We start from the raw sequence: 115,343 nt of genomic DNA, 5'->3' as shown, positions 1-115,343 counted from the left end.
ATAAATAAATGGGCTTGATGATGATTCAAATAACTGATTCACAGCAAGCACCATATTGGCACTCGAACGCCAGTTAGTCCCAAGCGTATAGTGAGCACTTACCTGATTCCGCGCTTTGATATAAGTAAAAATATCTGCACCACGAAAACCATAGATCGCTTGCTTAGGATCGCCAATCATAAAGAACCCACACTCAGGATTATTTAAGTAGATACGGCTAAAAATATTGTACTGAAGGGGATCGGTATCTTGGAACTCATCAATCATTGCCACAGGGTATAAACTACGAATGCGCTCAGTGAGAAGAGCTTCGTCATCGACATCTATCGCGGCAGAGAGTTGAGTAAGAAGATCATCAAATGATAGCCACTGTTTCTGCTTTTTCGCACTGGCTAACTTTTCACGACATTGCTCAATAGCATGAGCCATTAATGGTGCTTTTAAGTTTACGGGCGTGGCTAAAAACGCTTCAACCGCATCAAAAACGTCATGTTGTGGTGCGCTGCCTTTGGGTGTTTTTTCTAATAGAACATTTTGTGCAAAGCGTTCTAATTTGTCGGGATAATCGTAGCTTGTTGATGGGTGCTTGGCCCATTCAGATATCGCCTCCAACCAAGTCGGTAGCGATTTTTTGGTGTAGCTACGTTTGTTAATATCAGAGTTTGCAATTAAGTCATGGAAATCATCATGATGCTCAAGCCACAACTGCTTCAGTGCATCAACTTTGGAAAGGTTTACTTGATGTAGAGATTGTAAATCGCCACTCATGGCTTCCACTGACAAAGTTAATGGCGCACCTGTTAAATAACCACCAATGTCAGAAAGCAATTCAGCTGGTGAGCCCCAGATGCGCCTAACTTCCCCGGCAAGATTAATCGCTAACGGATAAAAATTACGACGCCAATAATCAGCAATGACCTGAGCTTTTAAATGACTTTCATCGGTAACGAATTCATTGTTAAATCGGCTACCGGACTCAAAAGCATTTTGCGTAAGCATGCGCTGACAAAATCCGTGAATCGTATAGACCGCCGCTTCGTCCATTTGGCGCTCTGCTTGTAATAGTATTTTAGCGGCTTCTTTATGATTGCTAACCGCTTCAAGTAACGGCTTAATAACTGGCTCATTACTTTTACCACGTGAAAAAGCGATTCGAGCCAAGTGGATTTTCTCTCTAATACGATCTCTCAATTCAGCCGTTGCTGCCTCAGTAAAGGTCACGACTAATATTTGATCAACGGTTAACGGCTGCTGATGACGGGTATTGTCATCGCCATGCCCAAGCAATAAGCGGAGATATAAACCAGCAATGGTAAATGTTTTACCCGTGCCTGCTGATGCCTCAATAAGCCTTGCTCCATGCAGCGGAAACGTCATGGTATCTAGTGCCGTTGTCATTATATCCAAACCCTTTTACTTGCTAACTGCATAAAGCTATCCAATTGAATGCACATTACTTTCATTGCTACTGAGTAAATTACCACTATCACACTCTCGAACTTAAATTTTTAACCCAATAAATTGGCTGTATAACGTGATCTAGCTATGAAAAATCTGACAAACTAATACTTAGTGACTAACCATACTAAGCTAGTGCGATCTCACTCACGGTAGAGGATCAAGTGAGCCTATAGTATGCGCTCACAGGTTAAGTGAGTATCCAATGCGAATACTTACAACCAACAGAATAATGGTCCCTCTGACCTATGGCCGTACAGAAAACGCCCTACACTATAATGATTGACTGGCGGCCATTTTACTTCTTCCCAATTGAACTCGTTTAACGCTCGTTCGATATCCCACAGCAGCAACTCTTAGAATTTCAATAAACGGAATAGTCATGCTTAGGCATCTGCCGCATTAATCACAGCTAATCTTGGCGCTTGAATAACAAGAGCAGAGAGCATTCTTACTTGCGCAGCTAACTCATCATTCCATTGTGGCCAAATACGAGAAATATAAACATTCGCCCCTTCACCAGTCATCATATAACTGTCATTAAATGTCCCGGACATTTTCTTATTCGATTTATCTTCGTCATCGACCCATTTACCACGACTAAAGCCTGCATCAACATTGGCTAACGCTGTTTTAGGGAAATAGCACAATGGCGTTGTCATGCCTTGATAATACAAACGTACTAACTCATTAAGCAGATCTTGCGCATACCCTGCATCTTCTATCGCAGGATAGATCTCATGGACCACCCCTTCTTTACGATCGTAACCAACAATATGAGTCGGTTTAGACATGCCAGAGATCGTTAATAAAAGGTGGTCAATCCAAGCAGAGAGGTAATCTTGAGCACGAATTTTACCACTACGATAACGAACAAGACCTGATTGATAGTGCTGAGTCAGCCAGCCTGTTAGTTGAATATCTTTACCTTCACCAAGTACATCGAAAGTTAGGTTTATATCGATGTCATCAAGTGGGCTACTACAGATAAATGCCAAAGTCTCAACCAACTCTTCAGCTTGAGCTCTGTTGGTTTCAAATTCAATATCACCAAATGCACCAACAGGTAGCTTTCCTTGTGCCCTCTGCTGCGCGACAAAATCATCAATGATTTTCTGGATCCCCTGATTTCCTGATGAGTTAGGCTCACCAGATAAGCGCGCAGAAAGGATTCGTTCAAGCAGTTGATCTCGTATCTGATAGCTTTCTAAACCATTAAGTACAAAAGGCTCATCATCGGCCATGACGGGTAAAGGGGGTTCAAATACGACCTTTAAACGACGGTTGAAAAAGTACTGAACAGGCAAGCGCCAAAAACGTTGTAGCTCAACAACATCGAGCGAGATCGGAAAAGTAGCACCTAATAGATAGTCACTGAGCTGACGTTCAAACTCACCACTTTGCTGACCAAGCCTATTAACGGCTGGCATCCACTCTTTGGCATAGCTACCATATTCACTTGAAAACTCTGATGGGCTAAATGGCACCATCGCATGTTGAGAAATAAGAGATGAAACCAGCTTGTCTCCCGATTCATCACTCGGCAAAGTTTCATCGCCCAGTAGACAGTAGTTTTGCTGGCAGTACTCCATGAGTTCCGTGACTAACACAGAAGGAACTTGCTCGGTATTGTCCTGAATAGAACGCCCAATATAACTGACGTATAGTCGTTGATTGGCCGAAAGTATCGCCTCTAAAAACATGTAGCGGCTATCTTCACGCCTTGAGCGGTCTCCCGGTCTAAAACTATTTTGTAAGTAGTCAAAACCTTCGGTGATGTCATTCGGCGGATAAACACCATCATTCATCCCGAGTAAACAGACAACATTGAATGGGATTGAACGCATTGGCATCAGAGTACAAAAATTTACCTGCCCTGCTAAGAAGCGCTGACTAACCCGCGTACCTGATAGCTTATTATTGAGGTATAAACTCACCACATTTGGTGCAATATCTTCAGAGTAAGCCGCTTCAGCAAGCTGGTCTTTCAATGAGGCTAACGTGTCTCGTATCGATTTCAGCGCCACTTCACCTTCAAGCTCCACCGAAAAGAAATCATCCAACAATCGATTGAGTATTTCGCGCCAAGCTTCAATTGACTGAGTCTGAGCCAGTCTGTTTCGGTAATCGCTTATAAGGTCGATAAAGTGAGCTAGTTTTCCTGCTAACTCAGCTTGCATACCTTGGACTTCGTTATAAGGAGCAAGTGCTTGCTTCTGTTCTGATGAGTCAATGCCCATATCAAACAGCCCTGCAGCTTCGGGCATGGCGTAGCCCAGTAGCATTCTTTGAATGCCAAATTGCCATGTATTTTGCGATGTCTCTGGTAGTTCAAACTCTTTGGCGGTTAGGCCATCAAGACCCCAACGAATACCTGATTCTTCTATCCAACGTTTGGCTTGAGAGAAATCATCATCGTCGAGTCCAAATTTCGCCATCATTGCCGGTGTTTCGAGTAGCTCAAGTAACTCTGACGCTAAACAACGCGTATTGGGTAAGTCCACCAACTGCATAAACGCCGCTAGAATTGGGCTCTCTTGAGTGGCGGTTCTGTCTGATATAGAGAATGGGATGTACCGATCACCCGGTGCATTACCAAAGACGGCTTGAATCGCAGGGCTGTAAGCATTGATGTCAGGGACCATAACGATAATATCACGAGGCTTTAGATCCTCGTTCGCATCAAACATACCAAGTAGTTGATCGTACAATACTTCAACTTCACGCATCGCACTATGACACGCGTGCAACGTTAAAGAGTGATCAGCACTATTAATGGTTTGCTTGTGTCGACTCGAATCAAGCTGTTCGTCGTCTTGATGCTCTTCAAGGTTTAGGATATCCGCTTGCAAGTTATGCAGCAGTGAGTCTCTTGGTATATCGACAAATGCCTCAATCTCATGTGATTCAAGTTGAGAAAGTAGAAACATATTATCGCGGCCAAGCTTACCTAATGAGGCAAGCAGGTTATTACCGACTACATCCGTATGCAGCTCATCGATAACATTGTCTTCCACACTGCCTTTTAATTGCTCCGTTAGACCACCAACTTCAGAATGATCGCTCTGCCACTCTACGTGCTGTCGGCCCTTTGCAGCCAATTTGGATAAGTATTTTTGGTCTCGCACATCGCCCCAGTAATAACGACATGGGTTGGTAAACATTAGGTGGACATCAATATGCTCGCCGATCGCTTTTAAGGCATCCATATAACGAGGAGGAAGCGATGAAATACCAAACACAAAAAGTCGCTTTGGTAAGTTTTCAAACGAACCTTGGTAGTGAGCAAGCGTATCAATGAACTCTTCATAAAGGTTTGCCCTATGAAAAGGGGACTGTTCAAGTTCAAGCGTATAGTCATACAAAGCTTGCCATAATATCGGCTGCCAAGGGTGCAGATCTTCAAGTTCATCAACGCTCTGCCCCGCTTCCCAACGGGCTATCCACTCCGGTCGATACACCAAATAGCCATCAAAAATATCGGCAATTTTCTCTACCAATTGATAGCGTTTAGAGTGGTCATCATCGTCGTCGAGATAACGATCAAGCGGCTGAAATTCGTCCTGGCCTAACATTGAAGGCAGCAGGTGCATCAACTTCCATGTCATCGCTTCTTTGTTAAAAGCACTACGCTTGGGAACATCGGGCAAAATCTGGGTGAACATATCCCAAATAAAAGTCGCAGGAAGGGGAAATTCAAGGTTAGCGGCAATACCAAATTCGTTGGCGAGTTCCATCTTCAACCATTGAGACATACCCGGGCTTTGAACCAGAATTTGCTCTTTTTCAAACGGGTTTTCTAATGGATTTTGACGTACAAGCTCAACTAAAAGAGACTTGAGAATATCGATTTGATTGGAGTGATAGACGGTAAACAAAATACGCTCATACTATTCTTGCCGCAGATAGACTCAGATTAGCATAACTACTTAACCTAGTAGGGTATTTTGAACAAACTACACAGCTAAAAGGCTAACGATTACTCATTATTACTTTGTGAGGTTGATAAAAGTGCAAATAGCGCATTGCCACGTACCCTACAACGGCCGTTGCGACGAATAATTCTAACCCTGCCAAAAATTGAACTTGAGTGACGTACTCTGACTCAATACCGATGCCTTGCATCCAACCAATCAACTTGAACTGAGCCGTCGCACTGATCACAATAGGAAAAGTAAATGCCGCATATCCAGCACTGAACGGTAATCGTAGTAGCTTAAAGAATGCGGTATAGATGAGCATGGTCATTAAAATAGAGATGCCAAACAGCACACTAATCACAACTGGGGAAGGTGACGATTGTACCGTAAGATATCCTGCCAGTGAAAGGCTTGCCGGCGCTGCCATAATGGCGATGGTCGGTTTTGCTGCGTCAGGAATTTCATGGGTAAACATAAACCGATAGAGCATGATTGGTAACATGATTGCGTAAGCCACCATACCAAACAGCAATATTCCATTAGCAATAGGCAGTAGCATCGGGTTACCAGAGAAAGACACATCTGCAACGATTATCCCAATAGGTGGGACAAACCAGCTTGGAACCATATGATGCAGTTTAAACTCGCGTGAGCGATGATAGATAAAACTCACCAGAAACACGACATGCAAAACAATAGCCGAGAGCCATACCAGATCACCAGCAAGTGCGTAGAAATGACCGAGAGAATTAGAGATAACCATCACTCCCATCGCAAATGTCGGCACAACACTACCAACAACAGGATGCGCAAGATCTTCACGTAGCAGATGATTATGGAACAAAAATTTAATGGCAAGTATTGAGAGTAGCCCCGTCGCTATAACTGCACCACTCCACTGCCCATAACCATGTAGATCGATAAGATTCTCCCAACACCAACCAAGGCTAGCAATACCAAGAGCAAGGCCAGCCATTGGAGTTGGTGCGTTCATTACTCTGTATTTCATTTTATTTATCATCGACGCCTCACTTAGAGCATGGTTTACTTTTAAAACTATTCTAAGCTTGAATTTCGTTCTAATATATCTAATTATATAGAACACTCGTTCAAGTTAACTAAACGTAAACTATGTCTTCAAATATCTCGCTCAAACAACTTAAAGTGTTCACAACCGTCACCCAGCATAGAACATTAACCTCAGCTTCGGAGGCTCTTTTTCTCTCTAAAGCGGCCGTCAGTATGGCACTGTCTGAGCTTGAAAAGCAGATTGGTCATGCACTGTTTGATCGCGTTAATAATCGTTTGATTATCAATCAAGAAGGGCTAAAACTGTTGCCTCTTGCTGATGAGTTACTGCATCGTGTCGATGATATCGACGAACTGTTTAATCATGAACAAGCCCTTACCGGTCAGCTACGCATAGGAACAAGTGACACAATAGGCAACCATATTGCACCAAAACTGCTTAGCGGCTTTCGTACAAAAACAAACCACCTATCTCAAAGTTTGTTCATTTCAAACTCAAACTTAATATGTCAAAAGTTACTTGATTACGAATTAGACCTTGCGCTTATTGAAGGGAAAACTCAGCATCCACAATTGCTTTCGACTCAATTTAGTGAAGATGAAATGTGTGTGATCTGCCCTATCGACTTTCCACACACTGATAAAGAAAACACACTGCTGAGTAAATTAGAAAATAGCCAGTGGATACTTAGAGAAGCAGGGTCGGGTTCACGAGAGTTTTTCTTACGAGTCATTGCACCTCGCATAGAACAGTGGCACGAAGCTTTTGAACTCAACACGACAGAAGCATTAATCAATAGCGTCTCATCAGGTTTAGGGCTAGGTTGCCTATCTCGCCTAGCGGCAGAATCTGCACTCAAAGACGGCAGAGTGAAAGAACTCAAACTCCCCCTCGATATGAGAAGACGCTTCTGGCTCTTGGTACATAAAGAAAAATACCAGAGTCCATTACTCAAGAGCTTTATTGATTTTTGTCATTTAGTGGATAAAGACTCACCACATAGCTCCCAGAATTAGCCATCTCGCTAGACTTAAACCAGACTAAACTGTATAAACAGCCAGTGATAGATTCAAATTAATTAGGGGAATAACCATGGCTGTAATCGTTAAGTACGTGGTGGAACGCAACGGAGAAGAGAAAATGACTTTTACCTCTAAAGCCGAAGCTGACGCTTATGACAAAATGCTGGATATGGCAGATGAGCTGTTTGAACTGCTTGGCAAAAGTGACGTATTAGAAGATGAAGGTAAGCAAGAAGAGCTTGCTCTTTACCTAGCTAAGAACAAAGAAGAAGTTCTATTTGCTCTAGGCGCTAAGCGCAAGCCTGCACCGAAAAAAGCAAAGAAGATTGAAGCTGTCGAAGACGCTCCAGAAGAAGACGCCGCTTAGTCTTCTCGTAAACCATTCAAACCCAGAGCATTGACTCTGGGTTTTTTATTACCTAATCCTTAATCAATATCTGTATCCACTTCAATAATACGGAAAGTTAATCCGCTAAAGATTACCCTAATAAAAGCGTATATTTCTCGTTAGGATATCCATTCAACCTTAGTTAGAGCACATCTATGACTTATCACATTGAAGTCTGTATCGATAATTTAGAATCCCTACATAACGCCATAAAGGGTGGAGCAACTCGCATTGAGCTATGTTCATCTCTAGCACTCGGCGGCTTAACCCCAAGCTTTGGTTTTATGAAAAAAGCTTCACAAATTTCAACGATTCCCGTCTATGCTATGATTCGACCTCGCCAAGGGGATTTTCTCTACGATAATGATGATATTGATTCGATGTTGTTAGATATTGAAGCAGCAAGCTTAGCAGGTCTACAAGGTGTGGTTTTTGGCGTACTCACCGCGAGCGGCGATATTGATATGCTCAACGCGAAAAAATTAGCGGATAAAGCCCATTCACTCAATCTAGGCATTACCTTTCATCGTGCCATCGATCAATGCCGAGACTACAAAACGGCCGTTGAACAGATCTGTGAACTAGGTTGTGAACGAATACTCACTTCAGGACTTGCACCAACTGTAGAAGATGGGGTGTCTGTACTCGCAGATATGGTTGATATTGCCAAGGGGCGAGTAAATATCATGGCCGGAGCAGGACTTAATGCCGACAATGTTCAATCGATCATTGAACAATCGAACGTAACTGAGGTTCACTTATCTGGTAAATCCACTCGTAGCAGCAACATGACCTATGTAGCAGAACAAGCTAAGATGGGAAGTAATGATGACTTTATCGTTCCAGTAACCGACTCTGTTAAAGTTTCACTTGTCGCTAAACAATTGCCTTCAAATTAATGATAATGTGGTTACTTCGTTAAGTATTTGCTCTGAATATGGAAATTAAACAAACCTATGGCTAAAGATCTTTTCTATCAGTTAGACCTGAATCTACTTCGAACTTTCTTAGTGCTATCTCAAGAGCTCAATATGAGAAAAGCTTCTGAACGCCTGTTTGTTTCCCAGCCTGCGATTAGCCAGGCACTACAAAAGCTCCGTAATCACTTTGATGACGAACTCTTTGTAAAAGTACACGGTGGACTTCAACCTACCTCATTCTCAGAAAGTCTTGCAGATAGCATCACACCACACTTAGATGCTCTTTCCACATCACTCAACCAAGTACATGAATTTGATCCAATCAAAATAGATCAAAAAATAACGATTGCCGTCCCACCAATCATTTTGGCCAATGTTTCTGGCCCGCTGTTCCTTAAGATCAAAGAGTTTGCACCTAATGCGGATGTTGAGATTTTTTCTTGGTCTCAAACAACGCTTGAAGAGATCCGTAACGGACATATCCTTCTCGGAGTTCATTATGACATTAACGACTCTAAAGAGATCTACTCTCATAAGCTTTCAGCGATAGAAGGGCGAGCCGTTGTAAGAGAAGATCATCCTCTTAATAAGGAAGAGTGTGATGTAAGTGAGTTCGCTGGCTATGAGCACGCCTCAGTTATCAGCCGAGGTTGGAATGATCACTACACCCTCTCAGCTAAGATAATGAATGATTATGGGGTAGAAGCAAAAGTAGGTTTTCGCTCTGAACTTATCTTAGCGGTCATCGATGTCACCCAGAACACTGACATGATAATGCCACAGTCGAACCTGTTTCCAATTGAAAACTACCCGAAACTTCGCTCAATTAAGCCGACCTTCAATGGAAAACCATACGAGATCGATGTTTTTAGCCACTTCCACAAAAGAAACAGAAAGAGTGCGCTAATTCAGTGGCTAAACGACATTATCCAAAGTGCCATCAATGAGAAGCTCAAACACTGATAACCCACGCTTATATTAAATATCAACTTTAATAATTAGATAGAATGCATTCATGAGATTAATATTACTCACATCAGGAATTACTGACTCACGGAAAGAGTTCTCTAACCCTTACTGAGAGTAATATTATGAAAACAACTTTAGCAACCATCATCACCGCAGCACTTCTTTCAACTCCTGCACTTGCTAACACTTTTGAAAGCCAACATCGCGTCGGTCTTGGTTACGCATCTACTGACCTTTATTTCTCTGACACTGACTCATCTTTAGATTGGGGAAACGGTATCAAATTTGAGTATGGTTACGAATTTAATCGCATCGTTGGTATCAATACTTCTTATTCTCAAAATAATGAGACATTTTTCTCTGGCTTTAAAATGGAAGGGTCATCATTTAAGCTCGATACCGATATTGGTTACAAGTTTCTGCTAGATGGTTTCAGCATTAAACCATACGGTGCGATTGGCGTTATACGCTACTCTGAGAAATACACAATTTCCAATGGCGTAGATAGTGCTTCAGAAAGCTGGAACGATACAAACCTGTTTATAGGTACTGGGGTACGCGCTGAAATTGGACAAAACTTCTATACAGATATACGTTTTGACTTCACTTACTTCAACGACGGTATCGACGATGTTGATTACGATCAGTTCTCTTGGACAGTCGGCTATAAGTTCTAATGGATAAAATGCCATGGACGGCATTTTAAGCTTTTAATTCTACACCCTGACTCGCTCCATTAAATCTATTCACATTCATCTAGTGCTTCTTTTTTATAGAACCGATCCAAATACTTCCATTTTAATTACTTATTCTCTCCCTATTCTAAAATAAGCTTAATAAGCAGGGCTTATTACAAGATAGTAATTAAACTATTAGAAAACAGTGTTCAATAAAAATATGATAGCGCCTATAGGATGGAGAGTGCTCATGGAAAGAGTCTTAATTATCATTTGAGAGTAAATCATGAAAATAGCGTTAACCCCCCTTTTAATTGCATCTTTTATTTCAGCGCCTGTTTTAGCAAACACACTTGAGGGCCACCGCGTTGGTCTGGGTTTCAATAAAACAGATGTAGAAGACTCTATCGGCGTATTTTCCGATGAGTATTCTTCGAATGGTCTAAAGCTCGAATACGGTTACGACTTCAACAACATCGTTGGTATGAATGTATCTGTCGGTAAGGGCAGTGGTGACTTCCACGGTACTGACTTTGATGCTAGTACGTTCAAAATGGACGCTGACATTGGTTACGCTTTCGACTTAACAGATTTCACAGTGAAGCCCTACGGTGCTATCGGCTACGCCAGCCATAAAGAAGAGCATCTAGGGGGTGATTGGAAAGATTCAAACATCTTCCTTGGTTTTGGTGCCCGCGCTTATATTGGCAATCACTTCTATTCCGATCTTAGATTTGATTTCATCAATTTGAAGGATGGCAGTGTCAATAGTTATGTCGATCAACTGTCATTTACTGTTGGTTATAAGTTCTAGTCTAGCGCCTTAAGAAATATTACCGAGAATACTCCTATGAAAAAGCTACTTATCACATTGATGCTACTAGTGTCATCGAGCGTTTTGGCTAACAACGTACACATCTCTCCAGACATGAGAATTGGACCTTACACAGGTTCAGGGATATCAGGTGGGGGTATTCAAGTTGGTCTTGCTGACATATATGGTTTAGATGCTATTTATGTTTCTTATAGCCACACATCTGCTGATTTCTTGACGTACAAAGATCGCTTAAAAACCTATCGTGTAGGTGGGCAGTACCAATTAGTTACGGTACCAAAAATGGCTTTACAGCTTGAAGTAGGCGTCGTTGAGTATGAAGGTAGTAAAGACAATATTTGGGGCACGCATACCAGCTATACCGAAGATTCAGGAGCGAGTATTTCGGCATCTTGGGTGATATTTATCAATGATCACATCGGCTTTAGAGCAGGTGCTGACTTTAACTATTTAGACAAAGATAAGACGGATTTTAATCAAAATATTTCCGCAATGCTGTCGACTGGTGTCGTATTCCACTTCTAGCACGGCACACCCTAATTAAGTTACTCACTTAAAAATTCAAATATTTTGCTCTATCCCCTTTCCATTACGTTGAAAGGGGAGGAACTGTTACACCTAATTTATTGGTATCAACTATGAAAAAGCTTTTTCTCTCAATCATATTGCTAGTTTCGACTAATGCATTAGCTAATACTATCCATATATCACCAGATTTTAGAATCGGGCCTCATTTAGGATCTGGTGTCGCTGGTGGTGGTTTTCAATATGGCTTAGCTGATACGCTTGGATTAGAAGCTCTTTACGCCTCTTACAGTCATACATCATCTGAAATACTTAGGTCACATACTCGCCTAGAAACCTACCGTGTAGGCGGGCAATTTCCAGTCATACCTGCCGCTAATATATCACTTCAAATAGAAGCAGGGGTTGTTAAGTACGAAGGAACCCGTAACTCTTATACCAGCGATGAAGTTCGCTATGGCGCTGCAACAGGCGCTAGTATTTCAGCTGCTTGGGTCATATTTGTTAATGACAATCTTGGTTTTAGATTAGGTGGTGATTTCAATTTCATCGATCAAAACAAAAGTACCGATTCACACTCTGTCTACGCAACGATCGCGACCGGTGTCGTCTTTCAGTTCTAATCTGATTTTTCAGTCATTTAACGCAACCAACCAACTTAACAGACCTATATTATGAAAAAACTGCTTCTACCAATAATGCTCCTTACCCCCATCAGCGCTTCTGCAATGGGCATCCATATTTCTCCAGAAGTGAAGGCTGGCATTATGCTAGGTTCCGGCATACAACTCGGTGTTACCGATGTGTGGGGACTAGAGGCCGTATATGGAAGTTACCATTACATGTCTGAAACGAACTCGGTTTATGACCACTCTTCAAAAGCATACCGAATGGGGGTTCAAAAGATGTTTGGTCAAAATAAACGCTTTGGGTTTCAGGCCGAGATTGGTTATGCAGAATACGAAGGAACACGTGATAGTTGGTCAGAAACCAAACATCGCACAGCTGAAAGTGTGAGTATTGGTGGAGCGTATGTGTATCAAGCAACAGATTCGATCGGTTTGCGAGCGGGAATGGATATCAACTTATATGGAATCGGAAATGCGTATTTCGCTTATGGCGCACAACCTTCATTTAGCCTTGGCGCAATATTCCACTTCTAATGTACTTCTGGCTAACTCAAAGGGTACTCATGCCAACAAACCTAGCGTAATGCATCATCAATACTCTGTTCGCCCAAGTGGCGAACATCTTTGCCTTTCACAAAATAGATGATGTACTCACAAATATTCTGGCAGCGATCACCAACTCTCTCAATAGCACGAGCTGACCACATCACTTGCAAAATATTGGGGATATTTTCAGGGTCTTCCATCATATACGCCATCAGCTGACGAATAACAGCGTCATACTCTTCATCTATCTTATCGTCTAATTTATACACCTGTGCAGCAGAGTTAACATCCATCCGCGCAAACGCGTCCAATACTTGATGAAGCATCGCAATCGCTTGGCGACTCAAAGGTTCTAGAGAAACATGAAACGGCTGCTCTTTAGAGGAGGGATTTTCAATTGCCACTTTTGCAATACTTGTTGCAACATCACCAATACGTTCTAAATCAGTAATCGTCTTAATGATCGCCATAATCAAGCGCAGATCTTTAGCCGTCGGTTGGCGCTTAGCAATAATTCGAGTGCACGCTTCATCAATAGATACTTCCATCGAATTCACTTTATGATCGTCTTTCACTACTTTCTTAGCCAGCTCAATATCATCTTTGTGCAAAGCTTGCATCGCAAATGAGAGTTGCTGTTCAACTAACCCACCCATAGTTAACACATGGGTACGAATCGATTCTAACTCGACATTAAATTGACCTGAAATGTGACGACCAAAATTCATTCTTGTTCCGTTCTCCTATTTGATGCTAAGTGCTGATATTTCTAACCGTACCGACCTGTAATGTAATCTTCTGTTTGAGTCTTTCTTGGCGATGTAAATATTGAATCGGTATCTGAGTACTCTATCAGTTTTCCCATATGAATAAATGCGGTGTGATCACTAACCCGAGCGGCTTGTTGCATATTATGTGTAACAATTGCTACCGTATATTTGTCTTTAAGATCATTGATTAACTCTTCAATGGTCAGGGTTGAGATCGGATCAAGTGCTGACGTTGGTTCATCAAGTAGGAGGACTTCCGGTTCTATCGCAATCGCCCTTGCGATAACCAAGCGTTGCTGCTGGCCACCAGATAACCCAAACGCATTTTCATGCAACCTATGCTTCACTTCATCCCATAATGCGGCGGCACGAAGTGAATGTTCAACTGCGTCATCAAGTGAACGACTATTGCTAATCCCTTGTAGGCGTAAGCCATAAACCACATTTTCGTATATCGATTTAGGAAAAGGATTCGGACGTTGAAATACCATGCCGACTCGGCGGCGCAATGTAGCTACGTCCACATTCGGGTGGTAAACGTTCTTACTGTGTAGCTTTACCTTCCCCTCTACACGACAGCCTTCAACCAAGTCATTCATTCGATTTATACAGCGAAGCAGCGTTGATTTTCCACAACCCGACGGACCGATAAAGGCGGTCACTTGCCCCTTAGGGATCCGCATTGAAATATCGCTCAGCGCTTGGGTATCTTTATAAAAAAGATTAAGCCCTTCTATAGAGATGGCTGTTTGATCTTCGGTTAGGTTGCTCACATCTAAAGGAGTTTGATATCCCAACGCTTGATTGACTGAAAACATGATTAATCTTGTCCTAAGGTACGGTATTTTTCCCGTAAGTTATTACGAATACTAATTGCCGTTAAGTTTAAGCTGATAATAACCGTCACCAGTAAGAATGACGTGGCATAAACAAGGGGTCTTGCCGCTTCAATATTGGTTGATTGAAAACCAACATCATAAATATGAAAGCCCAGATGCATGAATTTACGGTCTAAATGTACAAATGGGAACTCACCATCAACGGGTAAGCTGGATGCCAACTTCACAACCCCAACTAACATTAACGGTGCTACCTCACCAGCAGCTCTTGCTACCGCTAAGATTAACCCTGTTATGATAGCAGGACTGGCCATCGGCAATACTATTCGCCACAAGGTTTCAAATTGAGTCGCCCCAAGCGCAAGGGAGCCGTGCCTAACAGAGCTTGGGATTCGAGTTAAGCCCTCTTCTGTAGATACAATCACTACGGGCAAAGTCAAGACAGCCAACGTTAACGCCGACCACAAGAGCCCTGGCGTACCAAAGGTAGGGGCAGGAAGCCGTTCGGCATACAAGAGTGAATCTATTGAGCCCCCAAGTGTATAAACGAAAAATCCTAATCCGAATACACCGTAAACAATAGAAGGTACGCCCGCAAGATTAATAACGGCGACTCGAATAATTCGTGTAAGGGCATTATTTGCTGCATATTCATGAAGATAAATCGCCGCTATAACACCCAATGGCATCACCACAATCGACATAATTATAACCAATAGAACCGTACCAAAAATAGCTGGAAACACCCCACCTTCCGAGTTCGATTCTCTAGGGCTTTCTGATAGAAATTTCCAAACTTGCTTGCACCACTGAGCCACTTTTTCAGCTGTGCTCATTTCATTTGGATACCATACATCAAGAATTTGGCTAACTGGAATTAACGTGCGTTGCCCTGTCATATCCTCAACGATCAACGTGTCTTTATTTAGCTGCTCACGCAGTTTAAATAAGTTTTTATCCGCGACTTCTAGTTGAGCGTCAAGTTTGTGTTTTTTGATTTGATACTCTTTTAAATAGGCTTCATCAAGCGTTCCGTTTAGCTCTCGCTTACGCTTATCTAGCCTCATTTGTTCAAGTATTCGACTGACCGCTTTAAATTCACGTTCAATAACAGAGTTTATCTCAACTCGAAGTAACTCAACTTTAGCGTGCCCTTGCGAAAATACATTAAGTAAGTCTTCCGATAAAACGTCTGCCTCTGTTTGATAGCCGACAGGTTTACCGTAAAAATCACCATTCCGAGTTCTCTCAATCACCGCCCAGCCTTCAGGCTGTGTTTTTTGCTCAATATCTATATCTAATATCGATACAAAATCAGCAGGGTAAAGCTCTCTGTTTGCGACTTTTATACTGTAACGCGTGACCAAATCATCAGCTTCTTTATTGCTAGGAAGCGTCAAGTTCATCGCTTGTAGTCGAGTGATCGGCACATACTCTTGAGCGTACAGTTGACCGACTAGAATCTCACCGTCTTGTGTCTGCCACTGATATAACGGAGCCGGCCAAAAATAAGATAGCCCTTTCCAACCGATAAGCAGCATCAACCCCATCACCGACAGTAAGCTGATACTCACAGCTCCACCTGTTAGCCATATCCAAGGCGCGCCCGACTTCAACCACCTCAACATGGCATCTCTGCTTTAGCTTTTATTGTTAGATACATATAATAATTACAGCGCACGATAACGCTCCCGTAGCCTCTGCCTTACCCATTCGGCAATTGAGTTCACAGCAAAGGTAAACATAAGAAGCAGCAACGCGCCTAAGAAAAGTATTCGATAGTGAGTACTAGCAACTTCGGACTCCGGCATTTCCACCGCTATCGTTGCTGAAAGTGTTCGCATTCCCTCTAAAATATTCCAATCCAAAATTGGTGTATTCCCTGTTGCCATTAATACAATCATGGTTTCACCTACCGCTCGCCCGAGCCCCATCATAATGGCTGAAAAGATCCCTGGGCTAGCCGTTAACAAAACCACGTAGATTAGAGTCTGCCAAGGTGTTGCACCGAGAGCCAAAGAACCATCAGATAGATGCTTAGGAACCGAAAAAATTGCGTCTTCAGATATCGTAAAAATTGTCGGTATGACAGCAAAGCCCATTGCAAAGCCAACCACAAGCGCATTTCGTTGATCAAAATCGACACCAATATCTGCCAAGTAGATACGGACATCACCATCAAATAGCCACAGCTCTAAAGCGGCACTTTGGGATAAAATAGCGATAACGAGACAGACAAGAACTGGCATCAAAATTAATCCGTGCCAACCATTGGGAAACAATGAAACAAATTTACTCGGTAATACGTGCCATATTGCTCCAACTACCACCGTAGAGAGTGGTAAGAATATGAGTAGTGCAATAACGGCAGACAAATGTGTTTCAACAATAGGCGCGAACCAAAGACCGGCTAAAAATCCGATAATAACAGTAGGGAAAGCTTCCATAAGTTCGATAGATGGCTTCACAATTCGTCGCATTTTCTCTGACATGAAATACGCCGTGTATATCGCTCCAAATACCGAGATAGGGACGGCAAACAGCATCGCAAATGCCGCTGCTTTCAATGTGCCAAATGCGATGGGAACTAGGCTGAACTTGGCTTCAAAATCATCATTAGCTGACGTGGTTTGCCAAGTATATTGAGGCTCAGGATAACTTTCATACCAGACTTTGTGCCAAAGCGAAGAGAACGATATTTCCGGGTGCTCATTATTAACAAGCGCAACGGACAATTCATTACCCGTCAATGACAGAAGATATTTCTCATTATTCGACATTGCCGCTAGCGTTGGCGCTTGCTGATAGGGACGCTCAAACATCACCAACTTTTCACTAGTTGTGTAATGACTTTGCAAGCTGCCGTTGGTGTAAAAGCTGTAAAAGCCCTTACGAAACGTATCTGGGAGTAGAAACTCAAGTTGTGAGGCGAGCTCAAATTCTCGGATGTATGTCAGTCTACGCTCTCCATCACTCAATACATCAAACCATTGAGAGACTAAACCGTCTTGATGTGTCACAAGCAATGAATAGGCACCCGAAAGTAAATCAATATTGGATACCGAGTGCTTATTCGTACCTTGACTAAGGTCCACCACTTCACGCACCACAAACTTCTGGTTTTGCTTTTGTGCAACCACCAGATCAGATCCACTGCGCATATAAAGTGTCTCACCACTTGGGGTCAGGATCAGCTGTTCTAAATGGGGAAGAAGCGAGTTGAAACGAAACTCATGAACCTTAGTCCCATCGTTCCATCGAACCAACACCATACCACTTTCATAATATCCAACTAAAGTGAGCAGTTTTTCATTGATAGCAAAATCAAACTGAGATAACGAATCGGTGGAATGGGTTAAATTCATCCCCTCTATCAAATCATAACTTTCAACGTTGGGAGTGAAGTTGCCACCCTTTCGACTTTGATTATTCGAAAACTGGGGTCTAAATAGAAACAGCTGCTCTGAAGAGTCAATCACCGCTTGCCAGCCATTAGGCTTTTTATTTTTTGTATATAGACTAATGTCATCGGCAATAGAAAAAGAGGTATGGGCGGACTTTGAGCCGTCTAAAGACCAGAAATCAAGTTGGCCCATTTTAGAAAGAGCATAGGCGTGCCCACCGTATTCATCGATTCCAATCGAAATAGACTCAGGGGTGTCAATAATATTTGAAGAGTGATTAGATTCGATATTGGCATCAGAAAAGAGTGGCAATACCACCAAAGCTAAATAAACAAATATCAGTACCAACGCAGCTAAGACTCCAACACCACCACAAGAGACCAATAGACGAACAACACGATCTTTGATAAATCGCTTTCTATCTGGCTCTTTTAATGAAAAGTCGGCGCTGGGCATGGAACTCTCTATCTAGGTTTAAGGTAATTAGAATATTTCACTTTGATGACAATTATATTACAAAACAAGCTAAGTCGCTGAAAACAAAAAAGCGTAAGGTGGTAAATAATCAATTATGAGCTGTTAAAGCGTAATTAATCGCCTAGCCATAACTTCTAATACTCTACGCCAATTTTCTTTAACTCTTGTCGTGCTATATCAGAGCTGATTGGGATATAGCCATCCTTTTTCACTAATGCCTGCCCCTGTGAAGAGAAAATAAAGCGTATGAATTCTTGCTCTATTGGTGTCAGTGCATGACTTGGGTGTTTGTTTATATAAATATAGAGGTAGCGTGAAAGTGGGTACTTACCTGACAAAATATTATCATAACTTGGGGCCACAAAATCTTGTCCGGCTTTCGATATTGGAATCAACTTAACGCCGGATATTTGATAGCCAACACCAGAGTAACCAATTGTATTTATAGACGAAGAGACTGATTGAACAACAGAGGCAGAGCCTGGTTGTTCATTAACATTATCTTTGAAGTCGCCACTACACAACGCGTTTTGTTTAAAGTACCCATAGGTGCCAGAAACAGAGTTACGACCAAACAACTGCATTCGTCTTTGAGCCCAATCGTAATCTAGACCCAATTGAGACCAGCTCGATACACGCTCGGTTGCGCCACACCGCAGAGTTACGGAAAAGATACTATCAAGCTGTGAAAAGTTAAGTCCACTGATCGGGTTATCACGGTGAACAAACACACCAATGGCATCTATCGCTACTCTTAGCTCGGTGGGTTTGTACCCATGTTCACGCTCAAATGCTTCCAACTCTCGGTTTCGCATTGGTCGACTCATAGGACCAAATTGCGCCGTACCTTCCGTTAGCGCAGGTGGAGCCGTAGATGAACCTGACGCTTGGACTTGAGCATTAATACTTGGGTATTGTTCCTCGAACTCTTCTACCCATAACGTTGTCATTCCAGCGAGAGTATCAGATCCAACAGATAAGATTGTTCCCGAGATGCTTGGCACTTTTTTATACGGTTTTAGCGTTTTCTTATCGGCAACTAAACGGCTTTCGTCCGTAATTAGTTTCTTATTTTCAAGCACTACCTCTTCAGCTTGAGCAGTGAGTGAACTCATAGAGAGTGCCAATAATAGATAAGCCGCGTATTTCATCATCACTCCACGATTAAACGACTAGGTAAGATAAACGAGAACTTACTGCCCACACCAACAACACTTTGAATCTCTAAATGCGCATCATGGTGGGTCAGTGCATGCTTCACTATCGCAAGCCCTAAACCGCTACCGCCAGTATCTCGTGAACGCGCTTTATCAACACGATAAAAACGCTCTGTTAATCTATGTAAATGCTGAGGTTCAATACCATCACCACTATCTTCTACCTCAAGGCAGGCTCCTTGCGCTGTTTTAAACCAGCGAACCTTAATTTTCGCACCGGCTTCTGTATATTTCACCGCGTTATAAACAAGATTTGAAATCGCACTACGCAATTGATCTTCATCAGCCAATACACGCAGCCCAGTATCAACCTTAAACTCTAATTGGTGAGCATCATCACCACTTAGGCTAACCGCTTCTTTTTCTAGTACTTCAAGCATAGCGGGTACATTAACAACATCTTCAAACTCATCCATCGGTGCGGCTTCAATCTTAGACAACGTCAGCAGTTGGCTCACCAAGCTGTTCATACGATTGAGTTGCTCAGTCATAACCCCATGCGCTTTGCCCCACATAGGGCCCACTAGCATGTCAGGATCTTCCGTCATCTCGAGATAACCGCGAAGAACCGTCATTGGAGTACGTAATTCATGAGAAACGTTAGCGAAGAAGTTACGACGCATTCCTTCAAGCTTCTTGAGTTGCGATACATCACGTACCACCATCAGGTGCTCACCTTCCGTATAAGGCACGATACGTAGCTCAAGCATTCGCTCAACATTAAGTGGCGACGGCATCTCTAGCGGCTCAGAAAAGTCCTGCTTATTGAGATACTTAATAAAATCGGGCGTACGGATAAGGTTCGAAACCGGTTGACCTGAATCATCTGGCCATTTGAAGCCCAGTAAGTGCTGCGCAAGCTTGTTACACCAAACGATGTTCCCCTCGCCACGAAATACCACTACGGCATCGGGTAACGATTCGGCACCATTACGGAAACGACGAATGAGGTTAGTAAGCTCTTTACGTTTTTTACGCTGACGTTGCTGAAGGCGGTAAATACCGTTAAACAGAGATTCCCAGTTGCCACTTCCAGAAGGGGGCGTGAGTCTTTTCTCATCCCATAGCCACGCAGATAATCTCATCTGATTATGTAGGTGCCACAACAACTGCAAAACCGTGGCAGCTAATAGCAACCACGGCATATATCCAAATATCCACCCTACAATAACCCAAGGGGTGTAAAAAAAAGCCAGCTCCCAAGCTAGCTTTTTCCAGGTTAACTTTTCAACCAATGTAATTCCTCGGACACCTGTCCTTTTTCTTCCTCAAAACGGCCTATCAACAATCTAATAGAATTAAGCTTTTACTGAGAAACGGTAGCCTGCTCCACGAACCGTTTGAATTAACTTGTCATGGCCTGCGTTCTCGAGTGCTTTACGCAATCGACGAATATGTACGTCAACCGTACGGTCTTCAACATAGACGTTGGTGCCCCAAACATTATTGAGTAACTGCTCACGACTGTACACTCGCTCTTGGTGCGTCATAAAGAAATGCAGCATCTTAAACTCAGTTGGTCCCATATCGAGTGGCGTCTCATTGGCCATCACTCGGTGAGAAACAGGGTCAAGTCTAAGTCCTTGAACATCAATCACATCTTCAAGTGCGGTAGGAGTAACACGACGAATCACTGCTTTTAATCGGGCAACAAGCTCTTTTGGTGAGAAAGGCTTAGTGATGTAATCATCTGCGCCTACTTCAAGACCACGAACCTTGTCTTCTTCTTCGCCACGTGCTGTTAGCATCACAACAGGGATATTGCGCGTTAGTTCTTCACGCTTCATGTGCTTAATAAAGTTAATGCCACTACCGCCTGGAAGCATCCAATCAAGTAGTACAAGGTCTGGAAAGGGTTCAGCTAGCTTATCTACTGCGGTGTTATAATCTTCCGCTTCTACTGCTTGGTAACCTTTCTGTTCAAGAACAAAACACAACATCTCACGGATTGGTGCTTCATCTTCAACCACTAGAATCCTTCTGGACATAATTCAATAACCTTATGTATAAAATTAACGCTAGGGTGATTTTCTCAATCATTAGCGACTTTGGCTTACCCTTTGCAACTATAGGCATTATTACCAGTTAGTATGACACTTTTGTGACCATTGCAAACAAAGTTTAATATAACTTTCGCGGCAGCTTCATAACAAACGACGCCAAACTGAGCTTATTAAGTCAATTTACGGTTAATCGTTTGCCCGATGTTAATTGTGCGAAGATTTTTACACACGGATAAGACAACCCGCTAAAAATTGCCTATCATGATCGACTTAATTCCAGCCTAGAGAAAAAATATGTGGTTTAAAAACTGTCTGGTTTATCGCTTCAATCGCGATATTGAATTCAATGCTGACCAGCTAGAAACGCAACTTGAAGAATTCCGTTTTACACCTTGTGGTAGTCAAGACAAACAAAAGTTTGGCTGGGTAACAGCTATGGGTCGTCAGGGTGACATGATGACGCACGTTTCTGAAAACCGTATTCTGATCTGCGCGAAAAGAGAAGAGAAGATGATTCCGGCTTCAGTGATCAAAGACTCACTGAACAACAAGATTGAAACGATGGAAGCCGCTGAAGGCCGTCCTCTTAAAAAGACAGAAAAAGAGACGCTAAAAGATGAGATCATCATCGATCTTCTTCCAAGAGCCTTTAGCCGTAGCAGCAACACCTTTGTTCTTATCTTGCCAAAAGAAGGTCTTATCCTTGTTGATGCAAGCAGCTACAAAAAAGCGGAAGACGTTCTGGCACTACTGCGTAAAACCATGGGCAGCTTACCGGTTGTTCCTGCTATTCCAGAGCAAGCGATCGATACAACAATGACTGAATGGGTTAAGACAGGTGCGACTCCACAAGGTATCACTTTACTTGATGAAGCCGAGCTAGAATCTATTCAAGAAGATGGCGGTATCATTCGTTGTAAGAAGCAAGAGCTAAGCGCAGAAGAGATTCAAAATCACATTGAAGCAAACAAAGTGGTCACCAAACTTGCACTAGATTGGCAAGAGCGTATCGAATTTTTACTCGCTGAAGATGGCAGTATTAAACGCCTGAAATTCTGTGATGATTTAAAAGATCAAAACGAAGACATTCCACGTGAAGACCAAGCGGCTCGTTTTGACGCTGACTTCTCTTTGATGTGTGGTGAGCTAAGCGCTTTCTTACCGAACCTTTATGAAGCATTGGGCGGTCTACCGCACCCAGACGCGTAATAAATATCTAAACCGTAGATACCACCTTTTAAAACAAACGCTCTTCACTGGTTATTTAGTTTAGCCTGAAGGGCGTTTTTGTTTTCTCTTCCTATCACTTCTCTCACTATTTTTAATGCATAAATTCTCTATTCCCTTATGAAAACTGTGCATTTGTTTTAAGTCACATTTTAACGTAAAATACGCGCCCCTTTACTTCCACTAGGTGGGAGTAACCTGACTTGAGATCAGACTGAGAAAGAAGCAATGACAACTAATACACCATTCGTACCCGAACTACTGTCACCAGCAGGCAGCCTAAAGAACATGCGTTACGCTTTCGCTTATGGCGCAGATGCGGTTTACGCAGGCCAGCCACGCTACAGCCTTCGTGTACGTAACAACGAATTCAATCATGAAAACCTAGAGATCGGCATCAACGAAGCGCACGCTCAAGGTAAAAAGCTTTACGTGGTATGTAACATCCAACCACATAACTCAAAGCTTAAGACTTTCATTCGCGATCTAAAACCAATCGTTGAAATGGGGCCAGACGCTCTAATCATGTCGGATCCTGGTCTTATCATGATGGTTCGTGAAGCGTTCCCTGATATGGCGATTCACCTTTCAGTTCAAGCGAATGCGGTTAACTGGGCGACAGTGAAATTCTGGTCTACTCAAGGTGTTGAGCGTGTCATTCTTTCTCGTGAACTTTCTCTAGAAGAAATTGAAGAAATTCGTGAGCACTGCCCAGAGACTGAACTAGAAATCTTCGTTCATGGCGCTCTTTGCATGGCTTACTCAGGTCGCTGCTTACTGTCTGGCTACATCAACAAGCGCGATCCAAACCAAGGTACTTGCACCAATGCTTGTCGTTGGGAGTACAAAGTAGAAGAAGCAAAAGAAGATTCTACTGGTCAAATTGTTGAGAAATTTGACCCTGCTGCTGACGTTCAAGCCGTTGAAGTTCAAGACGAGCGCCCTGATAACACGCTAGGTCTTGGCAAGCCAATCGATGATGTTGTGCTACTTTCAGAAGCGCACCGCCCTGAAGAGAAAATGGCGGCATTTGAAGATGAGCATGGTACTTACATCATGAACTCTAAAGATCTTCGTGCGATTCAACACGTTGAGCGCCTAACTAAAATGGGTGTTCACTCATTGAAGATTGAAGGCCGTACTAAATCGTTCTACTACTGTGCTCGTACTGCTCAGGTTTACCGTAAAGCGATTGATGATGCTGTTGCAGGTAAGCCGTTCGATGAGAGCCTAATGGGCACGTTAGAGAGCCTAGCTCACCGCGGTTACACGGAAGGCTTCCTACGCCGTCACACACACGATACTTACCAGAACTACGATTACGGCTACTCAGTATCTGACGCTCAACAGTTTGTTGGTGAATTCACAGGTCAACGCCGTGGTGATTTAGCGGAAGTTGAAGTGAAAAATAAATTCCTTGTTGGTGATAGCCTTGAGCTTATGACGCCAAACGGAAACATTGTGTTCACCCTTGAAGCAATGGAAAACCGTAAGTCACAAGTTATTGATGATGCAAAAGGCAACGGTCACTTTGTCTTCATCCCAGTTCCTGTAGAGTTGGATCTCTCATACGGACTGCTGATGCGTAACCTTAATGCCGGTCAGGATACCCGTAACCCAACAGGTAAATAAGATGGCGCTACTGATCACCGACAAATGCATCAACTGTGATATGTGTGACCCTGAATGCCCAAATGGCGCAATCACTATGGGTGACTCTATCTTCGAGATTGATCCTTTGCTGTGTACAGAGTGTAAGGGCCACTACGACAAGCCAACGTGCCAGTCAGTGTGCCCTATCACTAAGTGTATTATTACGGATCCAAAAAACATTGAGACCGATGAAGAGCTTTTAGAGAAGTTCGTTATTATTCAAGGTTTGGCTTAGACTTCAAATCGTCTTAGCTAAAAATAGAAGATAAGAGAAGGAGCACGGACATGTGCTCCTTTTTTGTATCTATTGGTTTTTCTTCATTAAGCCTTATTCGTTCGACCTTATTCATTCAGCATAGCCAAACATTGGTTCGGCGGAATCTTGGGCTTTTTCTTCTTAGTTGGTTTAGCGGCTGTTTCAGTCTTGTCTTCTGGTTTTGGCCACCAACTTTCTAGTTCATAACCGCAACCGTCCCCTTCTGGTGGCGCGGCTTGTGCCTGACAAGAGCTATCCCCTTTAGGGCAGTTTAAACGCACATGGATATGAGAATGATGCCCCCACCACGGTCTTACTTTGCGAAGCCATTCTCGGTTATCAACCTGCTCAGACTGACACAGTTTATCTTTAATTACCGGATGAACAAAAATTCGCGCCACTTGGGCATTCTGCGCTGCGAATTTCACCAACTGAAAGTGTTCGTCACTCCAACGCTTTCTGTTTAATTCAAATTGCTTAACGTGGACGACGCTCATCGCTTTGGGTTTAGCAAGCTCTTGTGCACTTAATGGCTCTTTGGCTAAGCGAAGCCAGACATCAATATCAAGCCCAGTTTGATGACTTGAGTGTCCAGAAGAAAAACGTCCGCCTTGAGGAAGAGAAAGATCGCCAATCAACAAGATAGACTCTAAGCCTTGGTAGGTTTGCTTTGCGAGAGTTTGAATAAAGCTGACAGTGTCAGGATGCGCATAATAGCGTTCACGTTGGCTTCTAATGACTTGATAGCCCTCGCCTTCTAATGGCAACGCTTTCGCCCCTGCCAGGCAGCCATTGGCGTAACTGCCGATGGATTCCGTTGGGTGAGCAGATGGGAGTTGCTTTGCTTCCCATTCAGTTGCATTAGCTAATCGCGGTATGACACCTAACAAAATTCCAGTTAACAGAGCTACCCTATATTTCATTATCTCCTCCATGAAATAACGCTTATCCATAATTAGTCTCACCACCAAATTAGCATAATATAGCTATAACTAGCGACTTGTAGCAGAGTTATATCCGCTCATTACCCCTATTCACACTAGTACAGCTTTGCTTCAAATATAAAAAAAGCTGCTAGATTCCTAGCAGCTTTTTGTAGCGGGTTAACAAAACGCCTTATGGCATTTCATCAAACTCTTCGCCTTCTTTCTCAATTTGAGGTGGCATTAGGTGTTCTTTCTGGATACCCAGTTTCAATGCTAGTGCTGATGCAACGTAGATTGAAGAGTAAGTACCGACAGTGATACCTAATAGCAACGCCAGTGCGAAGCCGTGAATCATTGCGCCGCCTTGCGTGAAGAGGGCAATAACCACGAATAACGTAGTACCAGAGGTAATCAACGTACGACTCAATGTTTGAGTGATCGAGTTATTCATAACCTCAGGTGGCTCGCCTTTACGCATCTTACGGAAGTTTTCACGGATACGGTCAAATACAACGATGGTATCGTTGAGTGAGTACCCGACCACCGTCAGCAAGGCTGCGACAATGGTTAAATCCACTTCAATTTGCAGTAGCGAGAATATACCAAGCGTGATGATGACATCGTGCGCCAATGCCATAACGGCACCTGCAGCTAGACGCCATTCAAAACGAATCGATACATAGATCAAGATACAGATCAGAGAAGCAATGATCGCAAGACCACCCGCTTCTGTTAGTTCGTCACCCACGTTAGGGCCAACGAACTCGATACGACGCATCTCAACACTATCACCCGTACCATCTTTAATCGCATTTAGAATTTGGTTGCCTAGGGTTTCATTTGCAACACCATCACGTGGACGCAGACGAACCATAACTTCACGTGCTGAACCGAAGTTCTGCACCGTTGCATCGCCAAAGCCTTCCGCTTCAAGTGCACTACGAATGTCTTCTAGATTAGCAGGCTGTTCAAAGCCCACTTCAATCAGAGTACCACCCGTGAAGTCTAGACCCCAGTTTAACCATTTAGTTGATAGCGTAAAAATCGCCGCACCAATCATAAATAGAGAAAAGGCGAATGCGACTTTTGACCAACGCATAAAGTCGATCGTTTTCTCTGCTTTTAGAATTTGAAACATATTAATTCCTAGCCTTAGATCGACAGTTTATCGACACGCTTACCACCGTATAGCAGGTTAACCACACAACGTGTGCCTACAATAGCGGTAAACATGGAAGTCAAAATACCAATGGATAACGTAACAGCGAAACCTTTAATCGCACCTGTACCGACAGCAAACAGAATGATTGCTGTAATTAAGGTGGTGATGTTCGCATCGGCAATGGTACTGAACGCGTTTGAGTAACCTTGGTGAATCGCTTGTTGTGGGTTTTTCCCATCACGAAGTTCTTCACGGATACGCTCAAAAATCAGTACGTTTGCATCAACCGCCATACCAACGGTTAAAACAATACCGGCGATACCTGGCAGCGTCATTGTCGCCCCTGGGATCATCGACATTACACCAATGATTAGAACCAAGTTCGCCATTAGAGCCATGTTTGCGATAAAGCCAAATTTACGGTAATAAAACAGCGTAAATAGCATTACTGCAACCATACCCCAGATCATCGCTTGGATACCCATATCAATGTTTTGTTGTCCCATCGATGGACCGATAGTACGTTCTTCAACAATTGAGATTGGAGCAATCAAAGCACCCGCACGAAGTAGTAGTGCTAGGTTATGAGCTTCAGCAACAGAATCGATACCTGTGATTCGGAAGTTACGGCCAAGCGCAGTTTGAATTGTCGCTTGGTTAATCACTTCTTCATGCTTGGTTAGAATCACGCTGCCTTCAGGCGTCTTACGACCACTGTCTTTGTACTCTGCAAATACGGTCGCCATAAGCTTACCGACATTTTGACGAGAGAACGTCGACATCTTGCTACCACCTTCACTGTCCAGTGAGATGTTAACTTGTGGACGGCCATATTCATCAACGCTTGAGCTTGCATCAGTGATGTGAGCACCACCAAGAATAACGCGCTTTTTAACCACAACAGGGCGGCCATCACGGTTGGTCTTGATTTCGCTACCTGCTGGAGCACGACCGCTCGCAGCCGCTGAAAGGTCAGCTTTATCATCAACTTCACGGAACTCTAGAGTTGCAGTAGCACCAAGAATTTCTTTAGCACGCGCTGTATCTTGAACGCCTGGAAGCTCAACAACGATTCTGCTTGAACCTTGACGCTGAACCAACGGCTCAGCAACACCTAGTTCGTTCACACGGTTACGCAAAATAGTGATATTTTGTTCAACAGCGTAGTTACGAATTTCAGTTAGGCGAGCTTCATTGAACGTTGCAACAAGAGCAAAACGACCGTTACTGTCTGAATCAACAAACGTCATATCACGGTGTTTATCAGCAAGAAGTTTTTTAGCACTTGCGAGTTGTTCTGCATCACGCAGAAGAACTTCAACGGCATCACTACCAGAAGGGCGAATTGAGCGGTAACGAATACGCTCTTCACGCAGCTCACTACGGAACGCTTCTTCTTGTTGGCCAACGAGTGTCTTCATTGCCGCGTCCATATCCACTTCCATTAAGAAGTGAACACCACCACGCAAATCAAGACCAAGTTTCATTGGCGCTGCGCCAATAGACTCAAGCCAATTAGGCGTAGCCGCTGCTAAGTTAAGGGCAACAATTTTGTCTTTTCCAAGCGCTTCGCTGACAATATCACGAGCTGTTAGCTGAGTATCAGTGTCGTTGAAACGAACAAGAACTTGTCCATTCTCTAGAGCAATAGACTTATGGGAGAGACCCTGTTTTTCAAGGGCATTGGTGATGGAATCCAGCGTTGACAGATCAACAGAGGCGCCGCGCGCCCCTGTAACTTGAATAGCTGGATCTTCACCGTAGAGGTTTGGAAGTGCATACAGCGCAGCTGTCGCGATGGCGAAAATCACCATCAAATACTTCCATAACGGATAACGGTTTAGCACAGCAAGATTCCTTTAGCTGTTTTATAGAGACTTCAGTGTACCCTTAGGTAGCACAGCAGTAACAAAATCTTTCTTGATTACAACTTCATTGTTCGCGTTAAGCTCAATTGAGATGTAGTCGTTATCTTCAGCGATTTTAGTGATTTTACCCACTAGGCCACCGCTAGTAATAACTTCATCACCTTTGCCCATTGCAGCCATAAGATTCTTATGCTCTTTTACACGCTTAGCTTGTGGGCGGTAAATCATGAAGTAAAAGATTACTGCGAACATACCTAGCATGATAATCATTTCGAAACCACCACCTGCTGGTCCACCTTCTGCTGCTGCGTGAGCTTGAGAAATAAACATTAAGACGTCCTCTATATATATTTTGTGTTAATTCAATGTAATTGGGGATCACCCCTTCATTTTCAAGTCTTATACCAAGTGTATTCAGGCTGAAAACAAAAGGGTTTTGTAATTATTCGTTACCGAGTGGCGGCGCAGAGCGATCACGACGTGCGTAAAACTCTTCTACAAAGCTATCAAATCGATCTTCATCAATCGCCAAGCGAATGCTTTCCATTAAACGTTGGTAATAACGCAAGTTATGAATCGTATTTAATCGCGCACCTAGAATTTCGTTACAACGGTCTAGGTGATGTAAATATGACTTTGAATAATTCTGGCAAGTGTAACAGTCACAGTGCGGATCTAGTGGTGTTGTATCGGTTTTATGTTTCGCATTACGGATCTTGATCACACCTCCAGTCACAAATAGGTGGCCGTTACGTGCATTTCGCGTAGGCATTACACAATCGAACATGTCAATTCCGCGACGAACGCCTTCAACTAGGTCTTCTGGTTTGCCCACGCCCATTAGGTAACGAGGCTTATCTTCAGGAAGTTGAGGACAGGTATGCTCAAGAACGCGGTGCATATCTTCTTTTGGTTCGCCTACTGCTAAGCCACCAACAGCGTAGCCGTCAAAACCGATGTCAGTCAGTGCTTTTACCGATACGTCACGAAGGTCTTCGTAAACGCCACCTTGAACAATACCAAACAGAGAGTTTGGATTCTCTTGGCGATCAAATTCATTGCGGCTACGGTCTGCCCATCGAACTGAACGCTCCATTGAGATACGCGCTTCATCGTGCGTTGCAGGGTATGGCGTACATTCGTCAAAAATCATCACAACGTCAGAGCCAAGATCGTATTGGATTTGCATTGATTTCTCTGCATCCATAAAGACCTTGTCGCCGTTTACTGGGCTACGGAAGTGAACACCTTCTTCAGTGATTTTACGTGTCTTACCAAGGCTAAATACTTGGAAGCCGCCTGAATCAGTCAGGATAGGACCTTTCCAGTTCATGAAGTCATGCAAATCACCGTGTAATTTCATGATTTCTTGACCCGGACGTAGCCAAAGGTGGAACGTGTTACCAAGAAGAATTTCAGCACCCGTGTCTTTTACTTCTTCCGGTGTCATACCTTTAACCGTACCGTAGGTACCAACAGGCATGAATGCAGGTGTTTCAACCGTGCCACGTTCGAATTGCAGTTGGCCACGACGCGCGTTACCGTTAGTTTTTTTCAGTTCGTACTTTAATCTCACGAGAACTCCAATTTGCCAGAAAAACAGTCTGACTATTATTGATGGGCTTTCACCCTACGAGAGCGGTCGCGATTCCTTGCGAAGTAAGAGCTAAGCTCTTTCTCTAGCCTACTGCTAGCACTCGTTAATCTAAATTTTAAAACTTGGTTTAAGCTGTCTTTTTGTTGATGAACATGGCATCGCCATAGCTAAAGAAGCGGTACTCACCTTCTACAGCGCGCTTATACGCAGCCATGGTGTTGTCATAACCTGCAAAAGCACTCACTAACATAATCAGCGTGGACTCTGGCAGGTGAAAATTAGTCACGAGGCAATCCACGAGTTGATACTCGTAGCCTGGGAAGATAAATATTTCAGTATCGCCAAAGAAAGGAACAAGGTCAGTGCCTTTTTTCACAGCGTCTTGCGCAGCGCTTTCTAATGAACGAACCGAAGTAGTACCGACGGCAATAATACGTCCACCGCGTGCTTTCGTTTCAGCAATAGCATCAACCACTTCTTGCGGTACTTCTACGTACTCTGCATGCATGTGGTGATCATTGATGTTGTCGACTTTTACTGGCTGGAACGTACCCGCTCCAACGTGTAATGTAACGTAAGCAAACTCAACGCCTTTCTCTTTAATCTGCGCTAAAATCCCATCATCAAAGTGCAGGCCCGCTGTTGGCGCAGCTACCGCACCCGGCTTCTCATTATATACCGTTTGGTAACGTTCTTTATCGGCATCTTCATCTGGGCGGTCGATATAAGGCGGCAATGGCATGTGGCCAACATCGTTTAATATATCGAGTACCGATTTTTCATCGTTAAACTGGATTTCAAATAGCGCATCATGACGAGCGACCATTTCCGCTTGATACTCATCATTCTCACCAAGGAACAGTTTTGTCCCTGGCTTAGGTGATTTTGAGCAGCGAACATGCGCAAGAATGCTTTTTTCATCCAGCATACGCTCAACAAGTACTTCTAACTTACCACCCGATTCTTTACGGCCGAAAAGGCGCGCTGGGATCACTCGGGTATTATTAAATACCATCAAATCCCCTGGCTTAACCAGATCGAGTACATCTTTAAATGAACGGTCATTAAGTTCACCATTCATGCCATCTAAATGCAGAAGGCGGCTTGCTGTACGCTCAGCTGTTGGGTAGCGAGCAATCAGTTCATCAGGGAGTTCAAAGTGAAAATCAGAAACTTGCATGTTAATCGTCTTATCTAGTGAAAATCCGCGCTCATAAATAGAGCCGTCAGCGAAAACATTTACCATCATTGAGAAGCTAAGCTATCAATAAAAAACAAAGCTATCAGCGATGGTTTTTTCGCAGCCGAACAGTATAGATTCCTTAGATTTAATAGCAAGTTTTGTCGCGTCTATAGCAAATTTTTTAGGCTATATGCATCAAAAATAACATAGGTCAAAGTTAGCGCCGATTCTTAGAAAAATACGCGGCAAAACGAACTAGCTCCCAACTAAATTCTAGAAAAAAAACTATAGTCATAAGGTACAGCTAATAAGCAGGAGGCGAATATGATTAAAGTCGAAGACATGATGACCCGTAACCCTCATACACTGTTACGCTCTCATACGCTGGCTGATGCAAAAAACATGATGGAGGCGCTTGATATTCGCCATATTCCAGTTGTCGATGCAGAAAGAAAACTACTGGGTATTATCACTCAGCGTGATGTACTTGCAGCGCAAGAATCGAGCTTACAAAAAGTACCGAGCGATCAGTCTTACACCCTAACAACACCACTGGATGACGTAATGCACACCAGTATCATGACGGTGTCACCGTGTGCAGGATTAAAGGAAAGTGCTAAGTATATGCAAAAGCATAAAGTTGGTTGCTTACCTATCGTAGAAAACAGCGAACTTGTCGGGATCATCACCGACAGTGATTTCGTTTCTATCGCAATTAACTTGCTTGAACTTCAAGAAGAGATTGAGCCTGAAGAGGTCGAGTAGCCCCCCGACTTATTGCTGCCATATTATCGCAAGATGAATGGCGGCAAAGTTCCTTAATTAAGTATTCACTATAGAAGCAGCCATAAGCAATTGTTGCCTAAACCATCGGTGGGCAGCTTCATTGCTACGTGAACCATGCCATAACATATACAAATCAATTTTATTCGGAATGAAATCTATTGTAAGCACCTTTACATCAAACGTGTCTACATAACGATGAGCAATAGAGCGAGTTGTAATTGAGATCAAGTCTGTTTTTGCAACAATCGGCATTGAATCCAAAATACCCGCTACTTTCCAAGCCACTTGGCGCTTATTTAAAACGGCTTGATTTAATGTTTCCAGAAAGCCTGACTGGTTAGCTGTTTGAGAGTGCGTGACGTGCTTTTCCACTAAAAACTGCTGCTCAGAAATAGAGTGATGAATCCTCGGGTGATCGCTTCTTACCACCACAACCAACTCCTCTTCAAACAATTGAGTGCTTTTTAATGATGGATATAAATGAGGGTAAGACGTTAACAGCAAGTCATAATTCTGAAACCGTAAATCTGTAATAAGGTCTTTACCAGACAGAGGGTGCACCTCAACACTACTGTTAGGCGCCTGTTTAGCCATAATAGTTGAGAGTTCTGGCAAAATATTCGACCCTGCGACACTGATACTGCATATAGAGAATATTCGCTCACTCTCTTTCGCTCGAAACTCTCGTTTGCCAGGTAAGGTTACCTCCGCCCTATTCACCGCCTCTGCCAGATTTGGATATATTTCAACCGCCAATGCGCTCGGTTTTACTCCACTAGCAGAGCGAATAAACAGTGAGTCTTCATAAAGGTCTCGTAATTTGTTTAATGATTGACTGACCGCAGACTGTGTAATATCGAGCCGTTTCGCAGCAGACGATAAACTTCCCTCTTCAAATACAGCGACAAAGACAGGAAATAACGAAAAATATGAGTGTTTCAAGTTTTCAAAACCTTCGTTGATATAAGTCTAATAGTGAGAGCCATAAGCCCAACCTTTCAAATATAAGTATATCTAATAGTCATTATAAACACACTTATAGTTATATCATTTATCTTTGCCTACGTTAATCAAACTAATCCAATTTGAAGGCATATTATGAAAAAGACTTTACTCGCAACAGCATTGTTAGCCACCACGTTAAGTCCAATAAGTTTAGCAATGAGCTCTCCTGATGCTGTACAACAGTTACAGTCACAAGACCGTTTTTCTAATGTAGAAGTAACAATCCCAACGCTTTCTCATGATTACTACCTAGGTGAAGGGTCAAACGCAACTCATTACTGGCACGGTGAAAACCGCGATACAAAGTGGATTCCAACCAATAAGCAATTTACTGTCACTGAAAGTGCCGATAATACTGTAAATCCTAACCTTCTTGCTCACTCGAAAAAGATGGATGCTGGAATATTTGTTATCAAAGACAAATTCTTTAAGCTCTATGGCTACGGCTTAACCTCAGCAACCATAGTTGAAGGGGATGATTCTCTTATCGTCTTAGATCCGATGGAATCAGCAGACAAAATGCGTGAAGCGATTGCCGATTTCCGTGACGTTACTGGAATCACAAAGCCTGTCTCGGCAGTACTTTACTCGCACTGGCACGTTGATCACTACGGCGGCGTACGCGGTATCGATAAATTTACTGACGACGTGAAAATCATTGCTCACGACAGTTTCATGAAAACACTTGCAGCAGGTTCTGCTGGTGGTCTCGGTCCTGCTATTGGTACCCGAGTCGATTACTCGTTAGGTACCCTACTTGAAGTTGAAGAAGCAGGAAGAGTTAACGGTGGTTTAGGTACTGATTTTTATATCAAAGAGCTGACCCTAATCCGCCCTAACACTCTTGTTGAAGGCCATTGGGGAGAGCTAGAGATAAACATAGCTGGAGTGGACATGGTGATTAAGCACATCCCATCAGAAGCATCAGATGAGATTGTTGTTCACTTTAAAGAACAAGATGTGTTGTGGGCTGCAGAAGTCATTCAAGGTGAGTCTTTCCCTAACCTACACACTATTCGTGGCACTCGTTACCGCGACCCACAAAACTGGTTCCCTGGTATTGATGTATTACGCGAGCTAGATGCTGACATTATGATGACGTCACATGGCCGCCCTGTTATTGGTGCTGAGCACGTAGCTGATACTTTAACGGCTTACCGTGATGCTATTCAGTTCACCTATGACCAATCCATCAAAGCAATTAATAACGGTGCGACACAAGAAGATCTTATTCGTGATATTAAACTTCCAGAACACTTAAAAAATCACCCATGGCTTGGGGACTACTACGGTTCAATCCGTCACTCTGCTAAGCAAATCTTTGTTGGTGAGTTAGGTTGGTTTGATGGTGACCCTACAACACTAAACCCACTGCATTCAACTGACTCTTCAGTACGTTATGTCGACCTTATGGGTGGAAAAGATAACGTGATGAAGTTTGCTACCGACGCGTGTAATAGCGGCGAATTCCAATGGTGTGCAGAACTTGCTACTCATGCTATCCGAGTCGATTTCGATGATATGGAGCCACGTAACCTAAAAGCATTTGCTTTACGTGAATTAGGCTATCGTGAATCAAACATCAACTGGCGTAATTGGTACATAACTTCTGCACAAGAGCTTGATGGAACGCTTGACCGTAGTAAGAAAATTGACCTTGGTTCTCCAGACTTACTGGCTGCTTTTTCTCCTGAAATTCTAGTCAATGGTCTACGCTTCTCAGTTAACGCAGAGCGTACCATAAATGATCATTATACGATTTCATTTGATTTTGGTGAAGAAACTCATGCTCTTGAAGTACGTAATGGTCTAGCACAATTTCATGCAAACTATGAAGGCGAAGCGACAACGGTTAACTTAAGCAAGAATGTATTTGTTGGCGTACTTATGGGGAAAGTTGATTTCGTAGATGCTGTTGCGAAAGGACTGATCACAATTGAAGGTGAGCCGAGTCTAGTGCCTAAATTCTTTGGCTCGCTAGACAAACCAGCACAAGGTTATAACACCACACTACGTTAATACTAAGTGTCTATATTGGCTGCCTTTTGGGGTAGCCAATTATTGAGGTATACAATGATTAAGCGTACTCTATTTACCATCCTTACCATGCTCTCTTTTCAAGTGGTGGGTTGTGATGCTGATGGTGTTTTCCATATACCCGTCGTCAATGAAGATGCATTTCTGCTGGCTTTAGAGCAAGGAAATAAAGCTACTAAGGCCACCAATAATCAACCAATACCGTTCCAACTTGAAGAGTTGAAGACCTTGGTCAAAACAAGCAATGAAAAAGAGCTTTTCTCTCAAGCGGCAAGAGAGGGGAAAAAACAATTTTGCCACTACCATGATATTGAATGGGTATGCCATCGAGTTTCACTTTACTAGTGCCCTCGGTAGACTCAAAAAAAAGAGCAGCCTAGGCTGCTCAAATAGTGTTGCTTCTTTATTATAATGACGTTTTATAGTGGATTAGGGTTTGGTCTATAGACCAACTTTATTCGTTATTTAAACTGCTCTTCTTCCGTTGAACCAGTTAGCGCTGTCACCGACGAGTTACCGCCTTGAATCGTATTGGTCATACGGTCAAAGTAACCAGTACCTACTTCTTGTTGGTGAGCCACGAAGGTATAGCCTTTATCTGCCGCTTCAAACTCAGGGCGCTGTACTTTCTCAACATAGTGACGCATACCTTCACCTTGTGCGTAAGCATGAGCCAAATCGAACATGTTGTACCACATGTTATGAATGCCTGCTAACGTGATGAATTGGTACTTGTAACCCATATCCGCAAGCTCTTGTTGGAACTTAGCAATCGTTTCTGAATCTAGGTTTTTCTCCCAGTTGAACGAAGGTGAACAGTTATAGGCTAGCAGTTGATCTGGGTATTCTGCATGAATCGCTTCAGCAAACTTACGCGCTTCTTCCAAGCATGGTTTTGCTGTTTCACACCAGATTAAATCGGCATACGGTGCGTAAGCTAGACCGCGAGAGATCGCTTGATTGATACCTGCATCTACTTTGTAGAAACCTTCAGCTGTGCGCTCACCTTGGATGAAGTCGCTATCATACGGGTCACAATCCGACGTCAGTAGGTCAGCAGCGTTCGCATCGGTACGCGCAATAACCAGTGTTGTTGTTCCCGCTACATCAGCAGCCAGACGAGCAGCCGTTAGTTTTTGTACCGCTTCTTGTGTCGGAACCAGTACTTTTCCGCCCATGTGGCCACATTTTTTCACTGACGCCAGTTGGTCTTCAAAGTGAACACCCGCCGCACCAGATTCAATCATGTTTTTCATCAGCTCATAAGCGTTCAATACACCGCCAAAACCGGCTTCAGCATCAGCAACGATTGGTAGGAAGTAATCAAGACCAGCTTCATCTTGTGGTGTTATTCCCGCTGCCCATTGAATTTGATCCGCACGACGGAACGAGTTGTTTATACGCTTAACGACTGAAGGCACTGAATCTACTGGATAAAGAGATTGGTCTGGGTACATAGTCGATGCAGTGTTGTTGTCTGCCGCTACCTGCCAACCTGATAGGTAAATCGCTTCAATACCCGCCTTAGCTTGTTGAACCGCTTGTCCACCAGTCAATGCACCTAAACAGTTCACATAACCTTTTTTGGAATCACCATTGACCAATGACCACAGTTTATCCGCACCGCGTTGTGCAAGCGTATTAGCAGGGACTACTGAACCACGAAGATCAACCACCTCTTCCGCAGTGTAAGTACGCTTAACATTGTTCCAGCGTGGATTAGTTGCCCAGTCTTTTTCTAGAGCTTCGATTTGTTGGCGTCGAGTTAATGTCATGGTGTTTCCCTCTTAGGTAGTGCGCTGTGTGTTTACTCTCTGGTGAACGACATGCGCATTGGTCTTCCATTTCATAGCAGTGCTTAATCTTTACGGTAAGCTACTCTGCGTCTGAAGGTTGATTTCACGTTATTGGTTTTTCTAGTTAATCTTGTTCAAGTTTTACTTAGTCCAAGTAGTCATAACCTGGAACTGTTAAGAAATCGGTCAGCTCATCACTGGTGGTCAGTTTGGCCATCAATTTAGCGGCTTCATCAAAACGTCCACTGCTGAATCTGTCTTCTCCCAACTCTTGCTTCACTACTTCAATTTCTTCAGTCAGGTATTGTTCAAACAAAGCTTTGGTGACCGTTTGTCCGTTATCTAAATCTTTACCGTGTTTGATCCATTGCCATATTGAAGCACGAGATATTTCAGCGGTTGCTGCATCTTCCATCATTCCGTAGATAGGGACACAGCCATTGCCTGAGATCCAAGCTTCAATGTATTGCAAAGCAACACGGATGTTATGACGCATCCCTTGCTCTGTTCGCTCTCCGGAACACGGCTCTAATAATTCTTTAGCGGTAATTGGTACATCGTCGCTTCGAGAAATATCGAGCTGATTGATACGCTCACCAAACGTGGCATCGAATACAGCAAGTGCTGTGTCAGCAAGGCCCGGATGCGCCACCCAAGTACCGTCGTGTCCATTGTTCGCTTCAAGCGACTTATCGTGTTGGATCTTATCGAGTACTTGTTGGTTCGCGACCGGATCTTTTGCAGGGATGAAGGCGGCCATACCTCCCATTGCAAAAGCACCTCGCTGATGACAGGTTCTAACTAGCAGTCTTGAATAAGCGTTTAAGAAAGACTTCTCCATTGTCACAACTTGTCTATCTGGCAAGATGCGATCTGGGTAATTTTTGAGTGTTTTGATGTAGCTGAAGATGTAATCCCAGCGGCCACAGTTAAGACCCACGATATGCTCTTTCATCGCGAAAAGAATTTCATTCATCTCAAACACAGCCGGTAATGTTTCAATCAATACTGTTGCTTTGATGGTTCCCGTATCGAGACCAAAATACTCTTCCGTAAAGTGGAATACGTCGCTCCACCACTTCGCTTCAAAGTGAGACTGAAGCTTTGGAATATAGAAATAAGGGCCACTGCCTTTTGCTAATAACGTTTTGTAGTTATTAAAGAAATACAGTGCAAAATCGAACAAGGCTCCAGGGATAACCTCTTGATTATAAGTAACGTGTTTCTCTTTCAAGTGCAGACCACGTACTCGGCAGATCAGTGTTGCGGGATCCTCCGTCAATTGGTAATGCTTGCCATTGTTTGGATTGGTATAGCTAATCGTGCCGTTAATCGCATCACGTAGGTTAACCTGTCCATCAAGCACTTTCCCCCACGCGGGTGACATCGAATCTTCAAAGTCGGCCATAAATACTTTTACGTTAGCATTCAGAGCGTTGATCACCATCTTACGGTCGGTTGGGCCCGTAATCTCCACTCGACGATCTTGCAAGTCGTTGGGAATACCAAGTATTTTCCAGCTACCTTCTCGGATATCTTGCGTATCCTCTTGAAAGTCGGGCAGTTCACCTTGGTCGATTTTTTGCTGACGCTGTTGGCGAGCAACAAGCAAATTATCAACTCTCTTGGCGAACTTCCCACACAACTCAGATAAAAGGGCTTGGGCTCCAACAGGGAATATAGCTTGATGTTCTGGTGAAATTTCACCAACAACCTCAAGTTGCTCTTTAGCTTTACCTGTTGTTTTACTATCTATCGTATTATCTGAAATTGGTGCAAACATAACTCTCTTCCTTAGAACTATCTTCATTCAGCATAAAGCTATCTAGGTAACCAAACGCAACTTTTGTAACTATAAAACCACAAAATGACATCCTAACTATTTTTGGGTTTTCTTATGTTTTGTTGTTTCTTGTCTATACCTTCACCTACTAAGAAACGATTTTCAAGACCCTACAAACTAGACATAAGTCTTAACTTCCCTTGTAGATTCCATACTTAACTTACATCAAACAACCATATAGCAACAGCTCCAAAGTTAACAAAAAGTTAAATTCAAAGTTTTATTCCGTTTGAAACAAGTGATTGATTTACACCCTAAACACGTAAGTTATTACGTAATTTAATTACGTAAAATTTTGTACCAAAACTAATTTCAAACAAGCGTATGAAAATCATTAGTGGGGGCATAAGCCTTGATATATAAGCTTACCGAGAGCGAAGTGAGTGATAATTAAACACTGAGCAGTGTTTGATATGTAAAATTTACATTGTGAAGTTTTACAATGTTATGAAAGGTTCAGAAAGAAAAGCCTGTGAAATTTTACAAGTTAAAGTTAACTAACAGCATAAAATGCTAAAAAGCACACTAAAATCAGTGTGCTTTTATGTGATACAGATGAAAAAAGAAGCTACGACCAAACTCTATAGTAGGTCAGAAACTACATCCGCTAACTGATTAAATGTCGTCGTTCGAGATGAACTTGGTCGCCAAACTAAACCGATATTTCGATACGCTTGCTGACCAGGGGGATCAATAACGACTAAATTCTGGTTTTCAAGTAACCCATGATCAATCGCCATTTGTGGAATAAAGGTGGTTCCAAGACCGTTGGCCACCATTTGAACGAGGGTATGTAAGCTTGTCGCGCTAAATGGGTTTATCTTCTCTTTATCAGTCAGCTTACATGCAGAAACGGCGTGCTCTGTTAAACAGTGCTCTTTCTCTAGTAGGAAGACCGATTCATCCGGTAAATCATCGTAGCGAATAGGAACTCGAATAGCATCAGCTTGATTGCGACTTATAACCATTCTAAATGGATCTTGCCCTACTATTTTACTGTGCATTCCATCAATATCGACGGGCAATGCAAGAATAAGTACATCTAACTCACCATGACGAAGAGCAGCCAAAAGGTTCGTTGTAGTGTCTTCTCTTAATAGTAAATTAAGATGAGGAAAGCTTCTATTCGCCTCTTGTACCAAATCACATAATAAGAAAGGCGCAATGGTAGGAATACAGCCTACTTTTAGTTGCCCTTGCATTTTATCACCATGACATACATGACCAAGCTCAACTAAGTCCTGCCCTTTGGCGAGTAACTCTCGCCCATGCGTTACCACCAGCTCTCCAGCTTGGGTAAAGACTAAAGGACTTTTCTTGTCTTTCTTTTCATATAAAGGACAACCGATAAGCTCTTCTAGATTTTGAATTCCTTTACTCAGTGTCGATTGGCTAACAAAACACTTGTCCGCCGCATCACTAAAGTGACGAGTTTCGTGCAAAGTAACAAGGTAGTGTAACTGCTTTAAGCTAGGCCATTTATTCATAATGTAATCAATAAGTTTTTGGGTTTCATTGAGGGAGGCAATCGATCAAGTTCCATCGCTTTTTTCGATTAACTTAATCTATTTAATTCGCTTTTTTCTATAGTAACTTTTGTACTATAGTTTGTCGCGTAGAAACGACAGCCCAAACAAAGATGTTTGGACATCAACTTTTTAGGAGATTCAAAATGGTACTAGTAGGACGTCAAGCCCCTGACTTTACAGCTGCAGCAGTTCTTGGTAACGGTGAAATCGTAGATAACTTCAACTTTGCTGAATTTACTAAAGGTAAAAAAGCAGTTGTATTCTTCTACCCACTAGACTTCACATTCGTTTGTCCTTCAGAGCTAATCGCTTTTGATAACCGTCTAGCTGATTTCCAAGCTAAAGGCGTTGAAGTAATCGGCGTTTCAATCGATTCTCAATTCTCTCACAACGCATGGCGTAACACTGCTATCGAAGATGGCGGTATCGGTCAAGTTAAGTACCCACTAGTTGCTGACGTTAAGCACGAAATCTGTAAAGCATACGATGTTGAGCACCCAGAAGCAGGCGTTGCTTTCCGTGGTTCTTTCCTAATCGATACAGACGGCCTTGTACGTCACCAAGTAGTTAACGATCTTCCACTAGGTCGTAACATCGACGAAATGCTACGCATGGTAGACGCACTAAACTTCCACGAGAAGAATGGTGAAGTTTGTCCTGCACAATGGGAAGAAGGCAAAGCAGGTATGGACGCTTCACCAACAGGTGTTGCTGCGTTCCTATCTGAGCACGCTGACGACCTAAGCAAGTAATATTGCTAGGTTCCTTAATTATTAAGAGTGTAGCTAGCTACAAGATCAATAATTAGGGAAAACACCCGCGCTCAAACGGGTGATATGGTTGGACTCTCTATAAAGAGAACATATAAAGCTAAAAGCTATAGCGCAAAGCGCACGCCAATCAGTTATAAGTAAAGTCTTAATTAAAACCCGAAGTCCTGCTTCGGGTTTTCTTTTATCTGAAAACAAACTCAACTCACACCTATACCCAAAATAATTGGAGTTGCAGTTAACAAAGCTGCACCTTCAAGTACGACGGGTATATTTCTTATTGGACGAACATATCTCCAATAAGACAAGACATATCGGTTTACAGACTTTCTCTGCTTTAGGGCTTTCAACTCAGTAAACCTCTCACTATGATGGACTACATCAAATTTAGAGCTAAGGCTGATTCTTGGTTCAAACAATTAAACGCATGGAGATAACTATGGCTAACTTTGCAATTGCCTTTGGTACAGCAACAAAAAATCGTGATGGAAAAATCATTGAAGCATTCTTCCCAAGCCCTGTACTAAACCCAAGTGACGCACTAATCAATGCTGTTACAGCTGTCTCTGATTACGAGCAAGGTAATGAAGCTGTTGAAGTTTCTTCTGAGCAGTGCGTTGAACTTGCAACGGCATTCGCAGCAAGTGGCGATATCGCTAATGCGTCATTTGCTGAAAAAGCTGTTTCTTCAGAGCAGCCACTGGTTCTTGTTGTTCTAGCAACGGATGAAAAACCTCAGTCAGTTGCTGAAGGCTTCCTAAAGCTACAGCTTATTTCTAATCGCCTAGTTCAGCCACACGGCACAGTACTAGACGGTATTTTTGGTCTACTGCACAACATCGCATGGACTAACGAAGGCCCTATTGATCTTCCTGAATTGGCTGAGCGTCAAATCGAAGCTCGCCTAGCAGGTCTCGCTCTAAGTGTTGATTGCGTAGATAAGTTCCCGAAAATGGTTGATTACGTTGTACCAACAGGTATTCGTATTGCAGACACTTCACGCGTACGCCTTGGCGCTCACGTGGGTGAAGGAACAACGGTTATGCACGAAGGTTTCATCAACTTCAATGCAGGTACTAAAGGTGTCAGCATGGTTGAAGGCCGTGTATCTGCAGGTGTTGTAGTCGGTAACGGTTCTGATATTGGTGGTGGTGCTTCTATCATGGGTACGCTATCTGGCGGCGGTACTATGGTTATCTCTATCGGCGAAAACTGCCTACTTGGCGCAAACGCTGGTCTTGGTTTCCCGATGGGCGATCGTTGTACGGTTGAGTCTGGTCTTTACGTTACGGCAGGCACAAAAGTTCGCATGCTAGATAAAGAAGGCAATGAAGTCGAGATCATTAAAGCTCGCGACCTTGCTGGCGTATCTGACCTACTGTTCCGTCGCAACTCTGTAACGGGTCAGATTGAATGTCTTGCAAACAAATCAGCGGTTGAGCTTAACTCTGAGCTTCACAGCAACAACTAATTAGCCATAGCCTAATTAGAACTCACAGAATAACTATGACAAGCAGCCTCTTTTGAGGCTGTTTTTGTTTATATGTCTCACTACTTTCAACTGCTCCCCACCATTTATATCGAACAAGCTTTCCTCACTTGCGTATCTTCTTCACAAATTGACACCTCATCTCGTCATACCAGTTGGCTAATTTCACTTTCAGCGTTAACTTATCGCCCTATCATCACAGCCCAAAACTAATCAACAAACAGCAAAATGTACAAATCATTACGCTCATTGTTACTAAATCTAATCTCATTCGATCTGTTTTTTAATAAAACCTGCGTCATTTAACATACCAGTTGCGAAAAATTAACAAAAGCACGCGCAAACACTCACTTTTAACGCTCGTTTATGTTCGTAAAGATTTAAATATGCAAAATACGATTCTGATAACGAACATAAAACGCAAACGAACAAAAACAAAGATAAACATCGCTCAAGAACGAGCATAGATAATAAAGGAGTCTTTAAATGGCCAATAACAAACACCCTTCCCTTTTTGGCGAGTGCATCGCTGAATTCATTGGTACAGGTCTACTGATCTTTTTTGGTGTAGGCTGTGTCGCCGCTTTGGTCCTCACTGGTGCCGAGTTTGGTCAGTGGGAAATAAGTATCATGTGGGGTCTTGGCGTTGCTATTGCAATTTATTGCACAGCGGGCGTTTCAGGGGCACACATAAACCCAGCAGTAACCATTGCTCTGGCTGCATTTCATGGCTTTGATAAGGCGAAGGTGATTCCTTACATCATTGCTCAGATGCTAGGTGCATTTTGTTCTGCTGCTCTGGTTTACGGCCTATATAGCAACCTATTTACAGACTACGAAATCGCTCATAACTTTGTACGTAGTAGCCAAGACGCATTGGCAACTGCCGGAATATTCTCAACTTACCCACACGCTTCACTCTCTTTTCTTGGTGCATTTTCTGTGGAGTTTGTCATTACAGCCGTATTGATGTTTGCTATTTTGGCGCTTGGCGATGAAAACAATGGAGCACCACGCGGAGCTATGAACCCACTGCTCATCGGAATTCTCATTGCAGTCATTGGTGGTTCACTAGGGCCACTTACCGGTTTTGCTATGAACCCTGCTCGTGATTTTGCTCCCAAGCTGTTTGCTTACTTCGCTGGTTGGGATTACGCGCTAACAGGTGCGAAAGACATTCCTTACTTCATCGTTCCAATCTTAGGGCCTATCGCTGGCGCCTGCTTTGGCGGTTGGTTGTACCCGAAAGTGATTTCAGCTTACTTACCAGTACAAGGTCAAGGCTGCACTATCCCAAATCAGTGCGACAACGAAGGTGTAGCAGAAAAAGCTAACGCATAATTTATTGATACCCGAACATCAACTAAAATATAAATAACACTAAAAGGATTCTTACCATGACTGAGCAAAAGTACATTGTGGCTCTAGACCAAGGAACAACCAGCTCTCGCGCCGTAATTCTCGATCATGATGCGAACATTGTCAGCGTATCACAACGTGAATTTACTCAAATCTACCCACAAGCAGGATGGGTAGAACATGATCCGCTAGAAATTTGGGCAACTCAGAGCTCTACACTAGTTGAGGTGTTGGGAAAATCAGGTATTAGCAGCGATCAGATCGCAGGCATTGGTATTACTAACCAGCGTGAAACCACCATTGTTTGGAATAAAGAGACAGGGAAACCTGTCTATAATGCGATTGTGTGGCAGTGTCGTCGTACCGCCGATATTTGTGAAGATTTAAAAAAGCGTGGCCTTGAAGATTACGTTCGTGACAACACCGGTTTGGTTCTAGATCCATACTTCTCAGGCACCAAAGTGAAATGGATTTTAGATAACGTTGAAGGGGCTCGTGAAGATGCAGAAGCGGGCAAGCTGCTCTTTGGCACTGTCGATACATGGCTAGTTTGGAAGATGACACAAGGGCGTGTTCACGTCACCGATTACACCAATGCATCTCGCACAATGCTATTTAATATCAACACATTAGAGTGGGATCAGAAAATGCTCAATGAGCTGACTATTCCTGCATCCATGATGCCAGAAGTAAGACGCTCATCAGAGATATACGGCAAAACTAATATTGGTGGTAAGGGCGGAACACGTATCCCTATTGCCGGTATTGCAGGCGACCAGCAAGCTGCACTTTATGGGCAGATGTGTGTTGAAGCGGGCCAGGCGAAAAACACTTACGGGACAGGCTGTTTCTTACTGATGAATACTGGCCAAGAGAAGGTGACTTCGAAGAACGGTCTACTGACAACCTTAGCATGTGGGCCAAAAGGTGAACCAGCTTATGCTCTAGAAGGTGCTGTATTCATGGGTGGCGCGTCTATTCAATGGCTTCGTGATGAAATGAAGCTTCTTGCCGATGCTAAAGACTCTGAATACTTTGCCACTAAGGTTGATTCATCTAACGGTGTTTATGTTGTTCCAGCCTTTACCGGTCTAGGCGCGCCATACTGGGATGCTTACGCTCGCGGTACAATTGTTGGCCTGACACGTGGTGTAAATTCAAATCATATTATTCGTGCGACGTTAGAAGGTATTGCTTACCAAACGCGTGATGTGCTCGATGCAATGCAAGCAGATTCAGGTATCAAATTATCAGCATTACGTGTTGATGGTGGTGCAGTAGCGAATAACTTCCTAATGCAGTTCCAGTCTGACGTATTAGATACCGACGTTCACCGCCCAGAAGTTACCGAAGTAACAGCACTTGGCGCTGCTTACCTAGCCGGTCTAGCTGTTGGTTTTTGGAACAGCGTTGATGAGCTAAAAGATAAAGCGGTATTGGATCGCAGCTTCACCGCTCACCATGATGAAGAGAAGCGTGAACGACGCTATAAAGGTTGGAAGCGTGCAGTAAAATGTGCTCAAACCTGGGCAGAGTTGCGCGATAACGAAGATTAATCATTCGTTTGGATCAAAAAGAGTGCGTTCTTCGCGCTCTTTTTTGTGTCTTGAGCCCTACTACCATTAATACATCCTTCTCAGCACCCTCTCTTTAACGCACAATAGCCCTAATTAGATTCTCGATTGCGTTTCCGAACGCGTATTCAGGGTATTAGGGAGTAATAGGTGAAACAAATACCAAGACATCAACAAATTATTGAGCTGGTCTTAAAACAGGGATATGTGAGTACAGACGAGCTAGTAGAACAATTTAATGTCAGTCCTCAAACCATCAGACGCGATCTTAATGAACTTGCTGATGAAAATAAGATTCGACGCTACCATGGTGGGGCGACCGTACCACTAAGCTCAGAAAACACCTCATATAACACACGTAAAGAGACCAACTTTAACGAAAAAGATGTGATTGCCGAAGAACTCGTCAAACATATACCCGATGGTGCAACGCTGTTTATCGATATTGGTACGACACCAGAGTCCGTTGCTCGCGCTCTGAATAAAAACCACAAACAGCTGCGTGTTGTCACCAATAACATTAACGTGGCGAGTATCTTATTACCAAACCCCGAATTTAAAGTAATTCTCGCCGGTGGTGAAGTTCGTAACCGAGATGGTGGTATTGTTGGTGAAGCAACCTTAGATTTTGTAAAACAGTTTCGTTTGGATTTTGGTATTTTGGGGATCAGCGGCATTGATTACGATGGCTCACTGCTTGATTTTGACTACCACGAAGTGCGTGTTAAGCAAGCAATCATTGATAACAGTCGCAGTGTATTTTTAGCGGTCGACCACACCAAGTTTGGTCGAAATGCGATGGTTAAACTGGGTAATATTGCTCAGCTTGATATGCTATTTACCGATAAACAGCCACCTAAAGAGATCACTGCAATCCTTAAAGAGCACTCCATTCCTGTCCAAGTCATCAATCAAGAGCTTATCGCTAGCTAATTTCGAACGCACTCACCAATACCCTTTCAAAACCTCTAGCTATTCGACTAGAGGTTTTTTTATGTTCAAATCACAAAAAACGCTCATAAACGAAAATATTTAATGACCAATAACGAAAGCTAGGCTACGATTGTTTCACGTTCATAAATGCTCGTTCGCTCACGAAGAGGTCCAATACATGAGTATCCAACAAACAACCACAGCTGCTAACACGTCCACAACATTAGACTTACTCGTTATTGGTGGCGGAATTAATGGCGCAGGAATCGCCGCAGATGCAGCAGGGCGTGGATTGTCAGTCGGTCTATATGAAGCTAATGATTTTGCATCAGCCACTTCCTCAGCCAGTTCTAAATTAATCCATGGTGGCTTACGTTACCTTGAGCATTATGAGTTTCGTCTAGTATCAGAAGCGTTAGCTGAGCGAGAGGTCATATTAAGAAAAGCGCCACATGTTGCGCTACCAATGCGCTTTCGACTGCCACACAGACCATTTTTGCGCCCTGCATGGATGATTCGTTGTGGCCTCTTTCTTTACGACAATCTAGGTCGTCGAACTACCCTACCTGGAAGTAAAACGGTTAATTTAGCAGAATCTGGTTTACTCAAGCCTGAAATGAAAAAGGGTTTTGAGTATTCAGACTGCTGGGTCGACGATGCGCGGTTAGTGCTCTTAAATGTGTTGGCAGCAAAGGAGAACGATGCTGAAGTTCGTAATTACTGCAAAGTTGAATCCGCTAAAAGAATAGATGGAATCTGGCATGTCACTATTCATGACGTAACAACAGACCAACGCTTTGAGCGCAAAGCCAAGGCACTTGTGAACGCAGCTGGGCCATGGGTAAAACAATTCTTTGATGATGGCTTAGAGCAAACATCGCCGCGCAACATTCGTTTGATCAAAGGCTCACATATTGTTGTTCCACGCATTCACAACGAACCACAAGCGTATATTCTACAAAACAAAGATAACCGTATTGTGTTTGCTATTCCTTATCTTGATAAGTTCTCGATCATTGGCACTACCGATATGGAATACAAAGGTGATCCGCGCGATGTTTCAATTTCCGAGCAAGAAGTCGATTACTTAATCGATATTGTTAACCAACACTTTGTCGATCAACTATCACGTGAAGACGTCGTCTGGACATACAGCGGTGTAAGACCTCTTTGTGATGATGAGTCAGACTCACCACAAGCGATCACCCGAGACTACACGCTTGAACTTGAAGCGAAAAACAGCCAAGCCCCACTGCTTTCTGTATTCGGTGGCAAGCTGACGACTTATCGAAAACTTGGCGAAGCAGCGCTTAAAAAATTGAGCCCTTATTTACCGAATATGGGCAAAGAGTGGACAGCAACGAATACGCTTCCGGGCGGAAACTTCAGTTGCAGCAGAGAGCAATTAGCTAATACGATTCATACTAAGTATCCATTACTATCAGAAGCTTTAATTCTTCGTTATGTGACTCAATTTGGCACAGATACATGGAATCTATTAGAAAACATCGTTAATGAAGCTGATCTGGGAATCCAGTTCGCTTTAGGTAAAGAAGGTGCACATGGTGTCTATCAACGTGAACTCGATTACTTAATTGAACACGAGCTTGCTGTCACAGCAGAAGACATTTTATGGCGTCGAACCAAGTTAGGTTTATACCTCAACGAGCAACAACAACAAGCGATCGCTGATTATGTGAAAGAAAAGCTTGAGAAAAAAGTCGTTAACTTATCGCAAGTTGGTTAACGAAATCAAAGTAAGATAGCTCAGCTATTCGCAAGTTTGATTCTTTAACGACAGAAACAATAAAGGCTTGGTAAGCTCTAATCGATAGAGTTATCCAAGCCTTTGCTTTTCTGAATCACTTCCTATACAGCAGGCTTGTTATCCAGGATGACCATCAACTCTTGGGCTAATCAGCATCTTACCAAAGAAGCTGATATACATAACAAACGCCAATATCCAGAGCCCACCACTGATATTCACTATCATCATTAAATGAGCGGGGAAGAAGGTCACACCTAAGCTTCGTATTAATGCTGCCAAAACCAATGCAATGAACGCAATGCTCATATTTGGTCCTTGATAAATCGCGCGCCCTGTATGTCCCATGGTGACACGAGCGATCATCGCTAGAATCACTCCAGCTAACGCACCAATTGCAAACAAATGGATGAGATTATGATTCGCAAATGGGTTTTGTAAAACACCGCGTAAAATCAAGCTTAAAGGTAAGCACAAGTACGCGACATGCAGTGACCATACAAGTGGTTCGCTTAATGTTAACCATGGCTTCCAGCGAATGAATCGGGCAAGTTGGCCAAGTCCACCAATAAGCATTAACGGCTGACCTAATTGAGCGAAAGTGACTGGGAAAAAACTAAGAATGAATAGACCAACCAACGGAAGGTTTGCCACCCAGTCTAGCCAAACAAGTGGCTGCGCTTTTTCAAAATTAAAGCGCCTTGCGGTAAAGAATGGGATAACACGGCCACCCATTACAGAAAGTAAAATAGCAAACCACCATAGCATAGCCTGCCACACCGCAGACGAAGGGAATGGAGGAAGGCCTTTGATCGTGGCGTAACTCGCAAAGTTAGCGACAATGGCCAAGATAAACAGCGGTATAAAGAAAAGGTTTTTCCACCCTTTGGCTTTGACTACGCGAGTCGCTATCTCATAGGCTGTAAACGCTAAAAATAGCCCTTCAATACTCGACACTAACCAAAGCGGCGCAGGCGTCCAAAATAGAATTCTAGGCAGTAACCAAAGCAAGACTAATATCGCTAATCGATGATGTTTTGTGCCATTTATACCAGTCCAATTTTGAACTGCGGTTAATACGAACCCCACGACAATCGCCATTGCAAACCCAAACAACATTTCATGTACGTGCCACCATAACGCAGGAACACTGAGAGCTTCCGGTTGGCCTGTTTGAAACATCCATACCCACAATGCAATGGCAAGCACTGCGTAAATGCTCCCTAGTAAAAAGAAAGGACGGAAACCTAAACGTAAATAAGCGGGGATCGCTTCTTCAACTTTTTTATCGGTAATATTAAGCAAATCAACTCCTAAACCACTTTCTAATCCAACGAGGAAACAAAGTGCGAATAATGATAACTAGTCTTAGATTGCATTTTTCGAGCCAAAACAAAAACAACCAAATATCAAATAGATAACACCATAAAGAAGTCATAATGACACAATAAATACATGTCAATAAGACACAAAAGCGTCACACTATGCGTATGATATTTGACCTTATTAGAAAAGAAATGTTAGTTTTAGTGTACCGCTAGGATCAATGTATAACGAAGGGAAATGTATGTATATATTTGGCTATGGCAGCTTAATGAATTCAGCCTCAAGGAAGTTAACAGGGCAAACTGGCGCGACTATCCCCGTCAATGTACGCGGATTAGTTAGATATTGGGGCAAGATTGATGACAGCTACACGCTTTCACCTCTGGTTGTTAACGAAGGTGAAGGGCAAGTAAATGGTGTACTGCTCAAGATTGATGAGCACACATTAGCTGATTTTGATCGTCGCGAGCGCGGCTATCACCGAATTAAGATCAGTGCCCTACAAGTAGACGTAGACTATTCACGTGCCAATGGAACCATACTCAAAGATGACGCCGTCATTTGGGTTTACGTGAAAAATGAGCCAGAGCCACCCTGTACATTAAGCCCAATCATGCAGTCTTACGTAGACACCGTATTAGCAGGTTGCCTCGAAGTCTCCGAAAGCTTTGCCGAGCACTTCATTGAAAATACCGTTGGTTGGAACTTCCCATTCGAAAACGATCGTGATTCACCTAAGTATGGCAACGTGGCCGGAGTTGAGCCCTCTCACCATCAAACGATTGATTCGTTGTTAGAGACGGTTCGCTAATTCGTAGTCACCAATGAATGTCCGCAGGCTTACGGCGGACATTTTTACTCTGATTTCTTTTGAGCAATTGATCTCAATGTCGTTAAACGATACGAACCCCTGCAGACATTGCGCGCTCAGGCGTCAGTAATACACTCTCTGACTCGTCATCCGTTTCCGCGCAAAGCAGCATGCATTCTGATGTTTCACCACGCATTTTTGCTTTCGCAAGATTACACAAAACCACTACCTGCTTACCAAGTAGCTCTTCTTCAGTGTAATAAGGCACCAGACTTGTGACTGTCTGTAAGCTTTTCTCACCCACGTCTATTTGTACAATATAAAGCTTGTCTGCATTTTGGTGGCGGGTCACTTCCGTTATTTTTCCAACTCGAATCTCAAGTTTAGCGAAGTCACCGTAAGCGATCGTTTCCATCATTAATACCTTTAGTAAATTTTAGTAAAAACACAACGTTTACACTATCAGTAATCTTCGTGTTTTCAAGTGGTAAAGATCGCATTTATACAAGTCAATTTAATCGATGATTGCCTTATTTACACTCAAGGTGTTAAATGTGCGAAGGATAAAAATGAGGTAGACCATGGCCACTATTAAGGATGTTGCAAAAGAAGCGGGCGTTTCAATAGCCACCGTTTCACGTGTAATCAATAAATCACCGAAAGCGAGTAAAAAGTCTGTTGAGTCTGTCAGCGCTGCAATGAAAAAGCTCGGCTATAGACCAAATGCAGCAGCTAAAGCATTGGTGAGCCAAAGCACAAATACCGTTGGTGTATTGGTCGGTGATGTCTCTGACCCATTCTTTGGCACGTTAGTAAAAGCCGTGGATACAGAAGCCCACAAAGACAACAAGCACATCCTAATTGGCAATGGTTACCATAATGCTGATGACGAACGTCGGGCTATTGAATTGTTAATAAATAATCGCTGCGATGCATTAGTTGTGCACTCGAAAGCGTTGTCTGACCAAGAGCTCATCGACTACGCGAATGAAGTTAATGGCTTCGTTATTATCAACCGCCATATACCTGAATTAGCTACACAGTGTATTTCACTCGATAACGAGAAAGGGGCATACCTCGCCACTGAGTATTTGATTCGCCACGGTCATACCAAGATCGCTTGTATTGCCTCAAGCCATAACATTGAAGATGCAGATCAGCGAGTTAAAGGCTACTTAGCGGCATTAAGAGATCATGATATTAGCTTACCAACAAGCTATATCGAACACGGTGATCCAAACAGTGATGGCGGTGAAACCGCAATGACAAACCTGCTGACCAAGTCTCTAGATATATCGGCAGTCGTAGCCTACAACGATTACATGGCTGCAGGTGCACTTTCTATCGCAATGGAAAATGGCATTCAAGTACCGGAAAAGATGTCGATTATTGGTTTCGATGATGGATTAATTGCTCGCTACACTCATCCAAGCCTGACAACAGTACGCTACCCTATTCAAATGATGGCCGAAAAAGCGACTCGTCTAGCGCTTTCACTGGCAAAAAAAGAGCCTGTTGAAAACGAACCGATGGTGTTCTCTCCAACGTTAGTGCGCCGTGACTCTGTGGGAAAATAAGCACCTACGCGCTAAACCAATAGTGAATCATTTACCCGATAAAAAAGCCTTGTTAATACTTCATTTATTCACAGTACTTTCTATGAATAAAAATAGGTATCAACAAGGCTTTTCACTTAAACCACCTTTAAGCTAACAATACGTCCCCCGACGCATTACTAGCCTAGAGATGTAAACTGATAGCACGTTGTAGACTTGTACTCACTATTTGGTCGCAAGATGCAGCTTGGCTGCTCCCACTCAGAATGGTTTGGTGTGTCTGGCAAAAATTGGGTTTCTAGCGCTAAGCCAGCGTAATCCTCATATTCACCACCACTTCGATTTGGCGTTCCCGCTAAATAATTACCGCTGTAAAGCTGCATAGCTGGCTTATCGGTAAAGACATCCAATTGCACTTTTTCATCAGGTGAGATAACACGAGCAACCGCTGCTACGCCCTGCAAACTGCAATCAAATAGATAGCTGTGATCGTATCCCTTAGCTCTGATTTGCTCATCATCTTTAAATAGATCGCGTGCAATAGTTTTCGGCAGGCGGAAATCGAAATTGGTATTCATAACTGAAATAGGCTGATCGACCGGAATGCCGTACATATCAGTAGGCAGATATTGATCGGCATGAATTTGCACGACGTGCTGCTTACAATCTTCACCCGACTCTGCGCCTAGCAAGTTAAAGTAACCGTGATTAGTTAAGTTCACTGGCGTCGCTTTATCTGTCGTTGCGTGGTAATGGATGGTCACTAGGTTTTCTTCCGTCACTTGATAAGAGACTAAAACCGCTAAGTTACCAGGAAACCCTTGGTCACCGTCAGGAGACTTAAGCCCCATTACCACACAATTTTCACTCTGCTCAAGGATATCCCAGCGTCGTTTATCAAAACCGTTCTCACCACCATGTAAGCAGTGTCCAGCTTGATTGGTGTCAACTTGATACCACTGACCATCAATTTCAAACTGACCATTGGCGATTCGATTAGCGTATCTCCCAACCGTTGCACCTAAGTAGCTTCCTTGACGTTGAAAGTCTTCCATCGTCTTCACACCGAGTAACACTTCTCGGTTCGGCTCATCGGTGATTGGAACCATGCAACTAAGCCAAGTAGCACCGATATCCATCACTACGATAGAGAAGCCATTTGAATTGGTGAGTTCTACAACTTTCGCAGGGTGACCGTCGAAGGCCACCGTTTGCGTCATTGTGCTTGATAACGTCTGGGTCATAGTAAGCCTATTTCGCCTCAACCAAGCCAGCACCATCTTTCGCTTGGCATACATAAACAGACTCTTTTAGGCCCGTTTCAGCTTGATATTTCGCTTCTATTGCAGCTTTAACTTCATCCACTTTTGCAGGCGGAACAAGAGCAACTAAGCAGCCTCCGAAACCGCCGCCGGTCATACGCACGCCGCCTTCTTCACCGATAACTTCTTTAACAATTTCAACCAATAGATCAATTTCTTTTACTGTGATTTCAAAGTCATCACGCATAGAAGAGTGTGATTCAGCCATCAGCACACCCATACGCTTCATATCACCCGCAGCGAGTACTTTTGCCGCTTCTACTGTGCGATCATTTTCGGTAATGATGTGGCGAGCACGTTTTGCTACCGTTTCATCTAGTTCATTTACTTTTGCATTGAATTGCTCGATGGTGACATCACGCAACGCTTTAACGCCAAAGTTTCTAGCCGCTTCTTCACACTGTTCACGACGTGTGTTGTATTCACTATCAACCAAACCACGTTTCTTGTTTGAATTAATGATGACAACAGACATATCCTTTGGCATAGCAACCGCTTGGGTTTCTAGGCTACGACAATCCAATAGCATGGCATGATGTTCGCGCCCTTCAGCTGAAACCATTTGGTCCATGATGCCGCAGTTACAACCAACGAATTCATTTTCAGCTTGCTGACCATTCAACGCAATTTCTGCTTGGCTGATCTCTAAGTTGTAAAGCACTTTGAACGTTTGGCCAATCACAACCTCAAGCGCAGCCGATGAACTTAAACCCGCGCCTTGAGGAACATTACCGCTTACTGAAATATCAGCGCCGCTAAACTCAAAACCGCGATCACGCAAACATTTCACGACACCACGAATGTAGTTCGCCCACATTTTTTCTTGCTGAAATTCTATTGTTTCCGTTAAATCAAACTCATCAAGTGCATCGCCATAATCAACAGAAATAACACGAACAATATTGTCTTCACGTTTGGCTGCAGCCACAACTGTTTGATAGTTAATGGCACACGGCAGAACGAATCCATCATTGTAATCCGTATGCTCCCCTATCAAATTGACACGCCCTGGCGCTTGGATGATATGAGTCGGAGCGTAATTCAATACGTTTTGAAACGAGTTTTTTACTTCTTTGATTAGGCAAGGCATAGACAGTCTCTCTAAATTTATAATTCATGTTGTGAAAGCGCCAACTCTTCAGGCGATTACAAAAAATTCTTTATGTTTTAACTATTCAGCTCGGTAGTGAACATCGCTTAAATCACGTAGACGCTGCGCCGCTTGCTCCGCGGTTAAATCACGCTGACTTTCGGCAAGCATTTCAAAGCCAACCATAAACTTGCGTACCGATGCGCTACGAAGAAGCGGTGGATAGAAAAGAGCATGCAGCTGCCAGTGATCGATGTCTGTACCCTCTTCGAAAAATGGCGCGTAGTGCCAACCCATTGAATATGGAAACGAACACTGGAATAGATTGTCGTAGCGACTGGTGAGCTTTTTAATCGCTAATGCTAGGTCATCACGCTGAGCATCTGTTAATTCACTCATACGGCGAATGTGTGTTTTTGGCAGTAGCATGGTTTCAAATGGCCACGCTGCCCAATAAGGAACCACCGCAATCCAGTGCTCAGTTTCAACCACGGTTCGTGAACCGTCTTTCATCTCTGACTCAACATAGTCAACAAGCAGATTTGTTCCTTGCTGCTCGGAGTATTCTTTTAACAATTTTTCTTTGCGTTCAATTTCATTGGGTAAAAAGCTATTGGCCCACACTTGTCCATGTGGGTGAGGCTGTGAACAGCCCATCGCTTCGCCCTTGTTCTCGAAAGCTTGAACCCAAAGATAGTCTTTGCCTAGCTCTTCAATTTGTTCATTCCAGGTATCAACGACATTGCGGATTTCAGGAACACTAAGCTCTGGCAGAGTTTTACTGTGATCAGGAGAGAAGCAGATAACACGGCTTAGACCTCGTACGCCTTGAGTTTTAAATAACGGGTTTTCCGATTCAGGAGCATCAGGCGAGTCAGGCATTAACGCCGCAAAGTCATTGCTAAATACATACGTCCCTTTGTAGTCAGGGTTTTTATCACCAGAAATACGTTCATTTGTCGGGCACAAGAAACAGTTATCTACGTAGTTCGGTAATTGAGCGGTTGAAGGCTGCTCGTCTTGCCCACTCCACGGGCGCTTAGCGCGATGAGGGGAAACCAAAACCCACTGCCCTGTTAATGGGTTATAACGGCGGTGTGGGTGATCAACTGGGTTAAATTCTATTTTTGACATCTTAAATACTCACAAAATTTTTGGTTAATAATTCAATCTAAATTTAAAAACAGCCTGTTCCTTGAAAGAATCAGTACCCTTGTGGGTTATTCGACTGCCAATTCCAAGTATCCTTGGTCATGTCCATGACACTGCGCGTGGTTTTCCAGCCCAAATCTCGCTCAGCTTTTCTAGTACTTGCCCAACATTCGGCAATATCACCAGGACGGCGAGGACATATTTCATAAGGCACAGGCTTTTCACTCGCGCTGGCAAAAGCTTCAACCATTTCAAGAACACTCGAGCCTTGACCCGATCCTAAGTTGTAAATGTGTAAGCCAGATTTCTCACCCACTGATTTTAATGCTGCAATATGACCGTCAGCCAAGTCCATCACATGAATGTAATCACGAACCCCCGTCCCATCTGGCGTTGAATAGTCGTCACCAAAAATAGCGAGCATCTCTCTACGACCAACCGCAACTTGAGCAATAAAAGGCATCAGGTTATTTGGAATACCTTGTGGGTCTTCACCCATGGTTCCCGATGGGTGAGCGCCGACAGGGTTGAAATAACGAAGCAACGTTATGCTCCAATCATTTTCAGCGTCAAACAGGTCGCTCAAACACTGTTCAACCATGTATTTACTGCGTCCGTACGGGTTCGTTGTTGCACCCGTTGGGGAACATTCAGTAATCGGAACAATCTCAGGGTCACCGTATACGGTGGCCGATGAACTAAAGACAATACTTTTCACACCTGCTTTGCGCATGCTACGGGCAAGAACTAAAGAGCCATTCACATTGTTATCGTAATATTCGAGAGGATTAGCGACTGACTCACCAACGGCTTTTAAGCCTGCAAAATGGATAACCGATTTAATGTCATGATCTCTAAACACCGTATCAAGAAAGGCTTCATCACGAATATCACCTAAATAGAAGGTTGGCTTAACACCTGTTAATGCTTTGATTCTATTTAAAACTTCTACTTTAGCATTGCATAGGTTATCGACAATGATGGGTTCCATACCCGCTTCAATCATTTGCACACAGGTGTGGCTACCTATGTAGCCCATACCGCCAGTGATGAGTACTTTCACTTATGCCTCTCCTAATGCTTTCGTCCATGCTGCTTTTGAGCAGCAACTTTGTATGACCAAAAGTTTATCAATCAAACCGGATCATAGTCTGTGATCAAATTCGCATTGTGTAAACGTTTCCACAAAAAGACTTTTTCCATCATATCCTGATACCTTGCCAGTTAATTTTACTTAACAACAATAAATACCCGTTAATTCATACAGTTAACACAGGAATGAGCATGGAGGACCGGCTGTATCACATTAAATAATTTTTACTAAAAAAATCAGTACATATCTTTTAGCTTCAATTACAATGGGAACAGGAAATTTTATTCTCACTAGGATGTGAGTTACGCCGACTGGAAGTGAATAATGGCAACACTAAAAGATATAGCAACCGAAGCTAGCGTTTCATTGGCTACTGTTTCTCGAGTATTAAACGATGATCCAACGCTAAGCGTTAAAGAAGAAACCAAACGTCGTATTTTTGAAATTGCGGAAAAGCTTGAGTACAAAACCAGTAGTTCAAAGAAATCAACATTAAACAAAAAACAAAACCACCACTTTCTTGCTTTGTATAACTACAAGCAAGAAGCGGAAGTGAACGACCCGTACTATTTATCGATTCGTCATGGTATTGAGACCCAGTGTGACAAACTAGGCATTGACCTAACCAACTGCTACGACAGTAATATCGAAGTCGAAAGTAAAAAGATCACCGGTGTCCTTTTAGTTGGCCACTGCAAGCCTAGTACCTTGAAAAAACTGCAAAAATTAACAGATAACATCTGCCATGTTGATTTCAATGACCTTGATTCACCTTATGATTCGGTTGATATTGATCTCGCTAAAATCAGTAAAGAGATCACCGACTTTTTTGTTAATCAAGGCTATCAACGAATTGGGTTTATTGGCGGGGAAGATCAACCTAACACGCCTGATATTCGCGAATTAGCGTTCTCAGAGTACGGGCAATTGAAAGGTGTAGTGTCGACAGACGATATTTATCGCGGTGATTTCTCTAGCTCTTCTGGCTATAAGCTCGCTAAACAAATGCTCGATAAAACAGACTACCCTAAGGCCTTGTTCATCGCTTCCGATTCAATTGCTATCGGTGTTTTACGTGCTATTCATGAGCATGGTTTGTCTATTCCCAAAGATATCTCTCTTATTAGTGTCAATGACATCCCAACGGCTAAATTTACCTTTCCATCTCTATCTACGGTGAGAATTCACTCTGAAATGATGGGAATTCAAGGCGTTAACCTTTTAGTAGAAAGGGTTCGCGATGGGCGTGCACTGCCCCTGCAAGTCTATGTACCAAGTAAATTGAAGCTTCGTGATACCACAAACTAAGATTAATCTATCAAAGCGCTGATTTATCAGCGCTTTACATTCCATACTGTATTTTTCCCTTTGCCATATCTCATCATTCAACGATGCGTCATTAGTTAATAACCTTCCTTATCGCTACTCCCTCTATTGCATATATTGCTTTAAATAACGCCGATTCTATTTAATAAACACCGCTTTTAAGTCGATCACATCTCTCTCGTCAATCACTCAATAAAACGTGATCTAGTTAAAGTAAAACGTTCTCACCAATTTATTTTAGTAAAAGTTTTACTAATATATTTCCCCAGATGCTTATTTTTACAATTAGAACGTCGGCACGACCATAGTGATCGCCATAGCCGAGGGGAGAATCAACGTGAACAACTGGGAAAACTTTCTTCACCTGCATGAGAATAGATTAGCGCCCCGCGCTTACTTCTTCTCATACGACTCAGTTCAAAACGCAACAACATTTCAACGTGAGCTAAGTAGTCATTTTCAATTGCTCAGCGGTCAATGGAATTTCAATTACTTCACTAACCCTCTGTTGGTTCCTGAAGAGTTTTACAGCGAAAAAATGACCGATTGGGGCAACATCACGGTTCCAAATATGTGGCAAATGGAAGGCCACGGCGATCTTCAATACACAGACGAAGGTTTCCCATTCCCAATTGATGTGCCGTTCGTACCTTCAGATAACCCGACTGGCGCATACCAACGTACATTTACTCTTGGTGATAGCTGGGCAGACAAGCAGACCATCATTAAGTTTGATGGCGTAGAGACCTACTTTGAAGTTTACCTAAACGGCGAATACGTGGGTTTCAGTAAAGGTAGCCGCTTAACGGCTGAATTTGATATTTCGGCGCATGCTAAGTCAGGTGAAAACCTACTATCAATTCGCGTCATGCAGTGGGCTGACTCTACCTACATTGAAGACCAAGACATGTGGTGGACAGGCGGTATCTTCCGTGACGTTTACCTTGTCGGCAAAGAACAGCTTCACGTTCAAGACTTAACGGTTCGCACTGATTTTGACGACGCATACCAAAGCGCAACACTGTCATGCCAAGTTGAGCTTGAGAACCTAGCATCAGCAAGTACAGCCGCAACATTAGAATATGCACTGTATGACAACAACCAAGTTATCTCGCAAGGCTCACTGGATAACTTAACCGTTCCTAATAAACAGACTAGCGACACTGCATCTGCTCAGTTTGCCGTTGATGTTGTTAACCCAATCCAATGGAACGCTGAGAACCCATACCTATACCAACTTCTTCTGACGCTAAAAGACGCAGCTGGAAATGTGTTAGAAGTTATTCCTCAACGAGTTGGTTTCCGTGACATCAAAGTTCGCGACGGTCTTTTCTACATCAACAACAAGTACGTCATGCTGCATGGTGTAAACCGACACGATAACGATCACTTAAAAGGTCGCGCTGTGGGCATGGACAGAGTTGAAAAAGACTTAGTCTTAATGAAACAGCACAATATCAACTCAGTACGTACTGCTCACTACCCAAATGACCCACGATTCTACGAACTGTGTGATATTTATGGTCTATTCGTCATGGGGGAAACCGATGTTGAAACACACGGGTTTGCAAACGTTGATGACTTAAGCCGAATCACCAATGACTCAGCTTGGGAAGCGGTCTTTGTTGAGCGTATTGAACGCCATATTCATGCTCAGAAAAACCACCCTTCTATCATCATGTGGTCTTTGGGTAACGAGTCTGGTTATGGCTGCAATATTCGCTCTATGTACGATGCTGCAAAAGCGATTGATGATACACGCTTGGTGCATTACGAAGAAGATCGTGACGGTGAAGTGGTTGATATCATCTCAACTATGTACTCACGTGCCCAGCTAATGAACGCGTTTGGTGAATACCCACACGAAAAACCACGCATCATTTGCGAATACGCTCACGCAATGGGTAACGGCCCAGGTGGCCTGACTGAATACCAAAACGTGTTCTACAAACATGACTCAATTCAAGGGCACTATGTTTGGGAATGGTGTGACCACGGCATTCTAGCGCGTGACGAAAACGGCACTGAATTCTACAAATATGGTGGTGACTACGGTGATTACCCTAACAACTACAACTTTTGTATGGATGGCCTAATCTACTCAGACCAAACTCCTGGGCCTGGCTTAAAAGAGTACAAGCAAGTTATCGCTCCAGTGAAAATACGTGATTTCAACGCTGAAGACGGCACGTTCACGGTTGATAACAAACTTTGGTTCTCAAATATTGATGACTACACCATCACGGCAGAAATACGCGCTGAAGGTGAAACTCTAGCAGTTCAAAATATTAAGATTTCTGGTTTAGCTGAAAATTCTAGCCGTGAAATTACACTTGAAATACCTGCATCATTACAAGGTGAGAGCGCAGATCCTCGCGAAGTATTCGTTAACTTTACTGTTCGTAAAGACTCTCGCACCTCGTACAGTGAAGCAAACCACGACATCGCGATTTATCAATTCCAAGTAAAAGAGAACACCGCAGTTCTACCGGCCTTCACCACCAACAATGCAACAGCACTGGACGTGATTGAGTCTCGCCTAGACTACGTAGTAAAAGGTCACAACTTTGCGCTTAACTTCTCGAAAGTAAACGGCAAGCTAACGTCGTGGCAGGTTAACGGTGAAGAGCTAATTAAATCAGAGCCTAAGCTGAATTTCTTCAAACCGATGATAGATAACCACAAGCAAGAGCACGATGGTTACTGGGAGCCTGCACACTTACAAATCATGCAAGAGCACTTCCGTAGCATTAACCTTGAGTGCGTGAATGTAGAAACGGTTGATGGAAAAGTAGAGATCACCACCACCAGCATCGTTGCACCACCGGTATTTGATTTTGGTATGCGCTGTGAGTATCGCTACCAAATCAATGCACAAGGTCAGTTGAACGTGGAACTAAGTGGCGAACGCTACGGCAATTACCCTCACGTTATCCCTGTAATTGGCTTTGATCTTGGCATCAACAGCAACTTCGACCAAGTTCAATACTACGGTCGCGGCCCTGAAGAGAACTACCAAGACAGCAAGCAAGCCAACATGATTGACGTATACCAATCAACCGTTGACGACATGTTCGAAAACTACCCATTCCCACAAAACAATGGCAACCGACAACATGTTCGTTGGGCAGCACTTTCAAGCCGCGCGGGTAATGGCATTGCAGTGAAACCTCAGCAAGAGATTAACTTCAGCGCATGGTTCTACACCAACCAAAACATGCACCAAGCTCAACACACGATTGAACTAGAGAAGAGCGGTTACATCACGTTAAACCTTGATCATCAAGTGATGGGACTTGGCTCTAACTCCTGGGGAAGTGAAGTGCTTGATTCTTACCGCGTCTACATGGATGAGTTCCGCTACGGCCTAACTCTGATTCCATTCCAAGCGGGTGATTGCAGCGCTCAAGCTCTGATGAACCACTCATTTGAACAAGATTTTTTCACCAAAACTAACGCAGCTTGCACTAAGCCTGCGACTAACGAGGCGTAACCGATGATCGTTTTAGAAAACTTAGAACAATTCAAGGTCGTCTATCGTGACGGTCGCAAATGGAACCGCTGTGTGGAAGCAATAGACAACATCGGTAACCTCAAAGATGGCGTTATGTATTCCATTGGCGATTCACTGGTCTACATGATTGAAGATGGCACAGCGCGTAACACAGAAACCTTTACCGGAAATCGCCGTTACTTCGATGTCCACTACTACCTTGAAGGACGTGAAAGTGTCGAGTTTGCAGATAAAGATCAACTTAACGTTGTAGAAGCTTACAGCGATGAAACTGACCGTGAACATTTAACAGGGAGCGGAGAAGTTCGTCAGTTATCACAAGGCCAAGTAGCTATTTTTGATAACAACAAAGCTTACCGCTTCCATGGTGACAACCTAGTACGAAAAGTCGTACTAAAAGTCACGATTGAAGATGGCTACTTTTTGAATAAGTAGGTTTCTAAACAAATACGTTTCTAAATAAGTTCCTAAATAAATAGAACCTTTCTCTGGATATGACTGAGCCTTGCCGTTCAAGGCTCAAACCAGTATCACGCGAACTAGGTTCATTATAAATGTACTCTTAGCATCCACCCTACTTTGGAAACTAAGAGAAATAACGACAAAACATTACGTGATTCAATGGAGGACATTATGTCTGAATCTATGCGTGGCACGATAGGCAAGTTTGCTTTGCTATCGATGACGCTTGCAGCGGTATTTAACGTTCGCAACATCGTAAATAACAATATCGAATTGGGCTTAAGCTCGGCACCTATCTTTTTATTGGCCACTATCGTCTACTTCATCCCATTCGTATTCATCATTGCTGAGTTTGTTTCTGCAAACAAAGACTCTGAATCGGGTATGTATGACTGGCTTAAAAAGCCACTAGGGACTAAATCGGCGTATTTAGGCTCATTTCTATATTGGTTTGTAAATTTGTTCTGGTTTGTATCACTACTGCCAAACGTAATTTCATACGCATCTTACGCAATGCTAGGTTATGAGTATGCATTCTCGCCGCTGGTGACATCTGCCATATCGATTGTTCTGTTTGCACTAGCAACGCACATCTCAACCAAAGGTGCATCTTGGTTAGGTAAGATCTCTGAGTTTGTTGCTTACGGTGTCTTTGCTTTGTTCGGTATTTACGTTCTGGGCGCAATCATGGCGCTAAGTGGCGATCACGTTCCTGTTGAACCAATTACACTAGAGGCAATGACTCCAACCATAAACTGGGCAACGCTAGGAATCATGTGCTGGATCTTCCAAGCAGCAGGTGGTGCGGAAACAGCGGCAGCTTACCTAAAGGATGTGAAAGGCGGCCAAAAGACCTTCATTAAAGTGATTATCGCAGCCGGTGTTCTCATTGGTGCAATGTACGCAGTTGGTTCATTACTGGTTAACGTATTCGTAGCTCGTGAAAGCTTAACTTACGCTGGTGGCATGGTTGAAATATTCACAGGTATGGCACAGTACTTCAGCGTTTCAGAATCACTGGTTGGTCGTTTCGTTGGTATCGTATTGTTCATCGCAATGTTCGGTTCAATGATGATGTGGACAGCTGCACCAGTAAAAATCCACTTCTCTGAAATCCCTAAAGGCATTTACGGTGAGAAAACAACAGAACTAAACGAACACGGTGTTCCAGTTCGCGCAGCTTGGTGGCAGTTTGCTTTTGTAGTATTCATGCTACTAGTTAGTGGATTTGGCTCAGAGTCAGTACAAGATATGATGAATGTCGCGATCAACTTAACTGCAGGTACCGCGATGCTACCACCTATCTTTATCATGGCTGCTTACTTTGTATTCCGTTGGAAATACGATGATACGCCACGTGATTTCCGCATGGGTTCACGTAAAGTCGGTATGGGCGTAGTACTTGTTCTGATCACCATCTTCATTGTAAGTATGACAGCGTCAGCCTTCCCTACCGGTGTGAACTTCATGAGAGCATTCTTCATTAACGTCTTCATGACCGCTGTATTCTCTGCGATTGCATGGTGGTGGATATCTCGCTTTGAAAAAAAGCAGGCCGAAGGTGAAAAACTAGAAACAGCTAAGCAATCTTAATCTTTGCTCTAGCAATTAAGTAATCATTACCCCCCTAATAACCGAAGCGTCAGAGATGGCGTTTCGGTTATTTTCTACCTAGCAAAAACACTTCAGAAAACCCCAACAAAAAATTAAGTAAAAAATTTACTTAACCTCACAAAAATGATCAGCTTCATTTAACTTTATCCCGCCAAATCTTTAATATCTTTCATGAAGAAACCACTCATTTATATCGATGTAAAAATCACAAACCTAAAAATATAGGTCATAGATGAGAATTTAAATTTTGCTCTCTTTCACGTACCTCTTATTTAAAAGTAACAGTTTGAAATTAGAATATTTTTACTAAAAGTAGATTTCAAATACGGTTCGAGTACGTGCAGTCAATCAGTTATGTAAATACGTAATAGAGTGACTACTTAGCAAAATCAAATCCATCCTAACTCGATGGATGTTTGCCAAACCAACATAACAATAAAGCACGGCCTATTAACCCCCATAGGACCATGCACCTACTATAATTAACGTGAAACACCGGAGAACATCATGTCCGAAACTGCACGTGGCACGATAGGCAAGTTTGCCTTACTGTCTATGACCTTTGCTGCTGTCTATAGCTTTAACAATATAATTAACAATAACATCGAAATCGGTCTCTCTTCCGCGCCGATGTTTTTCCTTGCAACCATTTTTTACTTCATTCCATTTTGTTTAATTGTGGCGGAATTTGTCTCGCTCAATAAGAATTCAGAAGCCGGAGTTTACGCTTGGGTAAAAAGCTCGCTTGGAGGTCGCTGGGCCTTCATCTCGGCCTATACCTACTGGTTTGTAAATCTATTCTTTTTTACCTCACTACTACCAAGAATCATTGCCTATGCGTCTTACGCATTCTTAGGCTTTGAATACATATTTACACCACTGACGACCGCTGTATTGAGTATGATTCTGTTTGCCATCGCCACTCATATTTCTAATAACGGTGCGAAGCTTCTAGGGCCAATTACCTCAATCACCTCATCACTGATGCTACTCCTTACAATGTCCTACATCGTACTCTCTGGTGGTGCGTTAATTGGTGGTATTGAACCTGCGGACCCAATCACTATTGAAGCGATGACCCCTACCTTTAACTGGGCATTCTTGGGCGTTCTCACTTGGATCTTTATGGCTGCAGGTGGCGCTGAATCGGTTGCGGTTTACGTGAATGACATTAAAGGTGGCCATAAGTCCTTTGTTAGAGTCATCATCATTGCAGGCGTATTTATAGGTGCTTTGTACTGTGTCGGCTCAGTTCTCGCCAATGTCTTTGTTTCACGCGAAGAGTTGAAATTTACCGGAGGATCCGTTCAGGTATTTGAAGGAATGGCACGACACTTTGGTCTATCGGAAATACTAATGAACCGATTCGTAGGCGTGGTCTCATTTACTGCCATGCTTGGTTCGCTACTTATGTGGACAGCGACACCGGTTAAAATATTCTTCTCTGAAATCCCCAAAGGTATTTTTGGCGAGAAGACAGTCGCGCTTAATAAACAAGGGGTGCCAGTACGTGCAGCGTGGATTCAGTTTTTAATTGTTATCCCACTGATGTTCATTCCGACATTGGCGTCAGACACAGTGCAAGATCTCATGAGTACCATCATCAACATGACAGCCGCAGCGTCTATGTTGCCACCACTGTTTATTATGATTGCCTATTTAAACTTGCGCATGAAACTGGATCACCTACCGCGTGATTTCAGAATGGGCTCACGCTTTACGGGTATCGCTGTAGTTTCCGTACTGATTGCGATTTTCACTGTCGGTTTCTTTGCTTCGACCTTCCCTACTGGGGGCGATATTATGACGATCATCTTCTACAACGTAGGCGGTATTGTTATCTTCCTTGGCTACGCGTGGTGGAAGTATGGAAAATATGAGAAAGGATTAACGGCTGAAGAAAAAAAGGCTGAAGCAACTCCCATCAGCGCATAATTCTCTGCGCTAAAGCAAAAATGTAAGCACTGACCTTTGGTCGGTGCTTTTATCTATCTGTTTTTAAATATGCGCTTTATTTAGCATGCAAATCATATAGGTTATTGATAATTACTTTGATAGTTTTGCTGCGACAAAAATTAAGTAAAGTTTTACTAAAATAGATCACACTTTTAAACCAAAGTTATTTTTCGAGCCCTAAAATAACGCTACTATCTTTCCTGAAATATAAGTTGATTGGTCAATACGCCGAATAGAGCATTCTTTACTAGAACCAAAGAGACTTATGGACATTCATTGATTAAACCTAATATAGAAGATCATTAAATGAAAAGTAGTTTTACTAAAATAACCTTTATCGCTAGCTGCATTTTCGCTGCTTTATCTGTCAATGCTGCCGAGACTGAAGCTAACCACAGCACCACTCAGGCGCCACAGTCTGAATCCAATACTTCGTACAACTTTTACGGTGAGCTTGGTCTGGGTGGACACACTGCACTGGAAGGTGACAAAAAAGGCCGTTACAGCGATGGTACTTACATTGAAGCTGGCCTAGCAATCGAGCACGGTAACTGGTTCGGCTTAGCGTACATGGAAGGCTGGACAGTTCAAGCTGACGATAATGGAGAAGCGTGGGCTACTGGTCACGGCTGGGGTGGCTTTGAAGGCGGCTTTAACCGTTTCTACGCAGGCTACCGCACAGATGGTAAAACGGAATTTATTATTGGTCGAAACGACTCTTCACTTGATGATATTCAGTGGTGGGGTGATGCAACCGTTGAGTACGGCTACGCGATTTCAAACACACGCGACGTAAACATCGGTCTGAAAATTCAAAACCTTGAAGGCAAATTTCGCTACAGCGTGACTGCAGCACCAAAGTCAGATTTCTCAGAAGATGACGCATGGGTCAACTTCGGTAAATACGACGAATTTGCCGATCAGTGGAAAGACAAGAACGCTATGGTCAACGGTTACGTTCAATACGATGTGATTGATGACCTAACTTTACTAGCGGGTGCTGAAGTACGTGACAATGACGGTGGTGAATTAGTTCTTCTTGGTGCTGAATACAAAAATGTTGCAGCTCGTGTATGGCACGACACCGACAAAGGCAACCAAAAATCTTTTGGTAGCGAGTCTGGTTTCCAAACCAGCACTTGGTATGAAGCAGCGCAAGGCGTTTACCTATCAGCAGCCTACAACTACGCTAAATTCGACAGCGATGTCGAGGATAACGTAACCAACTCATACATCAATGCGGGTGTTTGGTATGAATACGGCAACGGCACTTACGCGACCGCATTTGATACTAAGTGGCACATGAGCAACGACAATACTGATGGCAACGATAACAAAGTATTCGTAATGCAATACTTCTACTGGTAAGCCGAGGATAACTTAATGATTTTACGTAAAACCCTTACAGCTCTAGCAATCGGTTCAGTGATTACGCTTGCTGGTTGTTCAAACTCTAGCGATGAAACTGCATCAACAGAACAGCTACACGCCGCTAGCTTTAAAAATGTCATTGACCGTACAGGCTCTCCAGAATACATGCGTGACTATGATTTTGATGACCACCAACGCTTCAACCCATTTTTCGATTTGGGCGCATGGCACGGCCACCTGCTTCCAGACTCAGATGAAGGCATGGGCGGCTTCCCAGGTACTGCGCTACTAACGGAAGAGTACATCAACTTCATGGCGAATAACTTTGACCGTTTAAGCGTTTACAAAGACGGCAATAAAGTTGATTTCACGATGAACGCTTACAGCTTGCCGGGTGCGCTTGTTCAGACGTTAACATCAGATGACGTGACGATTGAGCTGACACTTCGATTCGCTTCTGACCGTACATCGCTGCTGGAGACTAAAATCACAACTGACGCGCCAGTAGAGCTTGTTTGGGATGGTGAGCTACTAGAGAAGACGCACGCGAAAGAAGGTGAAGCTCAGACAGATAAAACAATCGCTGAAACTTACCCAAACTATAACCGCCAAATCGTCGCTACTGATGACGGTCTAAAGGTTACCTTTGGGGAAGTCCGTTCAACATGGGATCTATTGACTTCGGGTGAGTCTGAGTACCAAGTTCACAAGTCGATTGAAACTCAAACCAATGTAGAAGGCCTAAGCTTCACATCAACGGCAAGCATTGCAGAATCGACAACTATCTACACCACTTATTCTCACGTTCTTACGGCAGAAGAAAGCCAAGCTGAACAGGCTGAGATCAAAAAGATCATGGCAACCCCTACCGACTATTTAGATGCTTCAGAAGCACGTTGGGAAGGTTACCTTGAGATGGGTTTAACTAACCCTAACGCAACGCCTGAACAAGAGCGTGTTGCCGTTAAAGCGATGGAAACCCTAAACGGTAACTGGCGTGGCGCAGCAGGTGCAATGGAATTTGATTCTGTTACTCCTTCTGTTACTGCTCGTTGGTTCTCTGGTAACCAAACATGGCCGTGGGATACATGGAAACAAGCTTATGCAATGGCGCACTTCAACCCAGAAGTAGCAAAAGACAACATTCGTGCGATGTTCGCTTACCAAATCCAAGCCGATGATTCGGTTCGTCCATGGGATGAAGGCTACGTGCCAGACTTGCTTGCTTACAACCTTAGCCCTGAGCGCGGCGGTGACGGTGGCAACTGGAACGAACGTAACACTAAGCCAAGCCTTGCTGCATGGGCTGTAATGGAAGTGTACAAAACTACTGGCGACAAAGAATGGATCGAAGAGATGTATCCAAAGCTAGTTGCTTATCATGATTGGTGGCTACGTAACCGTGACAACAACGGTAACGGCATCCCAGAATACGGTGCTGCACTAGACAAAGCGCACAACACACCTGAAGGCGATATGTTCTTCACAGTAGTACGTGGCGACGAACATGAAACTATCGTAGGCCAAGAAGCGCTAGATAAAGTGGTAGCAGAAGGCGGTTACGACTTCATCGAAAGCCCTGCACAAATCGCAGCGTCTTGGGAATCAGGTCGTGATGATGCTGCAGCATTTGGCTTTATCGATATCGATCAGCTAAACGAATATGTAGCAAATGGCGGCAAGCGTTCTGATTGGGACGTAGAGTTTGCTCAAAACCGCGCGGAAGACGGCACGCTATTAGGTTACTCACTACTCCAAGAATCTGTTGATCAAGCAAGCTACATGTACAGCGACAACAAGTACCTAGCTGAAATGGCAGACATTCTTGGTAAAGATACTGACGCGAAGGAATTCCGTGAAAAAGCCGAGCATTTATCAAACTACATCAATACTTGTATGTTCGATGAAAGCACTAACTTCTTCTACGACATTCGTATCGAAGATAAACCGCTAGCAAATGGCTGTGCGGGTAAACCAATCGTAGAACGTGGTAAAGGTCCTGAGGGTTGGTCTCCACTGTTCAACGGTGCAGCAACACAAGATCACGCTGATGCGGTTGTTTCAGTCATGAAAGACACTGAAGAATTCAACACTCACGTTCCACTTGGTACCGCTGCACTATCAAGCCCAGCGTTTGGTCCTGATATCTACTGGCGTGGACGTGTTTGGGTGGATCAGTTCTACTTCGGCTTAAAAGGCATGGAAAGCTACGGCTACCGTGATGATGCTATCGAGATGGCTGGTGCTTTCTTTGATAACGCTGATGGCCTGATTCAAGATGGTCCAATCCGTGAGAACTACAACCCACTGACTGGCGATCAACAAGGTGCACCGAACTTCTCTTGGAGTGCAGCTCACCTTTACATGCTATACAACGACTTCTTTACTGACGCAGAGTAATTTAGTCTTGAAAGACAGCCAGTCTATCAATCTGCCTATTGATAAGCTGGTTACTTACAAAGTATGAATAAAAAGCGTTAGAGTTGGGGCTCTAGCGCTTTTTCTTTTAATGAATCAGAAATAGGTAGTTAGAGGACCTGTTAGTTAATAACTGGTCGCTGATCTCTATAATAACAGCCAACATTTGATCTACGTTTTCATTATTTTTATTCATATAAAATCAACAAGTAACAATTTAATAAAAACCACAACTGCATATTCATTGATATACGTTACCAATCAGTGTCTAATGGGCGGATACGATATTACGAGGTAAACCATGGCAACGATCAAGGATGTAGCTAAAGAAGCAGGTGTTTCCGTTGCTACCGTTTCACGCGTCTTAAATAAATCACCAAAAGCCAGCAAAGCATCCACTGACTTAGTGAATAAAGCGATGAAGCAACTCGGTTACAGACCCAATGCTGCTGCTCGTGCACTCGTAAATCAAAGCAATCAAACCATTGGTATATTAGTTTGTGACGTTTCTGAACCCTTCTTTGGCTGCATGGTTAAAGCCATTGATAAGGTTGCTCATGAGCACAATAAGCACATCCTCATTGGCAATGGCTACCATAACGCCGAAGACGAAAAGAAAGCGATTGAACTGCTGATCAATAACGGATGTGAAGCATTAGTCGTTCATTCCAAAGCGCTTTCTGATGCAGATCTCATCGCATACGCCAATGAAATTAAAGGATTGGTGATCATCAACCGCCATATTCCAGAGCTGGCTGAGCGCTGCATTTCACTAGATAACTTTAGAGGCTCATACCTCGCCACTGAGCTACTGATTCGAAATGGGCACCATAAAATTGCCTGTATCGCTTCAAATCATCAAATTGATGATGCAAAAGACCGAGTGGAAGGTTATTTGGCAGCCCTAAAAGCACACGATATTGAACTGACAAGCAGCTACATTGAATACGCAGAGCCTTACAGTGAAGGAGGTGAAAGCGCAATGACAAACATGCTGACCAAGTCTATCGATATGACAGCCGTGGTTTGTTACAACGATTATATGGCTGCAGGCGCGCTTTCCGTTGCAAAAGAAAATGGCATTCAATCACCGAATAAGCTCTCTATCGTTGGCTTTGATGACGGCATTATCGCCAAATATGTCTCCCCTCGCCTAACAACGGTTCGCTACCCTGTAGAACTTATGGCACAAAAGGCAGCGGAACTCGCGTTAACCTTAGCCAAAGGCATCGATAGCTCAGAGCAAGCTTTCTGCTTCTCGCCAACGTTAGTGCAAAGAGACTCTGTTATGCAAAACAAAGCGGCATTAGTCGCCTGAAGTCGAAAGAGTTTGAGCTTCGTTTAAAAAGAACATAAAAAAATCCCCGGCCATTAAGCCGGGGATTTTTATTTAACGGTTCGCAGATTTAAGTCCAATTACGAAAAAAGCGAGAATGTATATTGGTATTGCTCAGCTTCAAGTAAGTACTCACTATGAACACTAGGGCTCCAAGAGTCATCACCACCAATTCCCATGTGGAAACCATCAACGCGTACATAAATAAAATCGTCTTTCACAAGCTCATTGGTGTGCTTCGCTTGAGCCAGTGAATCAATTGAATAACGACTTACCGAGAAGTGGAAATCACCTTCAATATTAACGTCACCCACTTGCGCCTGCTTCACATCGCAACGTAGACCATTTTCACTTGGGAAGATGTAATCCACATGCATCTCATCAACGCTTGATTGATAGTGACCAACACGCGCCGCCATGATGCGATCTGGGTAGTTCTCGTAAGGGCCACGGCCAAACCAATCTACTTGAACATCTTCACTTTGAGTATGAGTACTTCCCTTACTCAACGGAATGGCAAACTCAGCACCAACACGTGGTAGCGATGGCAAGCCTTGCGCCGCTTGAACGTTCACTAGACACTCAACCTTGCCAGAAGATTGCACCTTGTATTGCCAATCTGAAATAAACACAGTGCGTCCGTCGACTTCGTGCTTATGACGAGAAGAGACGATTACGAATTGCCCAACCGTATTCACTGCAAAATTAACACAGCTTGACTCGATTCGGTTAAGACCTGCTTTCGCCCAACGTGCAGCCCAGGTATTTGGGTCGACTCGGTCAACTTCACTAGTGCCAATGTCGTTATCGATAGGAGCACGATAGAAGTTATCTTTGATTGCACGAGCTAACAGTGCTTTACCGTCTTGCAAAGCGTTCTCTAAGTGACCGGTTTGCTTGTTAAACGTCAGAGTTAACGCTGATGTAACCACTTCAACACTAAGTTCAGACTCATTGATGGTCATGTTCGACGCAGCGGAAGTCTCTTCCGTCAATAACAGCTCATTACTGCCGGGCAGAGTAAACTGCGCAATAGCAGTTAGGTGACCAGCATCTGCCCACGCAGTATCAGACTGAAGTGATACATCAATATTCAAGTGATACGTTTTGCCCACTTTTGGCGTTGGAAGCTCAACGGCTAATTCAAATTCTTGCTTTGATTCAGGCAGCATCGCAAGTTCAAACTCACCTTGTTTGATAGTGATGCCATCTTCAACCAGTTGCCATGTTAGCGTTTCATTCAAACCTTTGGTAAATAAGTACTCACTAACTACAGTTAATTTCAACGCATTGCTTAAACCGAGGTTTAGCTCTTTTTCATTGATCTTGAATTGGTAGAACTGCTGCGCTTTTTTCACTTCCCAAAGGTGTGGATGTGGCGTGCGATCAGGAAATACTAAACCGTTGATACAGAACTGGCGATCATTGATCGTGTCACCAAAATCACCACCATATGCCCAGTACTCTGTTCCTTGGTCATCAGTTTTAGTGATGCCTTGGTCAACCCAGTCCCAGATAAAGCCACCTTGCAGACGTGGGAACTTACGGAAAGCATCCCAGTACTGATCAAAGCTACCTAAACTGTTGCCCATTGCATGAGCATATTCACACAAGATAAACGGGCGATCTTCACCCGGTTGGCTAATTTCGTTTTTAATGGACCAACGCTTAATGCCTTCACCGTCGTTCTCTTCATCAACACGTGCGTACATTGGGCACAAAATATCTGTTGCGGCGGTTCGTGAGCCGCCACCTTCGTATTGAACCACACGTGTGTTATCGCGCTGTTTTGTCCACTGGTACATAGCATGGTGATTCAGACCAATGCCTGATTCATTACCCAAAGACCAAATAATCACCGATGGATGATTTTTATCACGCTCAACCATACCGATCATGCGGCGCATGTACGCGGATAACCAGCTTGGATCTTCAGAAAGGTTACGCATTGGAAATTGACCATGCGTTTCAATGTTCGCTTCATCAACCACGTATAAGCCATACTCATCACACAGTTGATACCAACGTGGATCGTTCGGGTAATGCGCAGTACGTACGGCGTTGAAATTGAATTTCTTCATCATTCTGACATCTTCAACCATGCTCTCATAGCTAACGGCATGACCAAGCTCAGGGTGATGTTCGTGACGGTTCGCACCACGGATCAATACCGCTTTTCCGTTCACTTTTAGCAAACCATCGGTGATTTCTACGCTGCGGAAACCAATCGAATACGCTTCGCACTCAATGAGTTGTTGCTCTTCATTTTCGAGGCTACTATCAACAAGGCTCACCACAACGCGGTACAGATACGGTGACTCTGCACTCCATTTGTTCGGGTTCGCAACATCAATGGCATGAATGACTTTGTTATTCCAGCCACCTTTCTCATCGATATCGACATTATTCGTTGATTCTGCTTTATGGCTCGCGACTAACTCACCTTCTGCATCAAATAGTTTTATGCTAACCGCGTGTTTGTCGCTGTTTTGGTTTAGCGTCGTTGTGACGTTCAATACTGCGTCTTGATAGACATCATCGAGAGTTGTAACCACATCAACATCGGCAATGTGTACTTCAGGTTTGCTGATCAGAGAAACCTCACGGAATATTCCGCTTAACCACCACATATCTTGATCTTCAAGGTATGAGCCGTCAGACCAACGGATAACCATCACCGCCAGTTGGTTCTCACCTTCATTAACGAAATCACTCAAATCAAATTCGGCAGGCAAGCGGCTGTCTTGTGAGTAACCAACCCATTTACCATTACACCAGATATGGAATGCTGAATTCACACCTGCAAATTGAATGCGTAGCTGACGCTGGCACCAATCACTGTCTAGGTTGAACGAAGTGCGGTAGCAACCCGTTGGATTATCATTTGGTACGTATGGAGGGGTGTCGTCAAACGGGTACTTAACGTTGGTGTAAATAGGTTTATCATGGCCTTCCATCTGCCAGTTACTTGGAACGGTAATTTCGCTCCACTGAGCAACATCAAACTCTTCATCCATGAAGTTATTAGGCACTGATTCTGGCTGTTCAAACAGCTCAAACTTCCATTGACCATTCAGTGATACATTATTCTCTGAAGGCTCAGCATTACGAGCGCTTAGCTCTGTTGTGTAAGCATTCAATGTAGTGTGCGGATTAAGAGTATTAGCATGAGTCACATGTTGGTTTTCCCAATCACGCGCTCGTAGGATTTCTTCAAAACTTTTCATTATTATTCATGCCTAGTGATGTTAAACAGCGAAGACCTATGTAAACGTTTCCACTCTATCTAAGGAAAACTAACCTTGTCAAAAAAAGTGCGACTGGCTGTGATTTAGATCGCTTCATTTTTTAAAATTAGCACTTACATAATCTTGGTGAATTGATCGTACTGGGTTGAAAAAAGGCAGTAGATCGTTAGATTCACTGCCTTTCTAAGGTTTACTCTTTAAGCTATTTAACGGCAGATACGATAGTAACCGTCGTCATAGGTTCAATAACGTAGCCCTGTTCAAACTGACCTACATTTTCAAGATTGTGATTTTTATTGGTGACATAGACCTCTGAATCAGCAAGCTCAATCTTCGCCGTATTTAGCTCTAAAGGCATTGCTTGTGTGGATGATGCATTAACCACAACAGTCACTAGCTGACCTTCTTCTTCACTGTAATAAGAAGAAGCCATTAGGCCATTAAGATCATCATGACCATCTAAAGAGACACGCTCGAAGCCCGGTCGGATAAAGCGGCTGTAGTTACCAACTGTCCAAAACAGTTTTGTTTCTTCCAACGTATCTGCATCTAATGATGAATCGATTTTCAGTAGGCCATCTTTGTAGTTATATGGCGTTACCGCTAACCACCAGTGCCATGCCGAGGCATTAAGACGCGTTAAATCACGGTGCATAACTTTGGCTACATGAATAGCTAAATCCATGTCATCCGCCTCATAACCATGACCGCCAAAGCTGCGTACATCACCTTCACCGCCTAAGATACAAATTTCACTCATCCAGATTTCAGCACCCGGAGAGACTGAATCTACGTTCTGGCGCAGTAAATCACGCAAATCACCCATACGCTCTGGAACGTGATCTGACCAATAACCGTGTACCGAGATCTTATTGTGTAGAACGTCTCTCATTTGCTCGTCACCAAGCAGCTCATCAATGTAGTTCTTATATAAGCCTTGATTACGGCTATTCATTGCGCCGGTATAGGCACCATGATCAAATTGTATTTTGTATTCATCACTCAGTGCAGCGGTGTATTCCACCACTTCAGCGCCATCAACCGCGACGGGTGTAGAAAGGTTTGCTTGTTTTAGTGCGTCGTCTAATTTGAAGTAAAGAGACTTTAGTTCATCCATGTTGTAGCGGTTCGCTTCCTGTGGCGTACCACCTTCCCAGTCCCATGTAGGCTCATTAATTGGGCTGATGTGATTAACCGGAACACCCGCTTCTTTTTGCAGGTAATCCAAAACTGAAACCATGAAGTTTACAAAGTTCTCTTCTTGTTCAGGGTCTAAGTTGGTTGAACCTACCCCACCAAAGTCGGTGAAGTTTGCAGGATAAGTTAGACCATTTTTGGTTGCCCAGTGTGGAGGGCTGTTAATAAATGCAACGAACTCATCGACACCTAACGCTTGTGCTTCTTGCATCATGCGGATCTGACCAAGCTGTTTACTCGTATCAATCTCACCATTAGGTTCAGCCATTAATAACTCAGCACGACGAAAGGTATCCGAGATTTGGCTAGAACGACCTTGCTCAGCACTGCCTGCACCAATATTCACTCTCCATGCAGATAACCCAATACCATTTTCAGTCGAGAACAGAAGCTCCGCTAGCTGCTCAACGTGCTCTTCTTGGCCATTCTCAATCCAGTGATTGATCAGCGGATTGATTGTCCAAGCATCAGAAGCACCAAAGCTATGCATAGTTTGATAAGTCGTTGAGGTATCAACAGCAAGTTGTGATGCATTATCACTGACTACGCGATTCGCAGCCGAGTCATTTGATGCACCACTACAGCCAGCTAGCAGCAAAGATCCAACAAGGGCAGCAGTAATAGGTTTCAATTTAAAGTTCGTTAACATAGTTGTACTTCTTATCGTTATCTGTAGGGAAATGGATATAACACCCAATCAATGTAAACGATTCCATTTTAATTTATTAAAGTGAATATATACGTGATCCAAAACTCATTTTTAGGGAACCTGAAGAAGTTCAGTTTCATAATGATAATTTAAATGACAATAAATCCCCTTATAATCAATATGTTATGTGGCACATGAAATACTTACTTACACATCTCCTATTTTGGATGTGTGAGCAGCATCATTTTTCATCAAAATCACGATTGCAAACGTTTACACTCTTTTCTAATCTCTGCTTCGAACATCTATCCCTCTTACAAAAATAGTCGGAAATAATAATGAAAAAAACTCTTACCTCTATCGCCGTTGCTTGCTCATTAGCTACTGCAGTGCCAGCTACAGTAAGCGCTCACGAAGTTTATCGTGATGGCGCACGTTCTCTACATCTAGGCGGACGCCTATTCACTCTTTACCAAAGCTACGATGAAAAGCACTTTACTCAAGATGGCGATCAATATGCAGATCCTCAAGGTAATTGGAGCAACATGAATGCACGTATCAACGTATACGGAGAGCGCCAATTAAGTGCAGACCTTAAGTTTGCTGGTTTCTTTGAGCGTGAATTTGCTGCAAATGAAAATGATGAGCAGCGTGCCCTTTGGATTGGTGTCGAGAGCCAAGAGTACGGCCGTCTAACCTTTGGACGTGAAGAGAACGTACTGTGGAACGTCCGCCCGATGGCGGATATTGTTTCAGAGTCTATATTTGACGGTCGCCGAATCGTGGGTGCGCAAGATGGTGAGAACTGGTGGAATGACAACACCATTGCCTACAAAGTATGGAAAGAAAAATTCGATTTCTCAGCAGCTTATGTTCTAAACAGTGGTGATACCCATGACGGAGCTACTAGTTTTAACATGTCTGGTAAATACAAAACTGATTTTGGTTTAGATATTGGTCTGGGCTATGTTTACGGCAAAGAAAAAGAAATGGACTGGGGTAATGGCATATACAAAGAAAATGAAACTCAGCACCAATACTGGGCGGGTTTACAGTACCGTATTGCTAGTTGGACCTTTGGTGGCGTAGCCTCTTTTGCAGACATCCAAGACACGGCTACAAATAAGAAAGATGAATGGTTCGATTTTGAAGTGGCCGCTACTTACGACATTAATCAGTGGACACTTGGGGCGGTATACGCACAACGTAACACTGAAGTGAAAGGGTCGTATACTCCAAGCGGTGACGAAGGTATGCGCTCGGGTAAGTACTCTGAAACTGACGCCATCAACTACGGCGCAACCTACCATGTAACTGATCACTTTAAAGTATTTGGTGTATTAGCATTTAATGATTCAGATAAGAGTGAAGAAACTAAATGGCACTTAGGTATTGAGTACTACTTGTAATCAGCAATATTAATAAAATTTTACTGTCCTTAATTAAAGCGATGCATTAGCATCGCTTTCTTTTTTGAACCACGTCACACTTTTTAAGGGTTTCTTACATGCCAAACACAGCCAAACGCATGAGTATTGTTGCGCTAACATGGCCTATATTTATAGAGGTTTTGTTACGAACAGCGCTAAATACCAGCGATGTGTTTATGCTAAGTAGTTACTCAGATAAAGCCGTCTCCGCTATTGGCGTTGTCACGCAAATCTCTTTCTTTCTTCTTATCGTTTCAAGCATGGTAAGTAGCGGAAGCAGCATTTTAATTGCTCAATACCTTGGCGCAGGAAATAAAGAAAAAACACACCAAGTAAACGTCGCTAGTTTTGTATTGGCACTTGGCGTCGGTGTAATACTAAGTTTGTTTGCTTGTTTTTCAGCGTTCTACCTACTGCCTTTTCTCAGCCTAGAAGCTGAAGTTCTTAGCTACGCAAAAGAGTATCTGGTGATTAGTGGCAGTTTTACTTTTGTCGTCACGTTTGGCGTGGTGATCTCAACGATCATGCGATGCCATGGCTACTCAAAGTCACCGATGATCATTAATTTGATCGCAGGGGTGATCAACCTAATTGGTAACTACATTGCGCTTTATCAACCGTTCGGACTCCCTGTTTACGGAGTATCAGGCGTCGCCATAGCAACCGTCGTTAGCCAAATTGTCAGCACACTATTGCTCTTTGCAATGCTTAGATACTGCTCAATACCGCTAAAACTGGCTCAATACCGTGTGATTCCAAAAGCGGTTTACAAAAAAATAGTGAAAATCGGTGCGCTTAATGCAGGTGAAGTACTCTCTTATAATATGGCTCAGATAACCATTATGTATTTCGTCATATCAATGGGAACCGCTTCAGTAGCCGCTTACACCTATGCACAAAACATTGCTCGAATCGCTTTTGCTTTCTCTTTAGCCCTTGGTCAAGCCACACAAATCCAAACAGGCTATTACATTGGAAAACAATACATCGACGAAATTTGGCAACGAGTGCAGTGGTACTTTGTTGCAGGGTTTATTGTCTCAGTATTGATGATGGGCTTGTTCTACCTATGTCGCTTCTCAATACTCAGCATTTTCACCCAAGATCCAGAAATCATACAGCTCACTGCGGCTCTGATTGGCGCTTCTATTTTTCTAGAAGCAGGCCGTGCGTTTAATTTGGTGTTTATCTCGGCTCTCAAAGCCAGTGGTGATATCAAATTCCCCGTAAAAATGGGCATCATTAGCATGTGGGGGATTGGGGTCGTGATGAGCTATATACTCGGCATTCACTGGAGTATGGGCGTTCTTGGTGCATGGATAGCCATCGCCATGGATGAATGGTTTAGAGGCCTTATTATGGTTAGACGCTGGCGCAGTAAAATATGGTTGCAGTTTAAGCTGTAGAACAATTCAATATAATAAAACCTGTCTCTATTTTCATCTCCCAATTATGCGAATGAGATGGGTTTTACATACGAATAAAAAACGATTTTCAATTGAAAATGTTTCCAATTTTAAACGTAATTTAAAAATTGTAACAAGAGAATAACCCCTACCCGAAAATCATTTTTCCAACCCTGTTAATCGATATAATTCAGTCTTTAAAATCTTAAAAAATAGAGGATTAACATGGACCTTAATGTAGCTTCAGTTCTAATCATGGGATCAGCTAGCGTAGTCGCAATTGTCGTAGGTTTATACTTAGGACTCTCACGAGCAGCCAGCTAATCACTCAAAAGAGTCGCTCTACTATTTACGCTATACACCCAAATAGGAGCGACTTTCTTCTTGTCGACACTCTAACCGTTTTTCCCAAACTCTCTGGCAACCCTACAAGCCTCTAGGACATCAACTCGAACTCTGATATCGCTATCATTACTTCATTCTCAAAAGCTAATTAGTCACACCTTTGAATGTGGATCAATATTGCAGCTTCAGGGTCTAAGATCGGTAAACTCAAACCTACCTTTTGTAGCAAACTCCCCTTCACCATGAGTGGACTTTCTTCGGTCCAAGCTGGCTGACACTTCATTAGGCCCGAACTTGATTGTGGGAAGCTAACTAGTGTGACTAGATAGTGACTCTCCCCCTCTAGCATCGCAAGCTTTAGCGGCTCCATGAGCATGTATTCAGGCATTGCCAGTTGCGCGACTGTGATGAGCATTTGCTTCTCATCAAACACTCCGTACGCCTGTCGGCCCTTGTCTTGGCTATCTAGATAAAAGCTTTGCCCTGAATGAAGCAATGGTCTAAAACGTTTATGTAGATTGATATAGTGCTTAAACTCCAGCTTCTCTTGTTCAGTTTCAGCAACAGGATCCAGCTCTACCCCCATATGGCCAAACAACGCGGTTAAACCTCGAAAGTGAATGTCATGGATTCGACGCGTGGTGTGGCTTTTTTTAGGGCCTATGTGCGCGCCCATAAGCTCTGGTGGGAAAAATATACTCATGTTGCGCTGAATTGTTTGTCTCTCTAACGCATCGTTGCAGTCTGACGTCCAAAAACGGCAGGTATAGCGCAAAATCTCATAATCCATCCGCCCGCCCCCAGAGGAGCATGATTCAATCTCTACATCTGGGTGAGCTTGATTTAACTTCTCCAGTAGGCGATACAAGGCACGAGTTTGACCATGGACTGCCGCTCGTCCAAGGTGGCTAGCCTGTACGATTTCTCGGTTCATATCCCACTTCAAATAGCCGATATTATGATCAGCTAGCAAAGTGTTTAGTGCGCCATATAGGTAATCAAAACAGTCTGGATTTTGTAGGTTAAGCAGATATTGGTTACGCCCAGTGATAGAGCAGTATCCGTCAGTAGCTAATAACCAATCAGGGTGAGAACGAAACAGATCGGAATCGGGATTAAACATCTCGGGCTCAACCCATAGACCAAACTCCATTCCCAGATCATTAACCTGTTCGATCAGCGGAGATAACCCTTGAGGATACTTAGTTTTATCCACCAACCAGTCACCTAACGCCGCTTTATCATTGTTACGTCCTTTGAACCAACCATCGTCGATAATGAATCTTTCAACACCAATTTTAGCGGCTTCAGAAATCATCTCACTCAGGTAACTAGGTTTGTGATCAAAATAGATTCCTTCCCAAGTGTTGAGATGGACAGGTCGAACTTTCGCGTCATCAAATCGAATCAAGTTCTCGCGAATAAAACGGTGGAAATGTTTTCTCAACCCATTGATGCCCCTTGAACTGTAACTGGCGTAAAGCGTAGGGGTTTGATAACGCTCGTTTTGATTTAATTGCACCTCGCCCGGCAGCAATAACTCTCCGGCTTGCATCAAACGACGACCATCACTTTTCACCTCAGCTTTCCAGCGATGATTACCACTCCATGCTAAGTGAAAGCCCCAAACCTGCCCCTGTTGTTCTGAGAAACTCTCTTCGCCAATCAAACATCCTGGAAAGTATTCGTGTGAAGTTCTTCCTCGGCGGTTCTCTTGGGTAAATTGACCATGATGCAATGCCGTTCGTTGCGACTGTAACTCCCTACTCCATCGCCCATGAAATGAGAGAACTTCATTCGCTTGATAGGGAAGAGGAAGCGTTAGAGTAAACTGATTAAGAGATAGAAAATCTTGATGGATATTAGTGACGCTCATTCGCTTTGAAAGCACGTTTGATACTTCATCTAAAGTCATCTCAATAGATACGTTTAACGATGCCAGTTCATCTCGGCACTCTATCACTAGAGTCTGCCCTGTCTGTTGATGAGAGTGGTAATCTAGCTGAGGCGACCAAGCTTGCCCATCTCGATGCGCTTCAATGCCCAGAGAGCCGAAGTTCGCTCGGCCAAGTTCAGGACACAGAGTAATCGGAATATCTTCATCGATTCGAGCTTGCATCAATCCTCTATCAGTCAACGATAAAAAGCTCTCAATCTGCTGATGACTTAATAACTCTAACTTCTCTCCCCAATAGATGATCGCAGGGCTAGGCAACAAATTAATAAGAATGGTGGAATCTTGGCTATTGAGTTGGATTGTTTTATTCATCAGCGTCGCTCTGGCATAGTCTTAAACGAACATACTCTAAAGGCATGTTATGAAAAAAAAAGCAGTGCTCATGCACTGCTTTTTGTTTATCTAATACGTTATCAGGTTCAAATACGGTAGCTAGGGGGAAAATCTACAGACTTGGTATACGCAAACCATCTTTAAATAAGTGCGTATTTTCGAGTGCGAAGCTAAACGTCATTACATCACCACGCTGCGCTTCCATATCACCAGAAACATGAATCTTATAGTTATGATGTCCGCCCACTTCACCAAACAAATAAGTACTGTTACCTAGTCGCTCAATATCGCTCATGGTGAATTTTAATTGGTTTGGTAACTCAACACCTGCGGCATGATGCTCTGGGCGAAGTCCAAACGTGACCTTATCGCCAATCGACAAACGGGCAGCTTCACACGTCAATGTAAACGACTGTTGATCAGGCAAGATGATAGTAACTGAGTTACCTTGAATCGCGGTAATCGTTGCTGGCAGCATATTCATTTTGGGAGAGCCGATAAAACCGGCTACGAACTCATTTTGTGGGTAGTTGTACAGCTCTAATGGTGACCCTACCTGTTCAACTTGACCATCACGGAGTACAACAATCTTGTCAGCTAAAGTCATCGCTTCAACCTGATCGTGCGTTACGTAGATCATTGTTGTATCTAGCTCACGGTGCAGGTTTGAAATCTGCAGACGCATATCAACACGCAACTCTGCATCGAGGTTTGATAGTGGCTCATCAAACAGGAATACTTTTGGATCGCGAACAATAGCTCGGCCGATAGCCACACGCTGACGTTGACCACCAGACAGATCTTTTGGCTTACGCTCCATTAGTTGATCAAGCTGAAGAGCTTTTGCTGCTCTGTCTACACGACTTGCGATCTCCTCTTTCGGGAAACCGTTCATCTTCATGCCAAAGCCCATGTTCTCTTGTACCGTCATGTGCGGATACAGTGCGTAAGATTGAAATACCATGGCAATGCCACGCTCAGATGGATCAAGGTGGTTAACTACTCGGTTTTCAATTTCTAGATCGCCAGAAGTAATCTCTTCAAGGCCTGCAACCAAACGCAGCAACGTTGATTTACCACAGCCCGATGGCCCTACAAAAACAACAAATTCACCCTGTTTGATATCGAGATCAACACCCTTGATCACTTTTGTATCGCCGTAGTTTTTTACAATTTTAGATAGCTTGATGTCAGCCATAATTCTTCCTCAGGATGTGTACAACGCTTTCGTTAAACACGTCTTTATCGAGTTAATTTGTTCATAGCCAAGCGCAGCATTGTCGCTTGGCCCATTATTCTTTTTATTCGTATCGGTTGTGTCTATTTAACTGAACCTGTCATACCTGCTACAAACTGCTTCTGCATTAAGAAGAACACAGCGAGCGTCGGCAATGTGGCCAAGACCGTCCCAACCATAATGACGCTGAAGTCAGGGAAGTAAGCCGATGACATGGATGACAACACTAAGTTGATCGTTTTAAGCTCTGCCGATTGCAATACAATCAGCGGCCATAGGAACGCATTCCATGAGCCCATAAAGACGATAATGAATGCCGCTGCGTAGGTTGTTTTCATCACAGGAAGATAAACGTATAAGTAGATCTTCCATTCAGAAACACCATCAACTCTGGCTGCATCGATCAACTCATTAGGAAATGCTTTGGTGCACTGCCTAAAGTAGAAAACGATAAATACCGATGCGACCGTTGGTAAGATAACCGCGAAGTGCGTATCCAATAAATTCAGCTTCGCCATCATGGTGAACAGCGGGATCATCATGGCTGCAAATGGGATCATCATGGTTAACAGCATCGCGGTATAAACGCGATCACGATTACGGTTCTTGTAAATTTCAAACCCGTAGCCCGCCATCGATGAAATAAGCAGTGTTAGCAGAGTACTTAAAATCGCGATTTTTGCCGTGTTACCAAAAATCAAAGTGATATCAACTTGCTCTGCAAATCGAGCTAAGTTAACAAACAGCTGATCGCCAAACGTGAACTTACCTGTGTTGATTTCTGTTGTGGTATTCGTTGTCGAGACCAGCATCCAGTAAAAAGGGAACAAGGAAACAACCGACGCAATAGTTAACATTGCGTACATAAAAACAGTAGATATTTTTGTTTTAGACATTATTTATCCTTAGCGATTCTGAATTGAAGCATAGCTAAGATAGCTGCGAAGAAAACGATGACGTAAGAGACTGTCGCGGCATAGCCAAAGTTAGGGACAAACTTAAATGACAGGTCATAGATGTACATCGACAACGTCATGGTTTCGTTTGCAGGTCCACCTTCCGTAATGTTCATCACTTCATCAAACAGCTGCAACGTACCGATCGTCGACATCACGGTGGTAAATAATATAACGGGCTTAAGCAGTGGAACCGTAATGAAGAAGAACTGCTTCACTTTGCTCACGCCTTCAATCGTAGCGGCTTCATAAATCGACTTATCAATGTTCTGCATTGCTGATAAGAAAAAGATCATGTTGTAGCCTGTCCAGCGCCAAGTGATCGCTAGAATGATGGTGACTTTTGCCCAAAATGGGTCAGACAACCATGGAATTGGGTCTGCAACTATTCCAGCCCAAAGCAAGAACTGGTTCATTATCCCTTCATAAGCAAACATACTTTTGAATAGAATTGAGTAGGCAACCAGTGATGTCACACACGGTAAGAAAATCGCAAGTCTAAACAACCCACGGAACTTCAAGTTAGGTGAGTTTAGACATGAAGAGAGCACCAAAGAGAGGAAGATCATTACCGGCACTTGGCACAGTAAGAAAATAAAGGTATTGGTCAGTGCTTTTATAAAAAATGGGTCGTTAAATAAACGCTCAATATTGCCAAATCCTACAAACTCCACCATGACACCGCGGCCAGAGTGCAGCGACATCCATAAAGAGTTTAGGATTGGGTAGATCATAAATAGAGCCACAAGCGTGACCGCAGGCAAAACGAACGCCCAACCATTTATGTCATAAAACCGGTGAAAACTTTTGTTTTTCATTTTCTTATCTGTCGAGTTTGCTAGCGTTGCACTACTCATTAAACATACCTATTAAATTAAGGCACTTTCAGCGTAGTCATTCGGTAATACGAAGTCTTAGCGCTGAGTAAGTGCCTTGTAAGCCGTATTAACGTAATTGATATTCTAGTTGCTGTTGAACGCGCTCAAGCATTGTATCAACAGGCATACCCTGCATCAGCGCTGGCATTTGTGAACTGATTGCGTTATCTACTTCATACGTATAGATACCGTAGTTCACTTGTGGGATATCAACTAACCAGCCAGCGAAATCAGAGTAAATTTGTTGCCCTGCAAAGAAATCAGATGTGTATTTGTACGCTTCAGATTTTGCAGAAGGTAAGTAAGAACCTACCGCACCGCGCTCTTTCAAAATCGTTTCGTAGAAATTCACGTCTTTCGCGTAAACGTCATTTAAGAAATCAATCGCCGTATCGGTTACTTTCGACGTACCTAATACGTACCAACTTGAACCGCCAAGGTTAGAGGCATTAACCGCCCCTTCTTTTGATAGTTTTGGTGTCGGTGCAATTGACCATTTACCCGTTTGATCATCGGATGCTTTCACTGAAGGTGTAATCCAAACACCGGTTGTGATCGTTGCAACTTGGCCGCGGTTAACGGTACCCACCCATTCAGACCAACCAACAGCAGGGCGAGAAAGATCATCAGACATCAACTGCCTAAACACTTCTAGTGCTTCTTTAAGTGATTCGTTGTTTACAAGGTTTAGAGAACCGTCTTCATTGAAGTACCACTCACCGCCAGACTGCATCATGATACGAATCATGGCTAAGTCATCTGGGTTGGTTCCAAGCATCGCAACGCCTGTTTTCTCTTTTACTTGCTTACCAATTTCAATATAACGTTCCCAAGTAATGTTGTGCATATCTTCAGCGCTGAACCCTGCTTTTTCCAGAATATCAGTACGGTAGTACATGCCCGTTACGCCCGTATCAAAAGGCATTCCGTATACGTCACCGTTGTAGCTCATCACGCTCACTTTGTAAGGAGCAAAAGCGCTATAATCCACTTTCTCAGTCATTGGAGCAAATGAACCTGGGTAGGATTGTAGATACTTTTGTGCATTGTAATCTTCAATAAGGACAACATCTGGCAGAGCAGACGTTACGCCAGACGCCAACATGGTATGAAGTTTCTGTTCAACCTCACCTTTAGAAAAGTCGATGATGTTAAATGTCACATCAGGATTCTCTTTGGTGTAACGTGCTGCCGCTTCTTCCATAATGGCTACGTTAAAGTTTGGATCCCATGCCCACACAGTAACTTCTTCAGCCAATAAAGCCTGGCTAAACAGCGACATACCGATAGCAGAAGCAATCAATCCTTTGGTCATCGTCTTTTTCATTGTGTTATCTCTCTTATTGTAGGGAACGCTTTGGTAACGTTTACACAAAATCTATCATTTAAGAAAATGAACAGTTAGTCATGAACGTGAAAACTGTGATCTGAGAAATAACAGACACCAACACCGTGAGAAAGATCACGCCCACACGAGGCTGTATATAATGAATAGGCTTTAATATATTTAGCCGACAACTAAGTTACAAACAATATTATCAATAGTAAATTTAGGGAGAATGCTTATCAAAAAGAACTCGAAACAACTTAATAAATATATTTACCATGTTGTTTTCGAACCGATTTGGAAACGATTACATAAAGAGAGGACGTGTAGTTGGGTGTTATACAATAAGTTTGAAGTATAGTCAGAGATGACGACCGACGTAGCAAATAAGGTATGGGCTTAAGGAGAGTATGGGGGTGCTCTGAATGATCCAAGTTTCTATTGATAATAGAGTGCAAAAAAGCGCCAAGGGGAACCTTAGCGCTCAATAGTTACGTGACCTAATATTTAATCGTATCTTAAAGCTGCAACACTATTTCTTGTTCGCGTACTTCATTGAATCGAGCGCGACCGCAAAGATAATGATCCCGCCTTTAATAATGTATTGCCAGTAAGGGCTTACGCCGATGTAGGTCATACCGTAGTTAATGATAGTAAAGATAAGAACCCCAGTTACTACCCCCATTACACTACCAACACCACCAGCAAATGACACGCCACCCACCACACAGGCAGCGATGGCGTCTAGCTCGTACATGAAGCCTAAGTTATTAGTTGCACTACCTATGCGCCCCGCTTCCAACATGCCGCCAAATGCGTAGAACACACCGGATAATGCATAGATTTTAAGTAAAGTAATAGGAACATTAACACCGGATACTTTCGCCGCTTCTGGGTTACCACCAATCGCGTAAATGTTCTTACCAAAGACGGTTTTATTCCACAGTACCCAGACAAAACCAATCGCAAAAATAGCGTAGAAAGTTAAGTATGAAAGCCTAAAGTCACCGAGGCGAATAAACCCTTGAGCAAACTCAGAAAAACGATCATCAAAGCCAGCGATTGGGGATGCTCCTACTGAGTCAAAGTAGAGCGAGTTAACGCCGTACACCATGATCATTGAGCCCAAGGTGGCGATAAATGGCGTCACTTTTAAATACGCGACGATAATACCGTTGATCAGGCCAATCAAAGCGCCAACTGCACAGACTGCAATAATCACCACGACAATTGGGATTTCACCTAGAGCCGGAAAAACCTTGTTCACATTGTCAGTAGCTTGAAGCAAGGTGGCCGACAATACTGCCGCCAAACCAACCTGACGACCCGCAGAAAGGTCAGTACCTTGAGTAATAATAAGGCCAGCAACACCAAGCGCAATAATGATACGTACTGATGATTGAGTCAGAATATTACTTAAGTTACGCAAGCTTAAAAATGACGGTTCTTGAATGACAATGACCGCAAGTAAGATGAACAGTACCGCGTAAATACCGCCTTCTTTGAGGTATTTCAACATGCTCAGTCTTTTTAAAGTATCCATCTAAGATATTCCTTAAAGATAGCGAGAAGCTAGTTCTATAATTTCAGTTTGAGTCGTTGTTTTTGTCTCAACGATCCCAGCATTGCGACCATTACTCATCACCATAATTCGGTCGGTCACTCCGAGAAGCTCCGGCATTTCTGATGAGATAATAATGATCCCTTTTCCTTTTTTCGCGAGGTCCAAAATCAATTGATAAATCTCGTATTTAGCCCCCACATCAATACCGCGAGTCGGCTCATCAAGCATCAATATTTCAGGGCTAGTTAGCAACCATCGACCAATAATCACTTTTTGCTGATTACCGCCCGATAACGAACCGATATTGGTGGCATGAGATGGTGTTTTCACTCGCATTGAATCAATCACCCACTGGGTATCACTGCTCATTTTTTTATTACTTAGCAGGCCCAAAGTAGATTTATATTCATCAACATTCGCGACCAATGAATTGAACGTAATATCGAGGTTTGAATAGATCCCAGTAGAGCGACGCTCTTCGGTAACCAACGCGAAACCATTACCAATAGCTTCATGAGCATCTCGGTTTTTCATTGGTCGACCGTGGAGGTGTATTTCTCCTTCACTGCGTTCACGTACGCCAAACAGTGTTTCAACAATGTCTGTTCGTTTAGAACCCACAAGCCCTGCAATACCCAACACCTCTCCTTGGCGAAGCTCAAAGCTAATATCTTTTATAGAAGGTTGATTTAAAGCGGTGAGATTACTGACTTTGAGAATGGTATCTTTCGGTTCATTATCCTTTTCCGGAAAACGTTGTGTGAGATCACGGCCGACCATCATGGCAATGATCTTATCCATATCGAGATCTTTCAATGGCTTAGTATCAACCCACTGACCGTCTCGTAGAACGGTGACTTCATCACATATCGCAAAGATTTCTTCCATTTTGTGGGAGATATAAACGATGCCACAGCCTTTTTCTTTAAGCTTTTTAATGATGGTAAATAGGTGATTTACTTCTTTTTCAGTCAGTGATGATGTTGGCTCATCCATAATCACGATACGTGCGTTATAGGAAAATGCTTTGGCGATTTCCACCATCTGCATTTGCGATACTGATAACGTCGACACTTTTACTTTTGGGTCGATATCAATATCAAGCTCTTCAAATACCGCTTTAGTGTCACGATACATTTTGTCGTGATCGACAAAAAAACCTTTTTTTGGATAACGACCAAGCCAGATATTGTCCATCACGGTACGCTGTAAAACTTGGTTTAGCTCTTGGTGTACCATCGACACGCCTGATTCCAGCGCTTGCTTTGACGATTGAAAATTAATCTTGTCGCCAAGGAAGACTATATCGCCTTCATTTTTTTCATAGATGCCAAACAGACACTTAAGGAGGGTAGACTTCCCTGCTCCATTCTCGCCCATCAAAGCATGAATGGAATGTGGACGAACCTTAAGGTTCACCTTATCTAATGCCTTAACACCCGGGAACTCTTTACTTATACCTGTCATCTCTAACAGGAATTCTTCTTGATTAGCCATGGCTTCACTTACTACAGAGTGAGAAATGAGTAAGGAGCAAAACGCCCCTTACTTACTTTAATCGTTAGAAAATTACTCTAAAGTGCTCTTATCAACACCCACGTAGGCAACACGCACTACTTTGTTGACAACTTCCCACTGAGTACCTTCTGCCGCAGGCTTACCGTTAGCCAAGTTACGTGCTAATTCAAAGGTCGCTTTCGCTTGAGATCCAGCGTCGTTTAGAACAGTACCCGCCATTTTTCCTGATTTAACCAATGCGAGAGCTTCACTTAGTGCATCGACACCAAATACAGGTAAATCAGAATCTGCGGCTTTAAGCGACTCTATCGCGCCCATTGCCATGCCATCATTGTTGGCAATAACAACTTCAATTTTGCTGCCGTTCGGGCCTGAAATCCATGCATCCATCTTATCTTTCGCCATGGCTGTATCCCACATGCCAGTATCAAGATGAAGTTTTTCAGTTTTAAGCCCACTGTCATTAAGAGTGCTAATAACGTAAGAAGTACGCGCTTCAGCATCTGGATGGCCCGGTTCACCTTTTAGAAGTACATATTGAATTACGCCATCACCATTAAGGTCCCAAGCAGGGTTCGCTTGCCAATGCTGCGCTATCAAGTCGCCTTGAATGATGCCCGACTCTTTAGAGTCTGTACCCACGTAGTAAGCTTTGTCGTAGCTTGCGAGTGCTTTTGCTGACGGTTCTTTGTTGTAAAACACAATTGGCACATCATCCATTTTTGCCTTTTTGATAATCACTGGTGCAGCAGCTGGATCCACCAAGTTGATTGCTAACGCTTTTACGCCACGCGCCAACATCACATCAATCTGGTCGTTTTGCATCGACTGGTTGTTTTGTGAATCATTCATCAAGATACGAGTATCACCATCTTGATCTGCTTCTTTTACAATTGCTTGGCGTACAACAGACATGAAGTTATCGTCATACTTATAGACAGTGAAACCAATCGTCGTATCTGCGATAGCTTGAGTTCCAAAAGTCATTCCGGCGCACAGCGTTGCCAATAGTGTTAGCTTTCTCATTGAACAAGTCCTATTTGTAATTGTGTCTTTCTAAAGGGTGTAGGAGGTAAAAACGTCTTTTTGTTATATTCAAACAATGAATGGAAACGTTTACCCAATCGAGTATAGTGATATTTAGAACAATTAATGTGAATTGGTTAAAAGTTTGTTCACTCTCGAAGGAAATGTAACGATTTATGTTATTTCTATGATGACGGTAACACTTTGTACGATTTTAGAGCGGAAAATTCGATACAGCGATACAAAAAGAGTGCTGTGTCACGATTTTAACTGATTGCTAATAAGGTTGAATTGAAACCAGATCCACAAAGAAAACGACAAATAAATGCAGTCATGTGGAAACGTTGCCATAATGATTGGAAATTATTGCTGTTTGAAGAACTTCATTATGAAATATTTCACGCACATTACGCATTAAGTGCTCTGTGTGCACTTTATAAGGTTTACCCTATTCCATCGCTATTTTTTTCCATATTCAGATACCGTTTACTCATAGCGCACTCTAAAATGGCGCGTTATCTTTTCCTTTGAGCCACTTTGATGCCAAACACCGACTCCACGATGAACAAACGAATGAGTATTGTTGCCTTAACTTGGCCAATATTTGTTGAGATATTGCTAAGAACAGCCCTCAATACCAGCGATGTATTTATGTTGAGTGGTTATTCAGACAAAGCCGTCTCCGCCGTTGGTGTCATTGGGCAAATATCGTTCTTCTTAATTATCGTTTCATCTATGGTCAGCAGCGGTACTGGCATTTTAATCGCTCAATACAATGGCTCATCACGCGCGCAAGACGCTAGTTATGTGGGTATCGCCAGCGTTATCCTATCGGTCATTCTCGGTATTGCGCTCAGCGTCATCGCTATTTTAGGGGCACACTATTTTTTACCTCTCTATGGGCTAGAAGCTCAAGTTGAACAGTACGGCTATGAATATCTTGTAATCAGTGGGGCTATGACGTTTAACCTAACGATTGGTATTGTCTTAGCGACGATATTACGCAGCCACGGTTATTCCCGATCGCCTATGGTGATTAACCTCATCGCAGGGGCAATCAACGTCATTGGTAACTACATCGCTCTCTATCAACCTTTTGGAATCCCTGTTTATGGTGTTGAAGGGGTCGCGATTGCAACGGTGATTAGCCAAGTTATCGCCACCGGAATGCTTTGGGTTGTCTTGAAAAAGAAAGATATTGAATTACCCTTCCATCAATACAAGCAAATACCAAATGAGATTTACCGCAAGATCATCAAGATCGGCGGCATGAATGCAGGGGAAGTGCTGTCGTACAACATGGCGCAAATGGCGATCGTCTATTTCGTCGTTCAGATGGGCACTTCATCCCTTGCGGCCTTTACTTATGCTCAGAATATTGCCCGAATCGCGTTTGCTTTTTCACTAGCGCTTGGGCAAGCGACGCAGATTCAAACGGGTTACTATGTTGGTAAAGGCTGGACAGACGAAATATTAACTAGGGTCCAGAAATATTTTGTGATTGGCTTTTTAGCCTCAACCTCATTAATGATTGCCATCTACCTCGTTCGTTTCGAGTTAATTCATTTATTCACTCATGAACCAGAGATCGTCGTCATCACCGCTAGCTTATTAACAGGATCAATCCTTCTTGAAGCCGGCCGAGTATTTAATCTTATCTTTATTTCGGCACTCAAGGCGACGGGAGATATTAAGTTCCCAGTCCAAATGGGCATACTGAGTATGTGGGGGATTGGCGTAGCAATGAGTTACTTGTTTGGTGTTCATTGGGGGTATGGCGTATTGGGTGCATGGATGGCGATTGCACTTGATGAATGGTTTAGAGGCTTAATAATGGCAAGGCGCTGGCGTAAAAAAGAGTGGGTTAAATTCTCTTTATAAGTAGTAAGTGCTTGTTTATTGGTATCACGTACTAAAAACCGAGCGATTGTCGCCAGAACCACCGTATAGCAAGCACCAAAGGCTTAGATTGGTCTACACTCTTATAAAAAGCAAAAGGCTATGGAGTGTATGAAGCAAGCACAGCTACCCAATAGAATACTGCTTTCGACTATTTTTATCGGCTGCCTCTTTTTTAGTTTCAATACCGTGATGACTCGTGGTGAATCGTTATGGATGTATGACTCTAAGCGACTCTTTGTTTGCGCAATCGTGGTTATTTTTTGCTTGGGGCTCGCTCTTTTTAAAGAACATCGATTTCAGTTTTGGTCAACTTTTAGTAATGTCACACCATTGTGTACTGCGCTTGTTATGGCTCTGTTTACCTTTGCAGCTATTGCAAACTGGCAGCGTGTTTATGTTTGGAATGCACAAGAGAATTACTTCTACATACTCGGCCTCGCTATTGTCGCCACCAGCTTAGTTCCTATATTGCGCCACCACCGAGTATTGGTTTATCAGTACTTCTCTTGGATTTCCATCTTTCTATTTTTATCCATCGCATCAGTATTTTGGTTTCGTGCCTACATGCAATTACCAGAATCCATTCATTCGATATTAAATCCTCGATTTATCAATCAAGTTCAAATATGGCTACTGATCCCTATTTTTTATCTCACAATCATTTGCAACCGAAAGCATTATTACCATTATGTCATGCGGATCGTTTGTGCACTTAATGTGACGACTATACTCGCCACCGATGCGCAGGGAATTGCCGCGGTAGGTGTGGTTTCAATACTTTTATGGGCATGGCTAGAGGCAAACTGGCGTAAAGAGATCATCATACTACTCATTCAGTCCATTATATTTGGCGTAGTATTCAAATTCATCTTACTCTCCCCTGTGCCTGAGTGGTTTTTACATGGCAACGTGTTTACGTGGAGCACACTAAAAACGGAATCATCAGGGCAGATAACCTTGTGGCTTGAAGCTTTTTCACTGACAAGCTTCTGGGGGCTGGGTGGCGACTCTTTTCTATGTTTAAAGGAGAGTTTTTCACAACCACCTAACTGGCCTCAATGGACAAATATTAGTTGGGGTATAGTGCCTCTTGTCTCCTACTTTGCTCTTCTTATTTATGGTTTTTCATCAGTTGCGAAAACTAAAAATCAGATGGTTCGAGTTACCGGCCTCAGTATGTTGATAGGCCTAACCTATAGTTTAGTTTCTGGGGTATTGGACTCCCCAATCAGCCAGTTGATCGGTACGTTTAGTATTGCTATGTATTGGGCGAGCATGAAGCCGACACCACCACTTGCTCGCCATAGCTCTCTCTATCAACATACCATCATTATTCTTCTCTCTGTTCTGTGTATTTTCTTTATCACAAACAAAGTGAAGCAACGTGTCGATATTTATCCTCAAGTAGAGCAAGCTTCAGAGTTTAAAACTCAGATATGGCTTGGTTATAACTGCTTGCTGCCTGATCTACCGAATAAGTAAAAATAGCAATATTAGTAAGGCATAATTGGACCTCAAAAAAGTAAAGCAGCCTCTATATTTGTTCTAAATTATCTTTATTCACAACTTGACGAATTAGTCCCTGAAGCCATTGAGTTTTGTCATCTTGATGTTTGCTTGCTCGCCACAATAACGAAATGTCAAAATCAGGAACCTCTATTGGAGGCGGAGCCGTCATCAATTGGTCATTAAATGCGTCTGCTTTTGCCATTAGTTCTGGAACAATCGCGATCAAACGACGGTTATTAAGCAAGCTGCGAATAGTTAAAAAATTACGTGACGCTACAGTAACTTGGCGAGATAAACCAAGTAGAGCCAAACGTTTGTCCACTTGTGTCGATAAATTACCATCAGGACTGACTAACGCTTGATCGATATCAGCAAAACATTCTATTGTCAATTGTCCTTCAAACGTGACTTGTTTAGGGTCGAACAAACAAACATGCTTTTCGGTATAAAGTTTCGCTGAATTAAATAATGTATCGACTTCAGGAATACTACCTATCACCGCATCAAGCTTCTCCTGTTCCGCCAATTTAACGTAATTGTAGCGATTCACATTGATAAAGCTGACTTGCGCTTTAGGCGCACTATGACGAATTGCATCATACAAAACGGGGGCATAAATAAATTCAGCGTAATCGGTAAGTCCTATTCGACACACACCTTCGTAGTTTTCTGGCAGAAAGTTTTCTGTTGCTAGTAGTTGTGTCGAAATTGAATCAAGCAACTTGAAAACCACTGGCGCGACTTGGTTCGACCGATCTGTCGGCTCCATACTGTGTCCTTTACGCACAAACAACGGATCATCTAGAAGTAGCCTCAAACGAGATAAACTGTGGCTCATTGCTGACTGACTGACATAACTTTTTTCGGCTGCAACACTAACACTGCGATATTGATATAGCTGAGAGAATGTCACCAGTAGATTTAAATCTATGTTTTTCCAATTAATATCACTCAATCGACACTCTCCAATATACGTTCATCATCGATAATCCTATCTTATTAATAGTACAGATTAATACTATTAATTTGAATCATTCTAGTGCATTTCATACAGTACCGCCGAATGTAATTACTAATTTAGAATGTAGAGAAAATTATGTGGTCTATTTTTAAAACCTTCTTTGCTTTAGGTTGGATCTGTTTTGGTGGTCCTGCTGCTCACATTGGCTATTTTCGCAATGCGTTTGTGGAAAAGAGACAGTGGTTGGATGATAAAGAGTACGGTCAAATCGTTGCTCTAAGTCAGTTTTTACCCGGACCAGGTTCGAGTCAGGTTGGTTTTGCTATTGGTTACAAAAAAGCAGGGCTCGGTGGTGCAAGTATGGCTTTCTTAGGCTTCACACTACCTTCAGTATTAATCATGCTCACTTTGGCTGTTTTAAGTAGCCAACTCACTGAACACTCATTGTTTCAAAGTATCATTCACGGTTTGAAACTACTCGCTGTTGTTGTTGTTGCTGACGCGGCTTGGGGGATGTATAAGAATTTCTGTAAGCAGACTTTAACTGTTGGATTGTGCGTCGCGACCGCGGTAGCGTTACTTATTATGCCAAGTATCGCTACCCAAATTGTCGTTTTGCTAGTAGCCGGACTCATTGGCGTTAAGCACCTAGCTACTTCAACCCCACAGCAAGACAATACACCCTTTAAGGCATCTGTATGGCCCCTAGTTTTATTTGCTGTATTATTGCTCGGCCTACCTTTTATTACATACCTAGCTCCAAGCATTGCATTGTTTAGTGACTTCTTTCAGGCAGGGAGTTTAGTCTTTGGAGGGGGACATGTTGTACTTCCACTGCTGCAAAACATTGTAGGCGACCAGATAAGCACAGATGCGTTCTTAACTGGCTACGCTGCTGCTCAAGCTGTTCCTGGCCCAATGTTTACCTTTGCCACGTATATTGGCTTTGAAATGCTCCCTGAAAGCCCTGTCGTTGGTGCTATCGTTGCGACACTGGCCGTATTTTTGCCCGGCTTCCTACTGCTACTTGGCGTATTAAAAAACTGGCAGCAGCTAGCAAGCAACCGTAAAGTATCAGGTGCGATTGCAGGCGTTAATGCGTCTGTAGTTGGTCTTTTAATTTCAGCCTTATATCAACCGGTGTTTACGAGTGCCATATTTAGCGGTCTCGATATATCTCTGGTATTGATCGGTTTCTTTTTATTGAAACAGCTTAAACTACCGATTGTATGGATGGTTGTGTTCTTTGCTTTATCTGGCATTGCTTCAGGACTCATTTAATCACCATCTTTTAGTGCTAGAGTCGTTAAAATCACGGCTATTAACCCCAGCGAATAAAAAAGGAGAGCGTTCGCTCTCCTTTTTAGTTTCTAACTGTATTCATTTAATCAAAACAGACGTTATTACTGAATCTCTACATCAACGGGATCTTCAATTGTCTTTGCTCTCACCTCAGCAAGTGCTCGCTCTAAGTTCTCATTAGCGACTTTATAGTAAGACGGTTTTTTATCGATTGCCTGCTGTAAGTAAGGGATAGCCTTGTCTGGATTCCCTTGAAGTATTAAGAAATACCCCACGTTATTGAGGGCTTCCGCCGCATCCATTTGACGCATAAAGACATTAATTGCTCTCTTTATCTGTCCCTTACTCAAATAGATCAGAGCTAAGTTATTCTGAGCTTTTTCATCATTGGGATTTTGCTCCAATGCAGATAAGGTATATTTCAACGCTGTTTGGTAATCTCCCGACATATAGTACGAATAGCCCGTATTGATTTGAGCTTTAATCGAGCGAGGCTTTATCAATAGCGCCTTCTTGTAAAAGGCCTGCGCTAACACATGGTTCGCTTTAACATCGGTTAACACCCCAAGCCCCATGTAAGCTGTTACTGGTGACTCATTATCAACTTGAAGCACGTCCACATCCTCAGGATTGACTAAGTCATCTTGATTAAGTGTCGAGATACTTTGTAGCCGTACTTGGTCGGCATTCAATGCGCGTAAATAGTAGCTATAACCTTGATCAACGTCGCCAGATTTTGCATAAATACTGCCTAACTGCTCAAGCACTTTTATATTGTTTGGGTTTTCTTGCAGTGCGATTGAATAAGATTTTTCAGCTAATGCGAGATTGCCACGTGATTGGTGAATTCGACCAATGTTATACAGTGACTGATCGTGATATTGACCATCAGGAAAAGAGAGAGACCGAATATATTCATACAACGCCAAATCAATATTGTTCTTACTCAGTGCTATATCGCCACGCATTATTGCTTCTTTTTCATTTAATGGTGGCGCATCTGACGTTAGTGTATCGACGGGTCGTCCATCATATAAAGTAGTATCAAAACCAGGTTGTTCAGGTTCAGCAGCACACGACGTCAATAGCAGTGATAAACCAATACCAACGAATAATCTACATCCTTTCATAAACACTCCTTACTTACCTAGCGTTGCCGTGATACTCAACATAGATGGTCCTATCGCAACGATGAAGAAACATGGCCAAATAAAGAGCAGTAATGGAAAAATCATTTTAGTAGGGATCTTAGCTGCGATCTCTTCAACTTCTTGGTTACGGCGATCTCGAAAGTCTTCAGTATATTCGCGTAAAGTTTGAGAAATACTGCCACCAATTCGCGATGCATGAGCAAGCATTTTGACCAACCCCGTAATTTCTTCTACACCCGTTCTATCAACCAAATCTTCAAAGGCATCTGACATTTCAACCCCAGCTTTAATCTTGGCACAAACAGTATCTAATTCATCAGCAAACTCAGGGTGTGAGATCATTAACTCGTCCGCCACACGTCGTAATGCAGAGTTAAACCCTAGGCCAGACTCGGTACATACTACTAATAAATCCAAGGCATCTGGGACCCCTCCTCGAATTTTTGATTGACGTTTTTTCACTATTTGGCTGAGTACAATATTAGGTATAAATAGACCAAAACCGACACTCCCTCCCATAGCTAACCTTAGGCTGCCCATATCAGGTAAGAAGTAATAAAATGAAGCGGCCATCATTACTCCGACAACAAAGGAAAACACTTTAATCGCGTAAAATATAGTTAGAGCATCAGCGTCATGATAGCCTGCATGCATCAACTGATGTCGAATGCTCTCACTCTCTTTAGAGTTTTTTGGGGTCATCATTGGTGCTAAAGACTCTAAAGTGTTGTCAAGCTTACGACTTTTCTTGAGCTTCTCTCCCCCAGACTCCTTTCTTATCGCTTCAAGCTTTCTTTTAATTGGTGATTTAAAGCCAAATATTATAAATGCTACAGTCATGACTATTAAAGTTGTTGTAACCAATACCAACATTAATAAAAATGTCTGTTCATCAATATTTATTTGGTTAAGCATTTCAATAAGGCGATCCATAGTTACACCTCAAAGTTAATTATATTTCGGATCCAAATAGAGCCAAAAAATAGACTGATTATCCCACCACTCACTAAATTCATTCCCCTAGGGTCTTCCCACAAAGGAGCAACGTACTCTGAATTAGAGAAGTACATGAAAATAAATAGAATGAAGGGAGACAAAACCAAAATCCATGCTGATAAACGGCTCTCTGCTGATATTGTTTTGATCTTTCGCTGTAATTTAAAACGAGCTCTTAAAACGTGTGATACTTTCTCTAAATTCTCAGACAAATTCCCGCCCGTTTCTTTTTGCAATATAACTGCACTTGAAAAGGCGAGCATAGATACTGTGGGAGTTCGTTCTGCCATTTGCATGATTGCAAGGCGCATATCATAACCATAATTAAGTAAATTAAATGTATTCTTGAATTCAATCCCTATAGGCGCTGGCATTTCAGTTCCAACTTCATTAAATGCCTGCGTTACAGGCTGGCCGGCTTGAAGCATCCGACGCATAATATCCAATGCATCTGGCAATTGTTCTTCAAATTTAGCTAAACGCTGTGAAATTTTTCTCTGAATAGTCATATTCATAAGAACCCACACGCCAATAAAAGAGGCTACTTCAACATACCAAGGTTGACCTAGAATAAGCAGAATGATCGAGGAACTTAGTGCAAGCATGAAAGTCACTGCTAATGTATTACTCAAAGACCAGTCATATCCAGATAGCTCTATGCTCTTTTTCAAGTTGGATAGGATACCTATCTGAACCAATTTCCTATCGGTTGGTGTCAAGCTCTTTAAGTAATGTTCATGTAGAAGAGAGCGCGTCTCTTCATCTAAGTTAGACTGAGACTCTTTTAACCTGTCAGAAAGCTCTTTGTGTTTCGCTTTGCTCCCTGCTGCAGGTAATATTAATGCTTGGGATATAAACACCACAGCAAAAAAGAGTAATACATAAAAGAGCGTCGGATCTTGTCCCATTAGTTGCCACTCCTATTGATAGGTCTCATTAAAAATTTCAAATGGCATGTGCAGGCCTTTTTTTGACAAATGGTCATGGCAAGCAGGCACAACTCCAGTGGCGGTGAAATAACCTATTACTTTGCCGTCCTCATCCATTCCTTGACGTTGAAATTTAAATATTTCTGACATAGTAATTATCTCACCTTCCATGCCGTTAATTTCCGTGATACTGGTCATTCGTCGGCCACCATCTTCCTGACGTTCCATTTGCACCACAAGGTGAATCGCTGATGCAATTTGGGCTCGTAAATTCTTAGTCGAAATGTTCCAACCTGCCATTGAGAACATATTCTCAACTCGGCTCAAAGCATCTCTTGGTGTGTTGGCGTGTATCGTTGCCAGTGAACCATCGTGACCAGTATTCATCGCGGCCAACATATCAACCGCTTCACTTCCACGGACTTCGCCTAATACAATCCTATCAGGTCGCATACGAAGGGTATTTTTAACCAAATCACGTTGCGTGATCTCACCTTTCCCTTCCAAATTAGCAGGTCGGGTTTCAAGGCGGACCACATGAGGTTGTTGCAATTGAAGTTCGGCTGAATCTTCAATTGTTATGATGCGGCAATCACTTGGTATAAACCCCGAGAATATATTCAGTGTGGTTGTTTTTCCTGAGCCTGTACCACCAGAAATGAGGATATTTAACTCCCCGTGAACTGCGGCCTCTACAAATTTAGCCATAGGCTCAGACAAGGAGTTATAACCAAGCATATTATCCATAGTGAGCTTATCAACGGCAAAGCGACGAATAGAGACGGAAGGTCCATCTAGTGCAAGAGGAGGAATAATGGCATTCACACGAGAACCATCAAGAAGACGCGCATCAACCATTGGCGAGGCTTCATCAATACGGCGCCCTACCTGACTAACAATTCGATCGATGATGTTTCTTAAATGGCGATCATCTAAAAAAGTGTAAGGCGTGTTTTCCAGTTTACCGTGTCGTTCAACAAAGACGCTTTTTGGTCCATTGACGAGAATATCCGATACAGTGGAGTCATTGAGTAAGGGCTCGAGTGGTCCTAATCCAAATACTTCATCTTCAATTTGTGTGATAACACGTTTACGACCTTCTGCACTCAACGCGTGAGTTTGGTCGTCAGCCATCAATTGAACAATGGCGTCATGCAGATCTTTTTTCGCTCGCTCTTTTTCTAGGCTCGCTAAAAGACCCAAATCTAAGGTTTCAAGTAGGCGTTGATGATAATAGTGCTTAGTTTCCACTTCTTGCTCTAACTGCTTTTTCGCATCATCTACGGCTTTATCTCGCTCTTGTTTCTCAAGCGACTTTCTTTCCCCTACATGTGTTGATGCTTCCGAGTTGCTCGCCAAAGATTCACTGACAATATTCTTTTCACTTTCTTGTCTCTCAAAGTTTTGGTTCTCGGCTTCAGCTAACTTTTCTTGCAGTTCAGGGTTTATATTTTTTCTTTTAAAAAACATCCTAACTCCCTACTCCATTAGGAAAACAGGCTTTTAAACCAACCTTGTTTTTGTTCACTCTCTGGCATCATAGTTAGGGTAAATTCCGCCACTGACTTTGCTATCGAGCTTTTATTCTTAGCTTCAATAAATGGTCGACCTAAATTCGCACTTTCAATCGCCACTTTAAAATCATTCGGGACCATATGCACTTTGACCCCAAGTATGGTTGACTCTATATCTTTCAACTTAATCGATTGACGCTTTTCATAGCGGTTCACAATAACTTCAAGTTGCTCTGTACCAATACCAAAATCTAAAGCTAACAATTTAGCGATACGAGACGTATTTTTTATCGAAACTAGATTTTGCTGAGTGATAAGAAACACCTTGGTTACAGGTGCTATCACCGGAGCAAAAAGGCGATCTACTCCTCTAGAAAGATCAACAATCACATAAGAGTAAAACTCCCTAAGTATAGGAAGCAATTTGTTTATATGCTTCGCTTTATCATAATTATCATGGGTATTCTCATGCTTAAAACCGAGTACATGTAACCCAGATGAATGCTTAGTGACTAAGCTTGCTAGTGATACCTCATCGAGATCAGGAACACTCGCAATAGCATCAGATAAACTGTAGGGCGAAGATACGTTGAGATAGTCCTCAATTACGCCAAATTGCAGATCCAAATCAAGCAATAGAACTTTGTCAGGAAACTCCTTCGCGATCGTGATAGCGGAATTGAGCGCCAACGTAGATGCACCTGCACCACCTTTTGAATTTACAAAAGCGTACATCTGACCTAAATCTCTGCTAGCTACTTTTTCCTCTGCTACATTTTTGAACATCGGAATAAGTGCATTAATCTCAGACCGATCTGAAACAAAATCAGCAGCGCCAATACGGAGCGCAATTTTCAATGCACCGTTATCACTTTCATTACCAAAAACAATCAAAGAGGCTTCATAACCTTCTGATGCAGCAGGCGCCTCATACTGTTGAAGCTCTACGATCTTTTGTGCCCAATTGGGGCCAGTTTCAACAAAAATAAGATCAGGCGCGGTGAATTGAGCAAGGTTAGCTACCACAAGGCTATGTAGGGAAATGGTCTCGAAGCTAATACTTTGGCACTTGGCAAGCTCTTGACCTATGTGTAATTGAAATCGATCGCTAGAGTAAAATACCCAAATATTAAGACTGGTTTTCAAGCGTATCTGATTGTCATCATTTCTGGTTAGCTTCACAGCCTCTCCCATACATTATTCTCCTAACAGTCTGTATCGTTCACCGAGCCTCTGATTTCACCCAAGTTTTCTCTGGGAAGAGTCGTTTCAAACGTAGGGACTGGAATGTTGCCTTGTAGAAAGCTTAACAAGCCCGCAAATTCGTAATCAAAGTCGATAACCCTTGCGCGTACATATTCAATGTCTAAAAAATCCGCATCAGGATTGCCAACCACTACTCCAGATCCATCTATATACTCAATAGTTAAATTAGCTGCCGTAAAACCACCGGGTGCATTACTAGGAACAACTAACGCAGGTATATCGTCCTGATCATCTATGTGACACACCACACCAAGCCTTGCGGCAACACGGGTCATTTCATTTATCAGCTGTAATGAATACATGTATCGACCAACTTCAATGATTCCCAACACCAATATCAACAACGCAGTTGATACCAATGTGAACTCAACTATGGTGATACCATTCTGCTTCCTCATGGTGCTGTCCTCATTATCGCAGAGGTATTCAACGGGACTTCTGCTGTAATGAACCCAGAAAACAAGCTTGTTATAGGAGTATAGGTATGATTTATCGTTACTGTGACAAATTGATTGGAGTGATCGATAGAAATATCACTTGTAGTTAAACCACTTACCAGCGCAGTACTGCCTTCACCTGCCGATGTCGTGCCATAAACAATAATGTTTTTTATCTCTGTTTCGTCTGCTATTTGGTCGTAACTGCTTGTTCCTGTCACTCCAGAAGTCGCGTATCTAGCTCCGTTTCGAGCCATTTTGTTTAGGGTGTTGTACTCAATAAAGGCATTACCAAACTCTGTAATCCCACCCATAATGAGTAACAACACAGGAACGGCAATTAAGAACTCAATCGCTGCGACACCTTTTTGTTTTATTGGCATGTTCATATCACGACTCCGTACTCAGAGGATCTTTATATAAAACAATTTTATACGGTCCATCTGTATCTGCATCTTGCCCTGGTACACCACCCGAAACGGTGCATTCTTCGATGAACTCACCAAATACAGGTTGTTTACTACCATTGTTTGTAGGTGCCTCTTGTAGTAGAAAGAAACAACCTATTGCTGTAATTGTAAATGAGTTCACACCACCAGTAGCTCCTGTGCAATCAACTATTGGTACAGGTAAAATCCTTCGGTTATATTGACCTCCTTGTGCAATTCGACAGTCGCTATCACCAGTACAATCAGGCAAAGCGGCTTCATAGTCTGAGTATCCCCAAGGCTCACCCCCTGATCCTGACTCGTCCTCGTATGTGATAACACCACTGTTATCCATTGTCGCTTCTTCAACAGGTTGACGAACATAAACATCAGATGGGTGCTCCGTCGCATTGACACCACCACCACCATATTGACCAAAGCGAGTATTTAAACCTTGCCCTACAGGTCCAACCGTATTGCCGGGCTTAGTTAAAACTGGGTCATTAATATTAACTTCTGTTTCAAAACCACCGGCTAGAGCCTCTCTTACAGTACTGGCCCCAGAACCAAAATCAAGAAGCTGAAAGTTACCCGGGCCCATATCTGAGTTTTGATTAGATGGGAGCTTTACTGCGTATAATGTTCCTGGGTCAAATCCATTTGCTCCTCCATCTTCTCCTTCACATACCGCCATAGGCACAATATTAACTAAAATCACCTCTGGAGGGCTTGGCCCAGCTACTGCGCTAGCAGTAATCTCTTTGGTCATCCCAAATATTTGCATAAAGAACTCTTCCAGTTCGTAGTCAGAAACGGATATTCGAACGTAGGTATCTTCAGTGCTGGTATAACTACCATCAGGGAAAACCTTGGGATCATTGGAGTACTGGACACTGATTGTGGCCGCAGAGAAGTCCATCTCACTGTTGCCTGTTGCACCTGCAACAGTAGTGAGTGTGGTATTTGCAACCGTCGTGGCTTCGGCTGTGGTTCCGTCATTATCAATGACTAATGCAGCAGCGAGCACCGCTGCATCCACACCATTTTGTAGGCGTGTCTTATTCATTAGGCCATGGTTTACATCTATAGTGAGCGCAACAACACCTATTAATGCGAGCATTGCCATTGTCACTAAGACTAATACCAAACCAGACTCCTTCCCCCTTGTTCGAGTAGCGAGTTTACTTCGATTCATTTTGTGGTCCTTAAGGGCTACTACTGTGCAAACCCTTGTAATACTTGACTCTCAGTACCTTTCAAGCTTTCACTTTGTAACCCTGTGTAGACTTGATAAGCCCCTTCCATTCGTTCACCACTGCCTGATGGAATGATTGATGCATTCTCTGCTGTTGCATTAGGATTGTACGTTTGCTCCGCTTTTACGCTTGCCATGTGATGTCCTAACTTCGCATCATTTGCACAGCCTACAAGCACACCAAAACTCAACAATGCTGTCACTATTTTGATTTTGTTCATGCTGATCTCCTATAAACTATGTCCAAATGAACCTTCAGATCCACCTTGCGAATACTCCATAAACTCGGCAGCATTTTCTGGTGATTTATTACTATTGCCACTTGGTTCAGCTATATAAGCTCCTTGACCCAACAAGTAGTACTTAACATCATTTGGTTCAACAAATGCGTCTGTAGGCAATGAGATTCGACTTCGATCTATCGGTTTGGCTAAGCGAGGTGTCACAAGAATTACTAGCTCAGTTTCACCCGAAACATACTCGGAACTATTAAACAGCTGACCTAGAACTGGGATATCACCAAAGCCCGGCATCTTAGTCGCGACATCTCGAACATTTTCGCTCAATAATCCAGCAATCCCTATCGTTTGACCATCGGCGAGCTCTAGTGTTGAAGAAGCACTACGACGTGTAATTGGGGGAATGATATAAGTACTATTCGTATCAGTAGGACTAAGAGTAAGCGAGCTTGAGTTAGCAATTTCACTTACATCAATAGCAAGGTTTAGGTTGATTTTCTTATCACTTAATACAGTAGGAATGAACTTTAGACCGACCCCATACTCTTTATATTCAATGGTAATACCGTCTTGGTCTGGAACGGGGATAGGAAATTCACCACCTGCTAAAAACTCAGCTCTAGCGCCGCTTAATGCAGTGAGATTTGGCTCAGCAAGAACTTTAGCTGCACCCGTTTGTTTCGCGATATCAAGCGCAAAGCTAAATAGTGTATTACCGTCAACAAATGAACCTAATAGACCGTAATCACTACTGCCCGGTAGATTAAATATTGGAGTCGCTCCATCTAAAGCACTTCCAACGGACGCCGCTCCCCAACCAAATTCAGACCCACTGGATTGGAAGAAATGAAAGTTGGCATCAAACTTTCTCACTAGACTTCGTTGAACTTCAGCAACCGTCACCTCTAACATTACTTGCTGGGCACCACCAATTGACATTAAGTTAATAACACCCGCTTTTGTTACTTGCTCACTACCTGATTCGTTTTCTTCATCTGCAACTTGCCCCACTGCATAGGTTTCAGCAACACGTAGTGCAACATTCATCTTCTCTTGGGAGCTTATTTGCCCGCTCAAGATTAAGCGATTCTGTGCACTGTGTACTTTGACATTCTCATCAGGAAGAAACTCAAACAGCTTAGCCTTTAGGCTGTTTAGGTCATGGGTGACTTCTATATCTATCGATTCAATCAGCTGTCCTTTACTATCCCAGGCCATTAGGTTTGTAGACCCAAGCTTTTTACCTATAAGAAACAGTTCATCCGATTTCAGCATGACAATATCAAGCACATCGGGATCGCCTAACGACACACGCTTCGCTTTAGCTGACAAATTAACATGTGTCGATTTATGGTGAGGGACCTTAACGATTTTCCCTGTTTGAGTCGATGCGGTCACCACTGCTGTCGCACTCAAGAATAGTAGGGTGAAAAATATAATTATCTTTCTCATGATGCACCTTAGTCCTTAACTCGAATATTTGAAGACTGCGTCCCTTTGATTATAGTGACACTAGGTGCAACGCGCCTCTTCACTACTTTCTCCTCTGGTTCATGAGGGTTTCGTAAAGCTAGTTGAATCGTACCTTTACTTTTTGCCGTAAGTAATTTTTCGGCATCTTTGGGAGATACTTCCAGTGTTACTGCTCGAACAACAACCGGTGAGTTCTCTTGCGTTTTGGCGGTTTGATCCACCGCTAATACTTTAATATCCTTCAATACGGTCGATGTTTTAGTGTAGGTTTTGCTGTACTCAATCGTACTCAAAATATCAACAGAATTACCAGGTAACAAAAAACCAGCCACGCCAATGACATCGTCAACACGTATAGTTACAGCTCGCATATTTTCAGAAATCAATGCTGCTAAGGTTGAGCCAGCAGCGCCTGATGTCACACGTAGTGGGTTAATTAGCTCACCTTGGAAAATATCCGATTCTGCCACTAGGCCTACAACCACACTTTCATCTACGTACTGACTCTCTTCCCTCCAATCCACTTCAAGTAACTTAGAAGTCAGGTGCTGTTCTTCAATGACGGTACCAGCAGGAATAGCCTGCGCAGCAATAACAACGGGCTCTCGCTCGACAACTTCGGTTTCAATCGTAGGCTGAACTTGACTGTCCATCCATTGTTTAGCAAAAAATACAGCGCCCAAACCAAAAAGAATGGATAACATGAACAATAAAATGACTTGTTGCTTACTCATCTAGCTCCTCCCCCTTTACCATCAGCGGTAAAGTAGACTTCCCATGCCCGTGTTAATATTTCTGGAGTAATTACAGGCTCTATGTCTTCAAATGCAATGATATCCCTACTAATACCCACCATATCTTTGGGTAAACAAGGATAAAAACCCACGCTATGTTGACGATGTAAACTGAATAGATTTTCAAAAACTGCTGGTTCAATGGCTAGCTTTCTCCCCTCAGCGATCTTTCCCCAAAGCGCTTTATATTCACTATCCTGCAATGCGTAAAATTGAATTTTGTAACCTAAGCGACGCAAGAAGGCGGGATCAGCGATTGTTTGAGGATCTAAATTACTTGAAAATGCCAATGTCAAAATAAAAGGTATCGTAATTTGTTGACCATTTGGCAAGGATAAGTGATCAAAGAAATACTCCATTGGCACAATCCATCGATTGAGCAGAGTATCGACGGGCATTGGCTGCCTTCCTAAGTCATCAATAATGAAGATGCCGTTATTTGCCATCATCTGAAGAGGGGCCATCCAAACACGGTTATGCTCACTGTGGTTGACCTCAAGCATGTCCATAGTCAGTTCACCACCCACTTGAATATTAGGTCGCTCACTGAGTACCCAGCGACGATCAAACTGCTCTTTAAACAGCAAGCTCTGACCATCTGAATTACCATCAACGCGTTTATGATGTTGCGGAGAGAACACTTTAATTATGTTACCTGCAGCGTAAACCGCATAAGGAATGTATACAGAAGTGTTTAATGAATTGAGTAGTCGAGTGGCAACAAATGTTTTACCTGTACCTGCATCCCCATACAGCAATAAAGCTCGGCCCGAATTAATTGCGGGCCCAAGCACGCCAATCATTCGGTCTGCTCCATATACATCACTAAGCGCGTGGGTAACATCGGCTTTGGTCACCACCCTAGCTCGCACGTCTTGATCCTTGACCATCTGGTAATAGTCGCTCAGTGAAACCGGTGTTGGCCCAAGGTAGGCATCTTTTGTAAATGCGGAATCAGCTTCTTGCATCCCCGTTTCAGAAAGGCCATAACGGACCGTTCCGCCAGTCTCTTGAGACATGAACCCTTCACTGGCAGCTTGAAATACTTCGACTAGGGATTTTTTGCGCAAATTGGCGATCATATCTTCGATAAGATGGCTATTAATACACATAAGTTTGGTTAGATTAAGAAGATCAGATTTTGGGAATGCTGCGATTTGTTTGATGAGTAAGTTTTCGACAACCGCTCTAGGTACCCCTAATCCTTCAAAAGAAGTAGGTACTTTGGGAGCCTCCGCTTGGGGCGTTAACTCTTCTCTATGTCTACCTTCACTCGATGTCGTATTCACGGAGACTCCTTGTAATGGTTCTCTCGCTAAAGAGCTGTCTAGCTAAACTATCATTCCATTAAAAAAACTTTGCATTGCTAACCCTATAACGACAACGGGTGCAAATGGCATTCTCAGCATCTCGGTATTACTTTTTGTATGATCAGAAAGAGCAGTCTTAACCCCTTTGCCGTATGCAAAAAGCATAGTATATTTTCTCACCACTTGTTGAAATGAAACCGGATTTTCAGCCATTCGCATACAGCTATACAACGCACCAATTAATATGCTGGATACCGCAATCCAAAAAGTTGTGCTCATAAGCTGCCCCCAACCTACTATTACTCCTATTACGCCCAACAACTTAACATCACCAGGAGCCATAATACGAAACATGTGCATTATCAAGGCACCAAAGAACATGATGAACCCCGCCAGTAAAGATGTGCTAATAGCAATCAATGGCTCAGAAGAAAAGAACTGATTTAATAAGGTAATGATTAGTAAGTAGAGGAGTGCAAGGTTAGGTATTCGATTTTCTCTTGCATCAGTCGTGGCGACAAAAAGCAATCCAGCCCAAATTAGATATTCCATTATTTAATAATCTCGAGGGTATTTTTATTCAGGATCATCAAATATCGAGCCCATCTCTCCACTCAAGATCCCATAAAATACGGTAAATAAGCCTGAAAGACCGACAATCAAGGCTCCAGCGCCAACAAGGTATTCGACAAAAGTAAGTCCTTCCTCATCATCGATAAACTCATTAATCGTTTTGAGAAAATGGTTCATCATGCGTCTCCAGTTAATATCGACTAAATGATTTTTTGTTTAGTCGATATTAAATGTAGACTATTAAGTATGGTCCTGCGAATTAGAATACAGTTCCCAATTCCGTTATCATAGCTTCACCAAATGCTGTGAATATTGAACCTAATGCAATAACAAGCAAGCCAGCGCCAACAACGTACTCAACCACTGTTAATCCTTCTTCGTCCTGCATAAACGCTTTAATATTTTTCATAAATACATTCATCTTTTGGTCTCCTTCCAAATTAAGCAATTAAGTACAATTGCTAACTAACAATTTAGATAGTAATAAAACTATTAGTTAGGACTTTTTTACTACATTTTGGTACTTTCTTATCATTAAATATTGATTTTTTTTAGTAGTAATAACGACAAACAACTAATTTTAACTCACACAAACAACAATGAGAAAAGCAGACAAGTCGTAGTAAAACTCATTAACTTATTGAGGTAAAAGAACGTTTTCCTTTAAGAACTTTCCATTAAGAGTTTTATTAACCCTAACCTTTGTCATTCTTAATATTGATACTTGACTATCTTTTATTATGGATAATTTCTGAACAAGGATCACACTAAGTGGTAAACTTAACTAACAATACAATCAATAAGAACTCTTCTATCACCATTGTCTTGAAATATTTCTACCTATGACTAGCCTTAAATTAGTTATTAAGAACTAGCTAATCTAAGGCTACTATATTATGGATGTTCTTCACGCAGGCCATTGGATTGGGCAATCAGTATCATACATATCAAAAGATACGCTATTTAGTATCGAAAAATTCTTTAAGGTGATTGAAAGTGGACACGATGTGTCTATTTTGAGCGACCCTAATATAAATGTTTGTTTTTTCTTTTTTGATAAACATGCCAACCACCCACTACTACTTACAGCAATAAAGCTTTGTCAAAACCTTCATAAACAACTGATCATTATCCATAAAGGTGAAATAGATGACGATATTGTTGAGTTAAATATTGTTTTTGATCATTTCGATCTAAATAATTTTGACATTTATGACTGGTGCGAAAATCTTAGTCGTAATATTCACTATCGCTTCACCGATCATCAATCTGTATTAGATATCCACAAAAATGAAGTTGGTCTTAATAATCAGTCAATTAGTAAGGATATAATTGAAGTGCTGCGTTATATAGACCTCAATATTGCTAAAACAATCAGAGAAGAGGATATTGCTGATTATTGCCACTATTCCGTCAGCTACTTTTCAAAGGTGTTCCACAAATCCTTGGGGATCAGCTTTCGTGATTACCTAACTACAAAACGAATCGAACTCGCCAAACAACTTTTACAAGACGATAAAAAGAACAAAATTGCAGTTATTGCTTACCAGTGTGGTTACAACGATGTTTCCTACTTTTCACGCATTTTTAAGAAGAAGACTGGAATTTCTCCCGGTGTTTTCAGGCAGTTCCATTAGATAGATCACTCTAATCGATCAAAATCCCTTCATAATCTTTCACCTCCCTAACGCTCGTGCTAGTGTTAACTAGTGATTAACAATTAAATAACATAATAATTAATGCATCACTTCTAATACATGGAGTTAGAGAATGATTCAGCCTAATCAAATGACAAAACCTACTTGTACTCTCCCCCCACCAAACGAGTTGATTTTAAAGTGGTCTCAAGAGCGGCCCAATGAGGTGTACCTTAAACAAATCATCAATCGACAGTTTGTTGAGTTTACTTACGCTGAAGTAGCGGACAAAGCGCTACGCCTTGTGAGTGCCTTGAATAAACTTGGTGCAGAACCTGGTGACAAGGTCGCGCTCATTTCAAAAAACTGCGCTGAGTGGTTTATCTGTGATTTGGCTATGATGCTAGGTGATTTCGTTAGCGTGCCCATCTTCCCTACGGCAGGCGCAGAAACCATAGAGTATTGTGCGACACACAGTGAAAGTAAGTTCATCATTGCTGGTAAGCTCGATGATGCTAAAGCGACTCAAGAAGTACTCTCGAACTTACCTGACATTATTAGCATCGCTCTGCCATACGATAGCGCGCCAAGTTGCCAATACCAGTTTGAAGATCTTATAACGGAAGTAGAGCCCTCTACTTTTAGACCAGAACATTGCGATGATAAATTGATGTCATTGGTGTACACATCTGGAACCTCTGGCCAGCCTAAAGGGGCAATGTTGACCTATGGTGCATTCAGTTGGTCTGTTCAACAGTTGGTAAACCATATTGGTATACAAGATGGTGACAGACTGTTCTCATATCTGCCGCTTGCACACATTACCGAGCGTGTTTACATATTTGGCTGCTCAATTATGGGTGGCGTGGTGACTGCCTTCCCTGAGTCGTTAGATACCTTTATTGAAGACGTTAAAATGCAACGTCCGACTCTGTTTATCTCTGTACCTCGTTTATGGACTTTATTCCAGCAGCGCATTCAAGACAAACTTCCACCACGTAAACTAAACCTTCTTCTTAAGATTCCATTTATCAATAGTTTGATCAAAAAGAAACTCGCTGAAGGACTAGGGCTTGATCAAGCAAGAGTATTAGGTTGTGGATCTGCTCCTGTTTCTGCGGCATTACTCAACTGGTACCACAGTGTTGGATTAAACATTACTGAAGCTTGGGGAATGACGGAAACATTCGCTTATAGCACGATCAACTATCCGTTTAGAGAAGACAAAATTGGCACGGTTGGTGATGCAGGCCCAGGGATTGAACTGAAAATCGCTCAAGACAGTGAAATTATGGTTCGTGGTAAGGGCTTATTCTCTGGTTACTACAAAAATGATATCGCGACAAAAGAGACTTTTGATAGTGAAGGTTGGGTACATACTGGTGATATAGGATCGATTGACGCTGACGGGTATCTCTGGATCCAAGGGCGTAAGAAAGACACCTTTAAAACTGCTAAAGGTAAATTTGTCGCCCCAGTTCCTATCGAGAAAAAACTATTTGAATACAGCCGTGTCGAAATGATGTGTCTTATCGGCCTTGGGCTTCCTGGGCCAATCTTACTTGTCGTTCCGCATGATTTCCCGAACTTTGACAGAAAACGCTATGAACGCACTACCGAGCGCGTTATTGAAAAAATGAACGCACAACTTGGTTCGCATGAGAAAATCAAAGGTGTATTGATGATCAAAGAACCGTGGAGTATAGAAAACAATGTACTCACTCCTACGCTCAAAATAAAGCGCCATATCTTGGAGCAAAAGTACCATGATCTCGGCGCTGACTGGCCTAAAGATAAGCTGGTGATTTGGGAAGAGTAATTAATTTACCGACGCTCTACTATAGCTAATGATAAATGGCTTGCTTTCGATATTAGGTGAAAGCAAGCCTTTTTATTCATTGCGAGTTTATACCGACAAAGATAAAAAACCTCAGTGTGAATACTTAACACTGAGGTGATGCTAGACAGGAAGGTTAGCAAATATTTTATTTAAGCTCTTAAACGACGTTGTTTATTTACTCTTGTCTTAGTCCCAAAACACTCGGTTACTTTCCTTAGTCGCTTGTTCTTCACTCAGACCTACATCAGCGAGTAGGTGATCCGGAAGATCCGAAAGGTGTTTTCTTGAGCGGGATTTTGACACCCACATCTTGATAATAGAAAAGAAAGTCTTAATTAAATTAGATGAAGGTCGGCTTATAGTATTCGTGCCATTCATGATTGAAGTATTCATATCTCTCTATCTCCCTTTAATTAACTCAGTTGACAAGGTTAATAATCAACCATTATGGTAAATAGGACAAACGATACAAATTGGCATTGAGTTAAGGAAAACTAATGTGAAAGAACGAATGCCTCCATTTTTGGGGATCTATTATTTTTATACCGCCGCAAAGCTAGGCAGTTTCAAAGCCGCCGCCGCTCAGCTTTTTGTAACAGCGGCAGCGATCAGTCAGCAAATTAGATTACTCGAAGAGTGGGTAGGTACTGACTTGTTTATTCGTCAGCATAGACAAGTCGTCTTAACCCATGAAGGGGAAACGTTATACTTACAAGCCAAAAAAGGATTTGCTCATCTACAAGATGGAATACGACAAATAAACCAAGACCCCAATCCAACACAGCTTTCTATTTCCACATTACCCTCTTTCGCTCAACATTGGCTTGTTCCTCGTATTGGTCAATTTAAAGAGCAACACCCTGAACTATCCATGTTAATTGAACCGTCTAATCACGTGGTGTCATTTCAGGACTCAAGTGTTGATATCTGTATACGTTACGGAGAAGGCAATTACAAAAATGTCGAAAGTCGATGGCTAATGGATGAGGTGGTTTATCCCGTCTGTCATCCTATTTATCAAGAAAAACACGGCATCTATAGTGTGGATGACCTCTATAAAGCCGAACTCATTGAAGATCGTTGGCCTGATATGGATTGGCAATTATGGCTAGATTCAGTCGGAGTGAAAGGTGGTCAATCTACACTGCAATATGACGGTTCTCATTTTGTACTGGAAGGTGCTTTAGCGGTTCAAGGAGTTGCACTGGTTAAGCACAGTCTTGCTTTACGCTACCTAGATGAAGGAAAGCTCGTTCGTATTAGTAATATTGCTCTCAAGCCACGTTTTAGTTATTACTTATGTGCCCCTGCTGGGTATTTTCGTCGTGAAAAAATCATTGTATTTGAAAAATGGATGAAGCAACAAATCGAGCAGTTTTCCAGTTTAGGCCGCGAGGAGTTGATCATTAAGGAGAGCGATTATTCTTTAAAATGGAAGCGTAGCTAAGCTTAAATGGAAATGTAACTAGGCCTTAAAGAATTGCTATACTATGCACAATGAAACAAAAAATCCAAAGCTCACTTGCTCTCAACAGCAGCTGCGCTTAACAATAGTGAAATGAGAATAATGACACAAGAAAATAACCCTCTTCATGGCATCACGCTTCAAAAGTTACTAACTGAATTAGTTGAACATTACGGATGGGAAGAGCTTAGCCGCATGGTTAATATTAACTGCTTTAAAAGCGACCCTAGTATTAAATCAAGCCTGAAATTTTTGCGTAAAACCGAGTGGGCTAGAACAAAAGTGGAATCCATTTACGTTCAACTGAAACAAGCCTAGTTAAAAAGGTTCTAAATACGAAAAGCCCCACTAGCTTTCACTAGTGGGGCTTTTTAGTTAGAGACTAAAACGATTATTTCTTAGCGTTTTCTTCTTTAACTTTAGCAATTACTGCTTCAGCCACATTCATTGGGCATGGTGCGTAGTGTGCGAATTCCATAGAGAATTGACCACGACCTGAAGTAATAGTACGTAGGTGACCGATGTAACCAAACATCTCAGAAAGAGGAATGTCAGCTTGAACACGAACACCAGTTACGCCAGCTAGTTGATCTTTGATCATGCCACGACGACGGTTAAGGTCACCGATAACATCACCAACGTGATCGTCTGGAGTAAACACGTCTACTGCCATGATAGGCTCTAGAAGTTGAGCTCCTGCTTTAGGGATAGATTGACGGAATGCACCTTTCGCTGCGATTTCAAATGCGATAGCAGATGAATCGACTGCGTGGAAGCCACCATCGAATAGCTCAATTTCAACATCAAGAACAGGGAATCCAGCAAGAACACCTTCGTCCATCATTGACTTGAAGCCTTTCTCTACTGCAGGCCAGAATTCTTTAGGTACGTTACCACCAACAACTGATGAAGAGAACGTAAAGCCAGAACCTGTTTCGCCTGGTTTGATACGGTAATCGATCTTACCGAATTGACCAGAACCACCAGACTGTTTCTTATGCGTGTAGCTATCTTCAACTGCTTGAGTAATAGTTTCACGGTAAGCAACTTGAGGAGCACCAACTGTTAAGTCAACGCCGTAAGTACGCTTAAGGATATCTACTTTGATATCTAAGTGAAGCTCACCCATACCACGTAGGATAGTTTCGCCAGTCTCTTCGTCAGTGTTTACTTTGAACGTTGGATCTTCTGCAACCATTTTACCGATAGCAACACCCATCTTCTCTGAACCGCCTTTATCTTTTGGCGTTACAGCGATTGAGATTACTGGTTCAGGGAAAACCATTGGCTCAAGTGTGATTGGGTCTTTAGGATCACATAGAGTGTGACCTGTTTGAACGTTCTTCATACCAACGATAGCGATGATGTCGCCCGCTTGTGCAGAAGTTAGTTCTTTACGCTCATCAGCTTGCATCTCAACCATACGGCCAACACGCTCTGTTTTACCAGTAAATGAGTTAAGGATTGTGTCACCCTTATTCAATGTACCTGAGTAAATACGTACGAACGTTAGCGCGCCAAAACGGTCATCCATGATTTTGAATGCTAGCGCTTTGAAAGTTTCGTCAGCTGAAACAAGTGCGTGTGAGCCAGTCTCTTCGCCTTCTTCATCCATTAGAGGTTGAGGATCAACTTCTGTTGGTGAAGGTAGGTAATCAACAACAGCATCAAGGATTAGTTGAATACCTTTGTTTTTGAATGCTGAACCACAGTATGTTGGGAAGAAGTCCATAGTACGTGTACCCTTACGGATACATACTTTTAGTTGCTCAATAGATGGCTCTTCGCCTTCCATGTAAGCTTCCATTAGGTCATCGTCTTGCTCAACAGCAGTTTCAACCAGCATTTCGCGGTATTCTTCTACTTTGTCAACCATGTCCGCAGGAACATCTTCAACTGTGTAACGCTCTGGAAGACCTGAGTCATCCCAAACGTACGCTTTACGGCTAAGAAGGTCTACTACACCAGTGAAATCGTCTTCGATACCGATAGGTAGAACCATTACTAGTGGGTTAGCACCTAGTACGTCTTGAGTCTGCTTAACAACACGGTAGAAGTCAGCACCCATACGGTCTAGTTTGTTAACGAAAATGATACGTGCAACTTCAGATTCGTTCGCGTAGCGCCAGTTAGTTTCTGATTGTGGTTCAACACCACCAGAACCACAGAATACGCCGATACCGCCATCAAGTACTTTAAGTGAACGGTATACTTCAACTGTGAAGTCAACGTGTCCAGGAGTATCGATAACGTTGAAACGGTGGTTATCCCAGAAGCAACTTACAGCTGCTGACTGGATAGTAATACCGCGCTCTGCTTCCTGTTCCATAAAGTCAGTCGTTGATTCGCCATCGTGAACTTCACCAGTCTTATGAATTTGACCAGTTAACTTTAGGATTCGCTCAGTGGTAGTTGTTTTACCCGCATCAACGTGCGCGAAAATACCAATGTTTCTGTACTTCGATAAATCTGCCATTGTCTTACTCTGTTAATAGGATATAAAATGCGCGCAGAGTATACCATAATCCGTCAAGACTGGTACCCTTAGCGTGTACGA

General features: G+C 42.8%; 94 protein-coding genes (1 of these 94 cut by a window edge). 40 read left to right on the top strand and 54 right to left on the bottom strand.

All coding sequences use genetic code 11. The features are described from left to right. From recB to L4C54_RS14455, 3 genes are all read right to left on the bottom strand, one after another. Positions 1-1,398: the 5' end (the start) of an exodeoxyribonuclease V subunit beta gene (recB, locus tag L4C54_RS14465; RefSeq protein ID WP_428808738.1), read on the bottom strand. The gene continues 2,223 nt to the left of window position 1, outside the view; 1,398 of the gene's 3,621 nt are visible here — the first part of the coding sequence; it begins with the start codon at positions 1,396-1,398; its stop codon lies off the left edge, out of view. A 446-nt stretch (positions 1,399-1,844) separates the two neighbouring features. Beyond that, positions 1,845-5,336 (bottom strand): exodeoxyribonuclease V subunit gamma, encoded by a 3,492-nt coding sequence (gene recC, locus L4C54_RS14460; protein ID WP_428808737.1) that lies wholly within the window; start codon positions 5,334-5,336, stop codon positions 1,845-1,847. A 94-nt stretch (positions 5,337-5,430) separates the two neighbouring features. Then, complete coding sequence (locus L4C54_RS14455; protein ID WP_428808736.1) at positions 5,431-6,399, bottom strand: TDT family transporter; 969 nt, start codon at positions 6,397-6,399, stop codon at positions 5,431-5,433. Between the two features lie 110 nt (positions 6,400-6,509). Here L4C54_RS14455 and L4C54_RS14450 point away from each other — a divergent pair, with 110 nt between their 5' ends. The 9 genes from L4C54_RS14450 to L4C54_RS14410 all read left to right on the top strand — a co-directional run bounded on the left by L4C54_RS14450 (position 6,510) and on the right by L4C54_RS14410 (position 12,907). Beyond that, positions 6,510-7,424, top strand: coding sequence for a LysR substrate-binding domain-containing protein (locus L4C54_RS14450; protein WP_428808735.1), 915 nt, complete (start codon positions 6,510-6,512; stop codon positions 7,422-7,424). Positions 7,425-7,500: 76 nt separating this feature from the next. Next, positions 7,501-7,797 (top strand): YebG family protein, encoded by a 297-nt coding sequence (locus L4C54_RS14445; protein ID WP_428800983.1) that lies wholly within the window; start codon positions 7,501-7,503, stop codon positions 7,795-7,797. A gap of 176 nt (positions 7,798-7,973) precedes the next feature. Beyond that, positions 7,974-8,717 carry a copper homeostasis protein CutC gene (locus L4C54_RS14440; protein WP_428808734.1) on the top strand — a complete coding sequence of 248 codons (744 nt, stop codon included), beginning with the start codon at positions 7,974-7,976 and terminating at the stop codon, positions 8,715-8,717. Between the two features lie 57 nt (positions 8,718-8,774). Continuing rightward, entirely contained in the window at positions 8,775-9,701 is a 927-nt protein-coding gene (locus L4C54_RS14435) for a LysR family transcriptional regulator (protein WP_428808733.1), read from the top strand. Between the two features lie 128 nt (positions 9,702-9,829). After that, positions 9,830-10,384, top strand: coding sequence for a porin family protein (locus L4C54_RS14430; RefSeq protein ID WP_428808732.1), 555 nt, complete (start codon positions 9,830-9,832; stop codon positions 10,382-10,384). A 286-nt stretch (positions 10,385-10,670) separates the two neighbouring features. Beyond that, positions 10,671-11,198 carry a porin family protein gene (locus tag L4C54_RS14425; protein WP_428800987.1) on the top strand — a complete coding sequence of 176 codons (528 nt, stop codon included), beginning with the start codon at positions 10,671-10,673 and terminating at the stop codon, positions 11,196-11,198. A gap of 36 nt (positions 11,199-11,234) precedes the next feature. Continuing rightward, positions 11,235-11,744, top strand: a complete 510-nt coding sequence (locus L4C54_RS14420; RefSeq protein ID WP_428808731.1) for a hypothetical protein — start codon at positions 11,235-11,237, stop codon at positions 11,742-11,744. Between the two features lie 113 nt (positions 11,745-11,857). Next, complete coding sequence (locus L4C54_RS14415; RefSeq protein ID WP_428800989.1) at positions 11,858-12,367, top strand: hypothetical protein; 510 nt, start codon at positions 11,858-11,860, stop codon at positions 12,365-12,367. 51 nt (positions 12,368-12,418) lie between these two features. After that, on the top strand, positions 12,419-12,907 hold the full coding sequence (locus L4C54_RS14410) for a hypothetical protein (RefSeq protein ID WP_428808730.1): 489 nt from the start codon (positions 12,419-12,421) through the stop codon (positions 12,905-12,907). A gap of 41 nt (positions 12,908-12,948) precedes the next feature. Here the strand turns inward: L4C54_RS14410 and phoU are convergent, their stop codons facing one another. From phoU to phoB, 7 genes are all read right to left on the bottom strand, one after another. Next, on the bottom strand, positions 12,949-13,647 hold the full coding sequence (gene phoU / locus L4C54_RS14405; RefSeq protein WP_428808729.1) for a phosphate signaling complex protein PhoU: 699 nt from the start codon (positions 13,645-13,647) through the stop codon (positions 12,949-12,951). A 41-nt stretch (positions 13,648-13,688) separates the two neighbouring features. Further along, on the bottom strand, positions 13,689-14,507 hold the full coding sequence (gene pstB / locus L4C54_RS14400; RefSeq protein ID WP_428808728.1) for a phosphate ABC transporter ATP-binding protein PstB: 819 nt from the start codon (positions 14,505-14,507) through the stop codon (positions 13,689-13,691). Positions 14,508-14,509: 2 nt separating this feature from the next. After that, on the bottom strand, positions 14,510-16,156 hold the full coding sequence (gene pstA / locus L4C54_RS14395) for a phosphate ABC transporter permease PstA (protein ID WP_428808727.1): 1,647 nt from the start codon (positions 16,154-16,156) through the stop codon (positions 14,510-14,512). A 42-nt stretch (positions 16,157-16,198) separates the two neighbouring features. Further along, the gene (locus L4C54_RS14390; RefSeq protein WP_428808726.1) at positions 16,199-18,388 is read right to left on the bottom strand and encodes an ABC transporter permease subunit; all 2,190 of its coding nucleotides are present in this window, start codon (positions 18,386-18,388) and stop codon (positions 16,199-16,201) included. A 155-nt stretch (positions 18,389-18,543) separates the two neighbouring features. After that, positions 18,544-19,560 (bottom strand): PstS family phosphate ABC transporter substrate-binding protein, encoded by a 1,017-nt coding sequence (locus L4C54_RS14385; protein WP_428808814.1) that lies wholly within the window; start codon positions 19,558-19,560, stop codon positions 18,544-18,546. A gap of 2 nt (positions 19,561-19,562) precedes the next feature. Then, a complete protein-coding gene (gene phoR, locus L4C54_RS14380; protein ID WP_428808725.1) occupies positions 19,563-20,861 on the bottom strand; it encodes a phosphate regulon sensor histidine kinase PhoR in 1,299 nt (432 codons plus the stop codon). Positions 20,862-20,924: 63 nt separating this feature from the next. Then, positions 20,925-21,614: a phosphate regulon transcriptional regulator PhoB gene (gene phoB, locus L4C54_RS14375; protein ID WP_428808724.1), complete on the bottom strand. Its 690-nt coding sequence runs from the start codon at positions 21,612-21,614 to the stop codon at positions 20,925-20,927. Positions 21,615-21,923: 309 nt separating this feature from the next. On the opposite strand from phoB, the gene rdgC reads away from it, so the two are divergent. The 3 genes from rdgC (at position 21,924) to L4C54_RS14360 (ending at position 24,744) form a co-directional block, all read left to right on the top strand. After that, entirely contained in the window at positions 21,924-22,838 is a 915-nt protein-coding gene (gene rdgC / locus L4C54_RS14370) for a recombination-associated protein RdgC (RefSeq protein ID WP_428808723.1), read from the top strand. A gap of 246 nt (positions 22,839-23,084) precedes the next feature. Then, positions 23,085-24,488 (top strand): prephenate-dependent tRNA uridine(34) hydroxylase TrhP, encoded by a 1,404-nt coding sequence (gene trhP, locus L4C54_RS14365; protein ID WP_428800998.1) that lies wholly within the window; start codon positions 23,085-23,087, stop codon positions 24,486-24,488. A 1-nt stretch (position 24,489) separates the two neighbouring features. Further along, positions 24,490-24,744, top strand: a complete 255-nt coding sequence (locus tag L4C54_RS14360; RefSeq protein ID WP_248007628.1) for a YfhL family 4Fe-4S dicluster ferredoxin — start codon at positions 24,490-24,492, stop codon at positions 24,742-24,744. A 107-nt stretch (positions 24,745-24,851) separates the two neighbouring features. On the opposite strand, the gene mepA is transcribed toward L4C54_RS14360, so the two are convergent. The 6 genes from mepA to queA form a co-directional block, all read right to left on the bottom strand. Then, a complete protein-coding gene (mepA, locus tag L4C54_RS14355; RefSeq protein ID WP_428808722.1) occupies positions 24,852-25,688 on the bottom strand; it encodes a penicillin-insensitive murein endopeptidase in 837 nt (278 codons plus the stop codon). Between the two features lie 193 nt (positions 25,689-25,881). Further along, a complete protein-coding gene (gene secF / locus L4C54_RS14350) occupies positions 25,882-26,829 on the bottom strand; it encodes a protein translocase subunit SecF (protein ID WP_428801000.1) in 948 nt (315 codons plus the stop codon). A gap of 14 nt (positions 26,830-26,843) precedes the next feature. After that, positions 26,844-28,700, bottom strand: coding sequence for a protein translocase subunit SecD (gene secD, locus L4C54_RS14345; protein WP_428808721.1), 1,857 nt, complete (start codon positions 28,698-28,700; stop codon positions 26,844-26,846). Positions 28,701-28,721: 21 nt separating this feature from the next. Further along, the gene (gene yajC / locus L4C54_RS14340) at positions 28,722-29,051 is read right to left on the bottom strand and encodes a preprotein translocase subunit YajC (RefSeq protein WP_428801002.1); all 330 of its coding nucleotides are present in this window, start codon (positions 29,049-29,051) and stop codon (positions 28,722-28,724) included. 112 nt (positions 29,052-29,163) lie between these two features. Next, on the bottom strand, positions 29,164-30,297 hold the full coding sequence (tgt, locus tag L4C54_RS14335) for a tRNA guanosine(34) transglycosylase Tgt (RefSeq protein ID WP_428801003.1): 1,134 nt from the start codon (positions 30,295-30,297) through the stop codon (positions 29,164-29,166). A gap of 148 nt (positions 30,298-30,445) precedes the next feature. After that, on the bottom strand, positions 30,446-31,498 hold the full coding sequence (gene queA / locus L4C54_RS14330) for a tRNA preQ1(34) S-adenosylmethionine ribosyltransferase-isomerase QueA (RefSeq protein ID WP_428808813.1): 1,053 nt from the start codon (positions 31,496-31,498) through the stop codon (positions 30,446-30,448). Positions 31,499-31,825: 327 nt separating this feature from the next. Here queA and L4C54_RS14325 point away from each other — a divergent pair, with 327 nt between their 5' ends. Then, positions 31,826-32,266: a CBS domain-containing protein gene (locus L4C54_RS14325; protein ID WP_428808720.1), complete on the top strand. Its 441-nt coding sequence runs from the start codon at positions 31,826-31,828 to the stop codon at positions 32,264-32,266. A 57-nt stretch (positions 32,267-32,323) separates the two neighbouring features. On the opposite strand, the gene L4C54_RS14320 is transcribed toward L4C54_RS14325, so the two are convergent. After that, on the bottom strand, positions 32,324-33,229 hold the full coding sequence (locus L4C54_RS14320) for a LysR family transcriptional regulator (RefSeq protein ID WP_428808719.1): 906 nt from the start codon (positions 33,227-33,229) through the stop codon (positions 32,324-32,326). Between the two features lie 156 nt (positions 33,230-33,385). On the opposite strand from L4C54_RS14320, the gene L4C54_RS14315 reads away from it, so the two are divergent. After that, positions 33,386-35,311 carry an alkyl/aryl-sulfatase gene (locus L4C54_RS14315; protein ID WP_428808718.1) on the top strand — a complete coding sequence of 642 codons (1,926 nt, stop codon included), beginning with the start codon at positions 33,386-33,388 and terminating at the stop codon, positions 35,309-35,311. A gap of 54 nt (positions 35,312-35,365) precedes the next feature. Next, positions 35,366-35,674: a hypothetical protein gene (locus L4C54_RS14310; RefSeq protein ID WP_428808717.1), complete on the top strand. Its 309-nt coding sequence runs from the start codon at positions 35,366-35,368 to the stop codon at positions 35,672-35,674. Between the two features lie 116 nt (positions 35,675-35,790). Here L4C54_RS14310 and aceA read toward each other — a convergent pair whose 3' ends face one another. From aceA to L4C54_RS14295, 3 genes are all read right to left on the bottom strand, one after another. Further along, entirely contained in the window at positions 35,791-37,104 is a 1,314-nt protein-coding gene (aceA, locus tag L4C54_RS14305) for an isocitrate lyase (protein WP_428801007.1), read from the bottom strand. Between the two features lie 166 nt (positions 37,105-37,270). Further along, a complete protein-coding gene (aceB, locus tag L4C54_RS14300; protein WP_428808716.1) occupies positions 37,271-38,908 on the bottom strand; it encodes a malate synthase A in 1,638 nt (545 codons plus the stop codon). Between the two features lie 641 nt (positions 38,909-39,549). Then, positions 39,550-40,455, bottom strand: coding sequence for a hydrogen peroxide-inducible genes activator (locus tag L4C54_RS14295; RefSeq protein ID WP_428808715.1), 906 nt, complete (start codon positions 40,453-40,455; stop codon positions 39,550-39,552). A gap of 185 nt (positions 40,456-40,640) precedes the next feature. On the opposite strand from L4C54_RS14295, the gene L4C54_RS14290 reads away from it, so the two are divergent. From L4C54_RS14290 to glpD, 6 genes are all read left to right on the top strand, one after another. Further along, entirely contained in the window at positions 40,641-41,249 is a 609-nt protein-coding gene (locus tag L4C54_RS14290; RefSeq protein ID WP_428801010.1) for a peroxiredoxin C, read from the top strand. A 457-nt stretch (positions 41,250-41,706) separates the two neighbouring features. Next, positions 41,707-42,738, top strand: coding sequence for a 2,3,4,5-tetrahydropyridine-2,6-dicarboxylate N-succinyltransferase (gene dapD, locus L4C54_RS14285; protein WP_428808714.1), 1,032 nt, complete (start codon positions 41,707-41,709; stop codon positions 42,736-42,738). A 504-nt stretch (positions 42,739-43,242) separates the two neighbouring features. Beyond that, positions 43,243-44,097, top strand: coding sequence for an MIP/aquaporin family protein (locus L4C54_RS14280; protein WP_428808713.1), 855 nt, complete (start codon positions 43,243-43,245; stop codon positions 44,095-44,097). A gap of 56 nt (positions 44,098-44,153) precedes the next feature. After that, a complete protein-coding gene (glpK, locus tag L4C54_RS14275; RefSeq protein WP_428808712.1) occupies positions 44,154-45,671 on the top strand; it encodes a glycerol kinase GlpK in 1,518 nt (505 codons plus the stop codon). Between the two features lie 168 nt (positions 45,672-45,839). Further along, the gene (locus L4C54_RS14270; protein ID WP_428808711.1) at positions 45,840-46,622 is read left to right on the top strand and encodes a DeoR/GlpR family transcriptional regulator; all 783 of its coding nucleotides are present in this window, start codon (positions 45,840-45,842) and stop codon (positions 46,620-46,622) included. A 178-nt stretch (positions 46,623-46,800) separates the two neighbouring features. Continuing rightward, positions 46,801-48,369, top strand: coding sequence for a glycerol-3-phosphate dehydrogenase (glpD, locus tag L4C54_RS14265; protein WP_428808710.1), 1,569 nt, complete (start codon positions 46,801-46,803; stop codon positions 48,367-48,369). Positions 48,370-48,507: 138 nt separating this feature from the next. Here glpD and L4C54_RS14260 read toward each other — a convergent pair whose 3' ends face one another. Continuing rightward, complete coding sequence (locus L4C54_RS14260) at positions 48,508-49,692, bottom strand: NnrS family protein (protein WP_428808709.1); 1,185 nt, start codon at positions 49,690-49,692, stop codon at positions 48,508-48,510. A gap of 262 nt (positions 49,693-49,954) precedes the next feature. Between L4C54_RS14260 and L4C54_RS14255 the strand changes: the two genes are divergently transcribed. Beyond that, positions 49,955-50,524: a gamma-glutamylcyclotransferase family protein gene (locus L4C54_RS14255; RefSeq protein WP_428808708.1), complete on the top strand. Its 570-nt coding sequence runs from the start codon at positions 49,955-49,957 to the stop codon at positions 50,522-50,524. A gap of 82 nt (positions 50,525-50,606) precedes the next feature. Here the strand turns inward: L4C54_RS14255 and L4C54_RS14250 are convergent, their stop codons facing one another. Continuing rightward, positions 50,607-50,939, bottom strand: coding sequence for a tRNA-binding protein (locus L4C54_RS14250; protein ID WP_428808812.1), 333 nt, complete (start codon positions 50,937-50,939; stop codon positions 50,607-50,609). 166 nt (positions 50,940-51,105) lie between these two features. Here L4C54_RS14250 and L4C54_RS14245 point away from each other — a divergent pair, with 166 nt between their 5' ends. After that, positions 51,106-52,101, top strand: a complete 996-nt coding sequence (locus L4C54_RS14245) for a substrate-binding domain-containing protein (protein ID WP_428801017.1) — start codon at positions 51,106-51,108, stop codon at positions 52,099-52,101. Positions 52,102-52,259: 158 nt separating this feature from the next. Here the strand turns inward: L4C54_RS14245 and galM are convergent, their stop codons facing one another. The 4 genes from galM to galE form a co-directional block, all read right to left on the bottom strand. Further along, entirely contained in the window at positions 52,260-53,324 is a 1,065-nt protein-coding gene (galM, locus tag L4C54_RS14240; protein WP_428808707.1) for a galactose-1-epimerase, read from the bottom strand. A gap of 7 nt (positions 53,325-53,331) precedes the next feature. Further along, positions 53,332-54,492, bottom strand: a complete 1,161-nt coding sequence (gene galK, locus L4C54_RS14235; protein WP_428808706.1) for a galactokinase — start codon at positions 54,490-54,492, stop codon at positions 53,332-53,334. An 81-nt stretch (positions 54,493-54,573) separates the two neighbouring features. Beyond that, on the bottom strand, positions 54,574-55,626 hold the full coding sequence (locus L4C54_RS14230) for a UDP-glucose--hexose-1-phosphate uridylyltransferase (RefSeq protein ID WP_428808705.1): 1,053 nt from the start codon (positions 55,624-55,626) through the stop codon (positions 54,574-54,576). Between the two features lie 70 nt (positions 55,627-55,696). Beyond that, on the bottom strand, positions 55,697-56,707 hold the full coding sequence (galE, locus tag L4C54_RS14225) for a UDP-glucose 4-epimerase GalE (protein ID WP_428808704.1): 1,011 nt from the start codon (positions 56,705-56,707) through the stop codon (positions 55,697-55,699). Between the two features lie 354 nt (positions 56,708-57,061). Here galE and ebgR point away from each other — a divergent pair, with 354 nt between their 5' ends. The 8 genes from ebgR to L4C54_RS14185 all read left to right on the top strand — a co-directional run bounded on the left by ebgR (position 57,062) and on the right by L4C54_RS14185 (position 70,716). Continuing rightward, positions 57,062-58,045, top strand: a complete 984-nt coding sequence (gene ebgR, locus L4C54_RS14220; RefSeq protein ID WP_428808703.1) for a transcriptional regulator EbgR — start codon at positions 57,062-57,064, stop codon at positions 58,043-58,045. A 355-nt stretch (positions 58,046-58,400) separates the two neighbouring features. Beyond that, entirely contained in the window at positions 58,401-61,556 is a 3,156-nt protein-coding gene (ebgA, locus tag L4C54_RS14215; RefSeq protein ID WP_428808702.1) for a beta-galactosidase subunit alpha, read from the top strand. A gap of 3 nt (positions 61,557-61,559) precedes the next feature. Beyond that, positions 61,560-62,012 (top strand): beta-galactosidase subunit beta, encoded by a 453-nt coding sequence (locus tag L4C54_RS14210; protein ID WP_428801024.1) that lies wholly within the window; start codon positions 61,560-61,562, stop codon positions 62,010-62,012. 198 nt (positions 62,013-62,210) lie between these two features. Further along, entirely contained in the window at positions 62,211-63,632 is a 1,422-nt protein-coding gene (locus L4C54_RS14205; RefSeq protein ID WP_428808701.1) for an amino acid permease, read from the top strand. A 528-nt stretch (positions 63,633-64,160) separates the two neighbouring features. Then, the gene (locus L4C54_RS14200) at positions 64,161-65,588 is read left to right on the top strand and encodes an amino acid permease (RefSeq protein ID WP_428808700.1); all 1,428 of its coding nucleotides are present in this window, start codon (positions 64,161-64,163) and stop codon (positions 65,586-65,588) included. A 327-nt stretch (positions 65,589-65,915) separates the two neighbouring features. Next, entirely contained in the window at positions 65,916-66,977 is a 1,062-nt protein-coding gene (gene ygjJ / locus L4C54_RS14195; protein WP_428808699.1) for a protein YgjJ, read from the top strand. 15 nt (positions 66,978-66,992) lie between these two features. Next, complete coding sequence (gene ygjK, locus L4C54_RS14190; protein ID WP_428808698.1) at positions 66,993-69,380, top strand: alpha-glucosidase; 2,388 nt, start codon at positions 66,993-66,995, stop codon at positions 69,378-69,380. Between the two features lie 319 nt (positions 69,381-69,699). Beyond that, positions 69,700-70,716 (top strand): substrate-binding domain-containing protein, encoded by a 1,017-nt coding sequence (locus tag L4C54_RS14185; RefSeq protein WP_428808697.1) that lies wholly within the window; start codon positions 69,700-69,702, stop codon positions 70,714-70,716. A gap of 98 nt (positions 70,717-70,814) precedes the next feature. Here L4C54_RS14185 and L4C54_RS14180 read toward each other — a convergent pair whose 3' ends face one another. Continuing rightward, on the bottom strand, positions 70,815-73,961 hold the full coding sequence (locus tag L4C54_RS14180) for a beta-galactosidase (RefSeq protein ID WP_428808696.1): 3,147 nt from the start codon (positions 73,959-73,961) through the stop codon (positions 70,815-70,817). A gap of 223 nt (positions 73,962-74,184) precedes the next feature. After that, a complete protein-coding gene (locus L4C54_RS14175; protein WP_428801031.1) occupies positions 74,185-75,828 on the bottom strand; it encodes a glycoside hydrolase in 1,644 nt (547 codons plus the stop codon). Positions 75,829-76,166: 338 nt separating this feature from the next. On the opposite strand from L4C54_RS14175, the gene L4C54_RS14170 reads away from it, so the two are divergent. Next, positions 76,167-77,237: a porin gene (locus L4C54_RS14170; RefSeq protein ID WP_428808695.1), complete on the top strand. Its 1,071-nt coding sequence runs from the start codon at positions 76,167-76,169 to the stop codon at positions 77,235-77,237. Positions 77,238-77,335: 98 nt separating this feature from the next. Next, positions 77,336-78,664, top strand: coding sequence for an MATE family efflux transporter (locus L4C54_RS14165; RefSeq protein WP_428808694.1), 1,329 nt, complete (start codon positions 77,336-77,338; stop codon positions 78,662-78,664). A gap of 493 nt (positions 78,665-79,157) precedes the next feature. Here the strand turns inward: L4C54_RS14165 and L4C54_RS14160 are convergent, their stop codons facing one another. The 8 genes from L4C54_RS14160 to mglB form a co-directional block, all read right to left on the bottom strand. After that, positions 79,158-81,278 carry an alpha-galactosidase gene (locus L4C54_RS14160; protein WP_428808693.1) on the bottom strand — a complete coding sequence of 707 codons (2,121 nt, stop codon included), beginning with the start codon at positions 81,276-81,278 and terminating at the stop codon, positions 79,158-79,160. A 133-nt stretch (positions 81,279-81,411) separates the two neighbouring features. Then, positions 81,412-82,497: an ABC transporter ATP-binding protein gene (locus L4C54_RS14155; RefSeq protein WP_428808692.1), complete on the bottom strand. Its 1,086-nt coding sequence runs from the start codon at positions 82,495-82,497 to the stop codon at positions 81,412-81,414. A gap of 122 nt (positions 82,498-82,619) precedes the next feature. Beyond that, positions 82,620-83,432 carry a carbohydrate ABC transporter permease gene (locus tag L4C54_RS14150; protein ID WP_428801036.1) on the bottom strand — a complete coding sequence of 271 codons (813 nt, stop codon included), beginning with the start codon at positions 83,430-83,432 and terminating at the stop codon, positions 82,620-82,622. Further along, complete coding sequence (locus tag L4C54_RS14145) at positions 83,432-84,349, bottom strand: carbohydrate ABC transporter permease (protein WP_428801037.1); 918 nt, start codon at positions 84,347-84,349, stop codon at positions 83,432-83,434. Before L4C54_RS14145 ends, L4C54_RS14150 begins: the two co-directional genes overlap by 1 nt. An 88-nt stretch (positions 84,350-84,437) precedes the next feature. Then, the gene (locus L4C54_RS14140; protein ID WP_428808691.1) at positions 84,438-85,697 is read right to left on the bottom strand and encodes an ABC transporter substrate-binding protein; all 1,260 of its coding nucleotides are present in this window, start codon (positions 85,695-85,697) and stop codon (positions 84,438-84,440) included. A gap of 532 nt (positions 85,698-86,229) precedes the next feature. After that, positions 86,230-87,240: a galactose/methyl galactoside ABC transporter permease MglC gene (gene mglC, locus L4C54_RS14135; protein WP_428801039.1), complete on the bottom strand. Its 1,011-nt coding sequence runs from the start codon at positions 87,238-87,240 to the stop codon at positions 86,230-86,232. Positions 87,241-87,252: 12 nt separating this feature from the next. Continuing rightward, positions 87,253-88,758 (bottom strand): galactose/methyl galactoside ABC transporter ATP-binding protein MglA, encoded by a 1,506-nt coding sequence (mglA, locus tag L4C54_RS14130; protein ID WP_428808690.1) that lies wholly within the window; start codon positions 88,756-88,758, stop codon positions 87,253-87,255. A 72-nt stretch (positions 88,759-88,830) separates the two neighbouring features. Further along, positions 88,831-89,805, bottom strand: a complete 975-nt coding sequence (gene mglB / locus L4C54_RS14125; protein ID WP_428801041.1) for a galactose/glucose ABC transporter substrate-binding protein MglB — start codon at positions 89,803-89,805, stop codon at positions 88,831-88,833. Between the two features lie 540 nt (positions 89,806-90,345). Here mglB and L4C54_RS14120 point away from each other — a divergent pair. Continuing rightward, entirely contained in the window at positions 90,346-91,686 is a 1,341-nt protein-coding gene (locus tag L4C54_RS14120; protein WP_428808689.1) for an MATE family efflux transporter, read from the top strand. A gap of 129 nt (positions 91,687-91,815) precedes the next feature. Then, positions 91,816-93,189: a hypothetical protein gene (locus L4C54_RS14115; RefSeq protein WP_428808688.1), complete on the top strand. Its 1,374-nt coding sequence runs from the start codon at positions 91,816-91,818 to the stop codon at positions 93,187-93,189. A gap of 52 nt (positions 93,190-93,241) precedes the next feature. Here L4C54_RS14115 and L4C54_RS14110 read toward each other — a convergent pair whose 3' ends face one another. After that, a complete protein-coding gene (locus L4C54_RS14110) occupies positions 93,242-94,171 on the bottom strand; it encodes a LysR family transcriptional regulator (protein WP_428808687.1) in 930 nt (309 codons plus the stop codon). Positions 94,172-94,312: 141 nt separating this feature from the next. On the opposite strand from L4C54_RS14110, the gene chrA reads away from it, so the two are divergent. Beyond that, entirely contained in the window at positions 94,313-95,458 is a 1,146-nt protein-coding gene (chrA, locus tag L4C54_RS14105) for a chromate efflux transporter (RefSeq protein ID WP_428808686.1), read from the top strand. A 122-nt stretch (positions 95,459-95,580) separates the two neighbouring features. Here the strand turns inward: chrA and L4C54_RS14100 are convergent, their stop codons facing one another. From L4C54_RS14100 to L4C54_RS14030, 15 genes are all read right to left on the bottom strand, one after another. After that, positions 95,581-96,609: a tetratricopeptide repeat protein gene (locus tag L4C54_RS14100; RefSeq protein ID WP_428808685.1), complete on the bottom strand. Its 1,029-nt coding sequence runs from the start codon at positions 96,607-96,609 to the stop codon at positions 95,581-95,583. Positions 96,610-96,618: 9 nt separating this feature from the next. Continuing rightward, positions 96,619-97,563, bottom strand: coding sequence for a type II secretion system F family protein (locus L4C54_RS14095; protein ID WP_428808684.1), 945 nt, complete (start codon positions 97,561-97,563; stop codon positions 96,619-96,621). Positions 97,564-97,565: 2 nt separating this feature from the next. Continuing rightward, positions 97,566-98,534 (bottom strand): type II secretion system F family protein, encoded by a 969-nt coding sequence (locus L4C54_RS14090; RefSeq protein ID WP_428808683.1) that lies wholly within the window; start codon positions 98,532-98,534, stop codon positions 97,566-97,568. Between the two features lie 12 nt (positions 98,535-98,546). After that, on the bottom strand, positions 98,547-100,025 hold the full coding sequence (locus tag L4C54_RS14085; protein ID WP_428808682.1) for a TadA family conjugal transfer-associated ATPase: 1,479 nt from the start codon (positions 100,023-100,025) through the stop codon (positions 98,547-98,549). A 17-nt stretch (positions 100,026-100,042) separates the two neighbouring features. Continuing rightward, positions 100,043-101,263 (bottom strand): nucleotide-binding protein, encoded by a 1,221-nt coding sequence (locus L4C54_RS14080; protein ID WP_428808681.1) that lies wholly within the window; start codon positions 101,261-101,263, stop codon positions 100,043-100,045. A gap of 11 nt (positions 101,264-101,274) precedes the next feature. Further along, positions 101,275-101,733, bottom strand: coding sequence for a TadE/TadG family type IV pilus assembly protein (locus L4C54_RS14075; RefSeq protein WP_428808680.1), 459 nt, complete (start codon positions 101,731-101,733; stop codon positions 101,275-101,277). Further along, on the bottom strand, positions 101,730-102,161 hold the full coding sequence (locus tag L4C54_RS14070; RefSeq protein ID WP_428808679.1) for a TadE/TadG family type IV pilus assembly protein: 432 nt from the start codon (positions 102,159-102,161) through the stop codon (positions 101,730-101,732). The genes L4C54_RS14075 and L4C54_RS14070 overlap by 4 nt, the downstream gene beginning before the upstream one ends. Position 102,162: 1 nt before the next feature. After that, positions 102,163-103,395, bottom strand: a complete 1,233-nt coding sequence (locus tag L4C54_RS14065; RefSeq protein ID WP_428808678.1) for a TadE/TadG family type IV pilus assembly protein — start codon at positions 103,393-103,395, stop codon at positions 102,163-102,165. 20 nt (positions 103,396-103,415) lie between these two features. After that, entirely contained in the window at positions 103,416-103,676 is a 261-nt protein-coding gene (locus L4C54_RS14060; RefSeq protein ID WP_428808677.1) for a hypothetical protein, read from the bottom strand. Between the two features lie 9 nt (positions 103,677-103,685). Then, positions 103,686-105,146: a type II and III secretion system protein family protein gene (locus L4C54_RS14055; protein ID WP_428808676.1), complete on the bottom strand. Its 1,461-nt coding sequence runs from the start codon at positions 105,144-105,146 to the stop codon at positions 103,686-103,688. An 8-nt stretch (positions 105,147-105,154) separates the two neighbouring features. Then, a complete protein-coding gene (gene cpaB / locus L4C54_RS14050) occupies positions 105,155-105,901 on the bottom strand; it encodes a Flp pilus assembly protein CpaB (protein ID WP_428808675.1) in 747 nt (248 codons plus the stop codon). Next, positions 105,898-107,250: a DUF8689 domain-containing protein gene (locus L4C54_RS14045; RefSeq protein ID WP_428808674.1), complete on the bottom strand. Its 1,353-nt coding sequence runs from the start codon at positions 107,248-107,250 to the stop codon at positions 105,898-105,900. The genes cpaB and L4C54_RS14045 overlap by 4 nt, the downstream gene beginning before the upstream one ends. A gap of 42 nt (positions 107,251-107,292) precedes the next feature. Continuing rightward, entirely contained in the window at positions 107,293-107,823 is a 531-nt protein-coding gene (locus tag L4C54_RS14040) for a prepilin peptidase (RefSeq protein WP_428808673.1), read from the bottom strand. A 24-nt stretch (positions 107,824-107,847) separates the two neighbouring features. Then, on the bottom strand, positions 107,848-108,024 hold the full coding sequence (locus tag L4C54_RS14035) for a Flp family type IVb pilin (RefSeq protein WP_428808672.1): 177 nt from the start codon (positions 108,022-108,024) through the stop codon (positions 107,848-107,850). 79 nt (positions 108,025-108,103) lie between these two features. Then, positions 108,104-108,265: a Flp family type IVb pilin gene (locus L4C54_RS14030; RefSeq protein ID WP_428808671.1), complete on the bottom strand. Its 162-nt coding sequence runs from the start codon at positions 108,263-108,265 to the stop codon at positions 108,104-108,106. 475 nt (positions 108,266-108,740) lie between these two features. Here L4C54_RS14030 and L4C54_RS14025 point away from each other — a divergent pair, with 475 nt between their 5' ends. After that, positions 108,741-109,481, top strand: coding sequence for a helix-turn-helix transcriptional regulator (locus L4C54_RS14025; RefSeq protein ID WP_428808670.1), 741 nt, complete (start codon positions 108,741-108,743; stop codon positions 109,479-109,481). Positions 109,482-109,614: 133 nt separating this feature from the next. After that, on the top strand, positions 109,615-111,300 hold the full coding sequence (locus L4C54_RS14020; protein ID WP_428801062.1) for an AMP-binding protein: 1,686 nt from the start codon (positions 109,615-109,617) through the stop codon (positions 111,298-111,300). Between the two features lie 207 nt (positions 111,301-111,507). Here L4C54_RS14020 and L4C54_RS14015 read toward each other — a convergent pair whose 3' ends face one another. Continuing rightward, entirely contained in the window at positions 111,508-111,714 is a 207-nt protein-coding gene (locus tag L4C54_RS14015) for a DUF1127 domain-containing protein (RefSeq protein WP_428801063.1), read from the bottom strand. Between the two features lie 106 nt (positions 111,715-111,820). Here L4C54_RS14015 and L4C54_RS14010 point away from each other — a divergent pair, with 106 nt between their 5' ends. Then, on the top strand, positions 111,821-112,768 hold the full coding sequence (locus L4C54_RS14010) for a LysR substrate-binding domain-containing protein (protein ID WP_428808669.1): 948 nt from the start codon (positions 111,821-111,823) through the stop codon (positions 112,766-112,768). Between the two features lie 120 nt (positions 112,769-112,888). Beyond that, positions 112,889-113,104 carry a VF530 family protein gene (locus L4C54_RS14005; RefSeq protein WP_428801065.1) on the top strand — a complete coding sequence of 72 codons (216 nt, stop codon included), beginning with the start codon at positions 112,889-112,891 and terminating at the stop codon, positions 113,102-113,104. Positions 113,105-113,177: 73 nt separating this feature from the next. Here the strand turns inward: L4C54_RS14005 and fusA are convergent, their stop codons facing one another. Then, on the bottom strand, positions 113,178-115,262 hold the full coding sequence (gene fusA, locus L4C54_RS14000) for an elongation factor G (RefSeq protein WP_428801066.1): 2,085 nt from the start codon (positions 115,260-115,262) through the stop codon (positions 113,178-113,180). Positions 115,263-115,343: the final 81 nt, after the last annotated feature.

The organism is Vibrio lamellibrachiae, assembly GCF_050337265.1.
Taxonomy (GTDB): Bacteria; Pseudomonadota; Gammaproteobacteria; order Enterobacterales; family Vibrionaceae; genus Vibrio; species Vibrio kyushuensis.
Note: the sequence above shows the minus strand (reverse complement) of the source record. Positions and strands in the feature narration are given on the sequence as shown.

Bases quoted from the DNA above. Each gene is read 5' to 3' on its own strand.
- L4C54_RS14325 (WP_428808720.1), top strand. From the start codon at position 31,826: ATGATTAAAGTCGAAGACATGATGACCCGTAACCCTCATACACTGTTA.
- aceA (WP_428801007.1), bottom strand. From the start codon at position 37,104: ATGACATTAACTCGACGCCAACAAATCGAAGCTCTAGAAAAAGACTGG.
- L4C54_RS14415 (WP_428800989.1), top strand. From the start codon at position 11,858: ATGAAAAAGCTTTTTCTCTCAATCATATTGCTAGTTTCGACTAATGCA.
- L4C54_RS14155 (WP_428808692.1), bottom strand. From the start codon at position 82,497: ATGGCTGACATCAAGCTATCTAAAATTGTAAAAAACTACGGCGATACA.
- queA (WP_428808813.1), bottom strand. From the start codon at position 31,498: ATGCAAGTTTCTGATTTTCACTTTGAACTCCCTGATGAACTGATTGCT.
- L4C54_RS14440 (WP_428808734.1), top strand. From the start codon at position 7,974: ATGACTTATCACATTGAAGTCTGTATCGATAATTTAGAATCCCTACAT.
- L4C54_RS14250 (WP_428808812.1), bottom strand. From the start codon at position 50,939: ATGGAAACGATCGCTTACGGTGACTTCGCTAAACTTGAGATTCGAGTT.
- L4C54_RS14025 (WP_428808670.1), top strand. From the start codon at position 108,741: ATGGATGTTCTTCACGCAGGCCATTGGATTGGGCAATCAGTATCATAC.
- mglA (WP_428808690.1), bottom strand. From the start codon at position 88,758: ATGGCTAATCAAGAAGAATTCCTGTTAGAGATGACAGGTATAAGTAAA.
- phoU (WP_428808729.1), bottom strand. From the start codon at position 13,647: ATGAATTTTGGTCGTCACATTTCAGGTCAATTTAATGTCGAGTTAGAA.
- L4C54_RS14090 (WP_428808683.1), bottom strand. From the start codon at position 98,534: ATGGGACAAGATCCGACGCTCTTTTATGTATTACTCTTTTTTGCTGTG.
- L4C54_RS14255 (WP_428808708.1), top strand. From the start codon at position 49,955: ATGTATATATTTGGCTATGGCAGCTTAATGAATTCAGCCTCAAGGAAG.
- glpK (WP_428808712.1), top strand. From the start codon at position 44,154: ATGACTGAGCAAAAGTACATTGTGGCTCTAGACCAAGGAACAACCAGC.
- L4C54_RS14070 (WP_428808679.1), bottom strand. From the start codon at position 102,161: ATGAACATGCCAATAAAACAAAAAGGTGTCGCAGCGATTGAGTTCTTA.
- L4C54_RS14085 (WP_428808682.1), bottom strand. From the start codon at position 100,025: ATGTTTTTTAAAAGAAAAAATATAAACCCTGAACTGCAAGAAAAGTTA.
- yajC (WP_428801002.1), bottom strand. From the start codon at position 29,051: ATGTTTATTTCTCAAGCTCACGCAGCAGCAGAAGGTGGACCAGCAGGT.
- L4C54_RS14080 (WP_428808681.1), bottom strand. From the start codon at position 101,263: ATGGGAGAGGCTGTGAAGCTAACCAGAAATGATGACAATCAGATACGC.
- L4C54_RS14205 (WP_428808701.1), top strand. From the start codon at position 62,211: ATGTCTGAATCTATGCGTGGCACGATAGGCAAGTTTGCTTTGCTATCG.
- L4C54_RS14185 (WP_428808697.1), top strand. From the start codon at position 69,700: ATGGCAACGATCAAGGATGTAGCTAAAGAAGCAGGTGTTTCCGTTGCT.
- L4C54_RS14315 (WP_428808718.1), top strand. From the start codon at position 33,386: ATGAAAAAGACTTTACTCGCAACAGCATTGTTAGCCACCACGTTAAGT.
- L4C54_RS14385 (WP_428808814.1), bottom strand. From the start codon at position 19,560: ATGAAATACGCGGCTTATCTATTATTGGCACTCTCTATGAGTTCACTC.
- fusA (WP_428801066.1), bottom strand. From the start codon at position 115,262: ATGGCAGATTTATCGAAGTACAGAAACATTGGTATTTTCGCGCACGTT.
- L4C54_RS14450 (WP_428808735.1), top strand. From the start codon at position 6,510: ATGTCTTCAAATATCTCGCTCAAACAACTTAAAGTGTTCACAACCGTC.
- phoB (WP_428808724.1), bottom strand. From the start codon at position 21,614: ATGTCCAGAAGGATTCTAGTGGTTGAAGATGAAGCACCAATCCGTGAG.
- pstB (WP_428808728.1), bottom strand. From the start codon at position 14,507: ATGTTTTCAGTCAATCAAGCGTTGGGATATCAAACTCCTTTAGATGTG.
- L4C54_RS14360 (WP_248007628.1), top strand. From the start codon at position 24,490: ATGGCGCTACTGATCACCGACAAATGCATCAACTGTGATATGTGTGAC.
- L4C54_RS14175 (WP_428801031.1), bottom strand. From the start codon at position 75,828: ATGTTAACGAACTTTAAATTGAAACCTATTACTGCTGCCCTTGTTGGA.
- dapD (WP_428808714.1), top strand. From the start codon at position 41,707: ATGGCTAACTTTGCAATTGCCTTTGGTACAGCAACAAAAAATCGTGAT.
- mglC (WP_428801039.1), bottom strand. From the start codon at position 87,240: ATGGATACTTTAAAAAGACTGAGCATGTTGAAATACCTCAAAGAAGGC.
- L4C54_RS14280 (WP_428808713.1), top strand. From the start codon at position 43,243: ATGGCCAATAACAAACACCCTTCCCTTTTTGGCGAGTGCATCGCTGAA.
- L4C54_RS14390 (WP_428808726.1), bottom strand. From the start codon at position 18,388: ATGCCCAGCGCCGACTTTTCATTAAAAGAGCCAGATAGAAAGCGATTT.
- pstA (WP_428808727.1), bottom strand. From the start codon at position 16,156: ATGTTGAGGTGGTTGAAGTCGGGCGCGCCTTGGATATGGCTAACAGGT.
- L4C54_RS14005 (WP_428801065.1), top strand. From the start codon at position 112,889: ATGACACAAGAAAATAACCCTCTTCATGGCATCACGCTTCAAAAGTTA.
- mepA (WP_428808722.1), bottom strand. From the start codon at position 25,688: ATGAAATATAGGGTAGCTCTGTTAACTGGAATTTTGTTAGGTGTCATA.
- L4C54_RS14145 (WP_428801037.1), bottom strand. From the start codon at position 84,349: ATGAGTAGTGCAACGCTAGCAAACTCGACAGATAAGAAAATGAAAAAC.
- glpD (WP_428808710.1), top strand. From the start codon at position 46,801: ATGAGTATCCAACAAACAACCACAGCTGCTAACACGTCCACAACATTA.
- trhP (WP_428800998.1), top strand. From the start codon at position 23,085: ATGACAACTAATACACCATTCGTACCCGAACTACTGTCACCAGCAGGC.
- cpaB (WP_428808675.1), bottom strand. From the start codon at position 105,901: ATGAGTAAGCAACAAGTCATTTTATTGTTCATGTTATCCATTCTTTTT.
- galM (WP_428808707.1), bottom strand. From the start codon at position 53,324: ATGACCCAGACGTTATCAAGCACAATGACGCAAACGGTGGCCTTCGAC.
- L4C54_RS14030 (WP_428808671.1), bottom strand. From the start codon at position 108,265: ATGAATGTATTTATGAAAAATATTAAAGCGTTTATGCAGGACGAAGAA.
- ygjJ (WP_428808699.1), top strand. From the start codon at position 65,916: ATGAAAAGTAGTTTTACTAAAATAACCTTTATCGCTAGCTGCATTTTC.
- L4C54_RS14020 (WP_428801062.1), top strand. From the start codon at position 109,615: ATGATTCAGCCTAATCAAATGACAAAACCTACTTGTACTCTCCCCCCA.
- L4C54_RS14115 (WP_428808688.1), top strand. From the start codon at position 91,816: ATGAAGCAAGCACAGCTACCCAATAGAATACTGCTTTCGACTATTTTT.
- aceB (WP_428808716.1), bottom strand. From the start codon at position 38,908: ATGTTTGCACCAATTTCAGATAATACGATAGATAGTAAAACAACAGGT.
- L4C54_RS14100 (WP_428808685.1), bottom strand. From the start codon at position 96,609: ATGAAAGGATGTAGATTATTCGTTGGTATTGGTTTATCACTGCTATTG.
- L4C54_RS14445 (WP_428800983.1), top strand. From the start codon at position 7,501: ATGGCTGTAATCGTTAAGTACGTGGTGGAACGCAACGGAGAAGAGAAA.
- L4C54_RS14230 (WP_428808705.1), bottom strand. From the start codon at position 55,626: ATGTCAAAAATAGAATTTAACCCAGTTGATCACCCACACCGCCGTTAT.
- chrA (WP_428808686.1), top strand. From the start codon at position 94,313: ATGTGGTCTATTTTTAAAACCTTCTTTGCTTTAGGTTGGATCTGTTTT.
- L4C54_RS14065 (WP_428808678.1), bottom strand. From the start codon at position 103,395: ATGAATCGAAGTAAACTCGCTACTCGAACAAGGGGGAAGGAGTCTGGT.
- L4C54_RS14055 (WP_428808676.1), bottom strand. From the start codon at position 105,146: ATGAGAAAGATAATTATATTTTTCACCCTACTATTCTTGAGTGCGACA.
- L4C54_RS14060 (WP_428808677.1), bottom strand. From the start codon at position 103,676: ATGAACAAAATCAAAATAGTGACAGCATTGTTGAGTTTTGGTGTGCTT.
- L4C54_RS14170 (WP_428808695.1), top strand. From the start codon at position 76,167: ATGAAAAAAACTCTTACCTCTATCGCCGTTGCTTGCTCATTAGCTACT.
- rdgC (WP_428808723.1), top strand. From the start codon at position 21,924: ATGTGGTTTAAAAACTGTCTGGTTTATCGCTTCAATCGCGATATTGAA.
- L4C54_RS14410 (WP_428808730.1), top strand. From the start codon at position 12,419: ATGAAAAAACTGCTTCTACCAATAATGCTCCTTACCCCCATCAGCGCT.
- L4C54_RS14160 (WP_428808693.1), bottom strand. From the start codon at position 81,278: ATGAATAAAACAATCCAACTCAATAGCCAAGATTCCACCATTCTTATT.
- L4C54_RS14095 (WP_428808684.1), bottom strand. From the start codon at position 97,563: ATGGATCGCCTTATTGAAATGCTTAACCAAATAAATATTGATGAACAG.
- mglB (WP_428801041.1), bottom strand. From the start codon at position 89,805: ATGAGAAAGCTAACACTATTGGCAACGCTGTGCGCCGGAATGACTTTT.
- L4C54_RS14430 (WP_428808732.1), top strand. From the start codon at position 9,830: ATGAAAACAACTTTAGCAACCATCATCACCGCAGCACTTCTTTCAACT.
- L4C54_RS14295 (WP_428808715.1), bottom strand. From the start codon at position 40,455: ATGAATAAATGGCCTAGCTTAAAGCAGTTACACTACCTTGTTACTTTG.
- galK (WP_428808706.1), bottom strand. From the start codon at position 54,492: ATGCCTTGCCTAATCAAAGAAGTAAAAAACTCGTTTCAAAACGTATTG.
- L4C54_RS14210 (WP_428801024.1), top strand. From the start codon at position 61,560: ATGATCGTTTTAGAAAACTTAGAACAATTCAAGGTCGTCTATCGTGAC.
- L4C54_RS14310 (WP_428808717.1), top strand. From the start codon at position 35,366: ATGATTAAGCGTACTCTATTTACCATCCTTACCATGCTCTCTTTTCAA.
- L4C54_RS14165 (WP_428808694.1), top strand. From the start codon at position 77,336: ATGCCAAACACAGCCAAACGCATGAGTATTGTTGCGCTAACATGGCCT.
- L4C54_RS14040 (WP_428808673.1), bottom strand. From the start codon at position 107,823: ATGGAATATCTAATTTGGGCTGGATTGCTTTTTGTCGCCACGACTGAT.
- secF (WP_428801000.1), bottom strand. From the start codon at position 26,829: ATGTTTCAAATTCTAAAAGCAGAGAAAACGATCGACTTTATGCGTTGG.
- L4C54_RS14140 (WP_428808691.1), bottom strand. From the start codon at position 85,697: ATGAAAAAGACGATGACCAAAGGATTGATTGCTTCTGCTATCGGTATG.
- L4C54_RS14075 (WP_428808680.1), bottom strand. From the start codon at position 101,733: ATGAGGAAGCAGAATGGTATCACCATAGTTGAGTTCACATTGGTATCA.
- L4C54_RS14420 (WP_428808731.1), top strand. From the start codon at position 11,235: ATGAAAAAGCTACTTATCACATTGATGCTACTAGTGTCATCGAGCGTT.
- L4C54_RS14180 (WP_428808696.1), bottom strand. From the start codon at position 73,961: ATGAAAAGTTTTGAAGAAATCCTACGAGCGCGTGATTGGGAAAACCAA.
- L4C54_RS14150 (WP_428801036.1), bottom strand. From the start codon at position 83,432: ATGTCTAAAACAAAAATATCTACTGTTTTTATGTACGCAATGTTAACT.
- ygjK (WP_428808698.1), top strand. From the start codon at position 66,993: ATGATTTTACGTAAAACCCTTACAGCTCTAGCAATCGGTTCAGTGATT.
- L4C54_RS14425 (WP_428800987.1), top strand. From the start codon at position 10,671: ATGAAAATAGCGTTAACCCCCCTTTTAATTGCATCTTTTATTTCAGCG.
- ebgR (WP_428808703.1), top strand. From the start codon at position 57,062: ATGGCAACACTAAAAGATATAGCAACCGAAGCTAGCGTTTCATTGGCT.
- L4C54_RS14200 (WP_428808700.1), top strand. From the start codon at position 64,161: ATGTCCGAAACTGCACGTGGCACGATAGGCAAGTTTGCCTTACTGTCT.
- L4C54_RS14015 (WP_428801063.1), bottom strand. From the start codon at position 111,714: ATGAATACTTCAATCATGAATGGCACGAATACTATAAGCCGACCTTCA.
- L4C54_RS14120 (WP_428808689.1), top strand. From the start codon at position 90,346: ATGCCAAACACCGACTCCACGATGAACAAACGAATGAGTATTGTTGCC.
- L4C54_RS14035 (WP_428808672.1), bottom strand. From the start codon at position 108,024: ATGATGAACCATTTTCTCAAAACGATTAATGAGTTTATCGATGATGAG.
- L4C54_RS14290 (WP_428801010.1), top strand. From the start codon at position 40,641: ATGGTACTAGTAGGACGTCAAGCCCCTGACTTTACAGCTGCAGCAGTT.
- L4C54_RS14435 (WP_428808733.1), top strand. From the start codon at position 8,775: ATGGCTAAAGATCTTTTCTATCAGTTAGACCTGAATCTACTTCGAACT.
- L4C54_RS14245 (WP_428801017.1), top strand. From the start codon at position 51,106: ATGGCCACTATTAAGGATGTTGCAAAAGAAGCGGGCGTTTCAATAGCC.
- L4C54_RS14455 (WP_428808736.1), bottom strand. From the start codon at position 6,399: ATGATAAATAAAATGAAATACAGAGTAATGAACGCACCAACTCCAATG.